Raw genomic sequence first — 105,000 nt, forward strand, 5'->3', positions numbered from 1 at the left:
AGGCTCGAACTCGCGACAACCAGCTTGGAAGGCTGGAGCTCTACCAACTGAGCTACTTCCGCAATTGTGGATGCAAATATAAGGCATTTTTCAAATTTTATGCAAGAAATAAAAAGATATTTTTTTTACGCCCGTTTCATTTTTTTTTCTTCATGCAGAATATCAACGAGATATCCGTAAACAAACGCCTAAAAAAAATCTTTTTTCACCCTGATTTCGCTATAAACCTCTTCTTCTGAACCGCTCCTCTTTCTTTTTTTCATTTACACAACCGCATTTTCCACTAATTCCCTTACCATTTTCCATGACGAACGGCGTTTAAATCAACCTTTTTTCCAAAACTAAAACCCTTCTAGAACCCCTTTTAACTTGTCAAATACGCAATTTTATCGAACATACTACATTCATAAAACTAAAAAAAAGAAATATTTTTTGCGATTTTAAAGCTAAAATGTTCAAAATAAAAAACAAAAAAAACCTTCTCACCCCTTTTTAACATTGACTTTCTACATTATTTAGACGACGTCCACATAATTTAAGAGAACTTTAAGTTTGTTTGGTTCGGAAAGAACAAAACTAACACTATCTTTGCCGTGTATAATTATTATTAAGAGTTATTTCCATAATGCAATACGATCAAAGATTAGTCGATTTGTTTCAAGACTTCTGTGCACATCATGAAGTAGTCTATCATTTCTCGCCTCTTACGGCTCAGATCTACACCTACATCATGTTCAATAACAACAGAGACGGCGTTACATTTGACGAACTTGTTGAACGGCTAAACGCGAGTAAGAGTTCCGTATCGACGAGTTTAAATTTACTAATCAGCAACAATCAAATCGAACATTTCAATAAGATTGATGAGCGGAAGCGATTTTTTCGTTTAAACTCTAATTTTATTACAACGCGATTGGAGTTGATTAAGAACATGTTAGACAGAGAATCAACCTTAACACTCAAACTTAAAGGTTTTGTTGAAGAAGGATTAATTAATTCCAACAACTGTCAAGCGAAGATGAAGCTCTACATTGAGCATTTAGAAAACAGTAAAGTTCAGTTAACAAACACAATAGAAAAATTAAAAAGTACAAACCAGTAATTTATATGAAACGTTATTTGCATACTATCGTTCTTGGTTCTCTTTCTTTGGCCGTAATTTCATGCGGTAAAAAAGAGCAAGCACAAGGAGGGCAAGGTCCAATGCCATACAAAGTTGTTCAAGTTCCTACACAAGATATTGTGGGTTACACTGCGTACCCTACTTCTCTTCAAGGTAAGGTTACTAGTAGCGTTCGCGCGAAAATAACAGGATACATCCAAGAGGTATACGTGGATGAAGGAGCAACTGTAAAAAAAGGACAACCTTTATTTCGCCTAGAGACTAATATTTTATCTCAAAATGCAGATGCTAGTAAAGCAGCTATTAAAACAGCTGAAGCACAAGTAAATGTGGCTCAAGTAAACGTAGATAAATTAGTTCCCTTAGTTCAAAAAGGAATTATTAGTAATATTCAATTAGAAACAGCAAAAGCAAATTTAGCTAGTGCACAAAGCCAATTGGCTTCTGCTAAAGCCAATTACAATAGTGTTGTGGCTAATATTGATTTCTCTATTGTGAGAAGTCCAATTGATGGTATTGTAGGAGCCATTGCTTTCCGTGAAGGAACTTTAATTTCACCAAGCGACCCTACTCCATTAACAACAGTTTCTGATGATAGTGAGGTATTTGCTTATTTTTCAATGAATGAGAAAGAGTACTTCAACTTCTTAGAAAAAATTCAAGGGAATAGCCTAAAAGAAAAACTAACACACTTACCAGAGGTAAAATTGCAGTTAGCTAATGGTACTACCTACGAATACGCTGGAAAAATTGAGACAATCAGTGGACAAATTAATACGGCTACAGGTACGGTTCAAGTACGTGCTGCCTTCCCGAACAAAGACAGAATCTTAAGTACAGGAAACAGTGGTACCCTATTAATTCCACAAACGTATAAAGACGCTACTGTTGTTCCAGAATCAGCGACATTCGAACAACAAGGACAAGTGTATGTGTACAAAGTAGAAAATGATACAGTTAAAGCGACACCAATTGAAGTAGTGGATCGCGTAAACAAGTTAGCAGTTGTAAAATCAGGGCTTGAAAAAGGGCAAACTGTTGTAGGTACTGGATTGGGTACATTGCGCAATGGTTCAGCTATTACACCAGCTCCAACTTCAATTGAAGAGATTAACAACAGCATCAAACCAACATTCTAAACTATGTTAAAGACATTTATTGAAAGACCTGTTCTATCGACAGTTATTTCTATCTTAATAGTAATCTTAGGGGTGCTGGGATTAACCGCACTTCCTGTAACGCAATATCCAGATATTGCGCCTGCAACAGTACAGATTAACGCCAGTTATCCTGGAGCGAATGCTGAGACTGTAATGCAAAGTGTTATCATTCCGATTGAAGAACAAGTAAACGGGGTGGAAAACATGGATTACATTACTTCTACAGCCAGTAATGATGGTAGTGCAAGTATTCAAGTAATCTTTAAACAAGGGGTAGACCCGGATATTGCAGCAGTAAACGTACAGAACCGTGTGGCACGTGCCACACCGCTTTTACCGGCAGAGGTAACGCGTTCAGGGGTAACCACACAGAAACAACAAACGAGTGCGTTGATGTTCCTTTCGTTCTACTCTGAAAATCCAAATTACGACGCGATTTACATTCAAAACTACATGAATATTAACGTTATTCCTGAGTTAAAACGTGTAAGTGGTGTTGGAGATGCATCAGCTTTTGGTTCGCGTAACTACTCGATGCGTATTTGGATTGAACCATCAAAAATGAAAGCCTATGGCTTAGTTCCTTCAGATGTTGTTCGTGTATTAAACGAGCAAAGTTTGGAGGCCGCTGCAGGACAATTGGGTGAAAACAATGCGGAAGCATTCCAATATGTTATCAAATACAGTGGTAAATACAAAACACAAGAGCAATATGAAAATATTGTTGTGAAATCATTGGCTAATGGACAAGTTTTATTACTAAAAGACGTAGCTAAAATCGAATTAGGTGCGATGTCTTATGTAGGAAACTCAGAATTAGACGGACACCCAGCGGTTGCTATGGCGATTTATCAAACGCCAGGATCAAACGCTCAAGAAATTAACAAGCACTTACATGCTGAATTAGAATCCTTATCTAAAAGTTTCCCTGAGGGAATTCACTACAAAGTATTGATGGATACCAACGAATTCTTGGATGCATCAATTAGTAAAGTAGTTACTACCCTAATTGAAGCGTTTATCTTAGTATTCTTCGTAGTATATATTTTCTTACAAGATTTTAGATCGACATTAATTCCATTAATTGCGGTACCTGTTTCGATTGTAGGTACGTTCTTCTTCTTGAATGCATTTGGATTCTCGTTGAACTTACTAACGCTATTTGCCCTCGTACTCGCCATCGGGATTGTGGTGGATGATGCCATCGTTGTGGTGGAGGCCGTCCACGCCAAGATGGAAGCCACAGGAGAGGATGCATTAGAAGCGAGTAAGAGTACGATGGATGAAATTTCTGGTGCGATTATCTCTATTACCTTAGTAATGGCGGCGGTATTTATTCCCGTAACGTTTATTAGTGGTCCAACAGGGGTATTCTATAAACAGTTCGGTATTACGCTTATTATTGCGATTTTAATTTCGGCTGTAAACGCCTTGACATTGAGTCCAGCTTTATGTGCGGTATTCTTGAAACACCACGATGTAGTGGATAATGGAAAAAGAAAGAATTTACTTCAACGTTTCTTTAGAGCGTTCAACATTGCGTTTAACAGTATTACAGAGCGTTATGGTAATTCATTCAAATTATTATTAAAACACAAGTGGTTAACGTTTCTTGTTTTACTAGTGTGTTTAGGAGTTACGTATTATTCAGCGAAAACAATGCCTACAGGATTCGTACCAAACGAAGACCGTGGATTTATTATGGGTAATATCGAATTGCCAGCAGGTGCTTCTCAAGACCGTGTAGTAGCCATTCAGAGAGAATTCTCTAAAATTGTAGAACAAATTCCAGGTGTTGATGGGGTAACTGTAGTATCAGGATTCTCTTTCATCAACGGTCAGGGATCTAACTACGGTATGGCCATGATTAAGTTGAAAGACTTTAAAGAAAGAAAAGCGCCAGAATTAGCTACTGATGTGGTAATTGGAAAATTATTCGGTATAGCAGCGACACAATTCCAAGATGCAAGAATGATTTTCTTCCAACCGCCAAGTATTCCTGGTTTCGGTATGTCATCTGGTTTTGAGTTAAAATTATTGGACAAAACAGGAGGTTCTTTAACCGATTTTGATACAAAATCAAAAGAATACTTAGGAGCCTTAATGCAACGTCCTGAGATTATGTATGCGCAATCGTCATTTAATACGAACTACGCACAGTACGAGTTAGACTTAAATATTCCGAGAGCTAAAGAATCAGGTGTATTAGTAAGTGATATTTTCTCTGCTTTACAAGGATATATTGGAGGTATTTATGCGGCTGACTTTACTCGTTTTGGTAAACAATTCCGTGTAATGGTTCAATCTTTACCAGAATATCGTTCAAATGTAAATAGCTTAAATGAAATTTATGTAAGAACAGGTTCAGGTGAAATGGCTCCTATTACGCAGTTTGTGAACTTAACAAAAGTATATGGACCGCAATCAATTAACCGTTACAACTTATTTACCTCATCGAATATTACAGGTGCACCAAAACCTGGATTCAGTTCAGGGGATGCGATTAAAGCCGTTCAAGAAGTTGCACAACAAAACCTTTCATCAGGTTATGGTATTGACTTTACGGGATTATCTCGTGAGGAGATTAGCGCAGGTAACCAAACTGTACTTATTTTCTTCTTGTGTGTGGTATTCGTTTATTTCTTATTATCTGCACAGTATGAAAGTTATATGTTGCCATTTGCGGTAATCTTATCTTTACCTACAGGTATTATGGGAGCGTTCATTGCACAAAAGGTAGCAGGATTAGAAAACAATATTTACTTCCAGATTGCCCTGGTCATGCTTGTTGGACTACTCGCGAAAAATGCCATTTTAATTGTGGAGTTCGCCGTTCAACGTAGAAGACATGGTGAATCGATTGTAGAATCAGCGATTAATGGAGCAAAAGCACGTTTAAGACCGATTCTAATGACTTCATTCGCGTTTATCTTAGGATTAATGCCATTGGTATTTGCTGGTGGAGTAGGTTATATCGGAAACCGTTCAATTGGTACAGGTGCAGCCTTCGGTTTATTGATTGGTACTATCATTGGAGTATTTGTAATCCCAGTATTATATGCAATATTCCAATATCTTCAAGAGAAAATTAAACCAATTAAATTTGAAGAAATTAAGTCTGAATAACATGAAAAAACAATATATATACAGAGCGATTCCTGTTGCAATATTAGGGCTTACCATGCAATCATGTATAGTTGCAAAAAAATATGATAGACCCGACGTTATTCAAGAGGAACAATATAGAGGTAGCAATACAGCAGACTCTCTTTCCATGGCAGCCATGTCATGGAAGGAGTTGTTCTCTGATCAAACCTTGATTCAACATATCGAAACAGGGTTAGAGAATAACTTAGATATGCTTATTGCTATTGAGAACATTAACGCAGCGCATGCTTATATGCAACAAGGAAAATGGGGGTTTGCTCCTACCTTGAGTGTTGGCGGAAATTATACCCATAGTATTCAATCAAAGAATACGCCGATGAGTCAAATCATGGGAGGTGGAGATAGAATCAAAACAGACCAAGTAGATATCACAGGGCAATTTGCATGGGAATTAGATGTATGGGGTAAATTAAGAAGTAACAAAAGAGCTTTTGTTGCGAGCTATTTACAAACCGTTTCAGCTCAACAAGCCGTAAAAACACAATTAATTTCAACTATTGCTACCACTTATTTTCAATTGGTTGCTTTAGATAAACAAAAAGAGATTACGGAACTTACAATTGCCAATAGAAAAAACAGTTTGGAAACGATTCACGCATTAAAAGAATCGGGACAAGTGGACGAAATTGCGGTAAAACAAACGCAAGCGCAATTGTATAATGCTCAAGCGTTGTTGGTTGATTTGAACAATAACATCAAATTAACTGAAAACACGTTCAGTATTTTATTAGGTCAAACACCTGGTGAAATCAAAAGAGAAAAACTAAGCAACCAAAAAATCAATGCTGATTTATCCGTTGGTATTCCAATGCAGCTATTGAGTAATCGTCCTGACGTTAGAGCAGCAGAATATGGTTTAGTAAACGCATTTGAAATGACAAATGTTGCTAGAGCAAACTTCTTTCCATCTTTTCGCTTAACAGCTAATGGAGGGCTTCAAAGTACAGATATTGACAATTTATTCAATGCAAGTTCTTTATTCGGTAACTTTATTGGAGGTTTAACTCAACCTTTATTAAACGGTAGACAAATTAGAACCCAACACCAAGTAGCTCAATCTAAAAAAGAACAAGCGTATTTAGGTTATAAGAAAGCAATCTTAACAGCTTCTAAAGAGGTATCTGATGCGTTGTATACGTATGAAAGTGCTTCTGAAAAATTAGATTTAAAGAAAAAAGAATACGAAGCTTATCAATTAGCAACTACTTATTCTGAAGAATTATTAGTGCAAGGTATGGCAACTTATCTAGATGTATTAACCGCTAGAGAAAGTGCGCTTGCTGCTGAATTAAGCTACATCAACACAGAATTGACTCAATTGACTACTTTAGTTCAGTTGTATCGTTCATTAGGTGGTGGATTAGAATAGAACACTCCAACACACACATCCATAGTTAAAAATAGCAGTGAGCAAAAGCTTACTGCTATTTTTTTTGATATCGTATCGAGGTTTGGGCTTTGCTTTTTGTGAGATCTGTGCTTCGTGAGACCTGTTCTTTGTAAGGTTTGTACTTTGTGAGGTTTGTACTTCGTGCGATTTGTACTTTGCGAGGTTTGGGCTTCGTGAGATTTGCCTAACCTGACTTCTTCTCACCACCTAACCATCTCACCATCTCACCATCTCACCATCTAATCTTCTCATCTCTTCCAAAAAAACTAGCCAATTTTCTTATCTTTGAATTATGCGAATCCTTCCTTTTCTCTTTCCTCGTTATACTTGGCAAAAATCCAAGCAAGACAAAGTGATTTATCTCACCTTTGACGACGGTCCTATTCCAGAAGTAACGGAATGGGTATTGGATGTATTACAGCAGCAGCAGATTCCTGCTACTTTTTTTTGTATTGGAGATAATATTAGAAAGCATCCAGCTATCTTTCAGCGGATCATAGCAGAGCAGCATCGCATTGGCAACCACACCTTCCACCATGTAAAAGGATGGGAAACGCCCCTTGAAGATTATATAGCAAATGTCAAACAGTGTCAACAAGAGATTGTCAAACACCACAAAGAAGGAACTTCTTTATTTCGTCCACCGTATGGAAAAATAACGAAGAAACAAGCAAATTATTTATTGAACCAGGGATATGAGATTATCATGTGGTCTATTATCACCAAAGACTACGAAGCAGATTTAAGTCCGCAACAATGTCTAAAGCGCACAATTAAACGGATTACACCTGGTAGCATAATCGTTTTTCACGATAGTTTAAAAGCTGAAAAAAACATGAAGTATGCACTTCCTTTGCTTCTTGAGTATTTGAAGAAAGAAGGCTACTCCTTTGCAACTTTATAGGGTTTGAGTTACGCTGAGTAAGGCTTCTGTTTCCATTACGCCGCTTTGTCTCCAAATCATGGCTCCTTTTTTGTACAACAACATCGTAGGAACTTTCTTAATGCGCAACGCATCGATTAACTCATTATTTTTAGCTACATCAATTTTTACGATACGCAATTGATCTCCCATAGCAGCTGCAACTTCATAGATTACAGTGTCCATAGCCGTACATGCTTCATTCCATTGGGCATAAAAATATACTAATACAGGTACTTCTGCTGTTACTAAATCTCCGAATTTTGACATAAATCTCTCAGTTACTGATTTTACTTATTCTTTAACAACTTATTCTTACAAAAATATTACATTTTATCAAAATAAACTATTTTTTCTTGCGCAATTCGAGAACCGTTATCTCTGGCCAAATCCCAGTTCGTCCTTGGTAGGCATGATAACCAAATCCTCGATTCACATAGATCATTTTTCCCATCTTTTCATACAGTCCTGCCCATTGTTTATACACGTATTGAATCGGGCTCCATTTAATAAAACCGGGGATTTCTATTCCAAACTGACTACCATGAGTATGTCCTGCTAAGGTCAACTGGAAATTTTTAGGGTGATCCAATACTTTAGCTTCCCAATGGGAAGGGTCATGCGATAATAAAACTTTAAAATCCTCCGCTGTTACCCCTACTGTCGATTGATCTAAATCGCCATATTTCATAAAATGAGCGCGTTCTCCCCAATTCTCTACTCCAACAATAACAAGGCTATCTTCACCTTTTTGCAAGCGTACATGTTCATTGCGCAATAACTTCATCCCAATAGCTGGGCTCAAATTACAAATGGCTTGAAAGTTGCGTTCGCGTTCTTCATCCGTTTCCCATTGGATGTATTCTCCATAATCGTGATTCCCTAAAATGGAATAATTGCCAAAGGGATGTTGTTCAATCTTTTGAAACACATCCAACCAAGGCGTCATTTCACCTGCTAAACTATTGACTAAATCCCCAGTGAATAACAAGACATCCGACTGTTGTTGATTGACTAAATCAATAGCATATTCTAATTTTTCTCGGTTGTCAAAACTACCAGAATGAATATCGGATAGTTGTGTGATAGTAAACCCATCAAAAGCCTCTGGTAAATCTTCAAAAGTCAAGATGTGTTTATGTACCTGAAACTTGTAGCGTCCGATTGTAATTCCGTGTAATACAGAAATAAAGGGAATTGCTGCAATTCCAAACGCAAGTTGGGTAATGAATTTTCGTCTTTCTGGAAGGAATCTATCTTTTCGCGTTATTTTCTCTCTTTTAAAATAGTGTAGGATCCCGCGAAGTACGCGTACAAAATCCTCTAAAAGCAACAATATTGTAATTAATACTTTCGGTAAGTAAACTAAAATAACCAACGCAGCAGCCAACATCGATTGGTGGTTTTGTCCAGATGAACGATCAAAACGAGAAAATCCATAGGCAATATAAGCCACAATCAAGGCAGAGCAGATAAAATATAGTATTCGAAAAAATTTATGGCGTGTCAACTGTTTTACCGCTTGAAAGGTATAAAATTCAACAAGCAATAAAACAGGGAGTAAGAATGCTAAATTCAACATAGTAAAAGGCTATAAGTAACAAAGTTAGTTTTTTGTATAACGTATCAAAATATCTTTAACAAAGATTAATAACCTTCAAGCAAAAACTGCGATTTTTCTCCTTTTTATAAACAAAAAAAGGCAAATACAAGAAATTTTGCATTTGCCTTTCATCCTATACTAAACACAGAGAATTTTAATCTTCCCCTTTAGTTTACCTTATTTTTTATGGTCTAGGTTCACCCTTTACAGGTACACCTTCAAATTTAGCTTTGAAACGCTTGGTTACATCGCTTTTTCTCACCATTTCTATTTCCACTTTATAATCTGTAGCAGATGTTTTCGCGATTCTAATTTCGCCATAATCGATATCTGTATCCAAAGCATTTGTCTCTTTATTCATAATCTTGAAGGCTTTAGCTACTTCATCAGCTCCTGGTCTACCTGGCCCCTGACTCGCATTGCGGATATAACGTCCTTCTTTTAATACATCTTCTTCTGCTTGAGCTGCAGCAACAGTAAATTGCACCTCCCATTGATCATTAGACAGATATAAATAATAGGCTACTGTATGCCCTACTTCATCTCCAACAAAATTCATGTTGGTCATTATTTGCAGTTCTTCATCAATAGGAGCTTCCGACTCCTCTTTTGTACGTGCTTCTTCCTGAACAAGTAGATGAATATCCGTTGCAGAGATTCCCGCAACATAAATGATATAATCGGTATTTGGTTTTGCTACTTTAGGTTTCAATGTACTAGGTCCATCTACCTTTACAATAGAAAAACCTTCTTCTAACACCTCTTCCGCTGTCATTGTTCTTCCTTCCATTGTACTTTTCTCAACAATCATATAACGCATTTTTACTGCACCTGTTGGGTTTACTGTAAAAATTACGCGTTCATGTGTTGCATCAACATCGGTAATAGAAATAGCGATATCAATTGCTTTTTTTGTTTTAAAAGCAGTGCCTTTCTCATCAAATGTAACGACATCTTCTTTATTTAAAGCTAGGGCATATAACACATATTCTTTATCTGCTTCTAATTCTTTTACAACTTGTTCTGCCTTAGCATCAGCCACTAATTTTCCTTCTTCCCTTACTTGTTTCGCTGTTACAGCAAGATTTTTTTCTTGAATTAAATAGTAAATTTTCTCTGCACCCGTAGCTTCAAACTTAAACGTAACGGATTCTTCTTCTACCGTCACAACCTCCACTTTCAACGTTGCTTTCTCTGCTGATTCTCCTGGTTCTTCTGGCCCTGGATTTACTTTTATAAGGTAATTATGGTCATCACTCGAACAACCTACAGTAGTAAGTAATCCTGAAGTAATCAACGCCAAAACCCCTAATTTAAGGTGAAAATTTTTCATAATATTTTTTTTTTAAAAATAAACAATACACAATTGTATCAATAAAAATGCAATAAAACTAAATTTAAAAACAAAGAATGACCTAATTCACAAAATAATACAAAACCGAATGACACACCACAGCAACTTTCTTCCATAACATCCCATTTACTCCTACAGAAAGGACTGTATTCCCTTTACACTTATTCACCCGTAGAAAAAACAAAATCACTATCTTTGAAATTAATTCAGTATTAAATAAAACCATCATTCAATGGCTCAACAAAAACGTCTTTTTTTATTAGACGCCTATGCTTTAATTTTTAGAGGCTATTATGCGCTTATTAAAAACCCAAGAATCAATTCTAAAGGATTAGATACCTCTGCTATTTTAGGATTTATGAATTCCCTTTTGGATGTAATCAAAAGAGAGAATCCAGATCATTTAGCTGTTGCTTTTGACAATGGGGGGAGTAAAGATCGCTTAGCCATCTTTCCTGAATACAAAGCCAATCGCGATGTAACACCTGAAGCAATTAAAATTGCGGTTCCTTACATCAAGGAAATTTTAAAGGCGATGCATATTCCCATTATTGAAGTTTCAGGTTTTGAGGCAGATGATTTAATTGGAACGATTTCTAAACAAGCAGAAAAAGAAGATTTTATGGTGTATATGGTTACACCAGATAAAGATTACGCACAGCTTGTTTCGGACAATATTGTCATGTACAGACCTGCTCGAATGGGCAACGGTATTGAAATTTGGGATGTTGAACGAGTAAAAGAGAAATTCGAAGTAGATCATCCTGAACAGGTAATTGATTTTTTGGGGATGATGGGAGATGCTGTAGACAATATTCCAGGATTACCTGGCGTTGGTGAAAAAACGGCAAAAAAATTCATCAAAGAATATGGTTCGATGGAAAACCTTTTAGCTCATACCCATGAACTAAAAGGCAAAATGAAAGAAAACATCGAAGCAAATAAAGAGAAAGGTTTACTTTCTAAAAAACTAGCTACGATTATCTTGGATTGTCCTGTCACTTTTAATGCGGACAATTATATTTTAGAACAACCAGATGTTGAAAAAACAGATGCATTATTCATTGAGCTGGAATTCAGAAGAATGAAAGAGCAATTTGACAAGATTTTTTCTTCAAGTCCACAACCAGTCCCTGCAACTACAACTGTAACATCCTCTCTTGCCCAGGAAGAACAATTTTCGTTGTTTGAAACTGGAGAAGGAAGTGGTGCGCAATCCCCATACCAAACGTTAGAAACCACACAGCATGTTTATCAATTGGTTCAGTCACCAATGGCTATTCGTTTGTTAGCGCAGCAATTAATGCAACAACAAAGTGTTTGTTTCGATACAGAAACTACCGGTTTGGATCCCTTAACTGCGGAATTGGTAGGACTCGCATTTTCGTATGATAAAGGAACGGCATACTACGTGCCTTTATCTGAAAATAAAACAGAAGTATTAGCGACATTAGAACATTTCAAGCCTTTCTTTGAATCTGATAGCATTGAAAAGATTGGACAAAACTTGAAATACGACATCAAAGTTTTAAAACAATATGATATTCAGGTGAACCATCCCCTGTTTGATACCATGATTGCCCATTATTTGATCAATCCAGATATGCGTCACAACATGGATGTATTGGCTGAGACTTATCTGAATTATACGCCTCAACCAATTGAATCCTTAATTGGAAAAAAAGGAAAAAATCAGAAATCAATGCGAGAGGTAGAAGTTGAATTAACCAAAGAATACGCAGGAGAAGATGCGGATGTTACCTTTCAATTAAAACAAGTATTCTTACCGCAACTGGAAGCCACTCAAACGGCACAATTATTTAGAGAAATTGAAATTCCTTTAGTTTCAGTACTAGCTGATATGGAAAATGAAGGGATTCGCTTAGACGTTGATTTCCTACACACTTTATCTACTACATTAGACAGCGATATTAAACAATTAGAGCAATCTATTTACGAAACAGCAGGAGAAACGTTCAACTTAGCATCACCCAAACAACTAGGAGATATCCTATTTGAAAAATTACAGATTGGCGGATCTAAACCGAAGAAAACAAAAACAGGACAATATGCAACTGGGGAGGAAATTCTGAGTGATTTAGCACCTAAACACGCTATTGTGCAAGATATTTTGAACTGGCGTCAATTGATTAAGCTTCAAAACACCTATGTAGATGCATTACCGAAGCAAATCAATCCAGTAACGAATCGCGTGCATACAGAATATATGCAAGCTGTAGCAGCAACTGGACGTTTGAGTTCAAATAATCCCAATTTACAAAATATCCCGATTCGTACCGAACGCGGGCGCTTGGTACGTAAAGCATTTGTTGCGCGCGATGAAAATTACGTTTTATTAGCGGCGGATTACTCTCAAATTGAGTTGCGCATTATTGCAGCATTGAGCGAAGAGCCCAATATGATTGAATCCTTCAAAAATGGAGAAGATATTCACCGTTCAACAGCAGCACGTGTATTCAATGTTCCATTAGAAGAAGTGACCAAAGAACAACGAAGTCATGCTAAAACGGTCAACTTTGGAATCATCTATGGTGTTTCTGCCTTTGGATTGAGCAATCAAACGAATTTATCTCGTGCAGAAAGTAAAGAATTGATTGATACCTATTATGAAACCTATCCAAAACTAAAAGACTATATCGCACAACAAATTGAGTTTGCGCGCGAATATGGTTATGTACAGACGATTTTAGGCAGAAGAAGATATTTAAAAGATATCCATTCCCAAAATGCCGTTGTGCGCAGTGCGGCAGAGCGAAATGCAGTCAATGCGCCTATTCAGGGAAGCGCAGCAGACATTATTAAAATTGCGATGATTCGCATTCACAAGCGACTAGTCAGCGAACAATGGAAATCGAAGATGCTATTACAAGTACACGATGAGTTGGTTTTTGATGCGTACAAAGAAGAATTGGATGCGTTAAAAACCATGGTAAAAGAAGAAATGGAAAGTGCTTTCAGCTTAGCAGTACCCTTAGTTGTTGATTTAGGAATTGGCGAAAATTGGCTGCAAGCACATTAATAAATCGTAATTCATAATAATTTATGTAAATTTGGTAAAATTTTAAAAAAGAAAATTTATGATTAATTACTATGTTTTCGTATTAAAAAACTACGCAAACTTCAATGGTAGAGCAAGAAGAAGCGAGTTTTGGTATTTTACGCTAGTCAATCTTATTATTTCATTTGTACTAGGTTTTATCAGTGGGTTATTATTTGATTCAGCTTTACTTGGTAACATTTACAGCTTGGCAGTATTACTACCTACCATAGCAGTTGCTATTCGAAGAATGCACGATATCAATAAAAGTGGATGGTTTATTTTAATCCCTATCTACAATATTGTCTTAGCGGCAACAGAAGGCGATAAAGGCGACAATGCATATGGAGCAGATCCAAAAGCAAACGCTTAAAATGGTATACACAATAAAAACAAAAAGGTTATTCCGCTGGAATAACCTTTTTTTATGACTTGCGTTAAAATCGAAATAGTTCCAAATTAAAAACTATTTTTGTACTTCATTTTAAATCAAGACCATGAAGAAATTATTGGGCAAATTCATGTTAGGCATCACAGGTTGGAAGCTCGTCGTTCACGACGAATCTTTCAAACAAGAAAAAAAAGTTATTTTGATCTGTGTGCCCCATACCACCAATTGGGATTTTTACTACAGTCTTGCTTGTTTTTGGATTTTAGGTATGCCTTTTAAAATCTTCATCAAAGATTATTATACCAAATCGTGGTTTGGTTTTTTCTTCAAAGCGATTGGCTGCATTGGAGTAGATCGTACAAAAAGTCAGAATTTAGTAGAATATGCGGTTCAAATTATTGAAGAAGCAGATGAGATTGCCTTGATCAATACCCCTGAAGGCACCCGTTCCTTTTCGCCTAAATGGAAACAAGGTTTTTATCACATTGCAAAACAAACCAATATCCCCATTGCTTTATGCTATGCAGATTACAAAAAAAAGGAATGTGGAATCATGAAATTAGTACGGGTAGAAGACAAATCCTTTGAAGCTTTATTGGATGAGATTGCCCCTTATTATAGTCCAGCGATGGCAAAATATCCTGAGAATTACAATCCTAAGTTGTATTAACAACATATTCCCATAAAAGCAGGGTGTTTTTCTCCTCCTCCTCCTTCTTTCAATCCTTCATCGGTTTACAACGTCACTATGCTAGAAAGTAAATTCACAAATGAAGAAAAGACCTAAGTTTGAAAGAATTAGAAGCTTATACATGCGAAACCCCTGAATAAGTATCCTTCATTTTAGAGAATATCCCATTTTTTTCTTTGTTTTTGCAAGCAAAAAAACAAGCGTTCTTGTATTCAAACAAATTACAACTCAGCTTGTTAAAAGCAAATAAAAGCAAAAAACAGTGGTATGGATTTGTATAATAAAAGAAATTATGTAATTTTGCACTCCCTTTATTGGGAATGGAATGTTTAATTAAATACAAAATTATTGTGGAAAGTTTAAGCTACAAGACTGTATCAGCAAACAAAGCAACTGTTCAAAAAGAATGGTTAGTTGTAGATGCTGAAGGCCAAAATTTGGGTCGTCTTGCTTCTAAAGTGGCAACACTTTTAAGAGGTAAACACAAGACAAATTACACGCCGCACGTAGACTGTGGAGACAACGTAATCGTAATCAACGCAGAAAAAATCAACCTAACAGGTAACAAATTAGATGACAAGACTTACATCCGTCACACAGGTTACCCAGGAGGACAAAGATCTTTAACTGCTAAAGTAATGCAACAAAAAAATCCTGCATTATTAGTAGAGAAAGCAATCAAAGGGATGTTGCCTAAAAACAAATTAGGAGCACAATTATTCCGTAATTTAAATGTTAATGTAGGCGCTGAGCACAAACATGGAGCTCAACAACCTAAAGCCGTTAATTTAAACGAAGTTAAGTAATGGGAGTTATTCACAAAATCGGTAGAAGAAAGACCGCTGTTGCTCGTGTTTATGTTTCAGAAGGAACAGGAAACATTACAGTAAACAAAAAAGATTTTAAAATTTATTTCCCTACAGGTACATTACAGTACAAAGTATTACAGCCTCTTACACTTACTGAGAACGCTGAGAACTTTGACATCAAAGTAAATGTATATGGTGGAGGAACTACAGGACAAGCTGAGGCAGTGCGTATGGCAATTGCTAGAGCGATGTGCGAAGTTGATGTTGAGAACAGAGCTGTTCTTAAACCAGAAGGATTATTGACTCGTGACCCTCGTATGGTTGAGCGTAAGAAATTCGGTCAGAAGAAAGCTCGTAAGAGATTCCAATTCTCTAAACGTTAATATTTATTTATTATTAAAAAATCTAGGTTTTTGTTGCGCACTTGCATTTTTTGTAAGAAGTAGTTTAGCATCTAAATGGTTGAGACCGAGTTAATCGCTACTGAATCATTGCTAAAGTAACAGAACGTAAACTATTAGAAAATGGCAAACAAAGTAGAAGTAAAAGAATTACTAGAAGCAGGTGTTCACTTTGGACACATGACTAGAAAATGGGATCCAAACATGGCTCCTTATATCTATATGGAGCGTAATGGTATTCACATTATCAATCTATATAAAACTGCAGCTAAAATTGAAGAAGCGAATGAAGCTTTGAAAAAAATCGCTGCATCAGGAAGAAAAATCCTTTTCGTTGCTACAAAAAAGCAAGCGAAAGACATCGTAGCTGAAAAAGCAGCTGCAGCTAACATGCCTTACATCACTGAAAGATGGCCAGGTGGTATGTTAACAAACTTCGTTACTATCCGTAAAGCTGTTAAGAAAATGGCTTCTATTGATAGAATGAAAAAAGACGGTACATTTATGACGCTTTCTAAGAAAGAGCGTTTACAAGTTGAGCGTCTTCGTGCAAAATTAGAGAAAAACTTAGGTTCTATTGCTGATATGACTCGTCTACCAGCTGCTCTATTTGTTGTAGATATCAAAGCTGAACACATTGCGATTAAAGAAGCACAAAAATTAAACATTCCGATCTTCGCTATGGTGGATACGAACTCTGACCCACGTCAAGTTGACTACGTTATTCCAGCAAACGATGATGCTTCTAAATCAATCGATAAAATTTTATCTTTAGTTACTGCTGCTATTATCGAAGGTAATGCAGAAAGAAAATCTGAAAAAGAAGAAGCTCCAGCTGTAAAAGCGGATGCTGAAGCTAAAGCATAATTTTTTAACAATATCATAAAGTCGTTATGCTGATAGATGTTTACCTTTGTATTCAACTGTCAATAACGACTTTTTTAATTTATTAACTCTTTAAAAGATTACTAAAATGGCAAATATTACTGCTGCAGACGTAAATAAGCTAAGACAACAAACAGGTGCCGGAATGATGGACTGTAAAAAAGCGTTAGTTGAGGCTGAGGGAGATTTCGATAAAGCAATCGAAGTTTTACGTAAAAAAGGACAAAAAGTTGCTGCTAACCGTTCTGATCGTGATTCATCAGAAGGTGCTGCTGTAGCTCTTGTTAACGCTGACAAAACTAGAGGTGTTGTTCTTACATTAAACTGTGAGACTGACTTCGTAGGTAAAAACGAAGGTTTCCAAGCATTAGCAAAAGAATTAGCTGAAAAAGCAATCAACTTCAATACAAAAGAAGAATTCTTAGCTTCTCCATACAATGACACGATGACTATTGCTGACAAATGTATCGAGCAAACAGGAGTTATTGGTGAGAAAATCGAAATCGGTTCTTTCGAAGTATTAGAAGGAGCTTTCATCGGTTCTTACGTTCACGGTAACAAAATTGCTGCTATCACAGCTTTATCTTCAGCTGTTGCTAAAGCAGACGAGATTGCTAAAGACGTTTCTATGCAAGTAGCTTCAATGGGTGCTGAGACTTTATCTTACAAAGATTTTGATCCAGAATTCATCGCTAAAGAAACAGAAGCTCGTATCGCAGTTATCGTTAAAGAAAACGAAGAGTTAGTACGTTTAGGTAAAACACTTAAAAATGTACCTCAATATATTTCTTACGCTCAACTTACTGAAGAAGTATTGAAACAAGCGGAAGAAGATGCTAAAGCTGAATTAAAAGCTGAAGGTAAACCTGAAAACATCTGGGATAGAATTTTACCTGGAAAAGTTGCTCGTTTCATCAGTGACAATACAACTTTAGACCAAGAGAAAGCATTATTAGACCAAAACTTCATCAAAGATGAATCTAAAAAGGTTTCTGATTATGTTAAATCTTTTGGAGTTGAAATCACAGGATTCAAAAGAGCTTCATTAGGATAATATATTTCCTTAAAAAATTAAAATATCAAACCTCAAGCATTTTGTTTGAGGTTTTTTTATTTATTTTCGTATTTTTAAAACAAAAAAATATGAAACTCATCAAGAATAGCTTATTATTACAAATCGTATTAGCCATTGCCTTAGGGACGTATTTAGGAGATCTCCTTCCCTTGGGTGTGAGTAGAATTTTTAGCACCTTCAATGCACTCTTTGGTAATTTTTTAAACTTTATCATTCCATTAATCATTGTAGGGTTAATTATTCCTGCCATTGGCAATATTGGGAAAGAAGCAGGTAAGCTATTAGTAATCACTGCGGGATTAGCCTATGGTTCTACCCTATTAGCGGGTTTTAGTTCCTATGCAGTTTCCATTAGTATCTTTCCTCAATTTCTACTTACCCAATCTACAAAACTAGTTATTGAGCCAGAAAAAGTACTGATTCCTTACTTTTCTATTGAGATTCCCCCTCTATTTGATGTAATGAGCGCCTTAATCCTCGCTTTTATCGTTGGGATATGCATCTCTAAAGGCCCATTTACCCATTTAAAAGGGGTTTTTAACGAGTTTCAGTCTATTATCATGACTGTGATAGAGAAAGTGATTATTCCTTTCTTACCCCTCTTTATTTTTGGTGTATTTTTAAATATGACCTACAGTGGTCAAGTTTTCGTTATACTTGAAACGTTCTTGAAAATTATCGGCGTTATTTTCGCCCTCCATATTGTATTTTTAATTTTTCAATATTGTCTTGCTGGACTTGTGGTCAAAAGAAATCCGTTTCTTTTAATGAAGAATATGCTACCGGCCTATTTTACAGCTTTAGGTACGCAGTCATCAGCAGCGACGATTCCTGTAACTTTAGAATCAACGTTAAAAAATGACGTAAATCCCAAAATAGCTGGTTTTGTCATTCCACTTTGTGCCACGATTCACTTGGCTGGAAGTACCTTGAAAATTGTTGCTTGTGCTATTGCCTTAATGCTCATTCAACATACGCCCATTGATCCTTTCGCGATGATAGGTTTTATCCTCATGCTAGGCATTACGATGATTGCCGCGCCAGGTGTACCAGGTGGCGCTATTATGGCTGCATTAGGGGTATTACAGTCTGTTTTGGGATTTGATGCTGAACAACAAACCCTGATGATTGCTTTATACGTGGCTATGGACAGCTTCGGTACAGCTTGCAATGTGATGGGAGATGGTGCAATTGCCCTGGTTGTAGATAAAATTGGAAATAATACAGATTCTTTGGAACTTGAAACCCAAGAAACAAATTCAATTTAAAAAATTACAGGTTGTGTATCGCTTCTTTGTGTTACAAATCTAATGTAAGACAGATACAGATTCATCTGCAAAAAAAGATCCATACCTAAATAGTTATGGATCTTTTTTCATTTCTCACTAGTAGCCTGACCCTGAATCAAACTATATTTCTTCTGATAGCGTTTATAAAAATACATATTTAACCTCCACATCACAGTAAGGTAAGCTCCAATCCCTCCGAGTATCCAAAGCATCATTTCAAAAATAAACAGCGTACTATCAAAGACATAATCTGAGAACAAAAAAGATCCGAACACAGTAAATGAATAGACAGAAATACCAAAGATACCTCCCTCGATTAACCCATACTTAAGTTGACCTCTTTTCATCCTTCGTTCCCAATTCATCCTAAATTGTATTTCTGATTTTTTCATAACTAGTTAAATTTCAAACAATTTACAAAATAACAGAAAAAGAAGCAATCCTTGCTTCCCATAAAATAATCCTTATATTTGCTTTCAACTTTAGGGGTGTCTACATCGTGTAGGCTGAGATTTTACCCTTTGAACCTGATCTAGTTCATACTAGCGTAGGGAAAAGTAAGATGACTTCATTCGGTACATCCTGTACTGACGTGTGGCCATTCCTAAAGTTATATCAACAAAATAAAAGGAATGGAACTACACATCAACAATCAGAAATTTCACTTTGAACAGCTGCAAATCAGCATTCAGACTATGCTGGATTTACACGGCACAACGCAACAAAAAGGCATTGCCGTTGCAGTGAATGCTACGGTTATTGCCAAAGCGGACTGGAGTACCTATCTCTTATCCGAGGCAGATGATATTTTAATTATCACAGCAACCCAAGGCGGTTGATTCCATTTTAATTCAACGATTATAAACAATAAATCAGATTATATGGAACAACACGAAAAGATTTCACAAACTCCTTTTCCCAATTCAAAAAAGGTATATGTAGCGGGAACACTATTTCCCATTCGCGTAGCGATGCGTGAAATTACCTTAAGTGATACGAAACTTAGTCAAGGCGCACTAGAGAAAAATCCACCAGTCACTGTCTATGACACCTCAGGGGCTTATACTGACGAACAGCTTGAGATCAACATTAAAAAAGGATTACCTCGTTTGAGAGAATCTTGGATATTAGATCGACAAGATGTTGAAATTTTGGATACGCTTACGTCTGCTTATGGACAGCAACGAGCTGAAGATCCTAAGCTAACTCATTTGCGTTTTGAATTTACACATAAACCCAAAGTAGCTAAATCGGGGCTAAATGTGACGCAGTTACACTATGCGAAGCAAGGGATTATTACTCCCGAGATGGAATATGTGGCTATCCGTGAAAATCAACGCTTAGAACAACTAGATGCTATTTCCCCTGCATTGAAGCAACAGCACCCAGGCAATAGTTTTGGAGCCCATACGCCCAAAAACTATATTACACCAGAATTTGTTCGCGATGAAATTGCGGCTGGGCGTGCGATAATTCCCAATAACATCAACCATCCCGAAAGTGAGCCAATGATTATTGGGCGTAACTTCCTTGTAAAAATCAATGCGAATATCGGAAATAGCGCTGTCACCTCAACCATTGAAGAAGAGGTAGAAAAAGCGGTTTGGGCGTGTCGTTGGGGAGCAGATACGATTATGGATTTATCTACGGGAAAGAATATCCATGAAACTAGAGAATGGATTATTCGCAATTCACCTGTACCCATTGGAACCGTACCCATCTATCAAGCCTTAGAAAAAGTAAAAGGAATAGCCGAAGATTTGACTTGGGAAATTTTTAGAGACACTTTGATTGAACAAGCAGAACAAGGAGTATCCTATTTCACCATTCACGCGGGCGTTCTTTTGCGCTACATTCACCTAACAGCTCAACGCGTTACGGGTATCGTTTCAAGAGGAGGATCCATCATGGCTAAATGGTGTTTATTTCATCACCAAGAAAACTTTTTATACACGCATTTTGAAGAAATATGCGAGATTATGAAACGCTACGATATTGCGTTCTCTTTAGGAGATGGACTAAGACCTGGTTCTATTGCAGATGCCAATGATGCAGCTCAATTTGCAGAGTTAGAAACCTTAGGAGAATTAACTAAAATTGCGTGGAAACACGATGTACAGGTTATGATTGAAGGCCCCGGACATGTACCGATGCACCTCATCAAAGAAAATATGGAAAAGCAATTACGCGATTGTGGCGAAGCGCCTTTTTACACCTTAGGTCCTTTAACAACGGATATTGCCCCTGGTTATGATCACATCACCTCCGCCATTGGTGCTGCTATGATTGGTTGGTATGGAACAGCCATGCTATGTTATGTAACCCCAAAAGAACATTTAGGTTTACCCAATAAAAAAGATGTCAAAGACGGTGTGATTACCTATAAGTTAGCTGCTCACGCAGCAGATTTAGCCAAAGGACATCCAGGTGCACAATACAGAGACAATGCTTTGAGTAAAGCCCGTTTTGAATTCCGTTGGGAAGATCAGTTCAATTTGTCTTTAGACCCAGATACAGCACGGGAGTTTCACGATGAAACCTTGCCAGCTGATGCAGCTAAAGTGGCTCATTTCTGTTCGATGTGTGGACCAAAATTCTGTTCGATGAAAATCTCCCAAGAAATTCGCGATTCAGCAGAACAAGGCATGAAAGAAATGTCGGAAGAGTTCATCAAATCTGGAAAAGAAATCTACCTGTAGTATGGTGGTTATTACTCCAGCAGCTAATCATCCAAAAGAAATAAGCCTCGCCAATGAAATGTTGGAAAGAGGCTTACCTCTTTTGCATATTAGAAAGCCTAATTTCACTTTTGAACAGCTCCAACAATGGGTTGAAAACATCAGTTATCAACATCGCAATCGGCTAGTTATTCACATCCCAAGCCCTGTTATCAACAATTATCCTAAAGTTTTTAAACAATATGTCCAACTTATCAACAGCTTAAAGGCACAATATGCCCACTTATCAACAGATAATTGTTCATTTGTTAATAACTATACACAGAAACTGCCCAATTTGTCAACAAGTGTTCATAACTCCACCGAATGCGAGAAGTTATCAACAAGGCATCAACGCGTTTTTCTCAGTCCTGTTTTCAACAGCATTTCTAAAATAGCGTATCAACCAACCCTTCACTGGCCCTCTTTTTTAGACGATTGGAAATACCCTTGGATTCGAACAGTTGCTTTGGGAGGAATCACCCCTAATCATCTAGCAACCGTTCGCAACATGGGATTTGATGATTTTGCAGTGCTTGGTGCAATTTGGCAAGCTGAAGAACCCCTTAAAATTTTTGATTTATGTTACAAACAAGACCCATTGTTCTTTCGATAGCAGGTTTTGATCCTTCCGGAGGAGCTGGATTATTAGCCGATATCAAAACATTTGAAAGTCATCAGGTATATGGCTTGGGCATTCTCACAGCCAATACCATCCAAACAGAAGATACATTTGTAGCTATTCGCTGGGAAGAGCGAAACTATATTCTGCAACAACTCGAGGTTCTCTTACAGCGTTATCAACCGCAAGTCGTTAAAATAGGTATTGTGGAATCAGGAGAAGAGCTCTTGTGCTACCTTCAAATGATTAGACAATATATCCCCCAAGCGTATATTATTTGGGATCCCGTTTTGCGCTCGAGTACCCATTTTGATTTTACAACAGGCATTGGAGGTCAAACGCTGGAAGCCATACTTCTTCATCTGGATTTAATCACGCCTAATTACTTTGAACTAGACCAGCTGATTCCCATAGGAGCAACGCCACTAGAAAAGGCACAATCGCTCTCTACTACTTGTACTGTTTTACTCAAAGGAGGACATCACCCAGAAGCGAAAGCCATCGATTACCTCTTAACTGCAGATAAACAATATTCATTTTATCCTCAACAGGTGTATCCCACGACCAAACACGGTACGGGTTGTATTTTATCTTCCGCGATTGCGAGTCAGCTCGCTTTGGGAAATTCACTCGATGAAGCGGTGCAAAAATCAAAACAATACGTCGAAAACATATTGGCGTCCAATTCAACTTTATTAGCTTATCATGTTTAATCCCATTCAATATATCAGTCAGGGTGATACCCCTCAAGAACAATTGTACCACATCGAATCCGTTTTATATGCGGGACAACGGTGGATTCAATTCCGATTTAAAGACACACTTACCTCTATTCGATGGAAAACCGCGGAGCAAGTGAAACTTCTTTGTGATCGCTATCAGGCAACCTTACTTATTAACGATGATCCCGATCTGGCTCTAGCCATTGATGCAGATGGGGTACATTTAGGGCTTCAAGATCGATCTATTGCCGAAGCACGAGCCTTACTTCCCCATAAAATCATAGGCGGAACAGCCAATACCCTACGAGATGTGAAACAACGCCTAGAGGAGTCTTGTGATTATATCGGATTAGGCCCTTTGCGCTATACACCAACGAAAAAGAAATTAAGCCCTTTATTGGGATTTGACGGGTACCAACAACTATTGGCTGCACTAACCCCAGAAGAAAAAAAGACACCTCTTGTCGCAATTGGAGGTATCACCTTAGCCGATGTACCAATATTACAACAACTAGGACTATCGGGAATCGCTGTATCGAGTTTACTCCATCAAGCGAAATCCCCTCAACAACTTATAAAACAACTAAATACTTACTTCTTATGACCCCATTTCAACTAGGAGATAAAACCTTCCACTCTCGATTATTTTTAGGCACTGGCAAATACGGATCTAATGCTGTAATGGAAGCCGCTACTTTAGCCAGTAGAACTGAATTCATCACGGTTGCTTTAAAACGATTGGATTTAAAACAGGACAATCCTGCTTTACTAGCCCATTTGAACCATCCGCATTTGCACTTACTTCCCAATACCTCAGGGGCTAGAAATGCGAAAGAAGCCATCTTAGCGGCTCAGCTTGCCCGTGAAGCTTTAGAAACGAATTGGGTAAAAGTCGAAATTCATCCTGATCCAAAATACTTGTTACCCGACCCCATTGAAACCTTACTCGCCACAGAAGAGCTAGCCAAGCAAGGTTTTTTCGTATTGCCTTATATTCACGCAGACCCTGTGTTGTGCAAGCGATTAGAAGAGGTTGGAACAACAGCTGTCATGCCTTTAGGTTCCCCTATTGGCACCAATAAAGGGTTGAAAACCTTGGATTTCTTGGAAATCATTATTGAAAATAGTCGTGTTCCTGTTATTGTGGATGCAGGGATTGGAGCACCCTCTGATGCTGCGAAGGCCATGGAACTTGGTGCAGATGCCGTATTGGTGAATACCGCTATTGCCGTTGCAGGTGATCCAGTTGTTATGGCTAAAGCTTTTCAGCAAGCGGTTCAAGCAGGAAGAATGGCTTATGAAGCCCAATTGGGTGCAATTCAAAACCATGCCCATGCATCTAGTCCCTTAACCTCATTTTTATACCAATAACCATGACGTTTTACGATGTTTACACTCAGTATTCCTGGGAGGAAATTCGCCAGCAGCTCAACTCCACAACACCAGAACAAGTGGTTCAAAGTCTAAGTAAATCAAAGCGAAATCTGACTGATTTCCTTCACCTGATTTCGCCCGCAGCTCGCCCTTTTCTAGAACCCATGGCTCAACTCAGTCAACAGCTGACGCATAAGCGTTTTGGCAAGACCATTCAGCTCTATACTCCAATGTATTTGAGCAATGAATGTCATAATATTTGTACCTACTGTGGATTTAGTATTGATAACAACATCCGCAGAAAAACCTTAACCCCTATCGAAATCGAACAAGAGATTCACTTGCTCAAAGGTCAAGGATATGATCACATTTTATTGGTTACAGGTGAAGCCAATCACACCGTTAACCTTCGTTATTTTGAACAAGCGATCAAGCAGATTCGCACTTCCTTTTCAACCCTTTCGATTGAAGTACAACCGCTAGAGCAAAACGAATATGAAGTCTTAGCTCAGCTCGGGGTATATGCCGTTTTGGTCTATCAAGAAACCTATCACGAGGCCGTCTACAAACAGTATCATCCCAAAGGTAAAAAATCCAATTTTAGCTATCGCTTGGAAACACCTGATCGCATTGGGCAAGCCGGTATTCACAAAATAGGATTAGGCGTATTATTAGGGCTAGAAGATTGGCGTGTGGATAGCTTTTTTACCGCTTTACACCTCGATTATCTTCAAAAAACCTATTGGAAAACCAAATATTCTATTTCCTTTCCTCGGTTGCGACCTGCGGAAGGCAATGTAGAACCTAATTTTATCATGGAGGATATTGATTTACTTCAACTGATGTTTGCCTATCGCATCTGGAATGAAGATATTGAGCTCTCAATTTCTACACGCGAAAGTGAATGGTTTCGAGATCACGTGATTGGATTGGGGGTCACTTCCATGAGTGCGGGATCCAAAACAAATCCAGGGGGATATACTGTAGATCAGGGTTCACTCGCTCAATTTGAAACCTGTGACCAGCGATCAACAGCCGCCATTTATCAACTGATTCAATCCAAAGGCTATGAACCGATCTGGACTGATTGGAATCAGAGCTATGCTAATTTCTCATTCTAACCCTATGCTAGAAGTTCACGATTTTTTACGTTACAGCCGTCCAATGAATTTAACTGAAGTTGGAACTGCAGGTCAATTAAAAATTAAAAATGCACGTGTATTAGTCCTTGGCGCTGGAGGGCTAGGCTCTCCTATTCTCACCTATTTGGCAGCCTCTGGAATAGGGCATTTGGGAGTAGTTGATTTTGATCGTGTGGAGATACATAATTTACATCGGCAAATTCTATTCACAGCACATGATATTGGGCAATACAAAGTAGATGTTGCGGCCAAACGCATTACTCAGCTCAATCCTCATATTCACTTTCACATTCATAGAGAAAAGGTAACCTCTGACAATGTCGAGGCTCTTTTTACTTCCTATGATTATATCGTAGATGGGACGGACAATTTCACCACGCGTTATTTGGTTAACGATGCTTGTGTTTTATTAAACAAACCTTTGATATATGGCACCATATTGGGGTTTCAAGGGCAATTAGCCGTCTTCCAGCATCGAAATTCTAAAAACTTACGGGATATATTTCCTGAGGCTCCTGATCCAAAAGACACTCCCAATTGTAGCTTACACGGGGTATTGGGTACTTTTCCAGGCATTATTGGCTTAATGATGGCCCAAGAGACACTCAAAGTTATTTTAGATGCAAATCCCTTACACAATCAATTTGTATTAATAGACACCTTAAATTGGAAAATCCAAACGTTAGCTTTTTAACGTTTGGATTTTCTTTATTTTTTATCTTTTAAATAGGTCATATAAGTTTCACGGGGAATTTCAATGGCGCCTAATAATTCAAGATGAGGATTATACACCTGACAGTCTAATAATTGATAGTTTTCTTCTCTGAGTCTTTGAATCAACTGATGAAAAGCAACTTTACTTGCATTAGATACCAAAGAGAACATACTTTCTCCGCAGAAAACCCCATGTCCTACATCCACACCATAGAGTCCACCAACTAAACGTCCTTCTTGCCATACTTCAACAGATTTCGCATAGCCTAACTGATGTAACTCACAATAAGCGGCCAACATTTCATCCGTAATCCAAGTACCATTTTGCCCTTGTCTTTTTACCTGTTGACACTGTTTAATTACAGCCTCGAAATGCATATTAAACGTCACTTGAAATAGTGCTCTGTTCAAGATATTGCGCATGCTTTTTGAAGGTTTAAATGTGGTTAAGTCAACAACCATTCTTGGGTTTGGCGCCCACCAGGTGATGGGTTCACCATCTTCAAACCACGGAAATACCCCATGTTGATAGGCCAGGAGTAACCAATCCGCAGTAAGTGCACCGCCAATGGCTAAAATTCCGGATTCATGTGCTGTTTCAACGGGAGGAAAACCTAAGTAATTGGGATCTAAAATAGCTATCATAGAGAAAAAAAATCCCCAATCAATTGATTAGGGATTCGTATTAATTAAAATGGTAAATCATCATGATCCTCCTCCGTGAATGACGGTGCTGGAGGGAATTGTGGAGTTTGAGGCGCTTGCGGTGCTTGTTGTGCAAACTGATTAGGTGTCCCTTGATTACCTTGGTAATTTTGGTTGAATCCTCCTGCTTGTTGTACAGGCTGCCCCATATTAGGTTGTTGTGCATATTGGTTTTGCATTGGCTGTCCCATTCCTTGTGCAGGCATGTTTCTTTCAATTCTCCAACCTTGAATCGTATTAAAATATCTTACTTCACCTTGTGGAGATGTCCACTCTCTTCCTCTTAAATTAATCGATACTTTTACTGGTTCTCCTACTTGAAACGTATCAAGTAAGTTCACTCTATCTTGTGTAAACTCAATTAAAATATCTTGTGGATATTGTTCTTCAGTAGTAACCACAACTTCTCTTTTTCTGAAGCTTGAGCTAATATCTTGTGGCTGCCCAATCACCTTAATTCTTCCTATTACTTCCATTATATCTTTTTTTTCCTGATTGTTACTTTGCTAAAATCATATTCCAAGCCAAAGGTACATTATTTTCCTCTAAATACTTTTTAGCTTGCTTAAATTTCTTTTCAACATCACCTGATGCTACGATTTCTTTAGCTTCTGGATTTGCCAATAAAAACGCTTGAATTTCCTCTGTTGTTGGTAAGTGTTCTACGTTTCCTAAGATTCCTAAATCGTTTCCTGAAAACACCAAACTATCAATCACCTCTTGTGGGATGATATCAACACCTAATCCTAGTGTGGTCAATGGTTTTTCTACTTCAAACATCCCCATATTAGAGCGGCTATACCAATTGCCTCCCATACGAGAAACTAAATCAATTTTATGTTGATCGATTCCTCCTTTTTCATTGAGGATTGCTTCATCAATGTGCATTTTTACCACTTCGCAGATCACTAAATTACCAGCTCCGCCTTCTGTTCCTAAGCCAATCACTTCTTGTACAATACACTCGAATTGAACAGGACTTTCTTTTACGCGGAATGGGCGAACCTCTTCCGATTCAATCATAGTAAAACCTGCTTTTACAAACTCATTTACTCCATCTTTATACTCTGTACTTGATAAAGAGGTTTGTTGCACCATGTCATAATTCACCACGTTAATAACCACCTGCATCGTTGCTTGTACATTGAATAACGTATGTTTACATGTATTATCACGCACGCGTCTTGAAGGGGAGAATACTAAAATTGGTGGATTAGCACTAAATAAATTAAAAAAGCTAAAAGGGGATAAATTGGGATTTCCATCAGCATCAACTGTACTCGCTAAAGCAATAGGTCTTGGTCCTACAGACCCTTGTAAAAAACCTTGCAATTCTACAGTTGAAATGTCTTTTGGGTTTATTGTTTTCATTATATTTCTTCTTTTTAGGTCGATGAGTAAAGGTACTAAAAGCAGATTGAACCACAAAAAAACACGAGCTACAAACACCTTCTTCCTGTGCTATTTTTTCTTTTTCATTTTCTGGTCTTGATAAAACTAAGCCTCCTCTCAATGAATACGCTCGATTCACTTCATAATTAATCCTATTCTACTATATTGAAAAGGAAAAATCTGCGTTTGATTAACTAAAATGCATGAATTATATCGCCTTTTTTTTAGTTACCTTTAAACATCTAAATGAATCATCATCTTGAAAATACAAAGAGAAATTATTCGCTGGACACTCATTGCAACTGCATTTGTTGTTTTATTGCTTATTCTTTGGAATACGTATTCTTTTTTTCAGACGTATAAAGAAGAAGAACGCATCAAAATGGAGATTTGGTCCACGGCATCGAATACATTAAATGAAGCGAATCCTCATGATACTAATCTTGAGCTTCCTTTATTAATTCTGACAAACAACACCACAATTCCCATTATTCAAACCAATGACCGAGATAGTATTTTAGCTATGGTCAATGTGCCACTGAAAGTACAGCAAAGTGAAACTGAAGCACTGCTTTTCTTGCGCAAGCTCAAAAATGAAAATACCCCTATTGAAGTAGAGGTAGGGAAACAGAAACAGTATTTGTATTATGGGAATTCCTCTTTATTATTAAAACTGAAGTATTATCCTTTAGCTTTAATTTTAATTTTTATCTTTTTTACTGTTTTGATTATCATTTTCTATCGCAGTAATAAGATTGCGGCACAAAATCGCTTATGGACGGGTATGGCTAAGGAAACAGCTCATCAAATAGGTACTCCTTTATCCTCCTTGTTGGGATGGATTGAATTAATGAAGTTGGAAGAAATGAATCCTACCATTATTGAAGAAATTGAAAAAGATGTCAAGCGTTTGCAGACCATCGCAGATCGTTTTTCTAAAATTGGTTCAAAACCGCAATTAACACCAGTGGACATCATTTCGGAAACCTACAAAACGTATGCGTATTTTCAACAGCGATCTTCTAAACAGATTTCGTTTCATTTTTCAGCACCAGAACGAGAAATTAAAGTCTTACTTAATCCAGAATTACACAGCTGGACCATTGAGAATTTAATTAAAAATGCCATTGATGCAACCAAGGGAAAAGGGCAAATCGAACTTGTCATTTCAATGACAAATCAGTTTGTTCATCTCTTTTTTACTGATACAGGAAGTGGTATTCCGAAAAATAAATTTGAAAAAATATTTGAACCTGGTTATACTTCCAAAAAACGCGGTTGGGGACTCGGACTTTCTCTTTCTCGAAGAATTGTAGAAGAATACCAAAATGGAAAAATCAGAGTTCATCATTCTGAACTAGGTAAAGGAACTACGTTTGTGATTACTTATAAGATGGTGTAACGACCAAATAAGAAGCAATTGGTCAGACAAAAAAAGCAGTAGTGAAAAATTCACTACTGCTTTTTTTAATTTCTACTGCTCATCAGCTAGAGCTTATAGGTATTGTTGTACTTTTTTTACTACTTCTTCAAACGCTTCTGGGCTCAAAGTTTCTTTTTTACTAAAACGAATATCATCCATGGTTTGCAAAGGAATTAAGTGCACGTGAACGTGTGGTACTTCTAATCCTACAACAGACATTCCAATTCTTTGGCAAGGAACAGCTTGTTCTAAAGCTTTGGCTATTTTTCTTGAGAATTTCATCAATTCTACATAATGCTCTTCTTCCATGTCAAAGATTTTATTAATCTCTTGCTTAGGAATACACAATGTGTGTCCTTTTGCATTGGGATTAATATCTAAAAAGGCTAAAAACTGATCGTTTTCAGCGATTTTATATGCTGGAAGTTCTCCATTGATTATTTTAGTGAAAATTGAACTCATACATTCGATGTTTTAAAAATTAATCTCTTGAAATTTCAAGAATCTCAAAATTCATTTGTCCATTAGGAACTTTAATTTCTGCGATTTCACCCACAGATTTTCCTAATAATCCTTTTCCAATAGGAGAAGTTACAGAAATTTTTCCTGCTTTCAAATCAGCTTCACTTTCAGCGACTAATGTATAGGTTAAAACCATACCATTCGATTGATTTTTAATTTTAACCGTTGAAAGTACCAAGGCTTTTGATTCATCTAACTGTGATTCATCAATAATTCTAGCCGTCGATACTACCTCTTCCATTTTCGCAATTTTCAGTTCCAGTAACCCCTGTGCTTCTTTTGCAGCATCATACTCCGCATTCTCCGATAAATCCCCTTTGTCTCTTGCATCAGCAATTGCTTGTGATGCTTTTGGACGCTCTACACTTTTTAACTGCTCTAATTCATCCTTTAGCTTCTTCAGCCCCTCAGCAGTGTAATACGAAATTTTACTCATAATTAACTGGTTTATATAAATAGAAAAAATCCCATGAAACGGGATTTTCTGGTGCGTAAAATATTTTTTATATTTATTTAAATAAATTATCTAATTCTGTATAGTCTACTTGTCAAAGTTAATTAATTAAATTTGTTTTACAAATATTTTATGCGATGAAAAAAATTTTATTCTTAGTTCTCGTCCTATTATTCGGCTTTAGTTGCTCTAAAGATAGTGTGCGATATAGCAATCCTTATTTACCCAACAATCCAGTTTCTATCTTTATTGATTTAAACTTACCTGCCTACGACAAACTAAAATTTCCCAATAATTCTGTTATTATAGAAAATCAAGGCGTAATGGGCGTGATTATTTTCAATGCGGGCCCTTACTATTTGGCGTATGATATTGCCTGCCCCAATCATCCTGTTGACCGCAATTGTTCTAGAATGAAAATGGAAAAACCGAACGATATCTATCTTACTTGCACCTGTGAACAACATCCTACTCCACTTCAGTACAGTTTACTAACTGGAACTTCTTTGACACCAGGAGCCCAATATCAATTAAAACCTTATGCAGTTACACAGAAAGGAACTACTTTAAATATTAATTATTAAATAAAAATCCAATAAAAAAGGATGGTCTGCAGACCATCCTTTTTTATATTAAAACTTCAGCGTTAAACCTGCTAAAATATTAAAGGTTGCTTGGGGATAATACCCTGCTCCATCAATGGCTTGGGTACCATCAAAATCCGACCAATAATATCCATTCGACACATATTTTACATCAAAGATATTATTTGCTAAAACAGATACACCAATGCTTCTAAACCATTTTTTTACTGGAAACTCATAGTTCAAACTCAAATCATTGACAAAATAAGAATCGAGTTTCGAGTTTTTCGCCTCTATATTAGACATATACTGCTCCCCTACAAATTTCGTTAGTAAGGAAACGCTCATTCCATCCAATGGAGTATACGTTATCGCATTCGAGGCGATGAAATCCGGAGAGAAAGCAATAGATTTTGTACCAAAATATTGCATTTCTCCTTCCCATAGGTAAGACAAGTTTTTATTTTTATTGGTACTTACTGTCACACTAGGATTCCAGTACCATTTTTCCAATAATCTAACCTGAGCATCAATTTCAATTCCTAAACGGTAACTATCTTTGATATTTTCACGTACTGATGCCCCAACATCATTCAACTGTCCTGTTAAGACCAATTGATCCTTATATTTCATATAGAAGGCATTTACATTCAGACTCGCGCGTTCTGTTTGCATTCTCCATCCCAATTCAAAATCGTCTAATTTTTCCGCTTTTGGCATTTGATTAAGCTGGCGTTCTTTATAATCCGTACGATTGGGTTCTTTATTCGCTCTTGCATAAGAGAAATAGAACTGATTTTCCTCATTAGCCTGGAAGGTAATTCCCGCTTTTGGATTCAAGAAATTAAATTTCACATTTACTAGTCCTGTTTCTTCTCCATTGGCTTCGTATGTTACTCTACGATACTGCATATCCCCATATAAGCTCCATTGTTCTGTTAATTGCCAAGTTGCTTTAGCAAAGAAATTCACATCAGTCTTCACAGCATGATCGCGGTAGTACTCTTGTTTGTAATCAAAATTCACGGGTTGTTTCGCCCATAAGATCGTACCAAAATGATCCCCTTCATACTTATTCGCCCCACCACCTACAACAACAGTAAGTGCGTCTGCTTTATAGTTAACGTTAAAGACCATTCCATAGAAATGATTATCCAAGGCTTTTCGACGAATTAAATCTGTTCGATTCACTTCTTCCCCATTGACAAACACAGCATCTAAACCGTATTCTTTGACTTTTTGGTTCTTTTTGTAATTCTCATAATACCCGTATCCTTTCGTATAGTGTAGCGATACATTCGAGCTCCATGCATCAGACCAACGTTCACTCCAATGCAATTGGTAGTGATCTTGTTTGTAATTATCGGTTTCGTTGTTGTAGAACTGTGTATTTCCCTCGTCATCTTTATATTTTCCGGATGGATTATAACGACGTCCATATTCATCTATTTCCTCTTGTGATACGCCATTCCATGCTTGATAGGTCTTCTGTTTTCCACCAAAGACTAACGCCTTGATCAACGACGTATTGCCAACGTATACCCCTTGCAAAAAGTACGATCTTAAATCCGAAGAGGCGCGATCAATATACCCATCCGAATGGATATCCGACAAACGACCCGCGATTTCAAATTTATCGTTTATTAATCCTGTACTGAACTTAACCGTTGATTTACGCGTATTATAGCTTCCAAATGAATTAGCTATTTCTCCGTTGGCTTCTTGCGAATAGTCATCCGTTTTTAAATTTAAACTGGCACCAAAAGCAGCCGAACCATTGGTTGATGTTCCGACACCTCGCTGTAGTTGTAAGTTTTGTACCGAAGAACCAAAATCGGGCATATTCACCCAAAATGAGCCTTGTGACTCACCATCGTTATACGGAATTCCATTTAAAGTCACGTTCACACGTGTGGCATCAGAACCACGTACGCGGAAACTCGAATAACCGATTCCATTTCCGGCATCCGTTGTTGTGACTACAGAAGTCATCTGCCCCATTAACACAGGAATATCTTGTCCTAAATTGCGTTTAGTCAATGCAGCTTTAGACAAATTTTCATAGGCAATGGGGGATTTTCCATCCACGCGAACAGCCGATAAAACGATTTCATTTAAGGCTGTCTTTTGGATTGAATCTTGTGTTGTTTGATGTTGTGCAAGTCCAGGTATGGTTGCGCTTAAACATAAACCGAAAATAAATAATGAATTTACAGTTACTTTTTTCATTCGTAAAAATACTTTCACAAATAAAAGGGGCAATTATTGTTTGATTAATAATTACACGTTCCCATGCAAGGTACAACTTGCACTATTTCCCTTGGCAGCATTACCTGCCCAGGTTCTACGGGTATGATCTCAGCCTGTTCGGCACCCCTTTGAGATTTGAACTGCAAATATAGTCAGTATTATTAAGAATAAAACAAACGATTGATCCAATCTTTTCTGTTTTTTCCTTGTTGCCATGAACCAGTAAAATGGTGAATTGCATGTGTATCAGAATTAATCCTATATTCACCAGTATAACAGTTCTTCGGACTAAAAAAGGATTGAGGATAGACCACGGCTTTACAAGCTTCAAGATGTTGTATTTGATTCACTAATTTCAACCCATGTAATACAAACTCCTTGGTGATGGTAATCGTATTAGGTGTAGTATAGTATTTTTTGTACAAATGTTTTCGATAAAAGGACTTATTTTGATAGAAAGCCAATATCCTTTGCAGTACAACATGTTGTTTTACACTACCAATAACAGCAGTACTCAACAAGCAATCTGATTCGAAACCACAAAAGAATTCATGAGATAAAAAAGCATCAAAATTTTTTATAATTTCTACATCCGTGTCTAAATATATCCCACCGTGTTCATTCAACACATGTATTCGACAGACATCAGAGACAAACGCATATTTTTTCTCTTGATATGCTTCTTGGGCAAAGCGATAACTCGCGATATCAAAATTTTCTTCTGTCCAAATAGTTACTTCATATTGAGGTAAATACTTGGCAATAGAAGCTAAACATTGCATCATTTTTAAAGGATAAACTCCTTTTCCAAACCAACACAAATGAATCTTTTTAGGAATCATAGTCTAACATAAATAGTTTATCAATGATAAAAAAACTACGTTACACGATAATTACCTCGACATTATCTGTGCGTTATATAATGCGCTTTCTCAATTCTTTTTTCATGGATAATTTCTTCTTGTTTTCTTGATTTTTGCGAATGACACTTTTCGGGACTTTCGTTTCTTTTCGCATCTTTTGCTGCGTGAGTGCCACCTTAAGTAAAGCGATTAACTTTTGAATGACCAATTCTTTATTCTTAATCTGACTTCTTGTATCTTCCGCACTCAAGATAAACAATCCCTCCTTTGAAATATAATTACTCAATTTCTTTGCTAATCTATTCTTTTCCTCTTCATTAAAAACCGTTGATTCCGCTAGATTCCAAAACAAAACAACTTTAGAGGAAACTTTATTTACATGTTGTCCTCCTGCTCCACCGCTGCGTACAGCTTTAAAATTTAATTCTCTAATTAATGCTTGTTTGTCCATTATTTATTTCTTCTTTTTTTAAAATTTTATACCAAGCCATATACGCTTGAATAACCAGTATGGTAAAAATGATAAATTGAATAGCTAAAATTCCCAATCCTCGATAAGCATATAAAGGAACAGAAATAATATTTCCAATCAACCACATCGTCCAATTTTCTATCTTTTTCAACGCCATATAATACATGCCTAAAAAGAACACACCCGAAGTCAAAATATCGATATAATTCTCTGGCGCTATAGGTGTATCCGTCAGGCGGTACACTGCATATACAATCGCTATGGTAAGCACAAAAACAGCAACGCCAATTCCTTTTTCTTTAGCATTCGTTCGACTAATTTGTACGACTTGCTCCCCTGCCTTCATTCTAGACCAATTATACCATCCATAAAGGCTCATACAGGAATAGTATCCATTGAGAATCATATCGCCCAAATAACCGGCTAAATAGAGCAAATAAACCGTAATTACCGTTGCGATTAAACCAGTAGGATATACGAGGATATTTTCTCTCCCTGCATACCACACACTGAGAATACCAAAAACAAAAACGATGCTTTCTAATCCAATATTGAGCCAGCTTGTTTCGCGATAGGCTCCAAAGAAAAACTCAATCATATATTTAGCTTATAAAAAAAGCCATACGAATCGTATGGCTTTCCTGTATCTTCAATTTTAATTAATTGTTTCTGCTCATTAAGATTCTCAAGATATACCAGAACAATAGCATCAATGAGGCAAATAAGCTCAAGGCTGCAGGTACATATTGATCTGCGGCATACTCATTTTTAATTTGCCAAGTCGAGTATAAGATTGATCCTGATGCTAAAGCTACCATAGCCAAAGAAAACCATAAACCTAGATCAAAACCAAACAACATTCCTGCAACAATGGTTCCTAAGGCTAAGAAAAAACCAATTGTCAAAATAGAACGCATGAATGAAAAGTTTGCATTCGATCCAAATACAACACCTGTCAATCCTAAAAATAGAGCGAGTGTTAATACCCCTGCTTGAACGATTAATGATGAATCACCAGTCATGCTCAATGCAACGACTAAAATCGGAACAAACAAAAAGGCTTCCGCTAACACATATAGCATGAACCCAGCATATTGCTGTGGTTTATTTGCTGTTTTATAGGTCAAATTTTGTGCAAACCAAGTAATTCCCATAAAGGCACCTAAGATGATTAACCAAGAGAATTTACCCATGCCCAATAATTGAAACATTCCATTTACTACGAAAGGCGTATTCAATAAAATCGTTTCAAATACAATAAATGCAAGTACCCCTAAGGCCAAATTACCATAAGTTCTTCTGTAAAACTGTGCCTTAACCGTATCCGATTCATGAGCAACAGCATAAATAGGCTGATTATCTTCCATATCTAAAATTTTTGAGCAATTTACGAAAATTGCCACAATTTTCATTTATTATTTTAATAACTAACAACAAATACGTAGTTCCCTAAGCGAAAAGTATGGTAGCACATACTAATTTGAAAATCACCTTGACTAATCACTGCTTGTTTTTTTCCAACATTAACCTCCATGTCTTGAGCAAAACTCAAACTACGTGAATTACACATTTTAAACAATGCTTCTTTAACAGACCAAATCTCCGTTAGATAATCCATTTTATCGTCTACTGGTTCTGGGGCTAATGCTAATTCTCTTTCATTACAAAATTTGCCACTTAAGCGAATAATTTTATCACGGATCAATTCAACATCGACACCTATATTTTGAGTGCTAATAGCTACAATCGCATAATCAAATGAATGAGAAATCGAAATGTGTTTCCCTGTACATAAACTAGGTTTACCACTTATATCATAGCACAAGTCCCCATCAGCAAGATTTAATTGACGTAAAACTTGACGAACAGCCAAAAAAGCCTTTTGATGATTCTCAGACTTCATCTTAGTCAAACGCTCTTGACTGGCGGCACTTAATTGAAGTGATGCTTTTAATTCCTCTAAGGATTCGGTAATATGCCAAACATAAAGTATTCCCGAATCTACTATAATTTCTTTTACTATTCCCATAAACAAAAAAGTCAGTATAAATATACTGACTAAGTGAATTGCAAAAATACAATTTGTTTGACATAAAAAAAAGAGCCGCATAAGCGACTCTTTTTACCATATTACTTACGAATCAAAATTGTATTTTGGTCATCAGCTTCTCCATAAAAAGCATTTCCAATCCAAACTAATTTATCAATCGTTTTTCCATTCTCTAATTCTAAAGCTGGAACTAATTCAACTTCTCCAGCATTATTCACACCAAAAGTAACAATACCAGTTTCAGTTAACATTTCAGAGATAGAGTTACCACTAATTTTTCCAATATAAGCAGAGCGATGTCTTTCAATAGCTAAAAAGTTTAATCTTTTAGACACTCCATCTTGTACTAAAGTAACTTGTTGCATCTCTTCTAACTGACTATACAGTTCCCACTTTGCATCAAATCTAAACTTTTTATCTTCTTGCGTAGCTTTACGAAAAACGACATCTTGTCCAGAAAGGTAACCCGTAGTTAAAACATCTCCATTTGATAAATAATCTTTAAACAAAAATTCAATGTCACTGCGATTGCTATACCCTTCCTCCTCATTGTCTTTATTGATAAAAGATCCCTGTGTGAATTCGTGGACTTTATTACCATAAGGAAAGCTTAAAGCAAATGTTCTCAACATTGTAAAGTCAAAATTACTAGATTCAATACTTAAATCATTAACGTCAAAATCACTTTTAATATCTACTTCCCAATTTTCTTTAAAATCAAACCAAACATTGAATTCACCTAATTGTTTACCTCCATCAGGGCGAAAAGTAACAATCCATCCGTCAGCACTTTCGTTCACTAAATGATCTTTCATTTGTTGTTTTGCTTTTGCAAGACGCACGATTGGATCATCTTGGTATAAATCATTGTCATTATTTTGACAAGATGTAAATGCAAGCCCACTAATAAGTACTAAAGCTAAAGCTTTTCCAAACATATTAATTTTTCTATATGCCTTCTTCATATTACAAATCTTTTACTTGTTTAAGAACATCAGCATGATGTTGACAGAATCTTATGTTAGCTTTAGAGCCTAAAGAACTACCTTTTTTCACTCCAAACGTTGATAAAATACCATTTGGAGGCGTAGTTCTATTCAACATAGGAGATTCCTTAGCATGTTGAACGGCCACTCTACATAATTCATCAAAATCTATATCAAAGTTCTTTTTGAAATAATCTCTTACGAAATTAACTTTATACTCAATCTTGTTAGCTCCACCTGGTTTATAAAACTCGTCAGTTAATCCCATAGCGTCTCTTTCAGACTGCGGTAATCCATCAATTCTTCTAACTTCATCAAGAATTGCTTTATATTCTTCTGGTGTCTTTGACAACATAAATGAAGCAGTCTCAGCAAAATCCTCAATACTATTTGAACGTGAATAACTAGTTAAGAACCCTAAAGTATTTGCATACTTATCAATAGTCCATCCCTTAGCAGACAATTTACTATCAATTTCAAACCATTGTGTAGTATATGACCCCACATTCATTTTACTGAATTCCGGTTGATTGAACTCTCTATCTTGGTTAATAATATGAATATACTCGTGTTGAATTGTATGAATAAATTGTTGAGCTGATTCTAAATTTTTCTCTAAATAATCAACTTCATACAATGTAATTTGTACACCACCAGAAGCTAATCCTAATGTTCTAGTACCATCATCATTATAAGCATATCCACCAGCAGTCAATAAAGAAACTGGTCTTAATTTTTTAACGAACTCAATTCCCGCTACATCAACATAACTTTGAATCCAAACTAAGTCAACCATTTCGAAAGCTGGTTTAACATTTTTCAATTTAGGTGGATATAAGTTTCTATTGTTATCACGTGTTGGACCATACATATTTCTATCCCAACGATATTTTACCTGAATATTAAATGGCTCAGTAAATTTCTCAAATAAATACTTATCTGTATCATTCAACAATGCAGTATTTTCTTCCGGTAAATAACTGTTAGAATCTAACTTATCATCTTTTTCACAGCTTACAAATAGCATTGCAGAAATAGACAATACGAATAAACTTTTAAATATCTGTTTCATAATTATCTTTCATTTGGAGTTAAACCTGCCCCTAACGCACTTTGTGGTAACTGAATAGCTTTACGCTTATCTTGTGCTGTTAAAACGTCTCTAGTTCCTTCTATATCAAATGTATGAGTAACTTCTAAATTAAAACGTTTAATATCATACCATCTGTATCCCATATGAACAAACTCTCTACGTCTAAGCTCTGAAACATATTTCATAAGACGAGATTGTGTATCATTCATCTGATAGAACGGTTTGTATTCATCCGCAGTTGGAACCCCTCTTAATACATTAGCTAAAGTAACCGTACTTTCATTCAAATTACCTGCTGTTTTAAATTTAGCAAAGTAACCTATCATCGTAGCAGCTTCATCATATTGATCTTTCATGATTTTTGCTTCAATACGATATAAGAAAGCCTCGTCAACTGTTAATAACGGAATATTCACATAAGGCATTCCTGTTCCAGCTCCTTGATTTTCATATACAAAATATTCATGGAACTTAGGTTGAAAATATACATCTTGACTTGCCCAGTATGACATTTCATAAGCATAACTTCTTCCATAAGGATTGTATTTAGTCATCATATCAGTTAAAATAGGACGAACCATTCCAAATCTAATTGATGAATAATATCTTCTTAATAAAGATCTAGATCCTACAATCAATAAATTTGCTTTTTCTTTTTGATCTCCATAAAGTTGACCTTGTGCATTAGGGAAAACACCTGCATAGGTTCTAATGTCACGCAAATTGATTGCTTTGTCTCCAAAAACGTTCGTGTATTCTAATACTTTATCCCAGTCTCCTTTATGAGCAAAGAAACGTGCTGCTAAAGCCGATCCTGCTCCTTTAGTAAAATGGAAGCTTGGATTAGGGCTAAAAAACGCTTCATCTTTTGCTAAACGAACTCCTTCAACGATATCCGCTTCTAATCGAGCATAAACGTCAGCTAAAGTACCTCTTTTGTATTCTTTAATTAACTCTTCTTCTACTTCATCAACATAAGGAATACCTTGCTTAGAAGCAGCTGTATTTGGATCATATGCTTCACAAAACGTATTTGCTAACATCCAGTGAGCATAAGCACGAGCTAACAATGCTTCACCTTTAATTCCTTCATACATTTCTTTTGTCATCTGTACTTTCTCTACAGATTCTAACGCTTGATTTGCTTGAGAAATTGCTTTATATGAAGCCTCCCAAAATTCCGAAGGAGAATCCCAACTTTCTTGAGTTTCATCTTTCCAAGAATAATATGCAGTATTATCTAAAGCAGTATTAGCTGTTCTTCTAGAGTCTCCAAAGTTATCCGTCATTGCTTCTAAAGCATAAAAATTATTTGCAGACGGATAAGCGTAAACTAATAATTGCTTAATCTTTGCAGGACTATCTATAGTAGTTCTTTGATCAGGATTCTCTTCTAAAAAACTAGAACAACCTACCAAAGCAATACCTGCAACAACTCCCGTTATATATTTTAAATATCTCATACTTTGATTGATTAAATTGATAAGTTCAATGTTAATGTATACTGTCTCGTAACTGGCATAGCCACCCCTCCTACTCTGAAGAATTCAGGATCTTGTCCATTTAACTTTTTATCAGAATATAATAAGAAAGGATTTGTTACTGATAATTTCACTCCAAAAGATGATACTCTCATTTGTTTTTTAACTAACTCAGGGAATTCATATCCTAATGTAATATTCTTAATACGGATAAAATCACCTTTCGCAATACGTTGGTCAGAATAGTTATAAGTATTATAAGCTCTATCTAAACTACGACCATATTTATCGATCATATCAGCAGAAGCAATAACAGGTACATTTGTAGTATTCTCATCACCTGCAATTACCCAACGGTTATTCATTGCTTTTGTAAAGATTTGTGTATCGTTGTATTGAGAGCTAAAATTAGGATCTAAACGAACTACGTTCCCCCAAGCAGCAACTGTCATAACATCTAAACTCCAGTTTTCGTATTGGAATGTATTATTGAAACCAATTGTTTTGTTTGGTTCAACTGTACCTTCATATTTCAAATAACTTACAACATCTTGAGTATCTTGGAAGTTCGCTCCACCTACGTTATCAGTTTCACCATCAGCCATTACATACGTTGGTAATCCTTCTGAGTTCAAACCTGTGAATTCATAAGAATATAATACGTTTCTTGGTTTACCTACTACATTACCACCTGTTTTTGCAATTAAATCGAACGCACGTGGTGTATAGCTTAATTTTTTAATTTTTTGATCGTAATAAGACACATTCAGATTTGATGTCCATTTGAATGATTTAGTATCGATATTTCTTGTCGTTAAACTTAACTCAACTCCTTTCGTTGTCATATCGGCATTATTACCCCATTTATATGTCTCTCCTCCAATTCCAGATGTTCTAACTTGATCTACTAAATCAAAAGCTTGTCTTTGGTAGATATCTGTTGATAAATAGATTCTGTTTTTGAATAATCCCATATCAAGACCAATATTCGCCTCGTATTGTTTTTCCCAAGTTAAATCACCATTTTTAAGATTCTCAATTTGCATTCCAACTTCTCTTGTATTTGGATCAAAACGAGATACTGTTAAAGCATTTTTAAATACAGCTGATGAGTTAGATGCTGGTCCTGCAGTAGCAGTTAAACCATAAGAACCTCTTAAGCTCAAATCAGAAAATGTATTTTGATTCATCATCCATTCTTCTTGGATAATATTCCATTTACCAGAAGCCGTCCATGTAGGTAACCACATAGCACCTGATTGTCCTTGTTGGTTTGACGCATCATAACGTCCAGTTAACGAAGCTGTATATTTTCCGTCATATGTATAGTTAACTCTTGCGAAGAAACCTACATTACGTTCTTTCTCATACCCTCTTTTAAACAAAGCATCACCTTCTGCAAACAACTTACGATATAATTTATGATTAGGATTTCCTAAATATCCATTATCATACATAATTCCATATGTATCTTGAGCACTAAAATCACGGTCAATTACTCTGATTTCAGAACCTGCGAATGCATTAATTTCATGTTGACCATTTTTTCCAAAAATCTTATCATAAGAGAATGAATTTCTCCAGTTGATAGCTGTCATCTTATTTTGATATCTATACCAGATACCTCCATCTTTCAATACTACTTCTTTTTCACCATCCAAATGATCTGGATCTTGGTATAAGTAAATATTTTGATCTTTTACAACTGTAGTTTCAGCAGCTCTAAATGCCTGAACTACGTTTGACCCTTCACGAACATCATGGTCACGATCTGAAATAACATAGCGCAATGCAGCTGATGAATTAAATTTCAAACCATCCATTAATTTGTATTCAAAATCTGCTTGTAATTTAATATCCTTTACATCTAAAGTCATATTATTATTATCAAGCTCATTTAAAATATTAAAAGGTGCCCAGTTTTGTCTATAAGTTTCATAGAACCCATCATTATCATATGGACGAAGCGCTCTTGATGTATTCAACGCATAGTTAAATGGGTTGATATCAAAATCACGTGATACAGATCCTCCAACAGGGTCATCTTGACGGTCAAAACTTCCTGGAGCATCTTGTTTTCTACTAGAAAAAACAGTTGACAAACCTAAATTCATTCTATCATTAAAGTAGAATGTCGTTTTTAAGTTAGCTGTAATACGTTGTACTTGATCCGCAATTGTCCATCCCGGATCTTTCATATATCCAACAGACGCATAATATGTAGCGTTTTCACTACCACCAGTAAAACTCAACGAGTGGTTTTGCATAATTGACGGTCTAAACAATTCTTTGAACCAATCTGTATTAGCGTACTCATATTGACGTAAGAAATCATATTTATTCCCTGGTGTATTGATTCTGTCATAACCACCTTTATGATCTTCTCCACCTTGTGGATTGTATACGTTATAAGATTTAAACCATAAGTTATAGACACCACCATATCTTCCTTGAGAAATAGAAGGATCAGTCAACAATCCTTTACCTTCCATCTCTGATAAAATTCCCATTGTAGCTTGAGAATTCAAGATATCAAAACTTCCATATCTAGGAATTTCACGAATTGTGTTTTCCATGTTATAGGTTACAGTCAAAGGTGTATTTTTTCTACCTGACTTTGTAGTAATTACAACTACTCCGTTCATTGCACGAGCACCATAAATAGAAGTAGCCGCAGCATCTTTCAAAATCTCGATACTTAATACGTCACTTGCGTTTAATCCCGCAACAGCAGAACTCAACATAGTTGAAGCATTACCTGAAGCTAAGTCCTCGAAAGAAACGTTAATAATTTCTTCTTGAACCATACCATCAATTACCCATAAAGGTTTTGTATCACCGAAAATAGAAGACGATCCACGAACCGTAATTTTAGGAGCAGCACCAAATGTACCTGTTACGTTCTGTACAGTTACCCCAGCTGCTTTCCCTTCGATCATTCTACTTACGTCAGGAACTCCATCAACTTTTAATTCTTTCTCTGAAATTCTACTAACTGCCCCTGTAAACGTTCTTTTGTTCACAGACTCGTAACCTGTTGTAACGATGTTAATTTCTTCCAGTGTGCTGTCTTCTTTTAAGACTACATTTAATACATTGGCTTTGCCAACTTTTTTCTCTACGGAATTCATTCCAACAAACGAAAATACCAAAACAGCATTATCATCTTTTACGTTGATTGAGAAGTTACCGTCTAAGTCAGTACCAACACCTTCTTGGGTACCTTTAATCAACACACTCGCTCCTGGAAGAGGATACCCATCCCCATCAGCAACGCGTCCTGTAACCTTTCTGCTTTGCGCAAACCCCTCATTTACCATTAGCAAGGCGGCTAGTACAAAGAAGAAATGAAGTACAATTTTCCTCATGTTTTATTAATTTTAAATTGTTTAACAAACAAATAACAAAAAATCGACATTTGCTAATTTTATGTTATTTTTTTACAACACGAAAAAGTTAAAAAATGTATCACCTTGTTTTACAAACAATTACCAAGACACCCCTTAAAGTCTAATTCTGTACGGGAAGGTACAGTATAATATAACGAAAAACAAAATCTTAAAAGAATATACAAACCGCAAAAACAGTTGTTAACAAAAGCAAAATAATCAAACAATACCAACAAAACAACCTTTCAAAGTTAACAATACACCCCCAATTATTGCATCATCTTAATTTCTGCTAAAAAAAACTTTAACTAAATTAAAAACAAGAGAAAGACATCTTTTAAATCTACTTTAGTCACGCGCATAAAAAAAGGAGATTGGTCCTTTCCAATCTCCTTTTTTCTTTGACTAAATTATAATCGCTTATTTTCCTTGATTTTTCAACAAATCTCTAATTTCTGCCAACAAATCCTCTTGCGTTGGTGCTGGTGGTCCTGCTGGTTCTGGTGCAACTGCCGCTTCTTCTTTCTTTCTCAATTGGTTAATTCCTTTTACCATTAAGAATACACAGAATGCCAACAACGTAAAGTTAATTACTTCCGTAATAAAACTACCGTAAGCAAAGATAACATTACCATCCACTCCTCTTGCTGCAGCTAAAGGCGCACCATCTGGAGCTTCTCCTTTTAAAACTACATACATATTGGTAAAGTCTGGTGTACCAATGATTGCAGACACTAAGGGCATAATAACATCATTTACGATACTTGTAACGATTTTACCAAATGCTCCCCCAATGATAACCCCTACTGCTAGGTCCATTACATTGCCTTTTACAGCAAATTCTTTAAATTCTTTTAAAAATCCCATAGTTAAATTTTATTGATTGCTTTTAACAAAAATACTTATTTTATTCTAAAAAAAAACTTTTTTTTACTCTTCAAAAAAAATTCTTTTAACTCTTTGAGATACACTTGTTATAATCTCGTATGGAATCGTCTGAATAGCCTCTGCTATTATTGTAGTTGGCAAATCTTCTCCAAAAATAATCACCTCATCACCTTCATGACAATGAATGTCTGTTACATCGACCATTAACATGTCCATACAAATTGATCCTGTTATTGGTGCTTTTTTATTTTGGATTAGAACATACCCTCCATTACTTCCCCATATACGGTGAATACCATCCGCATATCCAATGGGAACCGTTGCAATCTTCGTTGGATGTTCCGCTCTAAAACGACGCCCATACCCTACACTCTCAGCAGTATTTATTTCTTTCACTTGCATGATACGCGTTTTTAACGTTCCTACATTGCGCAATTGTTTCATTTCCTCTGCGTCATTCCCGATACCATACAGTCCAATACCCAAACGAACCATATCCATTTGATAAGACGCATAATTGAAAATACCCGAAGTATTCAAAATATGTAAAATCGGTTCTATCTGTAATTGCTCCTTAATATAAGTACTACTTTTTTCAAACAACTCCATTTGTCCTAAAGTGAAATCTTGATAGATAGCCATATCACTAGACGATAGATGTGAAAAAACAGATTTCACTGCCACGCCATTGGTGTGTTTTAAAATCGCAATCAGTTCATCCAACTCTGCTGTAACAAATCCATGGCGATGCATTCCTGTTTCTACCTTAATATGTATAGGATATTGATATGCATTTTTTTCACGCACGATTTGAAGAAAAGCTTGTAGTTCTCGAATCGAATAAATCTCTGGTTCTAAATCATAAGCAAGCATAGCGGAAAAAGCGCTAATCTCCGGATTCATCACAATAATATTTGTTTTGATTCCCGCTTTGCGCAATGCGATTCCCTCATCCGCAAAAGCCACTCCTAAGTAACTGACTTTTTCATGCTCCAATAACTTGGCAATTTCTACGCTGCCATGTCCATAACCAAACGCCTTCACCATAACCATGGTTTTTGTTTCTGGCTTTAATTTAGAGCGATAGAAATTTAAGTTATGTCGAATGGCGGTAAGGTTGATCTCCAATACCGTTTCATGCGTTTTTTCTTCTAGCAAACTAACAATTTTATCAAAGCGAAAACCACGGGCTCCTTTTACTAAAATGGTTTCATCGACAAATTCATCCATGGATACTTTTTGCAGAAATTCATCTGTAGAAGCAAAGAAACGCATTGCAGCAGAATCTTTGCCATATTGACCAATTTCTTCCCCAATGCAAATCACTTTTCCGATTTGATAACTCTTCAATAAATGATTGACTTGTTGATATAATTCTTGAGGTTCTAGTCCACTGTGAAAAACATCTGAAAGGATTACTGTTTTATTCGCATTACTTCGATGCTTTTCTAAAAAGTCTAAGGCAATACTCAACGATTGAAAATCGGAGCTATAAGCATCATCAATAATCGAACAGTTATTGATTCCCTTTTTTACTTGCAAGCGCAATTCAACTGCATATAACTTTTTAATACGTGCTTGTATGGTCTCGATGGGATACTTCATCACCAACAGAGTTAAGATACAAGTCATGCAATTGCGAATTGCAAATTCATCCGTAAAAGGAAGTGTTACGGTGAACGTTTCTACCTTATTATATAGTAAAACTAACTCATCTGCTTTTACCTGCCCATATAATACTGAATTTGAATCAGTTAAACTCCAATCGATAAATGTAATTTTTGGAGGTAATACAGCGATAATTCGGCTGTCTTTTTCACCAATTACAATAGGTGTATTGGCAAACAATTGCATCTTTTCTTGGATCTTCTGTTCTTCATTTTCAAATCCATCTTGATGTTCACTGGTAATCGAGGTAATAATTCCCAACGTTGGTTGAACAATGGGCTGCAAATGTTTCATCTCATCAATCGTCGATATTCCAACTTCAAACAAACCAATGGTATGTTGCTCTGCCATCCCAAATACTGATAAAGGAACTCCAGTTTGTGAGTTGTAACTCTTCGGGCTTTTGATAATAAAATATTCATTGCTCAGCAGGAAATTCAACCATTCTTTGACGACGGTTTTTCCTCTACTACCCGTTATTCCCACCACGGGAATATCAAATTTCTGACGATGCCAAGTGGCCGCTTGTTGCAGCGCATGTAACGTATCTTGTACCACAAAATACGTTACCCCTGGCTGCTGTATTATTTTTGTTTGATCGGATACCACAAAGTAAGTAACTCCCAATCGAATAAGTTCATCAATATAGGCATGTCCGTCGTGATTTTGTCCAACTAATGCGAAAAACAAGGTTGTACTATCATTCAAAAGCGTTCTGCTGTCTACAGAAACACGATTAATTTCGAAGTGCTCTACTTCCTTATCTCCAACTACCTCAGCATGTAGATAAGCACAGAAATCTGCAGTAACAATATTCATTAATTAGTCTTTATTCATTTGGATACAAAGGTAAACAGAGTGGACATTTTGACCGCTATAAATTGCATTTAATATACGCCCATCCCTCTTCTTGTTTTTCAATAATAGCAATCAATCCCGAAGGAACATAAGCCACATGTTCTATAATATCATCTTTCTCTATTTGACGTACGCGAATTGTATTTTCACAAGCAAAAAATTGAACGCCTTTTTGAATGGCTTGTTTCAACGCATCGCCTACCATCGTTTTCGTTTTTCTTACCATTCCAATAGCCGGACCATGCACAACCACATGGATTTCTACCTCATCTCCCCAATGGTTAATCACATTCGTTACATAGGTCATTAAAGCGTTTTGTTCATTGATATTTTCTGTATTCATTTGAAAAACAACTCTATGTTTCTTTCCTGTATTCATAATTCTACTAGTTTAATTTTTGTTTTTTGTTGATTAAATATAAAGCTACTAAATCCTTTTTCATTATCCGATATTTTCTTTTGTTTTTTATAGCTATTGCATGTTCTTCTTCCTCAATTTGAATGGAATGTATCAAAAGTTACTGTACACCAATAAAATAATGTAGAAATTTGCCCTATATAAAATTAAATAGACTTGTTTTATGCATTGGATTTATGAACCTTGGCCTTGGTATATTGGTGGAATATTTATTGCTACAACCTTAGTACTACTCCTTTTTATGGGAAAAACATTTGGTTTTTCTTCCAATTTACGAACGATATGTTCCATGATGGGCGCTGGAAAAACCTGTGACTTTTTCTGTTTTAACTGGAAAGCTCAAACGTGGAATTTACTCTTCTTAGTAGGAACTATACTAGGTGGTTTTATCGCCTATCACTTTTTAAGTGTAGACGCTGCAGCTATTCCTTTAGGAGAAAATACCATCACAAAATTGAACGAATTGGGATTTGAAAGTGCAGGCAAAGCCTATGTTCCTCTAGAATTATTTAGCAACGATGCCTTTTCCTCTATCAAAACCATACTATTGCTTTTAGTTGCTGGTTTTTTGGTCGGTTTTGGATCGAGATATGCAGGTGGATGTACTTCTGGACATGCCATTTCGGGCTTGAGTAACTTCCAATTGCCTTCTCTCATCGCTGTTCTTGGATTCTTTATTGGTGGACTAATTATGGTTCATCTCATTTTTCCTTTCTTATTTTAATTGCATCAAAAATGAAAAAACTAGCTTACTTAGTTGTCGGTATATTATTTGGCATTGGTATGTTCAAATCAGGAGCAGCTTCTTGGTTTAGAATCTATGAAATGTTTCAATTTGACAGCTTCCACATGTATGGAATCATGGGTACAGCCCTTACATTAGCTGTAATGGCCACCCTAATTATAAAAAAGAAAAAGATGAAGGACTTCTCTGGGAATCCCATTATCTTTCCCCCTAAAGAAAAGAGTATTCCTCGTTATTTAATTGGCGGCGCATGCTTTGGATTAGGTTGGGCACTTGGCGGTGCTTGTCCTGGCCCTATGTTTGCTTTATTAGGCGCTGGTTTTTACCCCATTATCATTGCAATTATTGGGGCTTTAGCAGGAACTTGGTTTTATGGATTGGTCAAAAAATGGTTGCCCCATTAAAAATTAGATACAGATGTTCTCCTATTTTTGATACCTAAACCATTTATACTATCTTTAAATCCAAACAACGAGAGGAGTTATTATGGGACATATTATTAGAGAGAAATACCGCAATCTTTTTGAAGAAAAATTGCTAGATGAAATCATTGAAGTATCTACAATTAAAGATTTTACAGAAGGAGAACGCTTAATGGAAATTGGGGAATACATCAAAAAAATTCCTTTATTATTATCTGGTGCAATCAAAATTATACGCGAAGATCAAAAAGAAGGAGAGATTGTACTGTACTATATTGAAGAAGGAGATACGTGTGCGATGACCTTAACGTGTTGTTTAGGAGAGACGAAGAGTCAAGTGCGTTCGATTGCAGAGAAAGACGGGAGCGTCATCTTAGTTCCTGTAAGTAAAATGGACGACTGGCTCGTTCGTTATAAAAGCTGGCGCAACTTTGTTTTAAACAGCTACAACAACAGAATGAATGAGTTGTTAGTTGCTGTTGACAGTCTGGCTTTTATGAATATGGAAGAACGCTTATGCAAATTACTCCAAGACAAAGCTAAAATCTACAACAGCAAATTCATTCACAATACACACCAAGAACTCGCTGATGAATTGAATACCTCCCGAGTTGTGATCTCTCGTATTTTAAAGACGTTAGAAAATAAAGGAATCATTCGTTTAAATAGAAAATACATCGAATTACTCCAAAACACGTAAACTATGGATATAGAAATTGTCGGTTATGCTTTAGCTCTTTTAGTTGGTATTTCACTGGGCTTAATTGGCAGTGGAGGGTCTATCTTAACGGTGCCTATCTTGGTGTATATTTTAAAGATAGAGCCTTTTTTAGCAACCGCCTATTCTCTATTTATTGTTGGCTCGACTGCTTTAGTTGGAGGTGTACAGAATGCCATTAATCGCAAGGTAAACTACAAGTTGGTCGTGCTCTTTGGTCTCCCCTCTCTACTGGCCGTTTATGTAATGCGGGCGTATGTATTGCCTTTAGTTCCTAATGTAATCGCTATTGGGTCACTGAATCTATCCAAGAATGTAGTGCTCATGGTGCTTTTTGCCCTCGTGATGTTTGCATCCGCTATGAAAATGATTCGCCCCAAAGCCATAATCCAAAATCAAACACAATCCCAACCTCAACAAACTCAATTGATTCTACAAGGAATTCTCATTGGAATAGTTGCAGGAACCGTAGGGGCTGGTGGAGGTTTTCTAATTATTCCGGCCTTAATTTTATTTGCCAATATCAGTATGAAAGAAGCGGTGGGCACCTCCTTATTTATCATCGCGATTCAATCGTTATTCGGTTTTTTAGGCGATGTTAGCAATCCGCTACTAGATTGGAACTTATTACTGACATTCAGTGCAATTTCCATCGTTGGAATATTTCTGGGGATATTTCTAACGCGTTATATCCCAGATAATAACTTAAAAAAAGGATTTGGCTATTTTGTATTACTAATGGCCCTATACATTTTTAGCAAAGAAGTGTTTTTCTAGTTTGTAACTTTGGTTACAGCACAATTCAAAACATCTTCTTACTTTTACTATATCAATTAAAAATAAACACGACTTATGAAGATAGAACAAATTTATACTGGATGTCTAGCACAAGGTGCTTACTATATAGAGAGTAATGGCGAAGTGGCTATTATTGACCCCCTACGTGAAGTACAACAATACGTAGACAAAGCAACAAAAGATCAAGCGACAATCAAATACATATTCGAAACGCATTTTCATGCTGATTTCGTGAGTGGACACGTTACTTTAGCTGAAAAAACAGGAGCTCCAATTGTGTATGGACCTAATGCTAATCCAACATTTAAAGCACATATTGCTACAGATGGTGAAGTATTTAAATTGGGGAATATTACAATTACAGCGCTACATACACCCGGGCATACCATGGAAAGTACCACTTATCTATTAAAAGATGAAAACGGGAAAGATCATGCTATTTTCACAGGTGATACGCTTTTCTTAGGTGATGTAGGTCGTCCTGATTTAGCACAAAAGGCAGCTAGTTTAACACAAGAACAATTAGCCGCTACGTTATACCACAGTTTGCGCGATAAAATCATGCCTTTAGCGGATGATGTTATTGTTTATCCAGCACATGGAGCAGGATCTGCTTGTGGAAAAAACTTGAGCAAAGAAACGGTAGGAACATTAGGGGACCAAAAACAAAACAATTATGCTTTACGTGCAGATATGACGGAAGCAGAGTTTGTCAAAGAGGTAACGGATGGTTTATTACCCCCTCCTGCTTATTTTCCATTAAATGTCAAATTAAACAAAGAAGGATACGAAAACGTGGAGCATATCATCAGCAACAATAAAGCTTTACAACCCAACGATTTTGAAGTATTAGCCGATGAATCGGGTGCTTTATTACTTGATGTTCGATCAGCGACTGATTTTGCACAAGGGCATATTCCAGGGTCTATTTTTATTGGATTAGATGGCCAATTTGCACCATGGGTAGGAGCGTTAATCACAGATATTAAACAACCTATTTTAATCATTGCGCCTGAAGGACGTGAACAAGAATGTATCATCCGTTTATCTCGTGTGGGCTATGACAATTCGTTAGGTTATTTAGCAGGTGGTTTCAACGCATGGAAAAATGCAGGCAAAGAATATGATACGATTCAACAAGTAACAGCAAATGAGTTAGAAGCAGCCATGCAAGCAGGAGATATCTCTATTTTTGACGTAAGAAAACCAGGAGAATACGCTTCCGCTCATATTGATTACAAAAACCTTAATCATACCCCGTTAGATTTCTTAAATGATCATCTAGCAGCATTCCCAACAACAGGTCATTTTTACATTCACTGTGCGGGAGGATATCGCTCGCTAATTGCGGCTTCTATCTTGAAAGCAAGAGGATACCACAATATGATTGATGTAATTGGCGGATTTGGCGCGATTAAAAATACAGGTATTGCTTTAGCAGACAACAGCTGTACCTCTACTTGTTCTTCCAATTTAAAATAAAAACAATGACAAAATTTGAAACGTTAATTCAATCCGATCAATTTGTACTGGTTGACTTTTTCGCTACTTGGTGCGGCCCTTGTAAAATGCAGGCTCCTGTACTAGAAGAAGTAAAAGCCCAACTACAAGATGAGATTACAATTATCAAAATTGACGTAGATAAAAATCAAGCGCTAACGGCGCAATACAGTACCCAATACAACATGAGAGGCGTTCCAACCTTACTATTATTTCGAGCAGGCAAACTCTTATGGAAACAATCAGGCTATACGGATAAACAAACCTTGTTGCATTATTTTAACGAGTATAAAAACAAGTACTAATCCGTTCACCCTTGTTTTTCTGAATAAAATCATTGAGCACTTAGCTAACGCTAGGTGCTTTTTTTATATCTAGTTAATATACCTAAAAACCTAAATATTTGTTAATGAGTAACAAAAAATTTAAAACAACTACTAATCTTTAAGGATTGGTATGACGAATATCAATTCAACTAATATTTACAACCCAAACTATTATAAAACAATTTAAATGAAAAGAATTTTTTACACGCTTGTACTAGTCGGTGCAATTGGGTTCACCAATTTCACTGTAGCCCAACAAAAGAGTAAAGCATCTTTTGTAAAACAAGTGGAAGACATTAAAGAATACAAACTGAGCAATGGCCTTCAGGTTTTATTACTTCCCGATGCTTCCCAAAACAATTTAGTTGTAAACATTGTTTACAAAGTAGGTTCTAAACACGAAGGATATGGTGAAAAAGGGATGGCTCACTTATTAGAGCACATGCTTTTCAAAAGTACTAAAAACTTAGGCGACATCAAGAAAATGCTCTCGGATAAAGGAGGAGCTGCCAATGGTACGACTTACTACGATAGAACAAATTATTATGAAGTATTCCCTTCAACAGATGAGAATCTATCGTGGGCTTTAGAAATGGAAGCCGATCGTATGATCAATGCGACGCTGCTACAAGAAGATTTAGATAAAGAATTTTCAGTTGTGCGCAATGAATTTGAGATTGGAGAAAACGATCCAACTAGCGTACTAATGGAGCGTACAATCAATACGGCCTATTTATGGCATAACTACGGTCTAAGTACCATTGGATCAAAAGAAGATATTGAGCGTGTAAAAACACCTCAACTAAGAAGATTCTACGAGAAATACTACCAACCAGATAATGCTGTTCTAGTCGTAGCAGGTAAATTTGACGAAGCAAAAGCGATTGGATTTATTGAACAATACTTCTCTGTTATTCCTAAACCTACGCGTGTATTGGATGAAATCTTAACAGTAGAACCAGCACAAGATGGTGAAAAATACATTGAAGTAAAACGCAATGGAGATAGTAAGCACATCCAAATGGCTTATCATACTGCTTCTTATGCAGATAAAGATTTTGCTGCTTTAGAAGCCTTAGAACACATTTTAAACAATGATCCATCAGGGTATTTACACCAAGCCTTAGTGGAAACTCAAAAAGTATCTTCACTTTGGGCCTATAGTCCAACAGTAAGAGATGCCAGCTTTATGCTCTTCAACTTCGATGTACCGAATGATAAAGATCAAGTCAAAACGCTAGCTGAAATTAAAGCTGAAGTAGCAAAAATTGGCGATATCAACTATACACAAGAGGATCTTGACCGTGCAAAAACAAGCCTTTTAAAGGATATTGAATCACTGCACAACAATACCATTGGTACAGCAATCAATCTAACGGAAATTATCGGTTCAGGAGATTATCGCCTAGGGTATTTACACCGTGATAATGTTGAAAACTTAACAGTAGAAGACATCAAACGCGTAGCGAAAAAATACTTTAAAGACAACAACCGTACGGTAGGTTTATTTATTCCAACCAAAGACGAAGTAAGAGTAAAACCTGCGGAATTCTTAAATACGGATATCAATACCTTAGTAAAAGATTATACAGGGAAAGAGAAATCACAGGATATTAGAGAATTTGCTCCAACTATCGCTAATTTAGAGCAAAACTATACTTCGGGTCAATTGAGCAATGGACTGAAATATGGTATTATTGACAAGGATTTAAAAGGAGAAAAAGTAAATATCTCTATTTCAATTCCAGTTGGAAATCAAAAAGATTTACACAACAAACAATACATCGGATCACTTGCGGCATCTATGTTAACAGCAGGAACAAAAACCTTATCTAAACAAGAAATTAAAGATAAGTTAGACCTATTGAAATCAAGTGTTTCTATTCGTTTCGCTGGACAAAACATTATGATTTCTGTTTCATCTTACCGCAATACAATCAAAGAAACAATGGATATCTTAAATGATGTATTGAAGAATCCGGTATTCCCAGAAAGTGAATTGACGAAAATAAAATTAGAATACACGACGTATTTAGAAGGAAACTTAAATGATCCTCAAACCGTTGCTTTCAATAAATTGTCACAAATGACATCCAATGAAGCGAAGGGAAGTATTTTCTATTCGTCTTCTACACAAGAAGATATTGATGGTTTCAAAGCGGTTACTATTCCTGAGATCAAAGATTTCTACAATAAATTCTTTGGTGCAAACAATGGAGTTGCTACTGTAATCGGTATCCAAGATCAAGCAGAAGCAAAAGGATTATTAGAGCATGTTTTAGGAAACTGGAACAACCAAGCTAAATTTGAAAGAGCATATCCTACGTTCTTTGCAACAAAACAAGGAAAAGAAATTATCCAAACACCAGACAAAGAAAATGCGGCTGCGGTAGGTAGTTTAAACTTCCAAATGAACCGCACAAACCCAGATTATGCAGCATTAACGTTTGCGAATGAAGTAATGGGTGGAGGGTTCATGACCGCTCGTATTCCACAGCGTCTACGCGAAAAAGAAGGAATTAGCTATGGTGCTGGTACTTCTTTATCTATTCCTAATGATGTGAAAAACGACAATTCAAGCTGGATGATTTATGCGTTCTTAAATCCGACTAAACGCACGGAAGTAGAAACAGCAATCAACGATGAGTTTGCTAAATTAGTTGCCAATGGAATTACAGAGGACGAATTAAAAGCAAACAAAACAAGCTGGAAAAACGCAAGACAAACGAACTTAGGTAGCGACAATTATTTACTGTCTTTATCAAATATGCGTTTGATGTATGATACGCCATTTAGCGATTTCGACAAATTAAATGCGGAGATTGATAAATTAACTGTAAAACAAGTGAATGCTGCAATTAAAAAATACTTGCAACCTTCAAAATTCACAACCATTTACGTGGGTGATTTTACTAAAAAATAAATCCATAAAAAAACCTCTTGAGATTCAAGAGGTTTTTTTTATCCTTTTTATTTCGACTTTTTTTAGCAGCTAAAATCGACGCTAGACATTCCGGCTAAATAGAGGATGTGTTTTGCCCCTTTTGAAAGGTACACTTCCATTTGCTTTTGTTCATAATGCTCAGAAGTATCAAAAACAAAGTCCAAATTCCCATCCCCATCTAAATCACCAACAAACAATAATTGAACGAAGGTGTCATTGAAACTTGGGATATCGAGCACCAATTGTTCTCCTCCTCCATCAACACTTACATACAACTTGTAGTTGTCAAACTTTTTATAGGTCTTTTCCGCCTCTGAATCATCCGTATAGATATACGAGTCCACTTGTTTACCTTCCGCTCTTAAAACGTACGTTTTGCCCTTAAAAACATAGGTTTGAGGCTCACCTGGCCAAAGTGGTGTTTTTGGTATCGCTAACGGTTCTTTTTTCCCTTTCAAAATAGCTTTGGTGTCACTAAAAAAGAATAGCGGTTCTAGTTCCTCATCTAGTGGAAAAACACCGATTGCATCTGATTCCGTACATTCATTTTTCATTTCAAGCATTTCATACTTGATGCGTTGAACCTTAAACTGTCCACCCTCCACTAACAGAGCCAACCAAGAATCATTCATCTGTTTCACTTCTGCTTCGTGGAAATCCTTGTCGTAGTACATCGGTAATAAAAGGTCGATGACCTTTTTCTCCTCTTTGTCTACCATGGTTTTCGTTACAGGAGTCTCTGCCTCTTCTAAATTGCCACGTTCTACTGCTTCTGCTGGTTTTTCAACTGGTTTTTGTTCGGTGTCTTTACACGCCCACAAAGCGAATAGACACAACATTACGATTACTTTTTTCATAGCTTTTTATCGATGGTTCACTTATTTAATACAAAAAAAAGACTATCTCAAGTTGAGATAGTCTTTATATCGAACGAATAATCGTTTTAGTCGTTTAATTTTAATACAGCCATAAAAGCTTCTTGCGGGATTTCTACGTTACCTACTTGGCGCATACGTTTCTTTCCTGCTTTTTGTTTTTCTAGTAATTTACGTTTACGAGAAATATCCCCTCCATAACATTTGGCTGTAACGTCTTTACGCAACGCTTTTACTGTTTCACGTGCAATAACTTTTACACCAATAGCCGCTTGAATAGGAATATCAAACTGTTGACGTGGGATTAATTCTTTTAATTTCTCACACATTTTCTTTCCAATGTGATATGCATTATCTGCGTGCATTAAAGCAGAAAGTGCATCCACTACGTTTGCATTCAACATCACGTCTACTTTTACTAAGTTTGATGTACGCATTCCAATTGGTGAATAGTCAAAAGAAGCATATCCTTTAGAAACCGTTTTCAAACGATCATAGAAGTCGAATACAATCTCAGCCAAAGGCATATCAAACATCAACTCTACACGGTCTTCTGTTAAATAGGTTTGGTTGGTGATGATTCCGCGTTTCTCAATACACAAACTCATTACTGGTCCAACGAAGTCCGATTTTGTAATAATAGTTGCTTTGATATAAGGCTCTTCTACTCGTTCTAATTTTGATGGTTCTGGTAAATCTGACGGGTTATTTACCACGATTGGTGTTTCTGGGTTCTTCTTCGTATACGCTAAATACGATACGTTGGGAACCGTTGTAATTACCGTCATATTGAACTCACGCTCTAAACGCTCCTGGATAATCTCCATGTGTAACATTCCTAAGAATCCACAACGGAAACCAAATCCTAAAGCCGCAGAACTCTCAGCCGCAAAAACCAAAGAAGCATCGTTCAATTGCAATTTCTCCATCGAGTTACGCAATTCTTCATAATCCTCTGTATCTACAGGATAAATCCCTGCGAATACCATTGGTTTTACGTTTTCAAATCCCTCAATCATATTTTGAGTTGGCACCTTCGCATCTGTAAGGGTATCCCCTACTTTCACTTCTTTGGCTTCTTTAATTCCTGAAATTAAATAACCTACGTCACCACTTGAGATTTCTTGTTTCGGTACTTGATTTAATTTCAACGTACCAATTTCATCAGCAAAGTATTCTTTACCAGTAGCCATGAACTTAATTTTCTGACCCTTTGTAATTTTTCCATTAATCACACGGAAGATTACTTCAATCCCTCTAAATGGATTGTATACTGAATCGAAAATCAACGCTTGTAGAGGTTCTTCTACATTTCCTTTTGGCGCAGGAACTCTTTCAATAATTGCTGCTAATATATCTTCAACTCCTAATCCTGTTTTACCAGAAGCAGGAATAATTTCTTCATAATCACAACCTAATAGGTTTACAATATCATCACTTACTTCTTCAGGATTTGCACTTGGTAAGTCAATTTTATTTAAAACAGGAATAATCGTTAAATCATTCTCTAATGCTAAATAAAGATTTGAAATCGTTTGTGCCTGAATACTTTGAGCCGCATCAACAATTAATAACGCACCTTCACAAGCCGCAATAGATCTAGAAACTTCGTAAGAGAAATCTACGTGTCCTGGTGTGTCAATTAAGTTTAATATATATTTTTCGCCTTTGTATACGTACTCCATTTGGATGGCATGAGATTTAATTGTAATCCCTCTTTCACGCTCCAAATCCATACTGTCCAAAAGCTGATTTTGTTGCTCACGCGCAGTTACCGTTTGTGTAGCATCTAACAAACGATCTGCTAACGTACTCTTACCATGGTCAATGTGAGCAATAATACAAAAGTTTCTAATGTTCTTCATCTTGGTTATATCCATTATTATAAGATCAATAAAGTAAAAAAGTCAGAAGAAATAGGACTTCTTAACCCCCTGATCTAAGTTGTAAGGCTTTCGTTTTATTTCAATTACAAACAATACACCTATATTTTGCAAATATACTTTAAAGTTTGAATTTTTTGACGCGATATTCACTTTTAATCACGAGAAATTATACGTTTTTTTTACCATTTGCAATATCCTTGGAACGAATCCCTTTATCTGCTTCCAAAAATCTCTTTTATCTAGCGACAATAATCCCGCTAGTTCATTCGTTTACTATAAAGTTTTTCCGTAATTTAGAGTACAAAAATTTACGCTAACATGAAAAAATATTTCCCTGCCCTTTTATTCGTCTTTTCTTCTTTTGTAAGCTGTAGTCAAAAGAGTGATCTTGTACAAGATTTCGCAATACTTCCGCCCTATTTAAAAGAAGTTTCAGGCATGTCTTACGACGCTCAATCCCATTCTTTTTGGGTACTTCAAGACAGTGGAAACAAAAGCGAATTATATCAGATTGATTCCTTAGGTCATGTGATGCATACCCTGAAAGTGAAAAATCAAAAAAATAACGATTGGGAAGAATTGGCTTCTGATCCGGCAGGTAATTTATACATTGGTGATTTTGGCAATAACAAAAACACCCGAAAAAACTTACAGATTATCAAAATCAACAAAGATCAACTTCAAAATGAGGAAACGGAAGCTGCATATGTCATCACCTTTGACTATCCAGAGCAAAAAGAATTCCCTCCTAAAACAACGGAGCTATTCTACGATGCAGAAGCTTTCTTTTTCTACGATGATCACTTTTATCTCTTTACCAAAAATAGAAGTAAAGCCTTTGACGGTACTTCCTTGGTATATAAAATCCCCAATGTAGCAGGGCATCATCAAGCGGAGTACGTACAAACCTTTAGAGGTTGTAATGTGTATAAGCATTGTGCTATTACAGGAGCTGCGATTAGTCCAGATCAAAAGACATTTGTATTACTATCTCATACCAAACTTTGGGTGATTGACAACTTCAATCCCAATGCTATTTTAGATGGTAAAATTGAAGAACACAAATTACACCATGACACCCAAAAAGAAGCTGTCACCTTTGGAGATGACAGCACCTTATATATTTCCGATGAAGTAAAAAAGAAATCGGGTGGTAAAATTTACAAGTTAGACTTGAATCAATTAAAACCCAAACCCTAGGCCAAAGACAAATCGGCCTCCATCTTTACTGTAAAAATACGAGCAATGTAGCGTTGCTTGTTCGATTGCATTTACCCATAATCCTGCTCCGTATGCATTGTGCCATTTGGAAGAACTTTCTTCTGGGGTCCATACTCGTCCATAATCAAAACCTGCATATAAGCCATAGGACATTGGAATAAATCCAGCCGTAAACTGCCCTGCATTAAAGCGCAAATCAGTCGTTTGCACAAACGATGTTTTTCCTGTAAAACGTTCGGGTCTAAATCCTCTTAAATTAGTATTTCCACCAATAGTTGCTCCGTGGTAGAAGTCATAATTAGAATTCAATCTCGTTTGATAGGTAAAATTCGTCGCCAGGATTAAACGCTCACTGCGCTCTAAATAATGAGCAAAACTTACTTTCGCATCTAAGAACGGGAAGTTTTGCTTACTATCTTCTAAATTCGTTCTCCAACCCACTGTGGTATAGAAAGCAAAACCTTTGGTTGGATTTGCGGCGTTGTTGTACTGTTGGAAATCATAGGTTGCCTGAATGGTTCCGTATTGTTGGAAGTCAAATACCTTTTGATCGACTAAATCCGGGCTACTCGTAATGAAACGATTGGCTTTATCTTGTACCTTCATCGCTTTATACTCTACATTGAATTCAAACGAATCTCCATTTTTTCCTTGAAATTTATATCCTGGTGCTATTGCATAACTTTGGATTCTCACTCGCTTATATTCATCCCCCATTTCTTTGTCAAAATAATGCGTTTCGTTTCCTATGCCATAGTAATTCACAGCGAAATTAGGGCTCGTAGCTTTTGCGTTTAAGGTGAACCCCCAGTTGTTTGTTGCATTCGGGAAATGCCCTGCATATTCTGCCTCTACCCCTTTGGTATTAAACGAATAAAACCCTTTAATTGTGTGTTTAGCAGCATAAGGGTCTTGAACGAAATTTGAACGTTTAGACGAATATAAAAAACCTAACTTCACTCCATCTTCGGGGTTATAACCAACATTGGGCAATAACATATTCACCGTTAATGGCAGTTTCTCGTAATTGAAATTATTTAAATCATAGCGGTTGGTAAAATAGTGTTTCGTTTTTTTACCCACCTGCGTTAATTCATTTTGCTTATCAGCATAATCGTAAACAACTACTTTTTTACTGTTTTCAATTTGGAACGTATCTTTGTTTTTTCCTCCAATTAAGCGCAACTTAATTTTTGCTTTTTCATCTCCTTGCACGAGGAAGGTATCTTCATCATTCAACCCATAAATCCAAATTTCCTTGGTCTCTTTTGGGTCATACGTCTTTTCAAAGACTGTTTCTTGTCCTGATTTTTTATCTCTTAATTGAACCAAGTGAACGCTTCCATCTTGGTTGCGATTCACTTTAAAAGTATCTTTTTTATCAGTTCCAGACAGCATCACGTATTTGCGCAATTCACGGTAATATTTTGGCACAAAATCCGCTATTTTTTTCTTGCGTTCTTTCAACACATACTTGATGTGTTCCACATCTTTTCCCTGTACTTCTTTAGGCAATTTGGCAAAAATATTTTCAATACTTTCATCATCTAAATCCTGTACAATTGACGTCGCTTGCTCTACCCAATCTTCTTCCGTTGTTGACTTCAACAAGTATTGATCCAGCGGAAATGCCGTATGATTGATCCAACGCGGATGAGCAAAATCAGTCGTGTAATTTTGCATGTGACGCAACATAGGTAACTTTTTAATCAGCGATAATAAAGCACCATCAATTTTAGCAAATGCCTGATCTCGATCTCGAGGTACTGGGCGATAAATGACTTTATCCCCTTCTTTGAACTCAGACCATCTCCACTGATCTCCATGTCGATCCCAATCCCCAATGAGCATATCAAAAATTCGAGCACGCAGATACATGGATTCATCTATCGCATATTTCTCATCTTTTCTCAAATTAGCAATTACATCCGTTGTACTGATAATCTTTGCTGCATTTCCAAAACTTTCTTCTTCATGACCTTCACTCGGACGCTCTTCAATCATATACAATTCATCTCCATATTTGCCATTAAACGCACCTAGTGCCTGTTGTTTTGGAATATAGTACAGCTCTGGATTGGTGTGATAAATACCCACTTTAGACGATAAATCACCTATGATGAAAGGTGTATAAGGATGTGCTGTGGTATAAAAATCATAGATAAAGCCTTCCGCCCATGTATCGTCAAACGAATCCATTACATAATTATCTCGGAATACGGCGGTTTGTAAAAAGCGCGAAACACTTTTTCGCACGCCACGCATCACATATTGTGTCCCATTTTTATCTTCTAAACGCAGCGATAGCGATTGATTTCCTCCCCCTGAGATTAATGGTTTTAAGCCTCCTTTAAGCGAGTCCAAATTTCCAATAGGTGCCAGGATTGATTGTCCATAAGTTGAACGATAGTGATCTCCCCACAGAAAACGATAAAAACCACTTTTTTGTGTCCATTTTTCGGGATAAACACTGGTTACTTTTGCTTCCATAGTTGGTGCGCCAAAAGAAGTAGTTACTTCTTGTTCTGGTTGAAAAATTTGCTGTTCCCAAATTGGTGTATGTTGCCCATTTTCGAAAGCATGAAAACGTACAACTGCATTTTTATCCACACCTATTTCCAAAGCAGCATAGCCTAATTGTCCAGCAGAAAAACTGCCTTTCTCAATCGCTCTTGCTGGAGATAAATCCCCTAAAGCCCCACTAACAATCTGCTTTACCCCTTCTTTTTCGTGGTATTGCATATTTCGTTCATGTCCCGAAACGAGTACAACATTGTCATACATTTGCGCCATTGTTTGCAAGCGTTTGTTCAAGGCATTATACTTTTTACTTTGCAAATCTTGCGTATTAATTCCCGAAACAGCACGCGTATAATTAATCAATGAACCTAGAACAGGCAAAGGGATCTTCTTTTCAAAAGGATATAAATGATCTTGTAAAGAAAAGTATCCTCCGTGATTTCCTGTACTATACACTGGATGATGCAGTGCTAAAACCACGATTCTATTTTGGTTTTTATTGATTTCTCCTCTTAATTCATCAAAGAAATCTTCCCTAGTTTTGATGTCGCAGTCCTCATTCATATTGGGTTGTTGATCCCAGTTTTCCAAATACCATTGGCTATCTACCACAATTAATACGGTTTCATCGTTGATTTTCAATCGTTCGAATCCACAAACTTTACGCGGCAATAGTGCTTTTTTATCTTCTAAATTAGCAGTCAAATACTTGGAGATATCTTTGATTCCCTCATATCCTTTTTTCCATTCGGCTTCTCCATTGATAAAAACAGTTTCTCCCCTAAATTGTTTTGCCCAATCCACGGCAGTACGCAACTGTGCATCTTCTTCGTTTTTGAGCTGTTTTTTTTGTATATTATCTCCTAACAAAACCAAGGTCGATTTTTTATCGGCCTGTTTAAATACTTGAGTCAACTGTTCTAGATGGGCTTGTTCTTCTTGCGATTTTGCAGCTAGTAAACCACCAACAAAATAATAGGTATGGGCAATTTCAACACTATTCTTGCGTTCTATCTCTGCACTAGCAATATTATTCCCTCGCTGTTGAGGGCTTAATGTTGCACAAGAATACGAGAAGATCAAAAGAAGAAAATAAGCCACGGGCTTAATTTTTATGCGCTTATCGGGATTTTGACTAAATAATTTCATATTTTTAGACATCAAAAGAGGGTTGCTATGACTATTTTACAAAAAGTTGAAGAATATATCTTTCAACTATACAAAGATACATTATCACGACAATATACCTACCATAATTTCCAACATACTACACGCGTAGTGAATGGTTTAGAGGAAATATTACAAAATGTAGTTGTAAGTGAAAGAGATGCCTTAAACTTAAGGTATGCTGCTTGGTTTCACGATATTGGCTATATACAATCTTGTACAGAACACGAAAAAAATGGAGCCCTAATTGCTGAAGCCTTCTTACAAGAACAAGGAATTGAAACAGAAGACATTGAAAGTATCAAAACCTTAATTCTAGCTACTAAATTAGAACATACCCCATCCAATCTTTTAGAATGCATCATTAAAGATGCGGATTTCTCTCATCTTGCAGATAGTGATTACATTGAAATCAGCGATTTATTACTACAAGAAATGACGTGTACGTGTAATCTCAACTATTCTCAAGAGGAATGGAATCAACAAAATTTAAATTTCTTATTGTATAAACATCGTTTTTATACAGACTATGCTCGTCAGTACTGGCAACCGAAAAAACAACAGAATATTTTCAGTATTTCTGACCGTATTGAGAAAGACAAAAAGAAAAAGAAGAAAGCCAATAAAAAAGAACATTTTAGATCTATTGATACGTTATTTCGCACCACCTTGCGCAATCACACCCAATTGAGTGCCATTGCTGATCGAAAAGCGAATATTTTACTTTCAGTCAATGCTATCATTATTTCGATTTGCTTGTCTACTTTAATTCCAAAGTTAGATAGCCCTTCTAATGCGCATTTAATTGGACCTACTTTTACGCTGGTTTTCTTTAGTGTAGCCACTATTATTTTTGCTATTATGTCTACAAGACCTAAAGTAACTACAGGTACTTTTTCACAAGAAGAGCTTGATAATCACACGGTCAATTTACTGTTCTTTGGCTCATTTCACAAAATGCCATTAGATCAGTACTACAAAACCTTGAGAGACTTAATTCGCAAAGAAGAAAATATTTACGAGGCCTTGACGACTGATTTATACTACCTTGGTAAAGTGCTGAATAGAAAATACACCTTATTGCGTATTACCTATACCATTTTCACCGTAGGTATATTAGCTTCCGTAATTGCTTTTGTATTGGCTTTTAAAGGTATTGGTTTCTAAGGAAATTAACCATTAACTGCTGATAATCCAGTGCCTCCAGATTGTAATCGAGATTCACTAAAACACGAAGACCAATAAGACCTGCAACTCCTTGTAAGTCTTCCACTTCAAAAGCCTGAATCTCCGATTGCAAAAGTCCTACTTGTTGTAAATACTTGATATAGGCCATGTACTCATCGCGATCTGCATGAGAGGCAAATACAATAGCAATGCTCTTCGGTTGTACAATGCGTTCCTCTGAGTTTTGAATGACAGCTTTATCTAATCGTTTTTTAATAATCTCATAGCGTGTATTGTAGGATCCATCAATATCAAAGCGTTTTTCATCCATGCGGAATTGAATACTCAAGGAAGCATCATACACCATAATAAGGGAAGTTGCATCCATTGGAATTTCATCTTGAATATTGTTGCGATAATGAATGCACATTTGTTCTGCCATCACCTGTAATTGCCACAATCTCAGATTCTGCAAATAGGTAATATCAAATGCGCGATCCGGACAAATCGAATCGCCAATGTAAATATTGTGTTCTACCCCATCGGTTTTAAATCGCTCATAATAATGCGGATACACAGCCTGAGCCTCCTTTTGTCGCTTATCTAAAATATCAGAATAGCATTTATTAATACGCCCTATTTGCTTGTCAAATACTTTTCGATAGCGGTAATACACATCCAATTCATAATCGACATAACCGAAATACGTATTCAATCGCTCTGTATTGAAAAGATAACTCTCCTTTTGCAACAAAGGATGTATTTCTTCTCGAATATACGTTTGAATGCGCTGTTCAAGTCCAGAATAAAAGTGATTTTTCACTTGTTTATTATAGGCTTTCAGCTTCAAACGGTGTTTCTCTAATAAAATATTTTCTACTTCTTTGGCGTAATCATCCAACAAATAAATTAATTGATCCAATTGAGAGCGCAAATCTTTTCGAATCGCATCATTTCTCAATTGACTGGATCCTTTGATATCAATCTCCCCATATAACGGAAATACATCTGGAAATACAATAGGAGTTAAGATATAGTTTCTATCTGCTACACTGTCAATGTAGTTTTTCTGTGCCTCTTCTAAGAATTTCCAATATACGCTTGGGTGAATCGTAGTATACTCACGTTGAATAATCGCCTCAATGTGATTCAAGGCATCTGCTCTTACGCGTTCCATGGTTTCGGAGATAATGGGCATCAGCTCATTTAATTTTTGTGCATTGACACTGTGTAAATCGCGTGGATTACTCGATACAATTTCCAGCACCCCTTCAATCCCTGTTGAGGTAATGATAGGGCTAAACAAACAGCTTCGAACTCCTTTTTGCAACAAGTTTACACACATTTCACGGTGCTCCTCATTGTTTATTTCTTCCGCCACATCGGAAATAGTAAAATATTGTTTTTGTATCATCAAACGGCGGTATGCTTGTGCGGAGACCACAATTTGACTTTGCTCTTCGTTGAGCAAATAGCTCTGCACAATCATGACGTTTTTGAGCTCCATTTGGGTCGTTTTATCCCCTTGAAGCACTGTTAATCCAATTTTCAAATCAGGTAATTTAAAAATGGAACTAAACAATTGATTGACAAAATCACCTAAAGGTTTGCGCTGCAATTCTGTTTTCAAAAAACTTTCTTTCAAAAGAGAAAGTGCATTTTCAAAAGTCACATCGACCAAACTCAGCAAACCAAATCCTTTGAGATTCCAACTTTTTTGAGGAAAATAGCGCTGCCATAATTCAAAGTCATCGTAATTGTCCTGCAGCAATTCAATATCTTTCTGCGTGAGCATTACTGCATTTTTCCTTGGAACTAACTCTACAAAATCGGCATTATACAACACGCGATAATATCGTATAATCCCGCGTTTATCCGGTAATTCGATAAATAGCGGTTGTGTCAAATCAAATGTTGCCTTGAAATAGTAGTTCATAATGATACAACAACAGGCGATATAGTATTCATTTTGATCGAAATTTCTTATTTCTCCGTTGTACTTCCCTCCTGCATCTTCTATAATCTGTTTGAATCGCCTCGTGTGATTAAACATGATGTTTTGGAAGGGCATAGAAACCGCTTTAATTTCATTATCCGATAAAGCAGAAGGAAAAATAACATCAAACAATTCCTTCACTAAAACTTCAGTCCCATCTGTAGATGATGCTTCAATGGCTTCAATATCAATGTGTAATTGTTGATTCGCTCTTGACAATAAATCTTCGTAATATGCTTTTTTATAAGGATTTCCATCTTCTTTTGCAATAAAGTTCATCAACTCTTCTTTGATCTTATCAAAAGAAAATTCAATATGGAAAGGGGTCAATTCAAAAGCTTTTAATCTCATGTCGTTTGGTGCTATAAAGGTTTAAAGATACGGAATCCTTGAGTTTTAATTCGTTTTTGATTGCAATTATCTGCTGCAAAAAGTTATAAAAGAGGAAAAAATAAAATATTGTACTTTTGCAGGAAATATCGAAAACGATTATGATTAAAATTGGCAATATAGAACTACCTGATCATCCGCTTCTTTTGGCTCCTATGGAAGATGTGAGTGATCCTCCTTTTCGTCGCTTGTGTAAAAAACACGGCGCGGATTTAATGTATTCAGAATTTATCTCCTCTGAGGGATTGATTCGAGATGCAATAAAGAGCAAGATGAAATTGGATATTTTTGATTACGAACGTCCTGTTGGTATTCAGATTTTTGGTGGTGATGAAGAAGCCATGGCGATGTCCGCACGTATTGTTGAAACAGTTCGCCCAGATTTAGTAGACATCAACTTCGGCTGTCCTGTGAAGAAAGTTGTTTCTAAAGGCGCTGGTGCAGGAGTATTAAAAGATATTGACTTGATGATTCGCTTAACCAAAGCTGTGGTAACTAGCACCTCATTGCCTGTTACCGTAAAAACGCGTTTGGGCTGGGACGAAGAGTCGATTAACATTGACGAAGTAGCTGAGCGCTTACAAGATGTTGGAGTACAAGCCTTGACAATTCATGCGAGAACTCGTGCCCAGATGTACAAAGGACATTCAGATTGGACGCATATTGAGCGCATCAAAAACAACCAACGCATTAAAATTCCCATTTTTGGAAATGGAGATATTGATAGCCCACAAAAGGCATTAGAATACAAAGAAAAGTTTGGATTGGACGGCATGATGATTGGTCGTGCAGCGATTGGATATCCTTGGATTTTTGACGAAATAAAGCATTATTTTCAAACAGGAGAGCTACTTGCCCCTCCAACAATTAAAGATCGCTTAGAAGCTGCTAAAAACCATTTAATTTGGTCTATGGAGTGGAAAGGAGAACGCTTGGGGATTGTAGAGATGCGTCGTCACTATACCAATTACTTCAAGGGGATTCACAGTTTTAAACCACATCGTTTGAAATTGGTTACCACAGATGACGTTACAGAATTACTAAACTTGTTTGATCAGATTGCAGAAGAATATAAAGATTACGTGATTGAGTAGTTATGAGTGATGGGTTATGAGTGAACGTCCCTAAATATGGTTGACCGTTTTAAAAATATAAAAAAAGACCTCCAAGGAGGTCTTTTTTTATTTTGAAAGTCACTCATGACTATTCTCATCGTCTCACTATCTCATCGTCTCACCATCTCATCGCCTCACCATCTTCTCTCCCTTTTCTCATTTCACCTTTCCATTAAACTATTTCGTTTTATCCGAAACAATATGCAAATCACGTTGTGGGAATGGTATTTCAATATTGGCTTCATCCAACGCCACTTTTACAACCTGTTGGATTTCATAAACTGTATTCCAGTAATCTGCTTTACCAATCCATGTACGCACGTTTAAATCTACTGAACTATCGCCTAATAGACTAACAAATACAAGAGGTGCAGGCGTTTGAAGTACCGCTTTATGTTTAGCTAAAGCATTTAAAATAATAGTTTGAGCTTCTTTGATATTTTCGTTATACCCAATACCTACAACAAAATCATGACGTCTGGATGTAATTTCAGAATAGTTTGTGATGACAGAGTTTGCTAATGGTCCATTCGGACTAAATATTTTTAATCCAGTTGGTCCCGTTAAGGTCGTGTAAAGCAAATCAATTCGCTCTACTGTTCCTTCCGTTCCACTTGGGTTGGAGATATAATCCCCTACTTTAAAAGGCTTGAATAATAGCACCAAAACACCTCCGGCAAAATTCGACAAACTCCCTTGTAAAGCCAAACCAATCGCCAAACCAGCAGAAGCAAAAATAGTTGCAATACCCGCCACTTGGAATCCCATCGTTGCTGCTACAATAATCAGTAAAATGATATATAACGTAGCTTTTACCACACTTAATAAAAACCCTCTTAAGGATAATTCTACGTCTCTTTTCTCAAGACGTCTGCGAATTAACTTTAAAACGAGTTTGACTAAATAAGACCCTATTCCCAATATAACCAGCCCCAATAATATTTTGGGTATCGCTTGCCACATTGACTCTAGCATTTTTTCTAATCCTTGTAATACAATTTCCATAGCTTTCTTTTTTTTTAGATTTTCAATTTCTTCTTCATGTCTTTAGATAAAGCATCTTTATGTACCATGAAATCTGTCGTTTTGTATTTTACATACTCTTTTGACATGTACATATAGCCTTGGTGGTCATTTGAAATTCCCCAAGAGTTTTTCACAATATAGAACTCACGCCCTTGTTGATCTTTTGCAATTCCAACGATATGCATTCCGTGATCATCTGTTGTTGAATAGTTGTCAAATGCCTCTTGACGCATTTCCGCAGTTACTTTGCGTTCTGGTTTTGGTCCATTAAAGATTTCTTTGCGCTCATCTTCATTCATGTCATCCCAATCTTTTTCAGGAACATAGGCAATACCATTTTTCCAGCTGAAATATTTTTCGCTTACGTCTCCGCCCCAAGCTACAGTATATCCATTGTTGATGGCTAAATCAATAATATCTGTCATTTCATTAACGTGTACGTTATACACTTGATCAAATGCCCAGTTATCAGGTACCAATAACACAAATTTGTCATAGTATGGGTAGTTCATATCTGAACCAATTTCGATATAATCATCTGGATTAATTCCTACTACTTCGCTTGCAAAGGTTTGCGGTGTATATTCTTTTCCTTCCCATTTGAATTTCGTTGGGGCTTCTCCTAAATACGCATCAATAACAGCAGTATATGCTTTTTGCCAGTTTGGCGTTAATTTCCCATTTGGATTTGAAACCACTGCTTTTAACACCCCTTCTTGGATGGCAGCCATTTCACCAAATTGGTTTTTCTTTGTTCCGTAATTTAATCCTGTATATACTTCTTGTGGTACCGCTCCATACATGCGATACATATTCATCACATCGTGAAACGCTCCACCATCTCCTAGGGTTACAGCACCTTGCATGCGCACGTACATCTTCCCTTTTTCAATATAAGCATTACGCGCAGAATAAATTTGCGAAAGCTCTACAGGGCGTTTTCCCATACGCATCATTTCTGATTCGATGAAAGAATTGGCAGAATAACTCCAACAAGTTCCTGAAGATCCTTGATTTTTAATGGATGTATTTTCTATATCTACGACTGGTTTAAACTGAAAAAGCTCCTTGCTTTTATCACTTACGTTTAATTTTAATGCATTAACAAGATTGTCTTGTGCAACAGTAGTTGACGCTGTAATAACAGATAAAACTGCCGTCAACACCCATGATTGGATCGTTTTTTTATTCATTGTAATTGTTGTTATAGTCGTAAAGATAAAAAAAACATCAGAAATGACCTTGAAACTAGTAGAAAAACCCTTCACCAGGATCACGATCAACACGATCAAGTCTAACTACTTCATTGGATTGATCTGCTCTTCCTTTTTATTTTTTTGCGAAGAGCTCCAAGTACACATAAAAAAAAGAGAGTTGCTTCATCAACAACTCTCTTTTTTATGTGATTTATAATCAATCCACTTATAGTGTTTCTTTCAACCAACGGAAGAATTCACCTTGCCAAACTTGTGCGTTTTGCGGTTGTACTACCCAGTGATTTTCCTCTGGTAAATACAAGAATCTACTTTTGATTCCTCTTAATTGTGCTGCTTGGAAGGCCTCTTGTCCTTGTCCAATTGGCACGCGGTAATCTTTACCTCCTTGGATAATCAAGATTGGTGTATTCCACTTATCCACATTATTGATTGGGTTAAAGTTTTGGATTGCATTTTGTGCATCTTTATTGTCTTTTTCCCAGTATGCTCCACCGGTATCAAAATTAGGGAAGAATACTTCTTCTGTTGTTCCATACATACTCACTAAGTCAAATACACCACAGTGAGAAATAAATGTTTTGAAGCGATTTTCGTGAATACCTGCTAAATAGAATACCGAATACCCGCCATAGCTTGCTCCAATTGCTCCTAAACGAGCCTTATCTACATAGTTTTCTTTTGCAACATCGTCAATCGCTGCCAAGTAATCTTGCATTGGTTTTCCACCCCAATCTTTGCTAATTGCTTCGTTCCATTCTACCCCGTGTCCTGGCATACCTCTGCGGTTTGGCGCTACGATAATATATCCTTCAGCAGCCATCAATTGGAAGTTCCAACGGAACGAATAAAATTGAGATAAAGCAGATTGTGGTCCTCCTTGTGCGTATAATAACGTTGGGTATTTTTTATTTGGATCAAAGTTCGGCGGATAAACAACCCATGTTACCATGTCTTTTCCATCTACCGTTTTTACAATGCGTTTTTCACTTTTACTCAACGCAAGTTTTGAATAAATTTCATCGTTTACTTTCGTAATTTGATTCCATGATTTTTTCTTTAAGTCATAAGAAAAAATTTCTGTTGCGTGGTTGAAATCTGTACGAGTTAACACCACTTTATCTCCGTCAAATCCAACGATTCCCGTAACGTCAAAGTTACCATCTGTCAATTGTCTAACTACGGGTGCAATGCGTTTTAATCCAGGGAAGTTTACTTCAAACAATTGAACTGTTCCGCCAACTGCAGCTACGAAATACACTTTGCTCCCATCTTTGCTCCACTTATAACTATCTACTGTTCCATCCCAGTTAGCTGTTAAGTTTTGCTCCACATCACCCATGCGTACGATAATGTCATTCTTATCAGCCTCATACCCATCGCGCTTCATTTGCAACCAAGTCAAATGACCTTGTGGCGAATACGTTGGATGTGTATCATACCCAACATTTGATTCTGTCAAGTTTTTTGTTTCTTTCGTCGCTAAATTATACTGATACAAATCTGTATTTGTACTCAATGCATAATCCGTTCCAAATTTCTTTTTAGAAACATATACAATTGATTGACCATCAGGAGCCCATACGTAATCTTCAGCACCACCAAATGGTTTTTGTGGAGCATCATACGGTTCCCCTTGCATGATATCAATTTTGCTGTCTTTATTATCTTTTGCTGCATAAAACACATGGTTGTGTGTTCCATCATTCCAAGTATCCCAGTGTCTGTAATCCAATCCATCAAATACATAAGCATCCGCCTTTTGCATCGTTGGATATAAATCTTTTCCTAAAACATTGTTGATTTTTACAGCTTCATCAAATACAACGTGTTTTCCATCAGGCGAAATAGTCGCATCACTTACTAGCTCTTTATAGCTTTCTATTGCTACCGGTTTTCCTCCTGTTAATGGAATCTGATACGTTTTAGAATTAAAACTATTTTCTTCCACGTTAGCATGAGTCACCTTATAAATAAGATTTTTTCCATCCTTTGAGATTCCCACAGGACTCACTCTTCCTAATTTCCACAAGAGTTCTTTTGTCATTACATCTTGAGCAAACACATTGAAACAGGCTAAACTCAAGGCGAATAAAACTATTTTTTTCATATTCAGTAGGTTTATTGAGCGGTAAATTTACTGTTTTCTTTTGATTAAAACAGAAGCTTATCTTCTTCAAACTGTTAAACAAGGACAGAAAGTCTACATCCAAAACTTGGATAAAATCACAATTTCACCTGCAAATCCATCAAATTTATCCATAGAATATCCAACAAATCGAAAAAAAACATCAAGATTCAACTAGATTGGACTACAATTTGAAGTGTTATTTTTATCTAAAACATAGAATTATTATAAAAATAATAACTATTTTCACGGACAAATTTTTTCACCTATGAAAAACAATAAACTTTTTATTGCTATCATCATCGCCTTAGTTTTAGGTGTTATTTTCGGGAGTATCATCCATTACTCACTTCCTGAATACATTGCCGGTTTTGCACAAAACATTAAATTACTAGGGACCATCTTTATTCGATTGGTTCAAATGATTATTGCCCCTTTGGTTTTCTGTACACTTGTTGTTGGAATTGCGAAGATGGGCGACATGAAAATGGTAGGTCGAGTGGGAGCGAAAGCAATGGGATGGTTTATTACAGCCTCGTTGGTATCCTTAGGCATTGGACTAATCCTTGTTAACTGGTTTAAGCCAGGAGCAAATGCGAATTTCAACTTAGATAATACCTCCTCTGCCAACGATTTATTAACGAAAACAAATGCTTTAAGTCTTCAATCCTTTGTTGAACACTTAATTCCAAAAAGTATTTTTGAGGCTTTTTCCCATAATGAGATCTTACAAATTGTAGTTTTCGCTGTCTTTTTTGGTATCGCTTTGGCGAGTCTAGGTAAGAAAGGGAAAGTCGTTATCAAATTATTTGATCGCATTGCAGAAGTTGTACTAAAAATGGTGACTTACATCATGTGGACTGCTCCATTAGGGGTTTTAGGTGCTATTGCAAGTGCTGTTGCGCTTTATGGTTTAAGCATCTTCTATACCTACGCTAAATATTTATTGGCCTTTGTGAGCGGTTTAATTGTCCTGTGGGCGGTTTTAATCCTCGTTGGGTACCTAATCCTCGGAAAAGAAGTTTGGCGCCTGTTAAAGACAATTAAAGAGCCTTTATTGATTGCCTTCTCTACCACAAGTAGTGAGGCCGTATTCCCTAAACTGGTAGAACAGTTAAACAAATTTGGTTGTTCTCCAAAAATCGTATCGTTTACTTTGCCTCTTGGTTATTCATTTAACTTAGACGGAAGTATGATGTACCTAACCTTTGCCAGTATCTTTATTGCACAGATTTACGATGTGCCCATGACACTAGGCGATCAAATATTGATGCTATTGGTATTAATGGTAACAAGTAAAGGAGTTGCAGGTGTACCCCGTGCTTCCTTAATCGTCATTGTAGCCACTTGTGCCATGTTTAATATTCCACCTGAAGGAATTGCTTTTATTTTACCGATTGACCACTTCTGTGATATGGGAAGAAGTATGACTAACGTATTAGGAAATGCGCTGTCTACAGCTTCTATTGATAAATTTGAAAACAACGACAATAACCCAACACCATCACTTACTGAGAATTAAAAAACACAATAAGACAGAATAAAAACAAACTATGGACGAATTTCACATCTCACAATTAATCAATCCTGAGTTCTATATCAATTTACAGATTGCGGGGCATTCTATTGGAATCTACGTTGTACTTTTTATTGTATTTGCCGAAACAGGTTTATTTGCTGGTTTCTTTCTACCAGGAGATAGTTTACTGTTCTTAGCAGGTATCTACAGTACCGCTTTAATGCAGGAATTATTTCAGATAGAAAGCGACTTTTTAAATGTAGCCCTCCTATCGACTTTGGTTGCTTTGGCCGGGATACTCGGGAATACCTTTGGCTATTGGTTTGGTGCCAAGAGCGGGAATTACCTCTACAACGTAAAGGACAACTTCATATACAAGAAAAAATACTTATACGAATCAAAAGTATTCTTTGAAAGACATGGTGGAAGAGCGATTATCTTTGCTCGTTTTTTACCCGTTGTAAGAACATTTGCTCCTATCATTGCTGGAATTGTTCGCATGGATATTAAACGTTTCATGATATACAATGTAATCAGTTCATTTTTATGGGCGACAACATTGATCTTTGCAGGACACTACCTACAAGTTTGGCTATTAGATAGCTATGGAATTAACTTAAAAGATTACATCGAATATATCGTATTGTTTTTAGTGTTAGTCACTACTTTACCAATCATCATTAAATTGGCTAAAAGAAAGAAAAGCAATACCGTAGTAGAAGAATAAAAAACAAAAAAGCGACGTTTACACGTCGCTTTTTTTTATGGTTCATAGCGTATTCAACGCTTTCTTTGGATTATTCTGCTGGAGCTAATTCTACAATCAACCCTTCAAGCTCTGGTGCTATACCAATTTGACAACCTAAACGGCTGTTATCTTTGACATTTAAAGCCTCCCAAAGCATCGCTTCTTCATCCGGATTCATTTCTGGTAACTCCACATCATCAGCGTTGTGTACATAACACTGACAAGAAGCGCACATAGCCATTCCACCACAAATACCAATAGTACCTTCTGGCGCTAATTCGTAGGCACGAACAACCTCCATGATATTCATACTCATATCCGTTGGTGCATCCACTACGTGTTCTACACCTTCTCTATCAATAATTGTAATTTTAATATCTGCTGACATGATTATTCAATTGATTTAACAACCGCTTTCTCCGCTTCCTTGCGTGTACCATCAAATCCATTAATACCCGAAACCGTCGTATATTTCAAGACGTATTTCTTACCAGGATTCAGCATATTATATACACTTTGACACATTAAAGTTGCTTCGTGGAATCCACATAAAATCAACTTCAACTTCCCTGGGTAGGTATTAATATCCCCAATTGCATAAATTCCAGGAATATTCGTTTGATAATCTAATGCGTTATTTACTTTAATCGCATTTTTCTCAATCTCTAATCCCCAATCTGCGATTGGACCTAATTTAGGTGTTAACCCAAACAAAGGAATAAAATAATCACATGGAACATCGTGACGTTCTCCATCACATTCCACAACTACAGCGTCTAATCTCGTTGTTCCTTTAAGTTCAACGATTTCTGCTGGAGTGATTAAATGAATTTTCCCTTGATCTTTCAGTGCTTGTACTTTCTCTACAGAATCTAAAGCCCCTCTGAATTCGTTACGTCTATGTACTAAATAAACTTTCTCTGCCACATCAGCTAAGTAAATACTCCAATCTAGTGCAGAGTCACCTCCACCTGCGATTACGATGTGCTTACCAGCGAACATTTCTGGTTTTTTCACGAAATACTCCACGCCTTTATCTTCATAATACGCCAAGTTTTCTAGTTCTGGTTTACGCGGTTCAAATGAACCTAAACCTCCAGCAATAGCCACTGCTTTTCCGTGGTGTTTCGTCCCTTTATTTGTAGTAACGATAAACGTACCGTCTTCTTGTTTTTCAATTGATTCAGCAACTTCATTTAGGGTGAATCCCGGTTGAAATTGCTTGATTTGCTCCATTAAATTATCGATTAATTCTGCTGCTCCTACGGTAGGATATCCAGGGATATCAAAAATAGGTTTTTTAGGATAAAGCTCAGTTAACTGACCTCCTGGTTGAGGCAATCCGTCAATAATATGACATTTTAACTTTAATAAGCCTGCTTCAAAAACAGCAAATAGACCTGTTGGTCCAGCTCCAATAATAATTATATCGGTTTCAATCATGATGTAGTTCTTTAATACAAAGGTACCCTTTGTAATGTTTATTAAAAATGATAAAAGTCAACCCTCTACAAAGACATCCAATGCTTTAGCAGATAGTTGACTTGTTATTTTTATCCAACATTAACTACCGTCTCGATTTCTGGTGCATATTTTTTAATTGTAGTTTCGACCCCTGCACTCAATGTCATTTGATTCACACTGCAAGCTGTACAAGCACCTTCTAAGCGAACTTTCACGTGTTTGTCATCAACTATATCAATTAATGTAATATCTCCTCCATCGGTTTGCAAAAACGGGCGAATCTCGTCTAACGCCTTCATAACGTTTTCTCTGATAGTTTCTGATGCCATATATTTAATCTATGAAATGGTTTTATTTTTTTCCTACTGCTGAACATCCAGCCATAGTTGTGATTTTAATTGCCTCTGTAGGTGGCAAGGAATCATTGCGCATTACTACTTGTTCAACAACATTTCTGCTGATTTCTTCAAACACTTTCGCAACGATTGTATCTTTTTGTAAAGCCGCTGGACGACCAAAATCTCCCGCTTCTCTAATACTTTGAACAATAGGAACTTCTCCTAAGAATGGCACTTGCAAGTCTGCAGCCAAGTTCTTTGCTCCATTTTCTCCAAAAATATAATACTTGTTAGTTGGCAATTCTTCAGGTGTGAAGTACGCCATATTTTCAACAATCCCCAATACAGGTACATTGATGCTTTCTGAGTTGAACATCGATACTCCTTTTTTCGCATCTGCAAGAGCAACTGCTTGAGGAGTAGATACCACAACGGCACCTGTTACAGGTAAAGATTGCATGATAGACAAGTGAATATCACCTGTTCCTGGAGGTAAATCCAATAATAAGAAGTCTAATTCGCCCCAATCCGCATCAAAAATCATCTGATTTAATGCTTTGGCAGCCATTGGTCCTCTCCAAATAATCGCTTGATCTGCTTTGGTAAAGAATCCAATTGATAAAAGCTCTACTCCGTAAGAAGTGATGGGTTTCATTTTTGAACGTCCATCCACCTCAACTGAAATAGGTTTAGCATTTTCTACGTCAAACATAATAGGCATTGAAGGCCCATAGATATCTGCATCTAAAACTCCAACGCTAAAGCCCATATTAGCTAAACTTGCAGCAATATTAGCCGTAACGGTAGATTTTCCAACCCCCCCTTTTCCAGAAGAAATCGCAACGATATTTTTAATACCTGGAATTGCTTTTCCTTTAATTTCTGGTTTTTCAGAAGATTCAACTTTTATATTTACTTTTACTTTTGCTTTTTCATACACTTGTTCGTGTATCACTTTCATTACATCTACTTCAGCTCTTTTCTTGATGTGTAAAGCAGGGGTTGATAATACTAAATCAACAACTACCTCATCTCCAAAGGTCATTACGTTGCTAACTGCCCCACTTTCAACCATATTTTTTCCTTCTCCAGCAATAGTGATGCTCTCTAAAGCCTTCAGAATATCTTTTCTATCTAATTTCATTATATGCGATTAGTTTTCAATATTTTACTATAAATCTTGACTTACGCAAATATAGCAGTTATATTTGAAATTTTGATGTTAATATATTCTAAATACAAACCCCTAGCTTACTTGATATTAGAGGTGATTCGCATAATTTAGCGCTCTTTTTTTAACTAAAAACACTTGTTTTATTTCGTTCTGAACTAGGGCAAATTCAGCACCCAACAATTGATTTTTGGCCGCATTAAAGGAGAAGATATCTACCTTTCCATTTTCGTATTTGACCTGTGTGGTCTGAAAGGATTTTTGAGCCAACCGAATACTACTTTGCAAGCTTTCTGTTCGGTTTTCAACTTGATTTATCTCTTGCAACAACTGTTCATTTTCTTTGTGAACCCATCGTTCTTTATCCTTTATTTTCAATGCATTCAGCTCTCTTTCTGCTTTGTTTTTGCGCAGTTGTCTGGTCACATTTCCTCCTTGAAAAACAGGAATACTCATACCTATTCCAACATAGTGACTTTTATTATCTCCAAACTGTTTAGAGAACGATTCCACCTGCCAATCTAAGCTGGTATTAAAGGGTTTGGAATAGAACGTTCCAAATTGATAACTCCCCGTTAATCGAGGGTAATTTTTGGCTCGTAAACTCTTTTTTTCTGTCTCTAAAAGGGTTTGATATAACCGCACTTTTTCTAAAACAGGATTGAATTCATAATCCGAATTCCATCCAACAAATTCCTTTTCAAACACCAACTCAAAATCGACCGTCAATTTTGGTTGTAAGTCCAAGAGCTGAACCAATTGCAGTTTTTGATTGGCCAATTCGTCCAAGGTCTCTTGCATGCTAATTTGCTCCTTGTTGTAGAGGTATTCAATATCATATTGGTCACTTTGTGGTTTGGCGCCCGCTTCGACTTCCTTTACCACCCGATCAAAATTCAATTGACTGTTTTTCAATTGCTGAGTTTGTAACTTATAGTATTCTTGTGTCCCAATAATCTTAAAAAACAAATCCAAGATACGCTGTTGATAATAAAACTTGATTTCCTCTTCTTGTAACCCGGCATAGGATGTATTCAGTTTTTTCATCTGTCGATCCATGTAATCAGACCAGTCAAATAAGCGAATAGAAGCATCAACAGAAGTTTGCAACGATTGGATATTTGAACTCACCCTTGTATTCGTCATTGGATTGATGGCAGATCCATAATTAAAACTTTGAGAAGTATTTACCCCAACATCCGGCAAATAGTATGACGCAATACTCTGTTGCTGTACCTCCACCACTTGTCGTTCTAATTGAGCCAGCATTAACTCATAACTATGCTCTTGTCCTAAGGCTAAACAGTCTTGTAAGGTCCATTTTTCTTGTGCAAAAAGAAGAGGTCCGAAAAATAGCCCTATCATCAAATAGAAGTTCTTATTCATAGTTGATATACTTCAAAGTATTGATACGTGTTGCTTGTGTGGATTTCCATAAAACTAAAACCATAGAAAATAGAGTTAAACCAGCAAAAGCAAGTAAAAAAGGCCAAATAGAAAGTTCAATACGGTACACAAAATCGGCTAACCACAGCTGAATTAAGTAGTAAACGGGGTATATGGAAATAACAAATCCCAGCATACAATAAACCAAGAAACGAATGGATAAGTTCACAATAAGCTCCCTTCTATTTGCTCCAAGTACTTTGCGAATAGCAATTTCTTTCAATCGACTTTCAATACTAAAGGAAACAATAGCCATCAACCCAAATAGGGCGATAAACATCGATACGCCCATCAAACATAAAAATAAGGTTCGCTGGTATAGGGTTTTCTGATAGCTTTCCGCAAATTCAGCATTGGCAAACTCATATTGCATGGGATAGGTAGACTCTACCCGTTTACTCCAAAAAGCTTCCAATTGATTTAGTGTCTGTTGCACATTTGTAGGTTCTATTTTGATGGAGATGTTCTCAATAAGCCCAGAAAACCAACCTACTGAATTGGACATAAAATAAGTTACTGGTGGAATTGCCTGAGTAAAACCTTCAATTTTCATGTCTTTTACAACTCCAATAATTTCAAAGTCGCGTCCATTCCACCTCATCTTTTTTCCTATAATTCCATCAGAAAAATTAAAATGTCTTTTATACGTTTCGTTAACGACAATTTTATTGATGCTATCCGATGCGAAAGCACGATCGAAAAACCGTCCTTCCATCAATTGACCATCAAATACTTTTATAAAATCGTAACCTACGGGTACATTTTCACTTTGAACAGAAGCCTCTCCGATCATATTATTAGAACTACTCCCATAACCGACTCCCATTAACATGGAATGGTTTACGGCTGCCTTGACTCCTTCTATTTTTTGTAAATCGGCTTCTATGCGTTGATAGATGATATTGCGTTGGTTTTCATCTTTGACTTTAAAGCGAATATTGACTACTTGATCACCATTGAATCCCAAATCTTCTTGTAAGATATGACTGACTTGTTTGTGAACAAAAATAGCCGTAGACAAAAAGAAAAACGCAATCACAAATTGAAAAACCAATAGGCTATTGCGCAAACGCATTCCCGATTTACTTCGAACAAAGTTGCCTTTCAACACTTTAATTGCATCGAAAGAAACCACAAAGAGACTAGGTAAAACGCCCAAGAGCAAGTATACCCCAAGTACAAGTACACCAATGAGTGCCCCTAAGGATAAAAAATCAGCTTCAAGCGTTCGATTAACTAGCATATTAAAATAAGGCATCCCTAATTCAACGAGAACCAGCGCTACTGCAAAAGACAACAAAGTTGTGATTCCCGCTTCAAACATCATTTGTTTCATCAACTGATTGCGCGTGCTCCCAATGGATTTTCGAATACCAATTTCCTTGGCGCGTTTAAAGCTTTGTACCAGTGCGAGATTAATAGCATTGACAAGCGCTAACATCAAGAGCAAAATGGCAGAAAACAACATGATATGTACAATTTTACTTGCAGTGGGTCCTGCTCCTAATCCCATTGATTTTGGATTTAGATAAACCCCACTCAACTCATTAAAATTTAACACCATGAAGCCTTGCATCTTTTCTTGCAGCTCTTCCACAGAAACTCCTTCTTGTTTGGCATATAACTGGGTAATTTCTTTGTAAAACACATCTTTCAACTGCTTTTTTGCTTCATTTATTCCAACTCCATCTTTTAACTTAATGAGTAGCTTATAGTTGTGATCTCCCCAATTATCTGCACGATTATAAGCTATTTGACTTTCTGTTAAATAAGAAGTCAATCCCTTAAATACAACTGAACTATTTCCTGGTATCTCAAACACAAAACGAACTGTTAGTACTTTTCCATTGTCTAGCTGTACGAGTTTCCCTGTAGGATCAATACCTACACCAAACAGACGCTCCGCTTGTTTCTTTTCTAAGGCTAAGGCATCCTTGTAATTTTGTTTGTAATCTTCCGGACTGCCAAACACCGTTGTAAAAGGAAAAAACTCAAAAAAGTTCGCTTGTCGCTCATCAATTTCATATAAAAAATCCGCTTTTCCCTCCACCACTACGCTCATCAAGTTGAAAGACATATAGCTAAAGTTATAGGCTTCAATAATAGAGGAAGCTTGATCCAATTGGTTGGCAATAGGGGCAGGGAACCAATTTTTAAAATAGGAATCTACCGTTCCTTCTACTTCGTAAATTTTGTTTTTATAGGGATTCCATTGGTCAAAGCTATGCTCATTTTTCCAATAGAAAAGCACAATAATCAGCGCAGCCATACCTAATGCTAGCCCCAGTATATTGAGCAATGAAAACCAAACATTTTTTTTAAAATGCCAGAGATACAACTTTAACCAATTCGAAATCATACAGTTATTTGTATTAATTTATTTTTTCAATTTTTCCTCCAGATGATTTTTTCACCTCAACTAAAGACGCTGTTCCATAAACCGATATTTTTCCAGACGAACTCGCCTTTCCTCTCACTTCATCCGCTACGGTTAAAGAGATTGTACCAGACGAACTCGCTTTACCATCTAGTGTTTTTACAGCCAAGTCTTTTCCATCAATCTTCCCTGAGCTTGATACTTTTGCCATCACTGTTTTTGCTGATCCATCTACTTCAATTTTAGCGGAACTACTAGCAGCCATATCGACTTTATTTCCCTTTAAATCCAAATCTACTTTCGCTGAGGAGCTCACATCAATTGCTGTATTATTCGCTACTTCAAATTTCCCCTCTACTTTCGCTGATGAACTAGCCTCAATGCTTACATTATCTGCTTGTACTAAGTTTCCTTGAAATTTTCCAGAGCTACTTGCTGTTAGGGTAAAATCTTTCGCCAACACTTTATTTAATACATTCATGCTAGCTGAAGAAGAAACATAAGCCCCTGATAGGTTTGGATTACTCACTTGTACTTGAACGGCACTCACTCGGTGATTAAACAATCCCGTAGGCGTGTCAATAAATACATGTAAAACTCCATTTTTTACTTCTGTTTTCACATACTGCATATCCTCTTTATCGCCTACGTGTACTTCAACGGATTTACTTCCTCCATAGGTGAAATCCAACTGAATACTTTGTGATACTTTAATGGCAGAAAAATCTGCTACTTGTCTTTTTTCTTGCTTTTGTGCAAATACGGTACTTCCAATTAATAGGAAGACTAAGGCTAATTTTTTCATATTTTTTAATTTTCAGTTTATTTTATTCATATTTAATGTGTTGCAAGACATTGACGCGGACTGCTTGACGAACTTTAATAAATACCGTCAAGAAGGTCAGCAGCATTAAGAATAGAAAGGCTATAACGAAATTGCTCCAATGAATTTCAATGCGGAAGACATACTCATTCAACCAAGCATTCATAAAGTAGTAACTAGGATAAATAGAAAGTACAAATCCAATTACGCCTAACACAATATAACGCTGTGATAATTGTTTCATTTGTTCTTTATTCGATGCCCCTAATACTTTGCGAATGGCAATGTCTTTGTATTGGTTGGCAATCGTAAAAGAAGCCACACTATACAGTCCAAATAGTGCGATAAAAATGACAATGCTACTTAATACCAATAGAATATCTCGCTCCTGTATACTACTTTTAAAAAGCCGTTCAAACCGTTGATCTAAAAATTCATAGGTAAAAGGATATGTTGATACACCCAGTTTTGCATATATCTTTTCCACCTCATCAATTATCTGCTCTCCATTTGGTGTATTAAATCGCACATATAACTCATTCACGTTTTGAAACAATCCAGGAATTACTTCTAAACGAAAGAAAATCATAGGATCAAAATCTGCTTTTAAATTGACCGTATGATAATTATTTACCACACCAATTACAGTAAACCAACGATCATTCCAATTCAGCGTTTTATTTAGAATATCAGGATCTCCAAACTTATCCTTCAATTGTTGATTAATTAAAACATTACTGATGGTATCAGAAGCCAATTCCTCTTCTAGTCCTCTCCCCTCGACAATTTTAATTTGCATGGTCTGTAAAAAATCATTGTCCATCGCCACATTTGTTACTTGTACCGCATTCCCCTGATGGAAAATTCGACTTGAATTATAACCGTAACCCCCTATTGCTAAGGATGAACTACTAACCGACTGAACGCCTGATATTTTTAAAATTTCTGCTTTATAAGTATCATAGAGAAGCCTCCGTTCTTTTTCTGTTTTTATGGTCGAAAATGGCAAAATCAAGATTTGCTCTTTTGTAAAACCTAAATCCTTCTCCAACATATAGTGTACTTGTTGGAACACAATCGTAGTACTAACAATAAAGAAACTAGCAATCGCAAACTGAATAATCAGCATCATATGCTTGAATCCAAATTTTTGATTTCCGTGTCTTCCTTGCCCTTTTACTAATTGAGTGATGGTTCTTCTTTGCAAAATAACCAACAAGATTCCAGCGAGAAAAGTGCTCATGATTACCATAAAAAACCCTCCTACCTTGGCTCCATCCCACCAATTAAAATTCAATTGAGAGGATAGAAACACTCGAAGTGATGGAATTGAAAACTCAACCAATACGCAACTCAATCCCAGAGCTAATCCCAGAGTCAAACAACTCTCAAAAAACAGCTGCCAAAACAACGTGGTATATTTACTTCCGATAACAATACGGATTCCCATTTCTCGATGTCTTTTCAAACTTTGAACAATGGATAGGTTAATATAATTGACCACAGATAAAATAAAAATAGTCAATGACAAGCCAAATAGGATATACAAGCGTTTTACATTTATTGGAGTTTCTAGGGTCCCATTATACTTTGTATCTTCCATCATATGTTGCTCTGCTAATGGCAATAAATGGTATAATTCGACTGTATCTCCTTCCTCTTCTAAATATTCTTCCACGGTTTTACCTTCCTCTTTGGCTAACCGCGTATAAAGATGAACAAATAATAAATCCGTCATGGACTGCTCTACACGAGGAATCCGTTCTTTATCTTTTATTTTTACATATAAACTGGCCATATAATTGCCCCAGTTCATTTGATTCGCTACTATACTTTTCTCAAACCCTGAGAAAAGTATAGTAGGCATAACCGAACTGCGTGTTTCACCAAACGAGTAAATTCCTTTGATGGTAAACACCTCATCATTATAACGAAACGTCTTTCCTAAGGCATTTGATCCAAAGATTTCTTCGATATAAGTATCCAAAACCAAAACACTATTCGGTTCATCTAGTGCATTTACCCCTTCTAGTAATTCAAAAGGAAAGAAATCAAAGAAATTAGATTGAACGACAAGTCCCTTTGTAAAAAAATGTTGTTCTCCTTCAAATTCTAGAAAATGAGACACATAATTAGATAGATACATATAATCTTCTATGCTCTGTTTTTCTTCTTTAAGATGAGGCCCCATCGGATAGGGAGCTAAATTCCAAACATCGCCATCCCCCAAATCCGTACTGACAATATAAACCTCATCCTTATATGGATTCCACTGGTCATATCGCGCCTCTTCTTTATAGTACAAATAGGACAATAGGACACCCCAAATACCGATAGCAAGCCCCAAGATAGTGAGCAAACTATACACTTTATTTTTAATGAGATGGGCCCAATATATTTTCAGCCAATTTTGTAACATACCTATTCGTATTTTATATGCTTAATAAAATCAACTCTTGTGGCAATTCGAACTTTTCTCCATATAATGAAGCAAACAAGTCCAACCAATAAAAAGAAAGAAAAAACAAAGAGATAGCCTTCTATTTCATATTTATAGGTAAACTTATGCAACCAAGTATTCATAATCCAATAGACAGGATACGCTGCTGCTAAACACGCTACGATGACCGAAACAAGAAACGGTTTACCCAGCAGGAAGAAAAGTTCATGCGTACGAGCGCCTACCATTTTTCGAATAATAATTTCTTTTTGTTTTTGTTCCAAATACAGGGATAAACTAGCGTACAGTCCAAACAAAGCCATAAAAACAACCGCAATATCCCAAATCATAAACATGCGTTTTTGAGATTCTACATGTTGATAATTGATTTTAAACTGTTCTGAAATGGTTTGATATTGAAACGGATATTCATAATCAATATTGACAATCCAAAAAGCATGTAAACGCTCCAGCGTTTCTATTGTATTGGCCTTTTCATCTAAGGCAATCGATAAATAATTTAATCCATAAGGCAAAAAATCAATATCCTTCCATTGAAACAACAACAGCGGTTGCACAGCTTCCTCAAAACCATTGCTAAAATAATTTTTAATCACGCCTTCAATTAGATACGTATTTCGATCATACGAAATCACATTTCCTAAAGCCTCATCCGCTGTTACTCCCATTTGAGCGACAAACTGTTCATTAATCCATACTTTAGGTAAACTATCGACCTCAATAGGACGATACGCTACTTTTTCAAACCCCACCATATCAATATAGTCCTCATCAATTCCTTCCATGACAAAATCAGGAATTTTCCGCATCCCATAAAAGGCGGTATATTTTGTTTTTATGGATTTATCTTCATATGCAATAGTCGACAAGGCTACATTTTTGATTCCTTCAATTCGTTGTATCTCCTGAATCAACTTATCATTGCGGTATAACTTACGGCGTATCTGTTGCGTGAATAGTTTCACTTGCACCACGTGATCTCCTTCAAAACCTCGAGGTTTCTCTTCCATAAAATGAACCTGTTTCGCTATGATCCATCCTCCCACTACAAAGAAAAAAGCAATCATCATCTGTACAAATAAGCTTCCTTTTCGCAATCGCAAGCCTTTGCTGCGCTTTCTGTATGCCTTCACTTGATACAACTGACGAACAAGTCGAGTAGCATAAAGGGAAAGAATACCGCCAGCCAATAGCACGACAATACAAATAACGAAAACGATGCCGCTCCAAAGCACCTGATGTTTAATGGCAATTGCTTTGTGCAGGAACGTATTGTAAATGGGCATGCTGAATTCAATGAGTATTAAGGCAATTCCCAAAGCCATCAACACATTTAACAACGTTTCAAAACCAATTTGCAACAGCAATTGTCTCTTTGTACTCCCCAACATCATACGCACCTGAAATTCCTTTAAACGCGATAATATCCCGGCTTGATTCAGGTTGATATAATTCAGAATCGCTAATAAAAAGATTAAAACAGAACAACCGATTAACAGCAGAAGTGTCTCCACTTTTGTGCGTCCTTCTAGTAAAGCCGTTTGTTTAGAAATAAAACGCCCTTCCTTTAAGGGAGATAAAAAAACATTGTATTGTCCAACCTGCTCTTGTGTATCAAACACTTGATCTTGATTATTTTCAATCAAAGACACCAAATTAGATTCAATATGCTGGATATCCGTTGCCTCCTTTACTTTAACTAATAATCCCCCTCCATTTTCTTGCCATAAAGCAGGTTCGACCTCGTCGTTCCACTCCATGTTCATCAATACAATATCAGGCATAATGGTTGCTTTTTGGTCCAGCTGATAGACCCCTGCCACCTGATAAGGACTATGGGCAAGGGATAGCGTTTGACCTATTGGGTTCTGATGCGGAAAAAACTGTTGGGCAATCTTTTCAGAAATCGCAATATAGGTCGGGTTTTCTACAACCTCTTCTGCACTTCCATATACGAATTTGAAATTAAAAAAATCAAAGAAGGTCGATTGCGTATTCAAGATCTTTCCGACTACAGCCTGATGGAAGTTACTTTCTGCATAGAAATCAATATAATCTAAGGCATAGTAACAGTAACTTTCAATTTGTTTTTGTTGAAGTAACTGAGGCCCCACAGCAGCAGGAACAACAATGGCATTTGCTTCTTTTCCAACTGTAACATTTACTTCGTGCAATTGATCTACATCTTCGATCCATTTATTGTAACTCCACTCATCTTGCACGAAGAATAAAGCCAGCAATAAACACGCCATACCAATGGCTAAACCAAGAATTGTCCAGCAAAAGAACAACAATGATTTTTGGATATTTTTTCTAAATGTATTGAACCAACTGTACAGCATAATAACGAACTAATTCGATTTCACTGATCCCATAGAATCCGTGTATTTTTTCAATTCTTTTGGCGTATTATAATACACAACCCTCCCCATGGAATCTGCATAGGCATTTAAACTCTCTATAGGATAGACCTCCGCTTTTCCCATAGAATCAGCTTCTACCTTTACAAACTTCGCCTTGAGGCTCTTGCCATCAAACTTTGCGGCACTATCCACATTAATGACTAGATTTTCAGTATCTCCCGTCACGGTAACATGAGCGGCACTATCTAAATTAACCTTGATATTTTTTGCCGTAATATCGCCTTCATATTTAGACGCTGAATCCAAGCTAATTGTTACTGTATTCGCGGTAAAATCGCCTTTTAATGAAGCCGCTGCATCGGATTTTATTGTTACCTGATTTCCTTGAACACGTCCCTTAACTTGGACACGTGCCGTAGTACTCACATCATAATCAACAATCTTAGGCTGAGCAATAAACACCTTTACTCTACTATTGTAAAAAACTTTATTCTTGTTGTTTTTGGTACTCATGTCTACATAGAGCACACTCCCCACCTGTTTTATTCCTATTTTATCAATATCTTCCTGTACCCCTTCTAGGCGAACAGTATTCGATTCTGAAGTAGCATCGATTAAAATTTCTATTGGCATCGTGGCCACTAATTTGCTCACATTTCCCGTAATGGTATGCGTCTGTTTCGCTTGCCCTTGCATCAGTAAACTGAACAGCATCAAGACTAAACTCAAGAAAAAACGTATCATAATCTTGTTATTTTATACTGTAAAAACATCTACAATCTTGGTATTGATTTTTTCTGATAAAATCATACCATCCTTCATCAAGATTGTGCGCTCTGAATAAGAGGCATCGTGATGAGAGTGCGTTACCATGATAATGGTTGCTCCTTGTTGATGTAATTCCGTCAACAATTCCATTACCTCTGCTCCATTTTTACTATCCAAATTTCCTGTCGGCTCATCGGCCAAAATAATCTTGGGATTATTAATCAGTGCACGTCCAACGGCTACGCGTTGTTGCTGTCCACCAGAAAGTTGCTGCGGATAGTGTTTTAATCGGTGTACAATATTCAAGCGCTCTGCAATTTCCATCACGCGTTTTTTGCGTTCACTACTGGGAATTTTATTGTAGATCAAAGGCAATTCAATATTGTCATACACCGATAACTCATCAATTAAATTGAAGTTTTGAAAAATAAAACCAATATTGGTTTTGCGAATAACTGCGCGTTGATTTTCTGTCAATCCCACCATCTCCTTATCCAATAAACGATAGCTTCCTGAAGTGGCGTCATCCAATAGTCCTATAATATTCAATAGGGTTGATTTCCCACATCCCGAAGGTCCCATTACCGAAATAAACTCTCCTTTTTTCACTTCCAATGAAACCTCATTCAAAGCGGTTGTCTCCACCTCTTCCGTTTGGAAAATACGAGACAATTGTTGAATTGCTATGACCATAGTTACTCTTTTAACTGTAAATAATTCACTCTTAAATAATCTTTATAACTCGATATAATCACCTGTTCACCTATAGACAAACCTGAAATCACTTCATAATAAGCTGGGTTTTCACGTCCAATTTCTACTTGTCGTCTTTCTGCTTTTCCCTCTTTTACAACATACACCCATTCTCCTTTGGTATCCGTCATAAAACTCCCTTTTGCCAACAATAAACGCTGTTCTTTTCCAGATAGAAATAACTTGATTCCCATGCTATTTCCCTCTTGCAGTTTTAGGTTGTCTTGGCTGACAAAATTCAATTGTACTTCAAATCGGCCGTTGATAATCTCAGGTAAAATTTTACTCACCTCTACCTGGATGAGTTGCCCTTTACTTTCCACTTGTCCTTTTTGTCCTAGCACAATGCGATCCAAATAAAATTCGTCTACATTAGCAACTAATTTATATCCTTCCAAAACATCTATTTTCCCAATGCTCTCTCCTCCATTATACGTTTTCCCCAGCATAGGCTCAAAAGAAGATAATCTTCCAGAAATAGGCGCACGCAATAAGAAATTCTGTTTATTCTCTTTCAATTTCTCCAAACTACGCTGTATCACTGCAAGCGATTGATTGATTTGCCTTACTTGGACTTGATTGGACTGTTTTTCTTTTTCGACACTCTGTTCCATCAAGGCCTTTCTTTTCTTTTGATAAGAAAAACTTTCAACCGTCTGATTCCATTCATTCAAAGATAAAATCTCTTGGTCGAATAATTTCTTATTTAAAGTATATTGTAGCTCCGCATTTTTATATTCGTACTCAATACTGATCAAATCCTTCATTAACCCTATTTCTTGGTTGCGAATATTCATCAGATTGACATTCAAATTGTTCATTTGCTCAATTAAAGACGATTCTTGTGACATATAGGCTAATTCAGAACTGGGATTGTGTAACAGCACCAAAGGATCTCCTTTCTGAATGACTGCGCCATTTTCTACAAATATTTCACTCACAGCTCCTCCTTCCGCAATATTAATCAACAACGACTGTAAAGGTTCAACCTTCCCTTGAAAAGAAATATACTCTTCAAAAACACCTTCTTTCACGGTTGTAATTCGAATCTCTTTCTTAGCAACATGCAATGCAATATCCTGAAAAAATGTAAAAAAAGATGCAACTGCAAGGAGGATCACTCCTCCAACAATTAGTAATATCCTTTGTTTTTTTCTATTTTTACGAGGTAAAACTCTGTCCATTGCGTTTCTTTTATAAGTATTATAACAAAAATGTGCCACAAAATGAATTAATCACAAACAACTACGAATCAACAGTATACATATTTACTTATTTTAAAAGTGTCCGATAATGAACACTAAAATGTTCGATATTAAACAACATCACGTACATCCATGAGAAAAACAACTGCCACCATTCTGGTTTTAGACGACAATACAGAGGTTTTAATCGCTGCTAAACTACTTCTAAAACGTCATTTCGAAACAGTTTTGACGAATAATAACCCCAAAAAGATCTTTGATATTTTACAAGATACTCCTGTGGATGTTATTATTTTAGACATGAATTATCGCGTGGGCTTTGAGGATGGAAAAGAAGGTATTTTTTGGTTTAAAGAGATTAAAGCAAATTATCCGCAAGCGCAAATTATTCTCATGACCTCTTATGGTCATGTGGAAACAGCTGTAGAAGGAATTAAATTAGGGGCTATTGATTACATTTTAAAACCTTGGGACAATGAACATTTAATTGATCTGGTTAAAAAAGCCGTTCAACAAAGACGCAGAAAAGAACAAGAAACGCCCACAACCACGCAGCCTGATTATTTTGAAGGACATTCACCAGCCATTCAAAAGACGTATCGCATGGCGCAGCGTGTAGCACAAACGGAGGTCAACACGCTGATACTAGGAGAAAATGGAACTGGAAAATATGTTTTAGCAGAATATATCCACAACAATTCTACCCGTAAAAACCAACCGTTTATCCATGTTGACTTAGGATCGCTCAATGAGAATCTCTTTGAAAGCGAGCTATTTGGCTATGCTAAAGGCGCCTTTACGGATGCGAAACAAGATACAGCGGGCCGTTTTGAAGCGGCAAATGGAGGAACGATTTTCTTAGATGAAATCGGCAATGTACCCCTACATTTACAAGCGAAACTTTTGCAAGTAATCCAGGCGAAATCCGTAATTCGATTGGGAGAATCCCAACCACGTCCTGTAGATGTACGTATCATAACCGCAACAAACGCAGAAATTGAAAAAGAGGTAGCACAAAAGGCATTTCGAGAAGATTTATACTATCGTATCAATACAGTTGTCCTCCAGTTACCTTCACTTAGAGAGCGAAAAGAAGATATTCCTGCTTTGTTGGACTTCTTTATTCAACAATACGCCAACAAATATCAAATTGCAGTTCCTAACATCCACCCTCACACATTGGAATCACTGTGTAATTACGAGTGGAAGGGAAATATTAGAGAGATGCAAAACCGCGTAGAACGCGCATTAATTTTAACTGAAGCAACAGAATTAAACATCGGAGATTTCGGTATTTCTGCAGCAACAATCAACGAAGTACCCGCAGATGATGCCACACTGCAAGATATCGAACGAACGACCATTATTCGAACGCTAGAAAAATGCCAAGGCAATATCAGTCAAGCAGCAGATGAATTGGGATTATCACGTGCAGCTTTGTATCGCAGACTTGAAAAATATAACATTAAGAACTAAAAACAACTGTAGTATGTCGTTTCATTTGAAGGTTTTCATGCGCATCTTAGCCATTATTGGCCTATCCTTACTCGTCGTATGGTTATTCCAACAACACTATCGTTATACATTCTTTATTGTCCTTATTAGCATTGTGGCATGTCTGATTGAACTCTATATGTTTCAACGCAAGTACTACAGCATCATTGACCGTTTGGTCTTGGCGATGATTTACGATGATTTCTCCTTAAAATCAAATAAAAAACAAGCCAATGAAACTTTTCAAAACCTACAACAGTTGTATCAAAAGCTACAACAGGAACAAGAACAACATGAAGTAAAAGAATTGGTTTATCTCAACATTCTAAACAATTTAGAAACGGGTATCGTAATTTTTGAACGCAAAGAAGAAGGATGGACTATCTTCTTAATTAACGACTATTTTTCAAAGCTATTTGATATACCCAAAGTAAAATCATGGCAGAATTTATCGCGTTTACTTCCCAATTTGACGCAATATTTAGAGCATCTGGAATTCAAAGAATCTAAGACCTCGTTGGATATGCGTATAGAAGGGGAAGAAAAGCAAACATTTATGCTACAAACCTCTACAACCATCAGTCAAAACCAAGAGTTTTATATTGTTTTATTGGATTCGATTCAAAAAGTATTGGATAAAAAAGAGAAAGATACCTGGGAAAACTTAATGAAAGTCATTTCGCATGAAATCATGAATTCCCTAACGCCTATTCATTCCTTAGCGCACAATACCTTAGAAATATTAGAGGAAGAAATGCCTTTAACGGCGGATGATATGGACGATCTAAAACTCAGTGTACAAACCATTGCCAATCGAACGGATCACTTGCGTCATTTCATTGATAACTACCGCAGACTTACGATGCTACCAAGCCCTACCAAAGCATGGGTAAATAGCGCAGAGGTTTTAATGCATAGCTTAGCTATACTCAAACCCCTTTGTCAGCAACACAACATTACCATCAAAACTACTATTGAAACCCAAGTTGCTCAACATTGGGATGCCAAACAGATGGAACAAGTTTTCATCAACTTATTGACGAATGCAATTTATGCCATAAAAAACCAGGAATATAAAGAGATTGCTGTTCATGCATATGAACGCAATAATCGTTTGTGGATGGATATTATTGACAATGGGAATGGCATTCCAGAAGAAATCAAACCGAAGATATTCATTCCCTTTTATACCACACGAGAGGATGGAGCGGGAATTGGATTACCACTATCGAAAAACATTGTTGAAATGCACAAGGGCTATTTAACCTTCAATAGAAAAGATAACTTGACCTATTTCAGTGTCAATTTTCCACTAGCTTAAAAAACAACAGGCGGAATCCACAAAAGCGCCTTAAAGTTTTGTACTTGATTATTTTTTACGAGAACGCCCTCGCTTTCTAATAGCTGTTGCATCAAATTAGTGCCATCAAAATGATGTTTTCCACTCAGCATACCCAATCGATTCACGACACGATGCGCAGGTACAGAATCATCAAAATGAGAGGCATTCATTGCATAGCCCACCATACGTGCAGAACGAGGAGCTCCAATTGCTTTTGCAATCGCACCATACGTAGTCACCTTTCCGTAGGGAATTTCGCGAACTACCTCATACACGCGTTCAAAAAAATTGGTTGAATCAGCCATTAGCGCAGTAATTTATATAGCGTAATCAAACAGATAATCCCTGTAATAGCCCCTATAACATAATTTATATTTCGCATCAGAAAAGCATTTTCATTGGCAACTTTTCTAAAGATAGAAATATAAGCATAAAACATCAAGCCAGAGCCTATCACAACCCCAATGGAGAAAATAACCGTGTACGCCCACTCAAAAATGGGATAGGCATAAGAAGCTAAGGTGACGCTCAGAAAAACGTAATATGGAATAGAAAAAACGTTGATTAAAGCCAATAAGGCACCATATATATAAGGATTTTTCAAGCGTTTAACGGCTGTGTTTTCCTCTTTCTTTTTGCGTTTTGCAAATCCTAAAAAGTAAATCGTCAACGATCCGAAAATAACCAATCCGATTTCATGTAGAATTTCAGTGATAAAAGGACTCGAATCAATCAATTTAGCAAAGAAAATCGCAACATAGGTTTGGATAAAAATAATGGATAAAGCGCCTGTAATATATAAAATAGACGCTTTTTTCCCTCTTTCTTGTGCTACTTTAACAGCAGTCATATTCAATAACCCCGGAAGAGAAACGCCTATCACTGCTGCTAAAAAGCCAAAAAACAATAAGATAAAATAATGATCCATCCTTTATTTAATTCTAAATTGAATATAGGTAATGGCTTTATTTTGTTCTAAATATTGGGATTCATAAAACGTTTGGATTTCAGTTACAACTGAAGGTGCCCCCTCATTTTTATATACGTGGTGATTGGCATAAATAACTTCATGTCCTTCTCCATGTAACAAACCTAACGTATAACCATGCATAAATTCACTATCCGTTTTCAAGTTCACAACACCATCATCCGTTAAGATGCCTTTATAACGTTGTAAAAACTCCGTATTCGTCAATCTGTGTTTAGTACGTTTATATTTAATTTGCGGATCTGGGAATGTAATCCAGATTTCGCTCACTTCTCCTTTTTCGAAAGCAAATTCTATCAACTCAATCTGCGTACGCAAGAAAGCAACATTCGTTAGCCCTTCCTCCACAGCAGTTTTAGCTCCTCTCCAGAAACGAGCCCCTTTGATATCAATACCAATAAAGTTTGTATTAGGAAAACGACGCGCTAATTCAACGGTATATTCTCCTTTTCCACAGCCTAATTCCAAAACAATAGGGTTATTGTTTTTAAATACTTCCGATGCCCATTTGCCTTTTTGCGGCAATTTAGCAATCATTTCTTCTCTTGATGGTTGGAAAACATTACCGAAAGTCTCGTTTTCTCTAAATCGCTTTAACTTGTTTTTACTTCCCACAGGGTTATTCGTTTAAATTCGACGCAAAATTAAATAAATATAACGAAAGTAAAACCTTTTTATAGGGAACGCAAATTAAGTTACATTTTGCGTTTTGTGTTTGGCTACTTTCTCTAAGGTAAAAGAAAACTCCGACCCATAACCATAGCTACTCTCTACATAGATATGTTCATCATGCGCTTCAACGATGTGTTTAACAATAGACAAGCCCAGTCCTGAACCGCCTACACTGCGTGCTCCACTTTTATCAATGCGATAAAAACGCTCAAATAAACGAGGAATATGCTCCTTGCGAATCCCTAATCCATTATCGGTCACGCGCACAATTAATTTATTTTTCACCAAGTTTTCAATACTCACTTCCGTCGTACCTTTTTCCTTGCCGTATTTAATCGAATTCTCGATGAGATTCGTAATCACTTGCCCAATGCGCTCTTTATCTCCAACTACGTAAATAGGCTTCTTATATCCCATATCGAAAAGCAGCGAAATATTTTTCTTTTTTGCTTTGTATTCTAAGAAATCAAATGCATTTTGAATCATTTCAATTAAATCAAACTCAACGATATTCAAATGCAGATCTCCCGATTCTAATTTGGAGATCATATCCAAATCTTTTACAATATAGATCAAGCGATCAACTCCTTGTTCTGCACGTTCTAAATAGCGATCGCGAACTTCTAAATCGTCAATTGCACCATCACTCAACGTTTCCAAATAACTCTGGATCATGAATAAAGGTGTTTTCAACTCATGGGAAATATTCCCTAGAAACTCTCGTCGGTATTCTTCTCGAACTTGCAAGGACTCAATTTCAATCTTTTTATTGGTAGCAAATTTCTCAATTTCTTCGGTTAGCGTTTTCATATCCGTGGTTACTGCACTAGCCCGAAGATCCGTGTGCTCTAAAAGCGAAACTTTGTCATAAATCTTTTTGATTCGACGGTAGATAAAGTGTTCTACGCGATATTGAATCACAAAGAAAGAAGCAAAATAAACCAAAAAGGTATGAATAACTAAGAGGGGCCAAAGCCCTTCTTTAACCAAGAAAACAAAAGGGAGTGTAATAACAAGCGAACATATTGTTATTAACAAAGCTGATTTAACAGCGAATTTATAGGATCTTTTAAATCGTGTCGACATTAAATTACATATCTAATTTATACCCAACACCTTTAATTGTCTTAAAACAATCATCTCCTACTTTTTCTCTTAACTTGCGAATGTGTACATCAATGGTTCTTCCACCAACCACAACTTCATTGCCCCATACACGATCTAAAATCTCTTCCCTTGTAAATACTTTTCCTGGCTTTGATGCTAATAAATACAACAATTCAAATTCCTTTCTAGGTAAAGACAATTCTGCTCCATCAATTAGGATTTTATATTCATCTCGGTTGATTTCAATATTGCCAATTTGAATAATATCTCCATTTTCAGTCTCTTCTACAGTTTTCAATCGACGCAATAATGCTTTAACCTTACTCATTAAAACCTTAGGTTTTACTGGTTTTGTAATATAATCATCCGCACCTGCATCAAAGCCAGCAACTTGAGAATAATCTTCCCCTCTTGCAGTTAAAAATGTAATAATTACATGCTGTAAGCTGTCAATTTTTCGAATGTTTTCACAAGCTTCCATTCCGTCCATTTCTGGCATCATAACATCCAAGATAATCAGGTGAGGAAGTTCCTTTTTTGCCTTTTCTATCGCCTCTTTTCCATTCCTTGCTGTGCTAACTTGATAGCCTTCTTTTTCTAAATTATAACTGATGATTTCAATGATATCTTGTTCATCATCAACTAATAAGACTTTAATGTCTGAATTTTTCATTCTGTATCTGTGTGTGTTATAAATCAGTTCAAAGATAAAGATAATACATTATGTGAAGTAAAGTTTACAATTATTTAATGTGGTAACGATTTAATAACGTTTACCGTAAAATGTGTTAAAATAGCGATAACACACAAGACATATTTACGCTTGTTCTTTGCACTAGCTTAAATAAAATAATAAATATGAAATCAAAGTTATTATTCGCCCTATTATTTATTAGCCAAGTAATTGGGGCATCTAATGGAACGATTAAAGGAATTTTACAAGATTCAGCAACAAAAGAACCGCTAGCCTTTGCGTCTGTAAGTATAAAAGGAACAACACAAGGAGTCAACACCGATTTAGATGGTTTTTTTACTCTTGAAGTACCAGAAGGGAAACAAACGTTAACCTTTACCTATGTAGGTTATACTTCAGCTGATAAAGCTATTGTAGTAAAAGCAAACGAAACAGTTGAAATTACAATCGACTTAATATCAGAAAGTGTACAACTAGAAGGTGTTGTTGTACAAGCTACACGATCTAAGTCTAGAGAAGCAACCTTATTAATTGAACAACAACGTTCAGTTGAAATGAAACAACATATTGGATCACAAGAACTTTCAAGAAAAGGAGTAAGTGATGTAGCTAGTGCTGTAGCTAAAACAACAGGAGTAGCGAAGCAAGAAGGATCGGGAACTATTTTCGTACGTGGATTAGGTGACCGTTACAACAGTACTTCATTGAATGGACTTCCTTTAGCTTCCAACGATCCAGAAAAGAAAAACATTGATTTAAATATTTTCTCCACGGATATCGTAGAATACATTGCGATTGACAAAACGTATTTTGCGAGAAACTATGGAGACTTCGCCGGGGGAAATATCGACATTATGTCAAAAAATCACACTGGAGCAGGTTTTGTAGAAGTTGGTGTAAGTACCAATATGAATACCAATGCCGTGAAACAAGATCATTTCAAAACATTATCTGATCGTAGTTTCTTTGGTTTTTCAGATACGAAAATACCAGGTAATGCCTTAAAAGGATACAACTTTAAAAACTCAACACAAACCGATACTCGTAGCCCTTGGGGAGCAGGATTAAACATCAATACAGGTAGGTCCTTTTTCTTTGGTGGCGAATCTGCTTTACATTTATTCGCTACAGCATCCTTTGGGAATAACTTCAAACAAAAAGAAGGCGTTACCCGTACGGCTCAAGCGCAAAACTCATTTACGAAAGATTTAAATTTAAATTCTTTCGAATACAGCACCAATACAACGGGAATGTTAAATGCTAAATTTGACATCAACGATGCTAACTCGATCAAATACAACCTCTTATTTGTCAATGACTCTAAAGAGAAAAATGATGAGTACCAAGGATATGTAAGAGATATTACATTAGACAATTCGGATTATACCTTCATCAACAGACAAACGTATCGTCAAGACCAATTAATGGTCAACCAATTATTAGGTAATCACAAATTAAACGATCAATTGGACTTAAACTGGGGAGCTGCATTCAATAACATCTCTGCACAAACACCCGATAGACAACAATACACCCTAAACAAATTAAAAGACAGCGATAGTTACCAGTTTTCAATTAATTCAAGATCGGACAATAACCGTTATTACGAAGATTTAAAAGAAAATGAATTTGCTGCTAATATTGCTGCAGATTATAAATTTGGAAAAAATGAAGAGAACCTATATAACGGAAAATTAACCGTAGGCTATAACTTCAGAAAAAAAGACAGAGAATTTAAAGCTACTCAGTTCGTATTTCAAATCAACAGAGAATACAACAACAATATTAATCCAAATGCTTTAGATCAATTCTTCAACCAAGCAAACTTTGCAAACGGATACTTCGATATCTATACCTTTAGAGGAGGAGCAGGAACTCCTAACGCTTTATTACCACAAACCTATGATGGAGAATTATCTATCCATGCCGGTTTTGTAAACGTAGAATACCGTTTAACTGATAAATTATCGGGATCATTAGGAGCTCGTTTTGAAACAATTTCTCAAGATGTTACTTGGCAAACACAGTTAGATGCAAACAAAACAAACAACAAGTTTACAAAGAATGCATTCTTACCAAGCTTGTCTTTAAAATATGAAGTAAACGATAACAACAACTTGCGTTTCGCTTTATCTAAAACCTATACCTTACCTCAATTCAAAGAAAGAGCACGCTTTATCTATGAAGATGTAACGGAAATCAAAGTGGGTAACCCTGACTTATACGCATCCGATGATTACAATGCCGATTTAAAATGGGAATATTTCCCTAAAACAGACGAAGTAATCTCTGCTACTGTTTTTGGAAAATACATCAAAAACCCAATCAACGAGATTGTCTCTGCTTCTTCATCCAATGATATTACGTATGCAAATACTGGAGATTATGGATATGCTGCAGGATTGGAGATTGAAGTTCGCAAAAACCTATTCAGCTTTGACGACGCATTGACAAATAAAATTACGGGAGGATTGAATGCTTCTTTCATGAAGACCTACCAAAAACTAGACAACGAAAAAGTAAATCGCGAAAACAAGTATTTGAGTACGTCATTTACACATGACAATGCAAGTTTCACTGGAGCTTCCGATTTGTTACTAAATGCAGATATTTCGTATATCAAAGAATGGGCAAATGACCAAAAATTAATGGCAACACTATCTTACGCACACTTCTCTGATAAACTATACTCATTAGGAACGGAACAAAGTGGAAACTTAGTAGATAAAGCTTTCGGATTCTTAGATTTTACGTTCAAATATGACTTCACGAAAAATTTCGGAATGACTTTTAATGCGCGAAACCTACTTGATCCAGCGATTGAAAGAAAACAAGAAAACCTAACACAAGATGTGTTAGTACAATCATACAAGCTAGGGCAAAACTTTAGCTTAGGATTTAAATATACGTTCTAAAAAAAGAATATCCCTGTTCACAAAAAAGCCTGCGTTTTACGTAGGCTTTTTTTATGGATGAGGGAAATGAGAAATGAGAAAACGAAATACAGTGGAAATTCATCAATCACTAAAAACAAATGGGACATTCGTAGAATAAATAGGCGAAAAATAAATTTGCATGGACAATCAAACTATTCGCTACTCCCTCTACTGGTTTATACTCCTATTTTAAAAAATATTTTCCAATCGTATACTATCAACTGTTAACCGCAAACCGTAAACTGTCAACCGAAATCCTTCATAACAATTCATTAATATTCCACTTTCATATCATAACAATTCAATGATAAAGTGCTAACCATCAGTTCATCTTAGTTGGCAATCTTTGTATCAGTTAAAATAAAATAACACAATTACTTTATGAAAAGATTATTCAAATCAGCATTATCGATCGCATTAGTATCCGCTTTATTTGTAAGCTGTGGATCAGACGACAATTCAAACGACAACGGAGGAGGTCCAAATCCAACAGAGAACATTGGACAAACATTGAAAAAAGGACAAACTCTTACTTTAGAGAAAAATAAAAAATATAACCTATCAACAAAATTAGTAGTTGAAGACGGTGCTATCTTAAACATTGAAGAAGGAGTTGAAATTATCGGAACAGGAGGAACATCTTCTTATATCGCAGTAGCACAAGGAGGACAAATCTTCGTAAAAGGGACCAATACAAATCCAGTTGTTATGACTGCTCTTGAGAAAAAAAGAGGAAGCTGGGGAGGTTTAGTAGTATGTGGGAAGGCTCCAATCAACAAAGCTAAAACAGCTACTGCAGAGGTTTCTGATTTAACTTACGGTGGAGATGTGACGAATGACAATTCAGGATCTATCCGTTACTTGAGAATTGAGTACGCTGGAGCGAACTTTAACAGTGAGAAAGAATTCAACGGATTATCATTATTTGGAGTTGGAAGCGGAACAAAAATCGAATATGTACAAGCACACGAAGGTTCTGATGATGGATTTGAGTGGTTTGGTGGAACAGTAAGTGCACAATACTTAGTATCTACTCATAACGATGATGATCAATTTGACTGGACAGAGGGATGGAATGGACAAGAGAATAAATTCTGGTATTCTAAACAAAGTGGAACAGCTGATAAAGGATTTGAAGCTGATAACAACGCTAAAACAAGAACAGCAGAGCCTTATTCTAACCCAACAATTGACGGAATTACATTAATTGCAGCGGTAAAAGGAGAAGGAACAGCAATGAAACTACGTGAAGGTACAAAAGGAAAAATGAAAAACGTAGTATTAAGTGGATGGAAAACAGCTTTCGACGTAGAGCATGATGAAACAATCGCGAATGTTGCTAATGGTTCATTATTAGTTAGCAATGTAAAACTAATCGATGTAACTGAAAAAGCGAAAGGTAAAAATACAGCAGGTGAGTCAGTAAATGTAAATGCCGTATTTGTTGAAGGAGAAAACCAAGGTGCTGGAAATAGTGCAAACGCTCCAGAATGGACAAAAGGCTGGACGTTAGGGTTATAAGAATCTAACTTTTTATACTTATAATTTACAATAAGTCATTAATTTATGTTAACAAAAAATATTTGCCCTAAAAAAGCAAATATTTTTTTTATCATATAAGAAATATTCACTACTTTTATAGTATTAATTTCATTTGGATGACTAAAAATTACTTTTATAACTATCTTTTTATTGCAGTCTTTGCGCTTATGACTAGCCTGAGCTTCGCTCAAGTTGGCTCATATACGGGGTCTGCTAATAAAGCAGCAGTTGTGAAAACAATTGAAGGTCTTTCTATTTACCCTAATCCAGTTCAAACAAACGGAAAGATTACCATAGAAACCAAAACAAATGAAGCGAAAGAAGTTGAGATTTACAACGTAATGGGCAAGAAAATTTTATCTACCCCACTCAACACTAAAGAACTCGTACTACCAAGTTCTATTACGGCAGGGATTTACATTATTAAAATTAAAGAAAATAATGCCACTGCAACGCGAAAGCTCATTGTAAAATAACAAATAAGTATACCCTATAAATCTAAAGCATCATTTCAACATTGATGCTTTTTTTTATTGTATTTTTGTACCAAATAATTGAATTGTGTTTACACCAGAAGATATCATTAGCATACAGACCCGAAAAGAGTTTCATAAAATAGCCATGAAAGTTTATCGCTATCAATATGAAAACAATCCGGTGTATCGTGAATTTTGTAACCTCATTCGAAAAACACCCACGGAAGTTCGAAGCTTAGATCAAGTTCCCTACCTTCCTATTGAGTTTTTTAAAAGCAAAGACGTACTGAGCAGTACAGCACCCATACAAACCACTTTTACAAGTAGCGGAACCACAGGAACCATCACAAGTAAACATCATGTGACGGACTTGAACTACTATGAGGAAAGCTTCAGAAAGGGTTTCTCTTACTTTTATGGTCCAATTGAAGATTATGTTGTTTTAGCACTATTGCCTTCTTATTTGGAAAGAGAAGGATCTTCTTTGATTTATATGGCCGATGATTTCATCAAACAATCTAGCCATCCAGAGAGCGGCTTCTACTTGCATAACTACGAAGAGCTCATTGCCAATCTAGAACTTTTAGATCGCGAAGGTAAAAACGTCCTTTTGTTAGGTGTGACCTATGCCTTATTAGACATTATTGAACAACATCAATTTGAGCTAAACAATACCATTATCATGGAAACAGGAGGTATGAAAGGGAAACGCAAAGAAATGATTCGCGAAGAACTACATGCCATTCTTTGCAAAGGTTTTGGCGTGACTAAAATTCACTCTGAATACGGAATGACAGAACTCCTTTCACAAGGCTATTCGTTGGGCGATGGCGTATTTCAATGTCCGCCTTGGATGGATATTGTTATCCGAGATCCCGAAGATCCATTTACATTATTGGATGTACATGGAAAAACGGGAGGCGTAAATGTCATTGATTTAGCCAATATCAATTCATGTTCTTTTATCGCTACTCAAGATTTAGGTAAGAAATACGAAGACGGCAGTTTCGAAATATTAGGGCGATTTGATCATTCCGATATTCGCGGCTGTAACCTTATGGTACTATAGTCAATCATAAAAACATAGCTTTCAAACCGATAAATGTATACCATTGTTTAAAACTAAAGTGTGCTATGAAACTTGCATGTTGTATTTTAATCTTACTCGTTATACATGCTATTTAAACAGGGCATTTAACCTCGTATAATCAACTTCGAAAATATCATTCACTTGTTCTACATGATCTAAATCTTTCATATAGATCGTATCAAAATCCTCTCCTTCTTCCTTCATTAATCGCAGCAATTCAATTGAAAACTCCTCTTTTCGGAGCCTTAAACTTTTGGATTTATCTCCTCCTAAATAATACAAAGGGTAATCGAGTCCAATTTTTTTCGACATATCAGCAATTAGATCGGGCATATTAGTAAGACCAATCACATAAATATCAATTTTAGAGCCATAGGTGTTAATTACCTCTTGATATTTTAATAAACTCTCTTCTCCCGTTTCACAGTTGGGATTCCAATACACGACAAAGGAAGGCCTATCCCTCTGCTCTATTTTATCGTATAATTCATTGGCCAATACCGCTTCTGGTTTATGTTGCGCTTGTATAAAAAAAGTAAAAAACACAAACATAGTTAAAAGTATATATTTCATAATATTGATCTAATTAAAAATATCTCACTAATATAAGTATACAGGTGTTACACTTATATGCCATAATAATGAAATAATGCATCAAGTCTCTATAAGTGTTAATGTCTTACTAATATATCCAACAACAAAAAGGGCGATTTATATTAAATCGCCCTTTTTGTACTATTTTTCAATCAAATCGGTTTTCTCAGCAAAATACTCGCAGAAATCGCGCATTGTTGCCGCCATTTTCTCATCTTCCGTTGCACGTTCATATGTGTCTGCCATCGCAACTAAAGTTTGATGAAAGAATTTTTTCATTTCATCTACGGGCATATCTTTCGTCCACAAATCAATTCGCAACGTTTCTTGTGCTGCATGATCCCAAATAGACAATAACATTGCTTTGGATTTTGCTCTGTCTACTCCACCATCTTTAGCCGTCCAAGTTAATTTATCTGGAACGCGATTTTCATCTAATTCTACTCTAATATTGATATCAGAAATGTGATTTTTACTCATTACTTCTTCGGTTTATACTTTGATTTTTCAAAAATATCTTTTGCAGGCATTGCAAAAAGTTCTTGCAAAGTTACGTTATTATTTTCCATAAATGAACGAACAATTTGCCAACCAATCCAAACCCCAACGCGTCCAGGAGAATCATTGTCAATATCCAAGTAAAACTTGCTAAATGGCGCAGGCTCGATAAAACGAGTCACGAGCTTCCCATCCGTATCAAAAAATAGCTGATTATCTACAAAATAGCGCCAAATCTGAGATTCATTTGCTTTACACCAATCCAATTGCTCTTTGGTATATGTGATTAATGTTTCTTTGGGTACTCCTGGCAACAATAATTCTTTTGTATACATCAACTTCCCTTGATGAACCATCGCGCCTAAAAACGTACGATCCATGGTTTTTGGCAACTTTTGAATGACAAAACTCTCTGCCATATCAGGTAAAATTTGAGACGATTCAAAAGTCGTTAACGTATACGCAGGAAATCCTTTATAGAAATGATGATCTTTCCCTAAATAGGTATCCAAACTAATCAAAGCTAGTGTATCCGCATAAATTGCTTTTGCAGCTACATCCACTTCTGAAATCAGTGTAATTACTTTCTTGTGATCTGATTCTTCAGGATAATAATATTTAATAGATTGAAACAGCTGTTTTAAATCTTCAGGTAACGATTTTAAATCACTGTATTGTTTCGTTACTTCTTGATACAGTTCTTTAAAAATGGTATCCTGCTTCTTTTCTAACCAAGCTTTATCAGGTACACTTGCTGGAAACAGGTATGGATATTTCTTTTTCAAGCCTTGGAACTCTTCATCCTTTCCGGTATAAAATTCTTGATCAAAACGAGCAATCGTAACATCCATGGGGATTTGTTCAACTTCTTTGTCTACTTTCGTTTTCGAATCACCACAACTCAGCACAAAAAAACTAGAAAGCACCAATAAGGATAAAGATATTTTATTAATTTTGAACATAGTATTCTTGAATTATTTTCTACTATCTACAAATATAAAAAGAAGAACTACATCTCAATCACAAATTTTCCATGATGAATCAAAACTTTCAAACCGAAGCAGTAACACAGTACATTGTTGAATGGCTCAAAAATTATGCACAAGAAAGCGGCATAAAAGGATTCACTATTGGAATATCTGGTGGAATTGATTCTGCAGTTACTTCCACCTTGTGTGCATTAACGGGATTACCTCTACTTTGTGTGGAAATGCCCATACACCAAGCGGCTTCACAAATTAGTAGAGCCAAAGAACATCTTGATTTTTTAAAACAAAATTTCAGTCAAGTACAGGCTGTTGAATCAGATTTAACATCAACTTTCGAATTGTTTAAACAACAACTCCCTACAAGTGATAATGAATCCCTATTAAACTTGACTTTAGCAAATACGAGAGCGAGATTACGCATGACTACCTTGTACTACTATGCCGGTATACACGGTTATTTGGTTGTAGGAACCGGCAATAAAATTGAAGATTTTGGCGTTGGATTTTTTACTAAATATGGAGATGGAGGTGTAGATATTAGCCCTATTGCCGATTTATTAAAATCTCAAGTCCGTTTAATTGGAGAACACTTACAAGTTCCACAAAGTATTATTCAAGCCAAACCTACAGACGGTCTATTTGGTGATGATCGCTCAGATGAAGACCAGCTTGGAGCCAATTATGATGAATTAGAACAAGCGATGCTAGCGGCAGAACAAGGAAAAAAAATAGAAGATTTTCAAGGAAGAGCAAAAGAAGTATTCGCTATTTACACAAGGCTTAACCGAATCAATCAACATAAAATAAATCCAATACCCGTTTGCACCATTCCAAACGAATTAAAATAAAAAGCCATGATAAAAAAAGCCTGTTTATAC

General features: G+C 36.4%; 92 protein-coding genes and 1 riboswitch (1 of these 93 only partly in view). Of the genes, 43 read left to right on the plus strand and 49 right to left on the minus strand.

All coding sequences use genetic code 11. From position 1 onward, the window contains the following. The first annotated feature begins 625 nt into the window (after window positions 1-625). The 5 genes from AWV75_RS12890 (at window position 626) to AWV75_RS12910 (ending at window position 7,745) form a co-directional block, all read left to right on the plus strand. Window positions 626-1,102 (plus strand): GbsR/MarR family transcriptional regulator, encoded by a 477-nt coding sequence (locus tag AWV75_RS12890; RefSeq protein WP_060874773.1) that lies wholly within the window; start codon window positions 626-628, stop codon window positions 1,100-1,102. A 5-nt stretch (window positions 1,103-1,107) separates the two neighbouring features. Further along, window positions 1,108-2,262 (plus strand): efflux RND transporter periplasmic adaptor subunit, encoded by a 1,155-nt coding sequence (locus AWV75_RS12895; protein WP_060874774.1) that lies wholly within the window; start codon window positions 1,108-1,110, stop codon window positions 2,260-2,262. Window positions 2,263-2,265: 3 nt separating this feature from the next. Beyond that, window positions 2,266-5,409 (plus strand): efflux RND transporter permease subunit, encoded by a 3,144-nt coding sequence (locus tag AWV75_RS12900; protein ID WP_060874775.1) that lies wholly within the window; start codon window positions 2,266-2,268, stop codon window positions 5,407-5,409. Between the two features lies 1 nt (window position 5,410). Next, complete coding sequence (locus AWV75_RS12905) at window positions 5,411-6,820, plus strand: efflux transporter outer membrane subunit (protein ID WP_060874848.1); 1,410 nt, start codon at window positions 5,411-5,413, stop codon at window positions 6,818-6,820. Between the two features lie 313 nt (window positions 6,821-7,133). Continuing rightward, a complete protein-coding gene (locus AWV75_RS12910; protein ID WP_060874776.1) occupies window positions 7,134-7,745 on the plus strand; it encodes a polysaccharide deacetylase family protein in 612 nt (203 codons plus the stop codon). Here AWV75_RS12910 and AWV75_RS12915 read toward each other — a convergent pair. From AWV75_RS12915 to AWV75_RS12925, 3 genes are all read right to left on the minus strand, one after another. Next, window positions 7,740-8,033 (minus strand): thioredoxin family protein, encoded by a 294-nt coding sequence (locus AWV75_RS12915; RefSeq protein ID WP_060874777.1) that lies wholly within the window; start codon window positions 8,031-8,033, stop codon window positions 7,740-7,742. The genes AWV75_RS12910 and AWV75_RS12915 overlap by 6 nt on opposite strands. Before the next feature lie 76 nt (window positions 8,034-8,109). Continuing rightward, window positions 8,110-9,345, minus strand: a complete 1,236-nt coding sequence (locus tag AWV75_RS12920; RefSeq protein ID WP_060874778.1) for a metallophosphoesterase — start codon at window positions 9,343-9,345, stop codon at window positions 8,110-8,112. A 205-nt stretch (window positions 9,346-9,550) separates the two neighbouring features. After that, complete coding sequence (locus AWV75_RS12925) at window positions 9,551-10,699, minus strand: hypothetical protein (protein ID WP_060874779.1); 1,149 nt, start codon at window positions 10,697-10,699, stop codon at window positions 9,551-9,553. A gap of 253 nt (window positions 10,700-10,952) precedes the next feature. Between AWV75_RS12925 and polA the strand changes: the two genes are divergently transcribed. The 8 genes from polA (at window position 10,953) to AWV75_RS12965 (ending at window position 19,298) form a co-directional block, all read left to right on the plus strand. Continuing rightward, complete coding sequence (gene polA, locus AWV75_RS12930) at window positions 10,953-13,760, plus strand: DNA polymerase I (RefSeq protein WP_060874780.1); 2,808 nt, start codon at window positions 10,953-10,955, stop codon at window positions 13,758-13,760. Window positions 13,761-13,818: 58 nt separating this feature from the next. Continuing rightward, window positions 13,819-14,151: a DUF805 domain-containing protein gene (locus AWV75_RS12935; protein WP_060874781.1), complete on the plus strand. Its 333-nt coding sequence runs from the start codon at window positions 13,819-13,821 to the stop codon at window positions 14,149-14,151. 124 nt (window positions 14,152-14,275) lie between these two features. Next, complete coding sequence (locus tag AWV75_RS12940; RefSeq protein WP_060874782.1) at window positions 14,276-14,839, plus strand: 1-acyl-sn-glycerol-3-phosphate acyltransferase; 564 nt, start codon at window positions 14,276-14,278, stop codon at window positions 14,837-14,839. Between the two features lie 371 nt (window positions 14,840-15,210). Continuing rightward, window positions 15,211-15,666 (plus strand): 50S ribosomal protein L13, encoded by a 456-nt coding sequence (gene rplM / locus AWV75_RS12945; protein WP_036462661.1) that lies wholly within the window; start codon window positions 15,211-15,213, stop codon window positions 15,664-15,666. Further along, entirely contained in the window at window positions 15,666-16,052 is a 387-nt protein-coding gene (gene rpsI, locus AWV75_RS12950) for a 30S ribosomal protein S9 (RefSeq protein ID WP_060874783.1), read from the plus strand. Before rplM ends, rpsI begins: the two co-directional genes overlap by 1 nt. A gap of 141 nt (window positions 16,053-16,193) precedes the next feature. Next, on the plus strand, window positions 16,194-16,937 hold the full coding sequence (gene rpsB, locus AWV75_RS12955) for a 30S ribosomal protein S2 (protein ID WP_002987799.1): 744 nt from the start codon (window positions 16,194-16,196) through the stop codon (window positions 16,935-16,937). A gap of 106 nt (window positions 16,938-17,043) precedes the next feature. Continuing rightward, window positions 17,044-18,009: a translation elongation factor Ts gene (tsf, locus tag AWV75_RS12960; RefSeq protein ID WP_060874784.1), complete on the plus strand. Its 966-nt coding sequence runs from the start codon at window positions 17,044-17,046 to the stop codon at window positions 18,007-18,009. 89 nt (window positions 18,010-18,098) lie between these two features. After that, on the plus strand, window positions 18,099-19,298 hold the full coding sequence (locus tag AWV75_RS12965) for a dicarboxylate/amino acid:cation symporter (protein ID WP_060874785.1): 1,200 nt from the start codon (window positions 18,099-18,101) through the stop codon (window positions 19,296-19,298). Window positions 19,299-19,405: 107 nt separating this feature from the next. Here the strand turns inward: AWV75_RS12965 and AWV75_RS12970 are convergent, their stop codons facing one another. Then, window positions 19,406-19,711 carry a hypothetical protein gene (locus AWV75_RS12970; RefSeq protein ID WP_060874786.1) on the minus strand — a complete coding sequence of 102 codons (306 nt, stop codon included), beginning with the start codon at window positions 19,709-19,711 and terminating at the stop codon, window positions 19,406-19,408. Between the two features lie 82 nt (window positions 19,712-19,793). Next, window positions 19,794-19,890, plus strand: a riboswitch (TPP riboswitch). Window positions 19,891-19,951: 61 nt separating this feature from the next. Between AWV75_RS12970 and thiS the strand changes: the two genes are divergently transcribed. From thiS to AWV75_RS13010, 8 genes are read left to right on the plus strand one after another with little or no spacing between them, the layout of a single operon-like run. Continuing rightward, window positions 19,952-20,158 carry a sulfur carrier protein ThiS gene (gene thiS, locus AWV75_RS12975; protein WP_002987811.1) on the plus strand — a complete coding sequence of 69 codons (207 nt, stop codon included), beginning with the start codon at window positions 19,952-19,954 and terminating at the stop codon, window positions 20,156-20,158. Window positions 20,159-20,200: 42 nt separating this feature from the next. Then, window positions 20,201-22,018, plus strand: coding sequence for a phosphomethylpyrimidine synthase ThiC (gene thiC, locus AWV75_RS12980; protein ID WP_060874787.1), 1,818 nt, complete (start codon window positions 20,201-20,203; stop codon window positions 22,016-22,018). A 1-nt stretch (window position 22,019) separates the two neighbouring features. Beyond that, on the plus strand, window positions 22,020-22,652 hold the full coding sequence (locus tag AWV75_RS12985) for a thiamine phosphate synthase (RefSeq protein ID WP_060874788.1): 633 nt from the start codon (window positions 22,020-22,022) through the stop codon (window positions 22,650-22,652). Next, entirely contained in the window at window positions 22,619-23,371 is a 753-nt protein-coding gene (locus AWV75_RS12990; protein ID WP_060874789.1) for a hydroxymethylpyrimidine/phosphomethylpyrimidine kinase, read from the plus strand. The genes AWV75_RS12985 and AWV75_RS12990 overlap by 34 nt, the downstream gene beginning before the upstream one ends. Further along, window positions 23,364-23,984: a thiamine phosphate synthase gene (gene thiE, locus AWV75_RS12995; protein ID WP_060874790.1), complete on the plus strand. Its 621-nt coding sequence runs from the start codon at window positions 23,364-23,366 to the stop codon at window positions 23,982-23,984. Before AWV75_RS12990 ends, thiE begins: the two co-directional genes overlap by 8 nt. Further along, window positions 23,981-24,751, plus strand: a complete 771-nt coding sequence (locus tag AWV75_RS13000) for a thiazole synthase (protein WP_060874791.1) — start codon at window positions 23,981-23,983, stop codon at window positions 24,749-24,751. The genes thiE and AWV75_RS13000 overlap by 4 nt, the downstream gene beginning before the upstream one ends. 2 nt (window positions 24,752-24,753) lie before the next feature. Next, on the plus strand, window positions 24,754-25,875 hold the full coding sequence (gene thiH / locus AWV75_RS13005; RefSeq protein WP_060874792.1) for a 2-iminoacetate synthase ThiH: 1,122 nt from the start codon (window positions 24,754-24,756) through the stop codon (window positions 25,873-25,875). Between the two features lie 4 nt (window positions 25,876-25,879). Then, on the plus strand, window positions 25,880-26,590 hold the full coding sequence (locus AWV75_RS13010; RefSeq protein WP_060874849.1) for a HesA/MoeB/ThiF family protein: 711 nt from the start codon (window positions 25,880-25,882) through the stop codon (window positions 26,588-26,590). Window positions 26,591-26,604: 14 nt separating this feature from the next. Here the strand turns inward: AWV75_RS13010 and aat are convergent, their stop codons facing one another. The 3 genes from aat to AWV75_RS13025 are packed head-to-tail and all read right to left on the minus strand — an operon-like array spanning window position 26,605 to window position 28,686. Then, complete coding sequence (aat, locus tag AWV75_RS13015) at window positions 26,605-27,255, minus strand: leucyl/phenylalanyl-tRNA--protein transferase (RefSeq protein WP_060874793.1); 651 nt, start codon at window positions 27,253-27,255, stop codon at window positions 26,605-26,607. 44 nt (window positions 27,256-27,299) lie between these two features. Beyond that, window positions 27,300-27,791 carry a DUF3127 domain-containing protein gene (locus AWV75_RS13020; RefSeq protein ID WP_002987825.1) on the minus strand — a complete coding sequence of 164 codons (492 nt, stop codon included), beginning with the start codon at window positions 27,789-27,791 and terminating at the stop codon, window positions 27,300-27,302. Window positions 27,792-27,813: 22 nt separating this feature from the next. After that, window positions 27,814-28,686 (minus strand): flavin reductase family protein, encoded by an 873-nt coding sequence (locus AWV75_RS13025; RefSeq protein WP_060874794.1) that lies wholly within the window; start codon window positions 28,684-28,686, stop codon window positions 27,814-27,816. 280 nt (window positions 28,687-28,966) lie between these two features. Here AWV75_RS13025 and AWV75_RS13030 point away from each other — a divergent pair, with 280 nt between their 5' ends. After that, a complete protein-coding gene (locus tag AWV75_RS13030) occupies window positions 28,967-30,109 on the plus strand; it encodes a sensor histidine kinase (protein ID WP_060874795.1) in 1,143 nt (380 codons plus the stop codon). A gap of 93 nt (window positions 30,110-30,202) precedes the next feature. Here the strand turns inward: AWV75_RS13030 and AWV75_RS13035 are convergent, their stop codons facing one another. Next, on the minus strand, window positions 30,203-30,592 hold the full coding sequence (locus tag AWV75_RS13035) for an HIT family protein (protein ID WP_060874796.1): 390 nt from the start codon (window positions 30,590-30,592) through the stop codon (window positions 30,203-30,205). Between the two features lie 19 nt (window positions 30,593-30,611). Next, the gene (gene greA / locus AWV75_RS13040; RefSeq protein WP_002987830.1) at window positions 30,612-31,088 is read right to left on the minus strand and encodes a transcription elongation factor GreA; all 477 of its coding nucleotides are present in this window, start codon (window positions 31,086-31,088) and stop codon (window positions 30,612-30,614) included. A gap of 155 nt (window positions 31,089-31,243) precedes the next feature. Here greA and AWV75_RS13045 point away from each other — a divergent pair, with 155 nt between their 5' ends. Further along, on the plus strand, window positions 31,244-31,690 hold the full coding sequence (locus AWV75_RS13045; RefSeq protein ID WP_060874797.1) for a hypothetical protein: 447 nt from the start codon (window positions 31,244-31,246) through the stop codon (window positions 31,688-31,690). A 48-nt stretch (window positions 31,691-31,738) separates the two neighbouring features. On the opposite strand, the gene AWV75_RS13050 is transcribed toward AWV75_RS13045, so the two are convergent. From AWV75_RS13050 to AWV75_RS13110, 13 genes are all read right to left on the minus strand, one after another. Continuing rightward, entirely contained in the window at window positions 31,739-33,919 is a 2,181-nt protein-coding gene (locus AWV75_RS13050; protein ID WP_060874798.1) for a TonB-dependent receptor, read from the minus strand. 182 nt (window positions 33,920-34,101) lie between these two features. Continuing rightward, a complete protein-coding gene (locus AWV75_RS13055; protein ID WP_060874799.1) occupies window positions 34,102-34,782 on the minus strand; it encodes a glycosyltransferase family 32 protein in 681 nt (226 codons plus the stop codon). A gap of 73 nt (window positions 34,783-34,855) precedes the next feature. After that, the gene (gene arfB, locus AWV75_RS13060; protein ID WP_060874800.1) at window positions 34,856-35,254 is read right to left on the minus strand and encodes an alternative ribosome rescue aminoacyl-tRNA hydrolase ArfB; all 399 of its coding nucleotides are present in this window, start codon (window positions 35,252-35,254) and stop codon (window positions 34,856-34,858) included. Continuing rightward, on the minus strand, window positions 35,232-35,873 hold the full coding sequence (pnuC, locus tag AWV75_RS13065; RefSeq protein WP_060874801.1) for a nicotinamide riboside transporter PnuC: 642 nt from the start codon (window positions 35,871-35,873) through the stop codon (window positions 35,232-35,234). Before pnuC ends, arfB begins: the two co-directional genes overlap by 23 nt. A gap of 61 nt (window positions 35,874-35,934) precedes the next feature. Beyond that, on the minus strand, window positions 35,935-36,642 hold the full coding sequence (locus AWV75_RS13070; RefSeq protein WP_050899482.1) for a Bax inhibitor-1/YccA family protein: 708 nt from the start codon (window positions 36,640-36,642) through the stop codon (window positions 35,935-35,937). Window positions 36,643-36,695: 53 nt separating this feature from the next. Further along, window positions 36,696-37,304 (minus strand): 4'-phosphopantetheinyl transferase family protein, encoded by a 609-nt coding sequence (locus AWV75_RS13075; protein ID WP_231738141.1) that lies wholly within the window; start codon window positions 37,302-37,304, stop codon window positions 36,696-36,698. Window positions 37,305-37,405: 101 nt separating this feature from the next. Continuing rightward, on the minus strand, window positions 37,406-38,290 hold the full coding sequence (locus AWV75_RS13080) for a DUF4302 domain-containing protein (RefSeq protein WP_060874803.1): 885 nt from the start codon (window positions 38,288-38,290) through the stop codon (window positions 37,406-37,408). A gap of 1 nt (window position 38,291) precedes the next feature. Beyond that, window positions 38,292-39,383 (minus strand): putative zinc-binding metallopeptidase, encoded by a 1,092-nt coding sequence (locus tag AWV75_RS13085; protein WP_060874804.1) that lies wholly within the window; start codon window positions 39,381-39,383, stop codon window positions 38,292-38,294. A gap of 2 nt (window positions 39,384-39,385) precedes the next feature. Then, window positions 39,386-40,867 carry a RagB/SusD family nutrient uptake outer membrane protein gene (locus AWV75_RS13090; protein ID WP_060874805.1) on the minus strand — a complete coding sequence of 494 codons (1,482 nt, stop codon included), beginning with the start codon at window positions 40,865-40,867 and terminating at the stop codon, window positions 39,386-39,388. A gap of 11 nt (window positions 40,868-40,878) precedes the next feature. Continuing rightward, window positions 40,879-44,253 (minus strand): SusC/RagA family TonB-linked outer membrane protein, encoded by a 3,375-nt coding sequence (locus AWV75_RS13095; RefSeq protein WP_060874806.1) that lies wholly within the window; start codon window positions 44,251-44,253, stop codon window positions 40,879-40,881. A 441-nt stretch (window positions 44,254-44,694) separates the two neighbouring features. Beyond that, window positions 44,695-45,141, minus strand: a complete 447-nt coding sequence (gene mscL / locus AWV75_RS13100; RefSeq protein WP_060874807.1) for a large conductance mechanosensitive channel protein MscL — start codon at window positions 45,139-45,141, stop codon at window positions 44,695-44,697. Between the two features lie 63 nt (window positions 45,142-45,204). Then, a complete protein-coding gene (locus AWV75_RS13105) occupies window positions 45,205-47,649 on the minus strand; it encodes a bifunctional UDP-N-acetylmuramoyl-tripeptide:D-alanyl-D-alanine ligase/alanine racemase (protein ID WP_060874808.1) in 2,445 nt (814 codons plus the stop codon). Window positions 47,650-47,704: 55 nt separating this feature from the next. After that, window positions 47,705-48,067: a DsrE family protein gene (locus tag AWV75_RS13110; RefSeq protein WP_060874809.1), complete on the minus strand. Its 363-nt coding sequence runs from the start codon at window positions 48,065-48,067 to the stop codon at window positions 47,705-47,707. Between the two features lie 202 nt (window positions 48,068-48,269). On the opposite strand from AWV75_RS13110, the gene AWV75_RS13115 reads away from it, so the two are divergent. The 7 genes from AWV75_RS13115 to AWV75_RS13145 all read left to right on the plus strand — a co-directional run bounded on the left by AWV75_RS13115 (window position 48,270) and on the right by AWV75_RS13145 (window position 55,538). Continuing rightward, the gene (locus AWV75_RS13115; RefSeq protein WP_060874810.1) at window positions 48,270-48,830 is read left to right on the plus strand and encodes a YeeE/YedE family protein; all 561 of its coding nucleotides are present in this window, start codon (window positions 48,270-48,272) and stop codon (window positions 48,828-48,830) included. 11 nt (window positions 48,831-48,841) lie between these two features. Beyond that, entirely contained in the window at window positions 48,842-49,255 is a 414-nt protein-coding gene (locus AWV75_RS13120) for a DUF6691 family protein (RefSeq protein ID WP_060874811.1), read from the plus strand. 82 nt (window positions 49,256-49,337) lie between these two features. Continuing rightward, window positions 49,338-49,973: a Crp/Fnr family transcriptional regulator gene (locus AWV75_RS13125; protein ID WP_060874812.1), complete on the plus strand. Its 636-nt coding sequence runs from the start codon at window positions 49,338-49,340 to the stop codon at window positions 49,971-49,973. A gap of 3 nt (window positions 49,974-49,976) precedes the next feature. Beyond that, window positions 49,977-50,768 carry a sulfite exporter TauE/SafE family protein gene (locus AWV75_RS13130; protein WP_060874813.1) on the plus strand — a complete coding sequence of 264 codons (792 nt, stop codon included), beginning with the start codon at window positions 49,977-49,979 and terminating at the stop codon, window positions 50,766-50,768. A 75-nt stretch (window positions 50,769-50,843) separates the two neighbouring features. Further along, the gene (locus AWV75_RS13135; RefSeq protein ID WP_060874814.1) at window positions 50,844-52,271 is read left to right on the plus strand and encodes an MBL fold metallo-hydrolase; all 1,428 of its coding nucleotides are present in this window, start codon (window positions 50,844-50,846) and stop codon (window positions 52,269-52,271) included. Window positions 52,272-52,276: 5 nt separating this feature from the next. After that, window positions 52,277-52,594: a thioredoxin gene (gene trxA, locus AWV75_RS13140; RefSeq protein WP_060874815.1), complete on the plus strand. Its 318-nt coding sequence runs from the start codon at window positions 52,277-52,279 to the stop codon at window positions 52,592-52,594. A 208-nt stretch (window positions 52,595-52,802) separates the two neighbouring features. Beyond that, a complete protein-coding gene (locus AWV75_RS13145) occupies window positions 52,803-55,538 on the plus strand; it encodes a M16 family metallopeptidase (RefSeq protein WP_060874816.1) in 2,736 nt (911 codons plus the stop codon). Between the two features lie 62 nt (window positions 55,539-55,600). On the opposite strand, the gene AWV75_RS13150 is transcribed toward AWV75_RS13145, so the two are convergent. Further along, the gene (locus tag AWV75_RS13150; RefSeq protein ID WP_060874817.1) at window positions 55,601-56,416 is read right to left on the minus strand and encodes a hypothetical protein; all 816 of its coding nucleotides are present in this window, start codon (window positions 56,414-56,416) and stop codon (window positions 55,601-55,603) included. 86 nt (window positions 56,417-56,502) lie between these two features. Then, window positions 56,503-58,299 carry a translation elongation factor 4 gene (gene lepA, locus AWV75_RS13155; protein ID WP_060874850.1) on the minus strand — a complete coding sequence of 599 codons (1,797 nt, stop codon included), beginning with the start codon at window positions 58,297-58,299 and terminating at the stop codon, window positions 56,503-56,505. A 339-nt stretch (window positions 58,300-58,638) separates the two neighbouring features. Between lepA and AWV75_RS13160 the strand changes: the two genes are divergently transcribed. Next, entirely contained in the window at window positions 58,639-59,520 is an 882-nt protein-coding gene (locus tag AWV75_RS13160; RefSeq protein WP_060874818.1) for a hypothetical protein, read from the plus strand. On the opposite strand, the gene AWV75_RS13165 is transcribed toward AWV75_RS13160, so the two are convergent. Then, on the minus strand, window positions 59,503-63,210 hold the full coding sequence (locus tag AWV75_RS13165) for a metallophosphoesterase (RefSeq protein ID WP_060874851.1): 3,708 nt from the start codon (window positions 63,208-63,210) through the stop codon (window positions 59,503-59,505). The genes AWV75_RS13160 and AWV75_RS13165 overlap by 18 nt on opposite strands. Window positions 63,211-63,237: 27 nt before the next feature. Between AWV75_RS13165 and AWV75_RS13170 the strand changes: the two genes are divergently transcribed. Beyond that, a complete protein-coding gene (locus AWV75_RS13170; protein WP_060874819.1) occupies window positions 63,238-64,395 on the plus strand; it encodes a Pycsar system effector family protein in 1,158 nt (385 codons plus the stop codon). On the opposite strand, the gene AWV75_RS13175 is transcribed toward AWV75_RS13170, so the two are convergent. Then, on the minus strand, window positions 64,376-66,742 hold the full coding sequence (locus AWV75_RS13175) for a hypothetical protein (RefSeq protein WP_060874820.1): 2,367 nt from the start codon (window positions 66,740-66,742) through the stop codon (window positions 64,376-64,378). The two genes, AWV75_RS13170 and AWV75_RS13175, sit on opposite strands and share 20 nt — an antisense overlap. Window positions 66,743-66,882: 140 nt before the next feature. On the opposite strand from AWV75_RS13175, the gene dusB reads away from it, so the two are divergent. Next, complete coding sequence (gene dusB, locus AWV75_RS13180) at window positions 66,883-67,875, plus strand: tRNA dihydrouridine synthase DusB (protein ID WP_060874821.1); 993 nt, start codon at window positions 66,883-66,885, stop codon at window positions 67,873-67,875. Window positions 67,876-68,073: 198 nt separating this feature from the next. On the opposite strand, the gene AWV75_RS13185 is transcribed toward dusB, so the two are convergent. The 3 genes from AWV75_RS13185 to AWV75_RS13195 all read right to left on the minus strand — a co-directional run bounded on the left by AWV75_RS13185 (window position 68,074) and on the right by AWV75_RS13195 (window position 72,246). Next, window positions 68,074-68,901, minus strand: a complete 828-nt coding sequence (locus tag AWV75_RS13185; protein WP_060874822.1) for a mechanosensitive ion channel family protein — start codon at window positions 68,899-68,901, stop codon at window positions 68,074-68,076. A 14-nt stretch (window positions 68,902-68,915) separates the two neighbouring features. After that, entirely contained in the window at window positions 68,916-70,115 is a 1,200-nt protein-coding gene (locus AWV75_RS13190) for an aminopeptidase C (protein WP_197429583.1), read from the minus strand. A 229-nt stretch (window positions 70,116-70,344) separates the two neighbouring features. After that, complete coding sequence (locus tag AWV75_RS13195) at window positions 70,345-72,246, minus strand: S9 family peptidase (RefSeq protein ID WP_060874823.1); 1,902 nt, start codon at window positions 72,244-72,246, stop codon at window positions 70,345-70,347. A gap of 286 nt (window positions 72,247-72,532) precedes the next feature. Here AWV75_RS13195 and AWV75_RS13200 point away from each other — a divergent pair, with 286 nt between their 5' ends. Both AWV75_RS13200 and AWV75_RS13205 read left to right on the plus strand, forming a co-directional pair. Next, window positions 72,533-73,786, plus strand: coding sequence for a dicarboxylate/amino acid:cation symporter (locus AWV75_RS13200; protein WP_060874824.1), 1,254 nt, complete (start codon window positions 72,533-72,535; stop codon window positions 73,784-73,786). A gap of 31 nt (window positions 73,787-73,817) precedes the next feature. After that, entirely contained in the window at window positions 73,818-74,510 is a 693-nt protein-coding gene (locus tag AWV75_RS13205; protein ID WP_060874825.1) for a DedA family protein, read from the plus strand. 70 nt (window positions 74,511-74,580) lie between these two features. Here AWV75_RS13205 and AWV75_RS13210 read toward each other — a convergent pair whose 3' ends face one another. The 12 genes from AWV75_RS13210 to AWV75_RS13265 form a co-directional block, all read right to left on the minus strand. Further along, window positions 74,581-74,919 carry a hypothetical protein gene (locus AWV75_RS13210; RefSeq protein WP_002987904.1) on the minus strand — a complete coding sequence of 113 codons (339 nt, stop codon included), beginning with the start codon at window positions 74,917-74,919 and terminating at the stop codon, window positions 74,581-74,583. 2 nt (window positions 74,920-74,921) lie between these two features. Further along, window positions 74,922-75,974: an NAD(P)/FAD-dependent oxidoreductase gene (locus AWV75_RS13215; RefSeq protein ID WP_060874826.1), complete on the minus strand. Its 1,053-nt coding sequence runs from the start codon at window positions 75,972-75,974 to the stop codon at window positions 74,922-74,924. Window positions 75,975-76,084: 110 nt separating this feature from the next. After that, window positions 76,085-76,324 carry a NifU family protein gene (locus tag AWV75_RS13220; RefSeq protein ID WP_002987908.1) on the minus strand — a complete coding sequence of 80 codons (240 nt, stop codon included), beginning with the start codon at window positions 76,322-76,324 and terminating at the stop codon, window positions 76,085-76,087. Between the two features lie 22 nt (window positions 76,325-76,346). After that, window positions 76,347-77,477: an Mrp/NBP35 family ATP-binding protein gene (locus tag AWV75_RS13225; protein ID WP_060874827.1), complete on the minus strand. Its 1,131-nt coding sequence runs from the start codon at window positions 77,475-77,477 to the stop codon at window positions 76,347-76,349. Window positions 77,478-77,594: 117 nt separating this feature from the next. Further along, window positions 77,595-78,890, minus strand: a complete 1,296-nt coding sequence (locus AWV75_RS13230; protein WP_231738145.1) for a TolC family protein — start codon at window positions 78,888-78,890, stop codon at window positions 77,595-77,597. Next, entirely contained in the window at window positions 78,883-81,309 is a 2,427-nt protein-coding gene (locus AWV75_RS13235; protein WP_060874828.1) for an ABC transporter permease, read from the minus strand. The genes AWV75_RS13230 and AWV75_RS13235 overlap by 8 nt, the downstream gene beginning before the upstream one ends. A 13-nt stretch (window positions 81,310-81,322) precedes the next feature. Continuing rightward, window positions 81,323-82,132, minus strand: coding sequence for a GIN domain-containing protein (locus AWV75_RS13240; protein ID WP_060874829.1), 810 nt, complete (start codon window positions 82,130-82,132; stop codon window positions 81,323-81,325). A 22-nt stretch (window positions 82,133-82,154) separates the two neighbouring features. Continuing rightward, the gene (locus tag AWV75_RS13245; RefSeq protein ID WP_060874830.1) at window positions 82,155-84,569 is read right to left on the minus strand and encodes an ABC transporter permease; all 2,415 of its coding nucleotides are present in this window, start codon (window positions 84,567-84,569) and stop codon (window positions 82,155-82,157) included. 2 nt (window positions 84,570-84,571) lie between these two features. After that, window positions 84,572-86,953 (minus strand): ABC transporter permease, encoded by a 2,382-nt coding sequence (locus tag AWV75_RS13250; RefSeq protein ID WP_060874831.1) that lies wholly within the window; start codon window positions 86,951-86,953, stop codon window positions 84,572-84,574. Between the two features lie 9 nt (window positions 86,954-86,962). Then, window positions 86,963-87,718, minus strand: coding sequence for a GIN domain-containing protein (locus AWV75_RS13255; protein WP_060874832.1), 756 nt, complete (start codon window positions 87,716-87,718; stop codon window positions 86,963-86,965). Between the two features lie 12 nt (window positions 87,719-87,730). Continuing rightward, window positions 87,731-88,435, minus strand: a complete 705-nt coding sequence (locus AWV75_RS13260) for an ABC transporter ATP-binding protein (RefSeq protein ID WP_060874833.1) — start codon at window positions 88,433-88,435, stop codon at window positions 87,731-87,733. Window positions 88,436-88,437: 2 nt separating this feature from the next. Further along, entirely contained in the window at window positions 88,438-89,679 is a 1,242-nt protein-coding gene (locus AWV75_RS13265; protein ID WP_156424200.1) for an efflux RND transporter periplasmic adaptor subunit, read from the minus strand. A gap of 153 nt (window positions 89,680-89,832) precedes the next feature. Here AWV75_RS13265 and AWV75_RS13270 point away from each other — a divergent pair, with 153 nt between their 5' ends. After that, the gene (locus AWV75_RS13270; protein WP_060874835.1) at window positions 89,833-91,176 is read left to right on the plus strand and encodes a sigma-54-dependent transcriptional regulator; all 1,344 of its coding nucleotides are present in this window, start codon (window positions 89,833-89,835) and stop codon (window positions 91,174-91,176) included. A gap of 13 nt (window positions 91,177-91,189) precedes the next feature. Further along, window positions 91,190-92,515 (plus strand): sensor histidine kinase, encoded by a 1,326-nt coding sequence (locus AWV75_RS13275; protein WP_060874854.1) that lies wholly within the window; start codon window positions 91,190-91,192, stop codon window positions 92,513-92,515. Here the strand turns inward: AWV75_RS13275 and AWV75_RS13280 are convergent. The 5 genes from AWV75_RS13280 to AWV75_RS13300 form a co-directional block, all read right to left on the minus strand. Then, window positions 92,512-92,841, minus strand: coding sequence for an MGMT family protein (locus AWV75_RS13280; protein ID WP_060874836.1), 330 nt, complete (start codon window positions 92,839-92,841; stop codon window positions 92,512-92,514). The two genes, AWV75_RS13275 and AWV75_RS13280, sit on opposite strands and share 4 nt — an antisense overlap. Beyond that, a complete protein-coding gene (locus AWV75_RS13285; RefSeq protein ID WP_060874837.1) occupies window positions 92,841-93,464 on the minus strand; it encodes a LysE family transporter in 624 nt (207 codons plus the stop codon). The genes AWV75_RS13280 and AWV75_RS13285 overlap by 1 nt, the downstream gene beginning before the upstream one ends. Window positions 93,465-93,467: 3 nt before the next feature. Then, window positions 93,468-94,139, minus strand: a complete 672-nt coding sequence (gene trmB / locus AWV75_RS13290; RefSeq protein ID WP_060874838.1) for a tRNA (guanosine(46)-N7)-methyltransferase TrmB — start codon at window positions 94,137-94,139, stop codon at window positions 93,468-93,470. Window positions 94,140-94,214: 75 nt separating this feature from the next. Beyond that, complete coding sequence (locus tag AWV75_RS13295) at window positions 94,215-95,282, minus strand: sensor histidine kinase (RefSeq protein ID WP_060874839.1); 1,068 nt, start codon at window positions 95,280-95,282, stop codon at window positions 94,215-94,217. A gap of 4 nt (window positions 95,283-95,286) precedes the next feature. Continuing rightward, entirely contained in the window at window positions 95,287-95,976 is a 690-nt protein-coding gene (locus AWV75_RS13300; RefSeq protein WP_060874840.1) for a response regulator transcription factor, read from the minus strand. A gap of 185 nt (window positions 95,977-96,161) precedes the next feature. Between AWV75_RS13300 and AWV75_RS13305 the strand changes: the two genes are divergently transcribed. From AWV75_RS13305 to AWV75_RS13320, 4 genes are all read left to right on the plus strand, one after another. After that, window positions 96,162-98,912 carry a TonB-dependent receptor gene (locus AWV75_RS13305; protein ID WP_060874841.1) on the plus strand — a complete coding sequence of 917 codons (2,751 nt, stop codon included), beginning with the start codon at window positions 96,162-96,164 and terminating at the stop codon, window positions 98,910-98,912. Window positions 98,913-99,314: 402 nt separating this feature from the next. After that, complete coding sequence (locus AWV75_RS13310) at window positions 99,315-100,454, plus strand: hypothetical protein (RefSeq protein WP_060874842.1); 1,140 nt, start codon at window positions 99,315-99,317, stop codon at window positions 100,452-100,454. A 137-nt stretch (window positions 100,455-100,591) separates the two neighbouring features. Beyond that, on the plus strand, window positions 100,592-100,951 hold the full coding sequence (locus tag AWV75_RS13315) for a T9SS type A sorting domain-containing protein (protein WP_060874843.1): 360 nt from the start codon (window positions 100,592-100,594) through the stop codon (window positions 100,949-100,951). Window positions 100,952-101,036: 85 nt separating this feature from the next. Then, complete coding sequence (locus AWV75_RS13320; RefSeq protein ID WP_002987951.1) at window positions 101,037-102,020, plus strand: LuxE/PaaK family acyltransferase; 984 nt, start codon at window positions 101,037-101,039, stop codon at window positions 102,018-102,020. 108 nt (window positions 102,021-102,128) lie between these two features. Here AWV75_RS13320 and AWV75_RS13325 read toward each other — a convergent pair whose 3' ends face one another. From AWV75_RS13325 to gldB, 3 genes are all read right to left on the minus strand, one after another. Further along, window positions 102,129-102,614, minus strand: coding sequence for a hypothetical protein (locus tag AWV75_RS13325; RefSeq protein ID WP_231738147.1), 486 nt, complete (start codon window positions 102,612-102,614; stop codon window positions 102,129-102,131). Between the two features lie 162 nt (window positions 102,615-102,776). Continuing rightward, entirely contained in the window at window positions 102,777-103,115 is a 339-nt protein-coding gene (gene gldC, locus AWV75_RS13330) for a gliding motility protein GldC (protein ID WP_002987955.1), read from the minus strand. Continuing rightward, window positions 103,115-104,095 (minus strand): gliding motility lipoprotein GldB, encoded by a 981-nt coding sequence (gldB, locus tag AWV75_RS13335; protein ID WP_060874845.1) that lies wholly within the window; start codon window positions 104,093-104,095, stop codon window positions 103,115-103,117. The genes gldC and gldB overlap by 1 nt, the downstream gene beginning before the upstream one ends. Window positions 104,096-104,166: 71 nt before the next feature. On the opposite strand from gldB, the gene nadE reads away from it, so the two are divergent. Next, on the plus strand, window positions 104,167-104,970 hold the full coding sequence (gene nadE / locus AWV75_RS13340; protein ID WP_060874846.1) for an NAD(+) synthase: 804 nt from the start codon (window positions 104,167-104,169) through the stop codon (window positions 104,968-104,970). Between the two features lie 6 nt (window positions 104,971-104,976). Further along, window positions 104,977-105,000, plus strand: the start of a protein-coding gene (locus AWV75_RS13345; protein ID WP_060874847.1) for a hypothetical protein. 438 nt of this gene lie beyond the right edge of the window; 24 of the gene's 462 nt are visible here — the first part of the coding sequence; the start codon lies at window positions 104,977-104,979; the stop codon falls past the right edge of the window.

The organism is Myroides odoratus (assembly GCF_001549985.1).
Lineage (GTDB): Bacteria > Bacteroidota > Bacteroidia > Flavobacteriales > Flavobacteriaceae > Flavobacterium > Flavobacterium odoratum_A.

Excerpts from the sequence above, each read along its gene's own strand:
- AWV75_RS12890 (WP_060874773.1), top strand. The coding sequence starts at position 626 with ATGCAATACGATCAAAGATTAGTCGATTTGTTTCAAGACTTCTGTGCA.
- AWV75_RS12895 (WP_060874774.1), top strand. The coding sequence starts at position 1,108 with ATGAAACGTTATTTGCATACTATCGTTCTTGGTTCTCTTTCTTTGGCC.
- AWV75_RS12900 (WP_060874775.1), top strand. The coding sequence starts at position 2,266 with ATGTTAAAGACATTTATTGAAAGACCTGTTCTATCGACAGTTATTTCT.
- AWV75_RS12905 (WP_060874848.1), top strand. The coding sequence starts at position 5,411 with ATGAAAAAACAATATATATACAGAGCGATTCCTGTTGCAATATTAGGG.
- AWV75_RS12910 (WP_060874776.1), top strand. The coding sequence starts at position 7,134 with ATGCGAATCCTTCCTTTTCTCTTTCCTCGTTATACTTGGCAAAAATCC.
- AWV75_RS12915 (WP_060874777.1), bottom strand. The coding sequence starts at position 8,033 with ATGTCAAAATTCGGAGATTTAGTAACAGCAGAAGTACCTGTATTAGTA.
- AWV75_RS12920 (WP_060874778.1), bottom strand. The coding sequence starts at position 9,345 with ATGTTGAATTTAGCATTCTTACTCCCTGTTTTATTGCTTGTTGAATTT.
- AWV75_RS12925 (WP_060874779.1), bottom strand. The coding sequence starts at position 10,699 with ATGAAAAATTTTCACCTTAAATTAGGGGTTTTGGCGTTGATTACTTCA.
- polA (WP_060874780.1), top strand. The coding sequence starts at position 10,953 with ATGGCTCAACAAAAACGTCTTTTTTTATTAGACGCCTATGCTTTAATT.
- AWV75_RS12935 (WP_060874781.1), top strand. The coding sequence starts at position 13,819 with ATGATTAATTACTATGTTTTCGTATTAAAAAACTACGCAAACTTCAAT.
- AWV75_RS12940 (WP_060874782.1), top strand. The coding sequence starts at position 14,276 with ATGAAGAAATTATTGGGCAAATTCATGTTAGGCATCACAGGTTGGAAG.
- rpsI (WP_060874783.1), top strand. The coding sequence starts at position 15,666 with ATGGGAGTTATTCACAAAATCGGTAGAAGAAAGACCGCTGTTGCTCGT.
- rpsB (WP_002987799.1), top strand. The coding sequence starts at position 16,194 with ATGGCAAACAAAGTAGAAGTAAAAGAATTACTAGAAGCAGGTGTTCAC.
- tsf (WP_060874784.1), top strand. The coding sequence starts at position 17,044 with ATGGCAAATATTACTGCTGCAGACGTAAATAAGCTAAGACAACAAACA.
- AWV75_RS12965 (WP_060874785.1), top strand. The coding sequence starts at position 18,099 with ATGAAACTCATCAAGAATAGCTTATTATTACAAATCGTATTAGCCATT.
- AWV75_RS12970 (WP_060874786.1), bottom strand. The coding sequence starts at position 19,711 with ATGAAAAAATCAGAAATACAATTTAGGATGAATTGGGAACGAAGGATG.
- thiS (WP_002987811.1), top strand. The coding sequence starts at position 19,952 with ATGGAACTACACATCAACAATCAGAAATTTCACTTTGAACAGCTGCAA.
- thiC (WP_060874787.1), top strand. The coding sequence starts at position 20,201 with ATGGAACAACACGAAAAGATTTCACAAACTCCTTTTCCCAATTCAAAA.
- AWV75_RS12985 (WP_060874788.1), top strand. The coding sequence starts at position 22,020 with ATGGTGGTTATTACTCCAGCAGCTAATCATCCAAAAGAAATAAGCCTC.
- AWV75_RS12990 (WP_060874789.1), top strand. The coding sequence starts at position 22,619 with ATGTTACAAACAAGACCCATTGTTCTTTCGATAGCAGGTTTTGATCCT.
- thiE (WP_060874790.1), top strand. The coding sequence starts at position 23,364 with ATGTTTAATCCCATTCAATATATCAGTCAGGGTGATACCCCTCAAGAA.
- AWV75_RS13000 (WP_060874791.1), top strand. The coding sequence starts at position 23,981 with ATGACCCCATTTCAACTAGGAGATAAAACCTTCCACTCTCGATTATTT.
- thiH (WP_060874792.1), top strand. The coding sequence starts at position 24,754 with ATGACGTTTTACGATGTTTACACTCAGTATTCCTGGGAGGAAATTCGC.
- AWV75_RS13010 (WP_060874849.1), top strand. The coding sequence starts at position 25,880 with ATGCTAGAAGTTCACGATTTTTTACGTTACAGCCGTCCAATGAATTTA.
- aat (WP_060874793.1), bottom strand. The coding sequence starts at position 27,255 with ATGATAGCTATTTTAGATCCCAATTACTTAGGTTTTCCTCCCGTTGAA.
- AWV75_RS13020 (WP_002987825.1), bottom strand. The coding sequence starts at position 27,791 with ATGGAAGTAATAGGAAGAATTAAGGTGATTGGGCAGCCACAAGATATT.
- AWV75_RS13025 (WP_060874794.1), bottom strand. The coding sequence starts at position 28,686 with ATGAAAACAATAAACCCAAAAGACATTTCAACTGTAGAATTGCAAGGT.
- AWV75_RS13035 (WP_060874796.1), bottom strand. The coding sequence starts at position 30,592 with ATGAGTTCAATTTTCACTAAAATAATCAATGGAGAACTTCCAGCATAT.
- greA (WP_002987830.1), bottom strand. The coding sequence starts at position 31,088 with ATGAGTAAAATTTCGTATTACACTGCTGAGGGGCTGAAGAAGCTAAAG.
- AWV75_RS13045 (WP_060874797.1), top strand. The coding sequence starts at position 31,244 with ATGAAAAAAATTTTATTCTTAGTTCTCGTCCTATTATTCGGCTTTAGT.
- AWV75_RS13050 (WP_060874798.1), bottom strand. The coding sequence starts at position 33,919 with ATGAAAAAAGTAACTGTAAATTCATTATTTATTTTCGGTTTATGTTTA.
- AWV75_RS13055 (WP_060874799.1), bottom strand. The coding sequence starts at position 34,782 with ATGATTCCTAAAAAGATTCATTTGTGTTGGTTTGGAAAAGGAGTTTAT.
- arfB (WP_060874800.1), bottom strand. The coding sequence starts at position 35,254 with ATGGACAAACAAGCATTAATTAGAGAATTAAATTTTAAAGCTGTACGC.
- pnuC (WP_060874801.1), bottom strand. The coding sequence starts at position 35,873 with ATGATTGAGTTTTTCTTTGGAGCCTATCGCGAAACAAGCTGGCTCAAT.
- AWV75_RS13070 (WP_050899482.1), bottom strand. The coding sequence starts at position 36,642 with ATGGAAGATAATCAGCCTATTTATGCTGTTGCTCATGAATCGGATACG.
- AWV75_RS13075 (WP_231738141.1), bottom strand. The coding sequence starts at position 37,304 with ATGGGAATAGTAAAAGAAATTATAGTAGATTCGGGAATACTTTATGTT.
- AWV75_RS13080 (WP_060874803.1), bottom strand. The coding sequence starts at position 38,290 with ATGAAGAAGGCATATAGAAAAATTAATATGTTTGGAAAAGCTTTAGCT.
- AWV75_RS13085 (WP_060874804.1), bottom strand. The coding sequence starts at position 39,383 with ATGAAACAGATATTTAAAAGTTTATTCGTATTGTCTATTTCTGCAATG.
- AWV75_RS13090 (WP_060874805.1), bottom strand. The coding sequence starts at position 40,867 with ATGAGATATTTAAAATATATAACGGGAGTTGTTGCAGGTATTGCTTTG.
- AWV75_RS13095 (WP_060874806.1), bottom strand. The coding sequence starts at position 44,253 with ATGAGGAAAATTGTACTTCATTTCTTCTTTGTACTAGCCGCCTTGCTA.
- mscL (WP_060874807.1), bottom strand. The coding sequence starts at position 45,141 with ATGGGATTTTTAAAAGAATTTAAAGAATTTGCTGTAAAAGGCAATGTA.
- AWV75_RS13105 (WP_060874808.1), bottom strand. The coding sequence starts at position 47,649 with ATGAATATTGTTACTGCAGATTTCTGTGCTTATCTACATGCTGAGGTA.
- AWV75_RS13110 (WP_060874809.1), bottom strand. The coding sequence starts at position 48,067 with ATGAATACAGGAAAGAAACATAGAGTTGTTTTTCAAATGAATACAGAA.
- AWV75_RS13115 (WP_060874810.1), top strand. The coding sequence starts at position 48,270 with ATGCATTGGATTTATGAACCTTGGCCTTGGTATATTGGTGGAATATTT.
- AWV75_RS13120 (WP_060874811.1), top strand. The coding sequence starts at position 48,842 with ATGAAAAAACTAGCTTACTTAGTTGTCGGTATATTATTTGGCATTGGT.
- AWV75_RS13125 (WP_060874812.1), top strand. The coding sequence starts at position 49,338 with ATGGGACATATTATTAGAGAGAAATACCGCAATCTTTTTGAAGAAAAA.
- AWV75_RS13130 (WP_060874813.1), top strand. The coding sequence starts at position 49,977 with ATGGATATAGAAATTGTCGGTTATGCTTTAGCTCTTTTAGTTGGTATT.
- AWV75_RS13135 (WP_060874814.1), top strand. The coding sequence starts at position 50,844 with ATGAAGATAGAACAAATTTATACTGGATGTCTAGCACAAGGTGCTTAC.
- trxA (WP_060874815.1), top strand. The coding sequence starts at position 52,277 with ATGACAAAATTTGAAACGTTAATTCAATCCGATCAATTTGTACTGGTT.
- AWV75_RS13145 (WP_060874816.1), top strand. The coding sequence starts at position 52,803 with ATGAAAAGAATTTTTTACACGCTTGTACTAGTCGGTGCAATTGGGTTC.
- AWV75_RS13150 (WP_060874817.1), bottom strand. The coding sequence starts at position 56,416 with ATGAAAAAAGTAATCGTAATGTTGTGTCTATTCGCTTTGTGGGCGTGT.
- lepA (WP_060874850.1), bottom strand. The coding sequence starts at position 58,299 with ATGAAGAACATTAGAAACTTTTGTATTATTGCTCACATTGACCATGGT.
- AWV75_RS13160 (WP_060874818.1), top strand. The coding sequence starts at position 58,639 with ATGAAAAAATATTTCCCTGCCCTTTTATTCGTCTTTTCTTCTTTTGTA.
- AWV75_RS13165 (WP_060874851.1), bottom strand. The coding sequence starts at position 63,210 with ATGAAATTATTTAGTCAAAATCCCGATAAGCGCATAAAAATTAAGCCC.
- AWV75_RS13170 (WP_060874819.1), top strand. The coding sequence starts at position 63,238 with ATGACTATTTTACAAAAAGTTGAAGAATATATCTTTCAACTATACAAA.
- AWV75_RS13175 (WP_060874820.1), bottom strand. The coding sequence starts at position 66,742 with ATGAGATTAAAAGCTTTTGAATTGACCCCTTTCCATATTGAATTTTCT.
- dusB (WP_060874821.1), top strand. The coding sequence starts at position 66,883 with ATGATTAAAATTGGCAATATAGAACTACCTGATCATCCGCTTCTTTTG.
- AWV75_RS13185 (WP_060874822.1), bottom strand. The coding sequence starts at position 68,901 with ATGGAAATTGTATTACAAGGATTAGAAAAAATGCTAGAGTCAATGTGG.
- AWV75_RS13190 (WP_197429583.1), bottom strand. The coding sequence starts at position 70,115 with ATGAATAAAAAAACGATCCAATCATGGGTGTTGACGGCAGTTTTATCT.
- AWV75_RS13195 (WP_060874823.1), bottom strand. The coding sequence starts at position 72,246 with ATGAAAAAAATAGTTTTATTCGCCTTGAGTTTAGCCTGTTTCAATGTG.
- AWV75_RS13200 (WP_060874824.1), top strand. The coding sequence starts at position 72,533 with ATGAAAAACAATAAACTTTTTATTGCTATCATCATCGCCTTAGTTTTA.
- AWV75_RS13205 (WP_060874825.1), top strand. The coding sequence starts at position 73,818 with ATGGACGAATTTCACATCTCACAATTAATCAATCCTGAGTTCTATATC.
- AWV75_RS13210 (WP_002987904.1), bottom strand. The coding sequence starts at position 74,919 with ATGTCAGCAGATATTAAAATTACAATTATTGATAGAGAAGGTGTAGAA.
- AWV75_RS13215 (WP_060874826.1), bottom strand. The coding sequence starts at position 75,974 with ATGATTGAAACCGATATAATTATTATTGGAGCTGGACCAACAGGTCTA.
- AWV75_RS13220 (WP_002987908.1), bottom strand. The coding sequence starts at position 76,324 with ATGGCATCAGAAACTATCAGAGAAAACGTTATGAAGGCGTTAGACGAG.
- AWV75_RS13225 (WP_060874827.1), bottom strand. The coding sequence starts at position 77,477 with ATGAAATTAGATAGAAAAGATATTCTGAAGGCTTTAGAGAGCATCACT.
- AWV75_RS13230 (WP_231738145.1), bottom strand. The coding sequence starts at position 78,890 with ATGAATAAGAACTTCTATTTGATGATAGGGCTATTTTTCGGACCTCTT.
- AWV75_RS13235 (WP_060874828.1), bottom strand. The coding sequence starts at position 81,309 with ATGATTTCGAATTGGTTAAAGTTGTATCTCTGGCATTTTAAAAAAAAT.
- AWV75_RS13240 (WP_060874829.1), bottom strand. The coding sequence starts at position 82,132 with ATGAAAAAATTAGCCTTAGTCTTCCTATTAATTGGAAGTACCGTATTT.
- AWV75_RS13245 (WP_060874830.1), bottom strand. The coding sequence starts at position 84,569 with ATGTTACAAAATTGGCTGAAAATATATTGGGCCCATCTCATTAAAAAT.
- AWV75_RS13250 (WP_060874831.1), bottom strand. The coding sequence starts at position 86,953 with ATGCTGTACAGTTGGTTCAATACATTTAGAAAAAATATCCAAAAATCA.
- AWV75_RS13255 (WP_060874832.1), bottom strand. The coding sequence starts at position 87,718 with ATGATACGTTTTTTCTTGAGTTTAGTCTTGATGCTGTTCAGTTTACTG.
- AWV75_RS13260 (WP_060874833.1), bottom strand. The coding sequence starts at position 88,435 with ATGGTCATAGCAATTCAACAATTGTCTCGTATTTTCCAAACGGAAGAG.
- AWV75_RS13265 (WP_156424200.1), bottom strand. The coding sequence starts at position 89,679 with ATGGACAGAGTTTTACCTCGTAAAAATAGAAAAAAACAAAGGATATTA.
- AWV75_RS13270 (WP_060874835.1), top strand. The coding sequence starts at position 89,833 with ATGAGAAAAACAACTGCCACCATTCTGGTTTTAGACGACAATACAGAG.
- AWV75_RS13275 (WP_060874854.1), top strand. The coding sequence starts at position 91,190 with ATGTCGTTTCATTTGAAGGTTTTCATGCGCATCTTAGCCATTATTGGC.
- AWV75_RS13280 (WP_060874836.1), bottom strand. The coding sequence starts at position 92,841 with ATGGCTGATTCAACCAATTTTTTTGAACGCGTGTATGAGGTAGTTCGC.
- AWV75_RS13285 (WP_060874837.1), bottom strand. The coding sequence starts at position 93,464 with ATGGATCATTATTTTATCTTATTGTTTTTTGGCTTTTTAGCAGCAGTG.
- AWV75_RS13295 (WP_060874839.1), bottom strand. The coding sequence starts at position 95,282 with ATGTCGACACGATTTAAAAGATCCTATAAATTCGCTGTTAAATCAGCT.
- AWV75_RS13300 (WP_060874840.1), bottom strand. The coding sequence starts at position 95,976 with ATGAAAAATTCAGACATTAAAGTCTTATTAGTTGATGATGAACAAGAT.
- AWV75_RS13305 (WP_060874841.1), top strand. The coding sequence starts at position 96,162 with ATGAAATCAAAGTTATTATTCGCCCTATTATTTATTAGCCAAGTAATT.
- AWV75_RS13310 (WP_060874842.1), top strand. The coding sequence starts at position 99,315 with ATGAAAAGATTATTCAAATCAGCATTATCGATCGCATTAGTATCCGCT.
- AWV75_RS13315 (WP_060874843.1), top strand. The coding sequence starts at position 100,592 with ATGACTAAAAATTACTTTTATAACTATCTTTTTATTGCAGTCTTTGCG.
- AWV75_RS13325 (WP_231738147.1), bottom strand. The coding sequence starts at position 102,614 with ATGAAATATATACTTTTAACTATGTTTGTGTTTTTTACTTTTTTTATA.
- gldC (WP_002987955.1), bottom strand. The coding sequence starts at position 103,115 with ATGAGTAAAAATCACATTTCTGATATCAATATTAGAGTAGAATTAGAT.
- gldB (WP_060874845.1), bottom strand. The coding sequence starts at position 104,095 with ATGTTCAAAATTAATAAAATATCTTTATCCTTATTGGTGCTTTCTAGT.
- nadE (WP_060874846.1), top strand. The coding sequence starts at position 104,167 with ATGATGAATCAAAACTTTCAAACCGAAGCAGTAACACAGTACATTGTT.